This window comes from Chromobacterium sp. INPA-IVC, from assembly GCF_059047085.1.
The window spans coordinates 1-97,658 of sequence record NZ_JBTNLS010000006.1 but is presented as its reverse complement, the minus strand read 5'-3'; the positions used below and the strand labels follow the sequence as shown (position 1 = coordinate 97,658).

Annotated in this window: 97 protein-coding genes, 3 tRNA genes and 1 riboswitch; of the genes, 54 read left to right on the top strand and 46 right to left on the bottom strand. The window is 64.7% G+C overall.

From position 1 onward, the window contains the following. Positions 1-49: 49 nt before the first annotated feature. From ACX17K_RS12170 to ACX17K_RS12160, 3 genes are all read right to left on the bottom strand, one after another. Positions 50-125: transfer RNA gene (locus ACX17K_RS12170), tRNA-Val, on the bottom strand. A gap of 26 nt (positions 126-151) precedes the next feature. Further along, positions 152-228 (bottom strand) — tRNA-Asp (locus ACX17K_RS12165). A gap of 12 nt (positions 229-240) precedes the next feature. Then, positions 241-316, bottom strand: a tRNA-Val gene (locus ACX17K_RS12160). A 211-nt stretch (positions 317-527) separates the two neighbouring features. Between ACX17K_RS12160 and ACX17K_RS12155 the strand changes: the two genes are divergently transcribed. After that, positions 528-1,493, top strand: a complete 966-nt coding sequence (locus ACX17K_RS12155; protein ID WP_493775002.1) for an acetyl-CoA carboxylase carboxyltransferase subunit alpha — start codon at positions 528-530, stop codon at positions 1,491-1,493. Beyond that, entirely contained in the window at positions 1,465-2,802 is a 1,338-nt protein-coding gene (tilS, locus tag ACX17K_RS12150) for a tRNA lysidine(34) synthetase TilS (protein ID WP_493775001.1), read from the top strand. The genes ACX17K_RS12155 and tilS overlap by 29 nt, the downstream gene beginning before the upstream one ends. A 206-nt stretch (positions 2,803-3,008) precedes the next feature. Here the strand turns inward: tilS and ACX17K_RS12145 are convergent, their stop codons facing one another. From ACX17K_RS12145 to ACX17K_RS12130, 4 genes are all read right to left on the bottom strand, one after another. Then, a complete protein-coding gene (locus ACX17K_RS12145) occupies positions 3,009-5,360 on the bottom strand; it encodes a TonB-dependent receptor (protein ID WP_493775000.1) in 2,352 nt (783 codons plus the stop codon). A gap of 635 nt (positions 5,361-5,995) precedes the next feature. Next, positions 5,996-6,706, bottom strand: coding sequence for a UDP-2,3-diacylglucosamine diphosphatase (locus tag ACX17K_RS12140; protein ID WP_493774999.1), 711 nt, complete (start codon positions 6,704-6,706; stop codon positions 5,996-5,998). Between the two features lie 69 nt (positions 6,707-6,775). Beyond that, positions 6,776-7,267 (bottom strand): peptidylprolyl isomerase, encoded by a 492-nt coding sequence (locus ACX17K_RS12135; RefSeq protein WP_231151756.1) that lies wholly within the window; start codon positions 7,265-7,267, stop codon positions 6,776-6,778. Positions 7,268-7,302: 35 nt separating this feature from the next. Further along, the gene (locus ACX17K_RS12130; RefSeq protein ID WP_347752073.1) at positions 7,303-7,860 is read right to left on the bottom strand and encodes a peptidylprolyl isomerase; all 558 of its coding nucleotides are present in this window, start codon (positions 7,858-7,860) and stop codon (positions 7,303-7,305) included. Positions 7,861-8,105: 245 nt separating this feature from the next. Here ACX17K_RS12130 and ACX17K_RS12125 point away from each other — a divergent pair, with 245 nt between their 5' ends. Beyond that, on the top strand, positions 8,106-9,452 hold the full coding sequence (locus ACX17K_RS12125) for an OmpP1/FadL family transporter (protein WP_493774998.1): 1,347 nt from the start codon (positions 8,106-8,108) through the stop codon (positions 9,450-9,452). Positions 9,453-9,510: 58 nt separating this feature from the next. Here the strand turns inward: ACX17K_RS12125 and ACX17K_RS12120 are convergent, their stop codons facing one another. Both ACX17K_RS12120 and ACX17K_RS12115 read right to left on the bottom strand, forming a co-directional pair. Then, complete coding sequence (locus tag ACX17K_RS12120; RefSeq protein ID WP_493774997.1) at positions 9,511-10,074, bottom strand: cysteine dioxygenase; 564 nt, start codon at positions 10,072-10,074, stop codon at positions 9,511-9,513. Positions 10,075-10,249: 175 nt separating this feature from the next. Further along, positions 10,250-10,729, bottom strand: a complete 480-nt coding sequence (locus ACX17K_RS12115; protein WP_043618703.1) for an Lrp/AsnC family transcriptional regulator — start codon at positions 10,727-10,729, stop codon at positions 10,250-10,252. Between the two features lie 129 nt (positions 10,730-10,858). Here ACX17K_RS12115 and phhA point away from each other — a divergent pair, with 129 nt between their 5' ends. Continuing rightward, entirely contained in the window at positions 10,859-11,752 is an 894-nt protein-coding gene (phhA, locus tag ACX17K_RS12110) for a phenylalanine 4-monooxygenase (RefSeq protein WP_231151751.1), read from the top strand. Positions 11,753-11,804: 52 nt separating this feature from the next. On the opposite strand, the gene pcp is transcribed toward phhA, so the two are convergent. From pcp to pxpB, 6 genes are read right to left on the bottom strand one after another with little or no spacing between them, the layout of a single operon-like run. Next, a complete protein-coding gene (gene pcp, locus ACX17K_RS12105) occupies positions 11,805-12,437 on the bottom strand; it encodes a pyroglutamyl-peptidase I (RefSeq protein ID WP_231151749.1) in 633 nt (210 codons plus the stop codon). 12 nt (positions 12,438-12,449) lie between these two features. Then, complete coding sequence (locus ACX17K_RS12100; protein WP_493774996.1) at positions 12,450-13,403, bottom strand: DUF979 domain-containing protein; 954 nt, start codon at positions 13,401-13,403, stop codon at positions 12,450-12,452. Next, positions 13,403-14,104, bottom strand: coding sequence for a DUF969 domain-containing protein (locus ACX17K_RS12095; RefSeq protein ID WP_493774995.1), 702 nt, complete (start codon positions 14,102-14,104; stop codon positions 13,403-13,405). The genes ACX17K_RS12100 and ACX17K_RS12095 overlap by 1 nt, the downstream gene beginning before the upstream one ends. Before the next feature lie 31 nt (positions 14,105-14,135). Then, positions 14,136-14,873, bottom strand: coding sequence for a 5-oxoprolinase subunit PxpA (pxpA, locus tag ACX17K_RS12090; RefSeq protein WP_493774994.1), 738 nt, complete (start codon positions 14,871-14,873; stop codon positions 14,136-14,138). Beyond that, positions 14,863-15,816 carry a 5-oxoprolinase subunit C family protein gene (locus ACX17K_RS12085; RefSeq protein ID WP_493774993.1) on the bottom strand — a complete coding sequence of 318 codons (954 nt, stop codon included), beginning with the start codon at positions 15,814-15,816 and terminating at the stop codon, positions 14,863-14,865. Before ACX17K_RS12085 ends, pxpA begins: the two co-directional genes overlap by 11 nt. Beyond that, positions 15,789-16,451 carry a 5-oxoprolinase subunit PxpB gene (gene pxpB / locus ACX17K_RS12080; protein WP_493774992.1) on the bottom strand — a complete coding sequence of 221 codons (663 nt, stop codon included), beginning with the start codon at positions 16,449-16,451 and terminating at the stop codon, positions 15,789-15,791. The genes ACX17K_RS12085 and pxpB overlap by 28 nt, the downstream gene beginning before the upstream one ends. Positions 16,452-16,592: 141 nt before the next feature. Here pxpB and ACX17K_RS12075 point away from each other — a divergent pair, with 141 nt between their 5' ends. Continuing rightward, complete coding sequence (locus ACX17K_RS12075) at positions 16,593-17,111, top strand: winged helix DNA-binding protein (RefSeq protein ID WP_231151737.1); 519 nt, start codon at positions 16,593-16,595, stop codon at positions 17,109-17,111. A gap of 155 nt (positions 17,112-17,266) precedes the next feature. Here the strand turns inward: ACX17K_RS12075 and ACX17K_RS12070 are convergent, their stop codons facing one another. Beyond that, complete coding sequence (locus ACX17K_RS12070; RefSeq protein WP_493774991.1) at positions 17,267-18,094, bottom strand: hypothetical protein; 828 nt, start codon at positions 18,092-18,094, stop codon at positions 17,267-17,269. A gap of 171 nt (positions 18,095-18,265) precedes the next feature. Here ACX17K_RS12070 and ACX17K_RS12065 point away from each other — a divergent pair, with 171 nt between their 5' ends. Both ACX17K_RS12065 and ACX17K_RS12060 read left to right on the top strand, forming a co-directional pair. After that, complete coding sequence (locus tag ACX17K_RS12065; RefSeq protein ID WP_493774990.1) at positions 18,266-19,003, top strand: substrate-binding periplasmic protein; 738 nt, start codon at positions 18,266-18,268, stop codon at positions 19,001-19,003. 203 nt (positions 19,004-19,206) lie between these two features. Next, complete coding sequence (locus tag ACX17K_RS12060) at positions 19,207-19,995, top strand: substrate-binding periplasmic protein (RefSeq protein WP_493774989.1); 789 nt, start codon at positions 19,207-19,209, stop codon at positions 19,993-19,995. 13 nt (positions 19,996-20,008) lie between these two features. Here the strand turns inward: ACX17K_RS12060 and ACX17K_RS12055 are convergent, their stop codons facing one another. Continuing rightward, positions 20,009-21,187 carry a DUF1501 domain-containing protein gene (locus ACX17K_RS12055; protein ID WP_493774988.1) on the bottom strand — a complete coding sequence of 393 codons (1,179 nt, stop codon included), beginning with the start codon at positions 21,185-21,187 and terminating at the stop codon, positions 20,009-20,011. Between the two features lie 10 nt (positions 21,188-21,197). Then, positions 21,198-22,643, bottom strand: coding sequence for a DUF1800 domain-containing protein (locus tag ACX17K_RS12050; protein WP_493774987.1), 1,446 nt, complete (start codon positions 22,641-22,643; stop codon positions 21,198-21,200). 124 nt (positions 22,644-22,767) lie between these two features. Continuing rightward, positions 22,768-22,862, top strand: a riboswitch (TPP riboswitch). Positions 22,863-22,912: 50 nt separating this feature from the next. Between ACX17K_RS12050 and ACX17K_RS12045 the strand changes: the two genes are divergently transcribed. From ACX17K_RS12045 to ACX17K_RS12030, 4 genes are all read left to right on the top strand, one after another. Continuing rightward, complete coding sequence (locus tag ACX17K_RS12045) at positions 22,913-23,929, top strand: thiamine ABC transporter substrate-binding protein (RefSeq protein ID WP_493774986.1); 1,017 nt, start codon at positions 22,913-22,915, stop codon at positions 23,927-23,929. Between the two features lie 66 nt (positions 23,930-23,995). After that, positions 23,996-24,547 (top strand): GNAT family N-acetyltransferase, encoded by a 552-nt coding sequence (locus ACX17K_RS12040; protein WP_493774985.1) that lies wholly within the window; start codon positions 23,996-23,998, stop codon positions 24,545-24,547. Beyond that, positions 24,544-26,109, top strand: a complete 1,566-nt coding sequence (locus tag ACX17K_RS12035) for an ABC transporter permease (protein WP_493774984.1) — start codon at positions 24,544-24,546, stop codon at positions 26,107-26,109. Before ACX17K_RS12040 ends, ACX17K_RS12035 begins: the two co-directional genes overlap by 4 nt. Next, complete coding sequence (locus ACX17K_RS12030) at positions 26,084-27,043, top strand: ABC transporter ATP-binding protein (RefSeq protein ID WP_493774983.1); 960 nt, start codon at positions 26,084-26,086, stop codon at positions 27,041-27,043. Before ACX17K_RS12035 ends, ACX17K_RS12030 begins: the two co-directional genes overlap by 26 nt. On the opposite strand, the gene ACX17K_RS12025 is transcribed toward ACX17K_RS12030, so the two are convergent. Beyond that, positions 27,033-27,560: a MarR family winged helix-turn-helix transcriptional regulator gene (locus ACX17K_RS12025; protein WP_493774982.1), complete on the bottom strand. Its 528-nt coding sequence runs from the start codon at positions 27,558-27,560 to the stop codon at positions 27,033-27,035. The genes ACX17K_RS12030 and ACX17K_RS12025 overlap by 11 nt on opposite strands. A gap of 172 nt (positions 27,561-27,732) precedes the next feature. Here ACX17K_RS12025 and ACX17K_RS12020 point away from each other — a divergent pair, with 172 nt between their 5' ends. After that, positions 27,733-28,137: a VOC family protein gene (locus ACX17K_RS12020; protein ID WP_493774981.1), complete on the top strand. Its 405-nt coding sequence runs from the start codon at positions 27,733-27,735 to the stop codon at positions 28,135-28,137. A gap of 15 nt (positions 28,138-28,152) precedes the next feature. Here the strand turns inward: ACX17K_RS12020 and ACX17K_RS12015 are convergent, their stop codons facing one another. After that, positions 28,153-28,953 (bottom strand): helix-turn-helix transcriptional regulator, encoded by an 801-nt coding sequence (locus ACX17K_RS12015; RefSeq protein ID WP_493774980.1) that lies wholly within the window; start codon positions 28,951-28,953, stop codon positions 28,153-28,155. 5 nt (positions 28,954-28,958) lie between these two features. Further along, the gene (locus tag ACX17K_RS12010) at positions 28,959-29,504 is read right to left on the bottom strand and encodes a kinase inhibitor (RefSeq protein WP_231162749.1); all 546 of its coding nucleotides are present in this window, start codon (positions 29,502-29,504) and stop codon (positions 28,959-28,961) included. Between the two features lie 158 nt (positions 29,505-29,662). Between ACX17K_RS12010 and yidD the strand changes: the two genes are divergently transcribed. Then, positions 29,663-30,046, top strand: a complete 384-nt coding sequence (gene yidD / locus ACX17K_RS12005) for a membrane protein insertion efficiency factor YidD (RefSeq protein ID WP_493774979.1) — start codon at positions 29,663-29,665, stop codon at positions 30,044-30,046. Here yidD and ACX17K_RS12000 read toward each other — a convergent pair whose 3' ends face one another. Further along, positions 30,047-30,544 carry a GNAT family N-acetyltransferase gene (locus ACX17K_RS12000; protein ID WP_493774978.1) on the bottom strand — a complete coding sequence of 166 codons (498 nt, stop codon included), beginning with the start codon at positions 30,542-30,544 and terminating at the stop codon, positions 30,047-30,049. Between the two features lie 88 nt (positions 30,545-30,632). Here ACX17K_RS12000 and ACX17K_RS11995 point away from each other — a divergent pair, with 88 nt between their 5' ends. Continuing rightward, positions 30,633-31,571, top strand: coding sequence for a LysR substrate-binding domain-containing protein (locus tag ACX17K_RS11995; protein WP_493774977.1), 939 nt, complete (start codon positions 30,633-30,635; stop codon positions 31,569-31,571). Positions 31,572-31,614: 43 nt separating this feature from the next. On the opposite strand, the gene ACX17K_RS11990 is transcribed toward ACX17K_RS11995, so the two are convergent. Then, entirely contained in the window at positions 31,615-32,484 is an 870-nt protein-coding gene (locus tag ACX17K_RS11990) for a serine hydrolase (protein ID WP_231151722.1), read from the bottom strand. 293 nt (positions 32,485-32,777) lie between these two features. Between ACX17K_RS11990 and uvrB the strand changes: the two genes are divergently transcribed. Next, positions 32,778-34,790: an excinuclease ABC subunit UvrB gene (gene uvrB, locus ACX17K_RS11985; protein WP_021477687.1), complete on the top strand. Its 2,013-nt coding sequence runs from the start codon at positions 32,778-32,780 to the stop codon at positions 34,788-34,790. A 74-nt stretch (positions 34,791-34,864) separates the two neighbouring features. On the opposite strand, the gene ACX17K_RS11980 is transcribed toward uvrB, so the two are convergent. Then, complete coding sequence (locus ACX17K_RS11980) at positions 34,865-36,427, bottom strand: hypothetical protein (RefSeq protein WP_493774976.1); 1,563 nt, start codon at positions 36,425-36,427, stop codon at positions 34,865-34,867. A gap of 185 nt (positions 36,428-36,612) precedes the next feature. Between ACX17K_RS11980 and bla the strand changes: the two genes are divergently transcribed. Then, positions 36,613-37,386, top strand: coding sequence for a subclass B2 metallo-beta-lactamase (gene bla / locus ACX17K_RS11975; protein ID WP_493774975.1), 774 nt, complete (start codon positions 36,613-36,615; stop codon positions 37,384-37,386). A gap of 2 nt (positions 37,387-37,388) precedes the next feature. Here the strand turns inward: bla and ACX17K_RS11970 are convergent, their stop codons facing one another. Next, positions 37,389-38,090: a hypothetical protein gene (locus ACX17K_RS11970; RefSeq protein WP_493774974.1), complete on the bottom strand. Its 702-nt coding sequence runs from the start codon at positions 38,088-38,090 to the stop codon at positions 37,389-37,391. 286 nt (positions 38,091-38,376) lie between these two features. Here ACX17K_RS11970 and ACX17K_RS11965 point away from each other — a divergent pair, with 286 nt between their 5' ends. From ACX17K_RS11965 to ACX17K_RS11955, 3 genes are read left to right on the top strand one after another with little or no spacing between them, the layout of a single operon-like run. Beyond that, a complete protein-coding gene (locus ACX17K_RS11965; RefSeq protein WP_493774973.1) occupies positions 38,377-40,704 on the top strand; it encodes a sigma-54 interaction domain-containing protein in 2,328 nt (775 codons plus the stop codon). After that, positions 40,694-41,887: an S-methyl thiohydantoin desulfurase family protein gene (locus tag ACX17K_RS11960; RefSeq protein WP_493774972.1), complete on the top strand. Its 1,194-nt coding sequence runs from the start codon at positions 40,694-40,696 to the stop codon at positions 41,885-41,887. The genes ACX17K_RS11965 and ACX17K_RS11960 overlap by 11 nt, the downstream gene beginning before the upstream one ends. Then, positions 41,884-42,627: an aspartate/glutamate racemase family protein gene (locus tag ACX17K_RS11955; RefSeq protein ID WP_021477693.1), complete on the top strand. Its 744-nt coding sequence runs from the start codon at positions 41,884-41,886 to the stop codon at positions 42,625-42,627. Before ACX17K_RS11960 ends, ACX17K_RS11955 begins: the two co-directional genes overlap by 4 nt. A gap of 45 nt (positions 42,628-42,672) precedes the next feature. Here ACX17K_RS11955 and ACX17K_RS11950 read toward each other — a convergent pair whose 3' ends face one another. Beyond that, on the bottom strand, positions 42,673-43,644 hold the full coding sequence (locus ACX17K_RS11950; RefSeq protein WP_493774971.1) for a bile acid:sodium symporter family protein: 972 nt from the start codon (positions 43,642-43,644) through the stop codon (positions 42,673-42,675). Between the two features lie 93 nt (positions 43,645-43,737). Between ACX17K_RS11950 and ACX17K_RS11945 the strand changes: the two genes are divergently transcribed. Then, positions 43,738-44,649 (top strand): LysR family transcriptional regulator, encoded by a 912-nt coding sequence (locus tag ACX17K_RS11945; RefSeq protein ID WP_493774970.1) that lies wholly within the window; start codon positions 43,738-43,740, stop codon positions 44,647-44,649. Positions 44,650-44,734: 85 nt separating this feature from the next. Here ACX17K_RS11945 and ACX17K_RS11940 read toward each other — a convergent pair whose 3' ends face one another. The 4 genes from ACX17K_RS11940 to ACX17K_RS11925 form a co-directional block, all read right to left on the bottom strand. Next, positions 44,735-45,076 carry a hypothetical protein gene (locus tag ACX17K_RS11940; protein ID WP_076226191.1) on the bottom strand — a complete coding sequence of 114 codons (342 nt, stop codon included), beginning with the start codon at positions 45,074-45,076 and terminating at the stop codon, positions 44,735-44,737. A 347-nt stretch (positions 45,077-45,423) separates the two neighbouring features. After that, positions 45,424-46,356: an IS5 family transposase gene (locus tag ACX17K_RS11935; protein WP_493774969.1), complete on the bottom strand. Its 933-nt coding sequence runs from the start codon at positions 46,354-46,356 to the stop codon at positions 45,424-45,426. Positions 46,357-46,429: 73 nt separating this feature from the next. Next, positions 46,430-46,750: a hypothetical protein gene (locus tag ACX17K_RS11930; protein WP_493774968.1), complete on the bottom strand. Its 321-nt coding sequence runs from the start codon at positions 46,748-46,750 to the stop codon at positions 46,430-46,432. A 66-nt stretch (positions 46,751-46,816) separates the two neighbouring features. Beyond that, the gene (locus tag ACX17K_RS11925; protein ID WP_493774967.1) at positions 46,817-47,572 is read right to left on the bottom strand and encodes a hypothetical protein; all 756 of its coding nucleotides are present in this window, start codon (positions 47,570-47,572) and stop codon (positions 46,817-46,819) included. 208 nt (positions 47,573-47,780) lie between these two features. On the opposite strand from ACX17K_RS11925, the gene ACX17K_RS11920 reads away from it, so the two are divergent. From ACX17K_RS11920 to ACX17K_RS11795, 26 genes are all read left to right on the top strand, one after another. Then, positions 47,781-48,583, top strand: a protein-coding gene (locus ACX17K_RS11920) for an IS5 family transposase (RefSeq protein ID WP_493774966.1) whose coding sequence is annotated in 2 segments (ribosomal slippage) — positions 47,781-48,108 and positions 48,108-48,583 — 804 coding nt in all. Because the reading frame shifts where the segments join, the coding sequence is not laid out codon by codon here. A 279-nt stretch (positions 48,584-48,862) separates the two neighbouring features. Further along, a complete protein-coding gene (locus tag ACX17K_RS11915) occupies positions 48,863-49,336 on the top strand; it encodes a low molecular weight protein-tyrosine-phosphatase (RefSeq protein ID WP_493774965.1) in 474 nt (157 codons plus the stop codon). Between the two features lie 150 nt (positions 49,337-49,486). Next, positions 49,487-50,143: a chemotaxis protein CheB gene (locus ACX17K_RS11910; protein WP_493774964.1), complete on the top strand. Its 657-nt coding sequence runs from the start codon at positions 49,487-49,489 to the stop codon at positions 50,141-50,143. Between the two features lie 24 nt (positions 50,144-50,167). Then, on the top strand, positions 50,168-51,544 hold the full coding sequence (locus ACX17K_RS11905; RefSeq protein ID WP_493774963.1) for a sigma-54-dependent transcriptional regulator: 1,377 nt from the start codon (positions 50,168-50,170) through the stop codon (positions 51,542-51,544). Between the two features lie 2 nt (positions 51,545-51,546). Continuing rightward, complete coding sequence (fliE, locus tag ACX17K_RS11900) at positions 51,547-51,870, top strand: flagellar hook-basal body complex protein FliE (RefSeq protein ID WP_021477700.1); 324 nt, start codon at positions 51,547-51,549, stop codon at positions 51,868-51,870. Positions 51,871-51,921: 51 nt separating this feature from the next. After that, entirely contained in the window at positions 51,922-53,664 is a 1,743-nt protein-coding gene (fliF, locus tag ACX17K_RS11895) for a flagellar basal-body MS-ring/collar protein FliF (RefSeq protein ID WP_493774962.1), read from the top strand. Continuing rightward, complete coding sequence (gene fliG, locus ACX17K_RS11890) at positions 53,657-54,655, top strand: flagellar motor switch protein FliG (protein WP_021477483.1); 999 nt, start codon at positions 53,657-53,659, stop codon at positions 54,653-54,655. Before fliF ends, fliG begins: the two co-directional genes overlap by 8 nt. A gap of 25 nt (positions 54,656-54,680) precedes the next feature. Next, positions 54,681-55,511, top strand: coding sequence for a FliH/SctL family protein (locus tag ACX17K_RS11885; protein WP_493774961.1), 831 nt, complete (start codon positions 54,681-54,683; stop codon positions 55,509-55,511). Beyond that, positions 55,492-56,889, top strand: a complete 1,398-nt coding sequence (gene fliI / locus ACX17K_RS11880) for a flagellar protein export ATPase FliI (protein WP_493774960.1) — start codon at positions 55,492-55,494, stop codon at positions 56,887-56,889. Before ACX17K_RS11885 ends, fliI begins: the two co-directional genes overlap by 20 nt. 9 nt (positions 56,890-56,898) lie before the next feature. Next, the gene (gene fliJ / locus ACX17K_RS11875; protein WP_493774959.1) at positions 56,899-57,351 is read left to right on the top strand and encodes a flagellar export protein FliJ; all 453 of its coding nucleotides are present in this window, start codon (positions 56,899-56,901) and stop codon (positions 57,349-57,351) included. 54 nt (positions 57,352-57,405) lie between these two features. Beyond that, positions 57,406-58,368 carry a flagellar hook-length control protein FliK gene (locus tag ACX17K_RS11870; RefSeq protein ID WP_493774958.1) on the top strand — a complete coding sequence of 321 codons (963 nt, stop codon included), beginning with the start codon at positions 57,406-57,408 and terminating at the stop codon, positions 58,366-58,368. 107 nt (positions 58,369-58,475) lie between these two features. Then, on the top strand, positions 58,476-58,994 hold the full coding sequence (locus ACX17K_RS11865; RefSeq protein ID WP_021477488.1) for a flagellar basal body-associated FliL family protein: 519 nt from the start codon (positions 58,476-58,478) through the stop codon (positions 58,992-58,994). A gap of 7 nt (positions 58,995-59,001) precedes the next feature. Beyond that, positions 59,002-60,006 carry a flagellar motor switch protein FliM gene (gene fliM / locus ACX17K_RS11860; protein WP_493774957.1) on the top strand — a complete coding sequence of 335 codons (1,005 nt, stop codon included), beginning with the start codon at positions 59,002-59,004 and terminating at the stop codon, positions 60,004-60,006. Next, on the top strand, positions 60,003-60,446 hold the full coding sequence (gene fliN, locus ACX17K_RS11855; protein WP_046157821.1) for a flagellar motor switch protein FliN: 444 nt from the start codon (positions 60,003-60,005) through the stop codon (positions 60,444-60,446). Before fliM ends, fliN begins: the two co-directional genes overlap by 4 nt. Positions 60,447-60,451: 5 nt before the next feature. After that, entirely contained in the window at positions 60,452-60,919 is a 468-nt protein-coding gene (gene fliO, locus ACX17K_RS11850; RefSeq protein WP_493774956.1) for a flagellar biosynthetic protein FliO, read from the top strand. After that, positions 60,919-61,671: a flagellar type III secretion system pore protein FliP gene (fliP, locus tag ACX17K_RS11845; protein WP_493774955.1), complete on the top strand. Its 753-nt coding sequence runs from the start codon at positions 60,919-60,921 to the stop codon at positions 61,669-61,671. The genes fliO and fliP overlap by 1 nt, the downstream gene beginning before the upstream one ends. A 5-nt stretch (positions 61,672-61,676) precedes the next feature. After that, a complete protein-coding gene (locus tag ACX17K_RS11840; protein ID WP_493774954.1) occupies positions 61,677-62,171 on the top strand; it encodes a GNAT family N-acetyltransferase in 495 nt (164 codons plus the stop codon). Continuing rightward, positions 62,168-62,437: a flagellar biosynthesis protein FliQ gene (gene fliQ / locus ACX17K_RS11835; protein ID WP_021477494.1), complete on the top strand. Its 270-nt coding sequence runs from the start codon at positions 62,168-62,170 to the stop codon at positions 62,435-62,437. Before ACX17K_RS11840 ends, fliQ begins: the two co-directional genes overlap by 4 nt. Beyond that, the gene (gene fliR, locus ACX17K_RS11830; RefSeq protein ID WP_493774953.1) at positions 62,437-63,213 is read left to right on the top strand and encodes a flagellar biosynthetic protein FliR; all 777 of its coding nucleotides are present in this window, start codon (positions 62,437-62,439) and stop codon (positions 63,211-63,213) included. Before fliQ ends, fliR begins: the two co-directional genes overlap by 1 nt. Positions 63,214-63,316: 103 nt before the next feature. Beyond that, positions 63,317-64,042, top strand: coding sequence for a YebC/PmpR family DNA-binding transcriptional regulator (locus tag ACX17K_RS11825; protein WP_493774952.1), 726 nt, complete (start codon positions 63,317-63,319; stop codon positions 64,040-64,042). 133 nt (positions 64,043-64,175) lie between these two features. Continuing rightward, positions 64,176-65,471: an aminopeptidase P N-terminal domain-containing protein gene (locus ACX17K_RS11820; RefSeq protein ID WP_493774951.1), complete on the top strand. Its 1,296-nt coding sequence runs from the start codon at positions 64,176-64,178 to the stop codon at positions 65,469-65,471. Between the two features lie 17 nt (positions 65,472-65,488). Beyond that, the gene (locus ACX17K_RS11815) at positions 65,489-66,646 is read left to right on the top strand and encodes an FAD-dependent oxidoreductase (protein WP_493774950.1); all 1,158 of its coding nucleotides are present in this window, start codon (positions 65,489-65,491) and stop codon (positions 66,644-66,646) included. Between the two features lie 4 nt (positions 66,647-66,650). Then, on the top strand, positions 66,651-67,802 hold the full coding sequence (locus ACX17K_RS11810; RefSeq protein ID WP_493774949.1) for a UbiH/UbiF family hydroxylase: 1,152 nt from the start codon (positions 66,651-66,653) through the stop codon (positions 67,800-67,802). A gap of 32 nt (positions 67,803-67,834) precedes the next feature. After that, the gene (locus tag ACX17K_RS11805; protein WP_347371536.1) at positions 67,835-68,554 is read left to right on the top strand and encodes a DsbC family protein; all 720 of its coding nucleotides are present in this window, start codon (positions 67,835-67,837) and stop codon (positions 68,552-68,554) included. Positions 68,555-68,617: 63 nt separating this feature from the next. Beyond that, a complete protein-coding gene (locus ACX17K_RS11800; RefSeq protein ID WP_343479353.1) occupies positions 68,618-69,193 on the top strand; it encodes a hypothetical protein in 576 nt (191 codons plus the stop codon). 101 nt (positions 69,194-69,294) lie between these two features. After that, positions 69,295-69,555: an acyl-CoA-binding protein gene (locus tag ACX17K_RS11795; protein ID WP_021477502.1), complete on the top strand. Its 261-nt coding sequence runs from the start codon at positions 69,295-69,297 to the stop codon at positions 69,553-69,555. A gap of 61 nt (positions 69,556-69,616) precedes the next feature. Here the strand turns inward: ACX17K_RS11795 and ACX17K_RS11790 are convergent, their stop codons facing one another. The 7 genes from ACX17K_RS11790 to nhaR form a co-directional block, all read right to left on the bottom strand. Continuing rightward, entirely contained in the window at positions 69,617-70,063 is a 447-nt protein-coding gene (locus ACX17K_RS11790) for a type IV pilin protein (RefSeq protein WP_493774948.1), read from the bottom strand. 19 nt (positions 70,064-70,082) lie between these two features. Next, on the bottom strand, positions 70,083-73,367 hold the full coding sequence (locus tag ACX17K_RS11785) for a pilus assembly protein (RefSeq protein ID WP_493774947.1): 3,285 nt from the start codon (positions 73,365-73,367) through the stop codon (positions 70,083-70,085). A gap of 2 nt (positions 73,368-73,369) precedes the next feature. Further along, entirely contained in the window at positions 73,370-73,930 is a 561-nt protein-coding gene (locus ACX17K_RS11780) for a pilus assembly PilX family protein (RefSeq protein ID WP_493774946.1), read from the bottom strand. Continuing rightward, the gene (locus ACX17K_RS11775) at positions 73,927-74,616 is read right to left on the bottom strand and encodes a PilW family protein (protein ID WP_493774945.1); all 690 of its coding nucleotides are present in this window, start codon (positions 74,614-74,616) and stop codon (positions 73,927-73,929) included. The genes ACX17K_RS11780 and ACX17K_RS11775 overlap by 4 nt, the downstream gene beginning before the upstream one ends. Then, positions 74,613-75,149 (bottom strand): type IV pilus modification protein PilV, encoded by a 537-nt coding sequence (gene pilV, locus ACX17K_RS11770; protein ID WP_343479348.1) that lies wholly within the window; start codon positions 75,147-75,149, stop codon positions 74,613-74,615. Before pilV ends, ACX17K_RS11775 begins: the two co-directional genes overlap by 4 nt. After that, positions 75,140-75,697, bottom strand: coding sequence for a GspH/FimT family pseudopilin (locus tag ACX17K_RS11765; RefSeq protein ID WP_493774944.1), 558 nt, complete (start codon positions 75,695-75,697; stop codon positions 75,140-75,142). The genes pilV and ACX17K_RS11765 overlap by 10 nt, the downstream gene beginning before the upstream one ends. A 137-nt stretch (positions 75,698-75,834) precedes the next feature. After that, complete coding sequence (gene nhaR, locus ACX17K_RS11760) at positions 75,835-76,716, bottom strand: transcriptional activator NhaR (protein WP_493774943.1); 882 nt, start codon at positions 76,714-76,716, stop codon at positions 75,835-75,837. Positions 76,717-76,848: 132 nt separating this feature from the next. On the opposite strand from nhaR, the gene htpX reads away from it, so the two are divergent. From htpX to ACX17K_RS11730, 6 genes are all read left to right on the top strand, one after another. Next, a complete protein-coding gene (gene htpX / locus ACX17K_RS11755) occupies positions 76,849-77,730 on the top strand; it encodes a protease HtpX (RefSeq protein ID WP_493774942.1) in 882 nt (293 codons plus the stop codon). 54 nt (positions 77,731-77,784) lie between these two features. Beyond that, the gene (locus tag ACX17K_RS11750; protein WP_493774941.1) at positions 77,785-78,783 is read left to right on the top strand and encodes a TerC family protein; all 999 of its coding nucleotides are present in this window, start codon (positions 77,785-77,787) and stop codon (positions 78,781-78,783) included. Positions 78,784-78,897: 114 nt separating this feature from the next. Continuing rightward, complete coding sequence (locus tag ACX17K_RS11745) at positions 78,898-79,611, top strand: response regulator (protein WP_493774940.1); 714 nt, start codon at positions 78,898-78,900, stop codon at positions 79,609-79,611. A 5-nt stretch (positions 79,612-79,616) separates the two neighbouring features. After that, positions 79,617-81,062 carry an ATP-binding protein gene (locus ACX17K_RS11740; protein ID WP_493774939.1) on the top strand — a complete coding sequence of 482 codons (1,446 nt, stop codon included), beginning with the start codon at positions 79,617-79,619 and terminating at the stop codon, positions 81,060-81,062. Positions 81,063-81,510: 448 nt separating this feature from the next. Then, positions 81,511-82,587 (top strand): porin, encoded by a 1,077-nt coding sequence (locus ACX17K_RS11735; protein ID WP_343479339.1) that lies wholly within the window; start codon positions 81,511-81,513, stop codon positions 82,585-82,587. Positions 82,588-82,743: 156 nt separating this feature from the next. Then, complete coding sequence (locus ACX17K_RS11730; protein WP_493774938.1) at positions 82,744-83,358, top strand: LbetaH domain-containing protein; 615 nt, start codon at positions 82,744-82,746, stop codon at positions 83,356-83,358. Positions 83,359-83,404: 46 nt separating this feature from the next. Here ACX17K_RS11730 and ACX17K_RS11725 read toward each other — a convergent pair whose 3' ends face one another. From ACX17K_RS11725 to ACX17K_RS11685, 9 genes are all read right to left on the bottom strand, one after another. Continuing rightward, the gene (locus ACX17K_RS11725) at positions 83,405-85,024 is read right to left on the bottom strand and encodes a flavin monoamine oxidase family protein (protein ID WP_493774937.1); all 1,620 of its coding nucleotides are present in this window, start codon (positions 85,022-85,024) and stop codon (positions 83,405-83,407) included. Between the two features lie 31 nt (positions 85,025-85,055). Beyond that, positions 85,056-86,969, bottom strand: coding sequence for a thiamine pyrophosphate-binding protein (locus ACX17K_RS11720; protein ID WP_493774936.1), 1,914 nt, complete (start codon positions 86,967-86,969; stop codon positions 85,056-85,058). 322 nt (positions 86,970-87,291) lie between these two features. Continuing rightward, the gene (gene mgtA, locus ACX17K_RS11715; protein WP_493774935.1) at positions 87,292-90,036 is read right to left on the bottom strand and encodes a magnesium-translocating P-type ATPase; all 2,745 of its coding nucleotides are present in this window, start codon (positions 90,034-90,036) and stop codon (positions 87,292-87,294) included. Positions 90,037-90,337: 301 nt separating this feature from the next. Continuing rightward, positions 90,338-90,679 (bottom strand): hypothetical protein, encoded by a 342-nt coding sequence (locus tag ACX17K_RS11710; protein WP_021477519.1) that lies wholly within the window; start codon positions 90,677-90,679, stop codon positions 90,338-90,340. A gap of 230 nt (positions 90,680-90,909) precedes the next feature. Then, entirely contained in the window at positions 90,910-91,287 is a 378-nt protein-coding gene (locus tag ACX17K_RS11705) for a hypothetical protein (RefSeq protein ID WP_231162076.1), read from the bottom strand. A 700-nt stretch (positions 91,288-91,987) separates the two neighbouring features. Next, on the bottom strand, positions 91,988-92,935 hold the full coding sequence (gene lipA / locus ACX17K_RS11700) for a lipoyl synthase (RefSeq protein WP_343479331.1): 948 nt from the start codon (positions 92,933-92,935) through the stop codon (positions 91,988-91,990). Continuing rightward, the gene (gene lipB / locus ACX17K_RS11695; protein WP_021477524.1) at positions 92,932-93,555 is read right to left on the bottom strand and encodes a lipoyl(octanoyl) transferase LipB; all 624 of its coding nucleotides are present in this window, start codon (positions 93,553-93,555) and stop codon (positions 92,932-92,934) included. The genes lipA and lipB overlap by 4 nt, the downstream gene beginning before the upstream one ends. Positions 93,556-93,572: 17 nt before the next feature. Further along, entirely contained in the window at positions 93,573-93,842 is a 270-nt protein-coding gene (locus ACX17K_RS11690) for a YbeD family protein (RefSeq protein ID WP_493774934.1), read from the bottom strand. Positions 93,843-93,928: 86 nt separating this feature from the next. Next, positions 93,929-95,074, bottom strand: coding sequence for a D-alanyl-D-alanine carboxypeptidase family protein (locus ACX17K_RS11685; RefSeq protein WP_046157793.1), 1,146 nt, complete (start codon positions 95,072-95,074; stop codon positions 93,929-93,931). A gap of 203 nt (positions 95,075-95,277) precedes the next feature. On the opposite strand from ACX17K_RS11685, the gene ilvA reads away from it, so the two are divergent. Next, entirely contained in the window at positions 95,278-96,807 is a 1,530-nt protein-coding gene (gene ilvA / locus ACX17K_RS11680) for a threonine ammonia-lyase, biosynthetic (protein ID WP_046157792.1), read from the top strand. A 44-nt stretch (positions 96,808-96,851) separates the two neighbouring features. After that, the gene (locus ACX17K_RS11675) at positions 96,852-97,499 is read left to right on the top strand and encodes an HAD family hydrolase (RefSeq protein WP_493774933.1); all 648 of its coding nucleotides are present in this window, start codon (positions 96,852-96,854) and stop codon (positions 97,497-97,499) included. Positions 97,500-97,658 lie beyond the last annotated feature (159 nt).

Sequence of the window (97,658 nt, the reverse complement as noted above, 5' to 3'; positions counted from 1 at the left end):
GACAGGCCGGTATTCTAACCAACTGAACTACCACTCCAACCGAAAACTTTGGTGGGCGTTGACGGAGTCGAACCGCCGACATTCTGCTTGTAAGGCAGACGCTCTACCAACTGAGCTAAACGCCCGATATTCGGGTACTGCTTGTAACTGTTGGCGGAGTGGACGGGACTCGAACCCGCGACCCCCGGCGTGACAGGCCGGTATTCTAACCAACTGAACTACCACTCCAACCGAAAACTTTGGTGGGCGTTGACGGAGTCGAACCGCCGACATTCTGCTTGTAAGGCAGACGCTCTACCAACTGAGCTAAACGCCCTGAATTCGTTTCGCTGCTTGCGTTTCAGCGAGGAGGCGAATTAAAGCACAGGGTTTAAGCTCGCGCAAGTGCTCGGGGTAAGTTTTTTTGCGGAAAGCGCCGATTTTGAATATTTGCTCCAATTTTTCGGCTTTTTGCCGGGTCTGCGGGTGACGGCTGCTTCGCGCCTCATGTATCATGCCGCGATTAGGTTTGACGGATGATTGTAAGAATGAAGCCGACCTTTCTCGATTTTGAGCAACCGATTGCCGAGCTCGAGAACAAAATTGAAGAGCTGCGTTTTGTGCAGGACGACTCCGTGCTGGATATCTCCGAAGAGATCGCCCGCCTGCAGAAGAAGAGCTTGGAACTGACCAAGACTCTATATGCCAAGCTGACGCCTTCGCAGATCGCGATGGTGGCTCGCCATCCGCAGCGTCCTTATACGCTGGATTACATCCAGGCCATCTTCACCGATTTCGAAGAGTTGCACGGCGACCGCGCGTTTGCCGACGATGCCGCCATCGTGGGTGGTCTGGCCCGTTTCAATGGCCAGTCGGTGATGGTGATCGGCCAGCAGAAGGGCCGCGACACCAAGGAAAAGATCCGCCGCAACTTCGGCATGCCGCATCCGGAAGGCTATAGAAAGGCGCTGCGCCTGATGAAGCTGGCCGAGAAGTTCGGCATTCCGGTGTTCACCTTTGTTGATACCACCGGCGCCTGGCCGGGCATCGGCGCAGAAGAGCGCGGCCAGTCCGAGGCGATCGGCCGCAATCTGTACGAGATGACCCGCCTGCGCGTGCCCATCGTCGTCACCGTGATCGGCGAGGGCGGCTCCGGCGGCGCGCTGGCCATCGCCGTCGGCGATAGCGTCAATATGCTGCAGTACGCCACCTATTCGGTGATTTCGCCGGAAGGCTGCGCCTCCATCCTGTGGAAGACCGCCGAGCGCGCGTCTGAGGCGGCTGAGGCGCTGGGCATCACCGCGCCGCGTCTGAAGACGCTGGGGCTGATCGACCGCGTGGTCACCGAGCCGGTGGGCGGCGCGCATCGCGATCACGCGCAGATGATGGCCACCTTGAAACGCGTATTGCAGGACGAGATGAAGGAAGTGCAGTCCAAACCGATGGACGCGCTGCTGAAAGAGCGCTTCGACCGCCTGATGAGCTATGGCCGCTTCAAGGAAGACGCAGCCTGAGCTGGCGGACAGCCTGATCAAGCATTGGCCGGACGAATTGTCCGGCCTTTTCGCTTTTGAGGTCGGGCTTTCCGGCGGGCTGGACTCGGTGGCGCTGCTGTCGCTGCTGTGCGAGGCGCGCGAGCGGCGGCCGGCGCTCACGCTGTCCGCTGTGCATGTCCATCATGGCATGAGCGCCAACGCCGACGCGTGGGCCGAGCATTGCCAGGCCTTGTGCGACTCTCTGGGCGTGCCTTTGCGCATCGAGCGGGTGCAGGTGCGCGCCGGGGGCGGCGAGAGCGTCGAGGCGGCGGCGCGCGAGGCGCGTTACGCGGTCTACCGGCATTCCTCCGCCGACGTGATCGCGCTGGCCCATCATCAGGATGACCAAGCCGAAACCGTGTTGCTGCAGCTGTTGCGCGGCGGCGGCGCGCGCGCGCTGGCGGCGATGCCGGCGTTGCGCGAGCTGTCGGCCGGCAAGCTGCTGTGGAGGCCGCTACTGGAGATTCCGCGCGCGCGGCTGGAGGCTTATGTCCGGGAGCGGGGGCTGTCCTGGGTCGATGACGAAAGCAATCTGGACACCCGTTATCGCCGCAACCTGCTGCGGCACGACATCCTGCCGCAGCTGGAGCGGGCGCTTCCCCATTACCGCAGCCATCTGGCGCGCGCGGCGATGCTGCAGGCGGATGCCGCGGCCATTCTGGACGAAGTGGCGCGCCAGGATCTGGGGAGGTGCCAGGCCGAAAACGGACTGGATTGCGCGCAGCTGTTGGCGCTGTCCGCGCCGCGCCGGCGCCAGGTCTTGCTGGCCTGGCTGGATGCGCTGGGCTGGCCGGCGCCGGAGCCTGGCGCCTTGCTGGAGTTTCTGCGGCAGGCTGAGCATGCGGACCAGGGCGCCAGCCCGGTTCTGAAGTTGCCGAAGGGTTGTTTGTTGCGTTTTGCCGATACTTTGCAGGCCTGGCCTAAAGCACTGGCGGAACCGCCGGCCTTCACGGCGCTGTTGTGGCGCGGCGGCGACGCTCAGCCGCTGCCGGAGTGGGGCGGCGAACTGGCCTGGGAATGGCGGGATCGCGGCTTGCCGGCGGAGGCTTTGGAAAACGGCGCCAGTCTGACGCCGCGGCGAGGCGGAGAAAAACTGTCTGCCAGGGTGGGGCGCCGCGAGGTGAAGGACCTGCTCCGCGAGGCCGGCGTGCCGCCGTTGCTGCGCCGCCGCTGGCCGTTGCTGTACGGCGCGGATGGCGAACTGTTGGCGGTGCCGGGCATCGCCGTATCTCACCGCGCGGCGGCGGAGGCCGGCTGGTGGCCAGTGTGGCGTCCGGCCAGCCTCTGATCCTGTTGCCTGGGCGGCCAGAGAGGGGCGGTTGCCCCATTCTTCCTTTTCTTCCTTGTTTTCATGATTTTCATGCCTTGATTGCCGCTGGATGGAGTACCGGTCGCGTGGGCGCTTGAAGCGCAGGGAGGGAATGGCGTTGCGGGAGCGGAATAAATGAAAACAGGCCGGAATATCCGGCCTGTTCCTATCGGGCGGGTTGATGATTACAGATCGACCTGCATCGTCACCGCCACGCTGCGCGGCGCGCCGAGGTTGTAGCGCACGGTGTCGGCGGCATTGACCTTGTACGAGCTCGGGATGCGGTAGCTGGTGCTGAACATATTGCTGAGGTTCAATTTCAGCGTCGGGTTTTTCAGCATGCCCATATTGCCGAAGCGGTAGCCGGCATCCAGGTCGACCGTCGTGTACTCCGGCACCACCTCGTCGTTGACCAGGGTGGCGAACTGCTTGCCGGTGTGCTTGACGTCGGTGCGGACATACCAGGCGCCCGGCGAATACTGCAGCGACAGCGCGGCCATCCAGCGCGGCGTCATCGGGAAGTCGTTGCCCTGGGTCTGCAACAGGGTGTTGTTGCCGGACGCGTCCTTCCAGTTCAGGTTGTTCTGGATTTCGCTGTGGTTGCTGGTGAACGAGGCGTAGGCGCTCCAGCCCTTGACCGGCACGGTGCCCAGCTCGATCTCGCCGCCCCAGGTATGCACGCCGCCGGCGTTGATGTTCACCGATTTCAGCGTCACCGGGTCATAGGAGTTGGCCTGGCGGTTGCTGAAGTCCACGTTGAACAGTGAGCCGCTGAGCGTCAGGATGTCGCCCTGCCAGCGATAGCCCAGGTCGGTGTTGACCGAGGTTTCCGGCACCACGTCGTTGGTCATCACCACCTGGCCGTTGATCACCTGCACATTGCCGTTGCTGCTGCTGTACGCATAGTTGGGCACCGCGCGGTAGTTCTTGGTGATGTTGAAGAACACTTGCTGCTTGGGCGTCAGGTAGTAGCGCATGCCGAAGCTGGGCAGGGTTTCGCGGTAGGTTTTATTGATCGTGTAGTCGTAGGCCGCCGCACAGGTCTTGCTGGAGGCGCCGCAGCCATCGTTGGCGTGATTGGTGAATTCGCGTTTGATCTGCGGCGTCCGCAGGCCGGCGTTGATGCCGAGGCGGTCGTCCAGGAAGTTGAAGGTGCCGATGGCGAACAGCTGGGTGGCGGTGCTGACAGTTTCCCAGTCGCGGTACTGGTACTGGCTGCCGTCCGGGCGGGTGACCAGATTGGATTGCATCCATGGGTCCTGCGGACTGCCGTCGGCGTTGGTCAGGCTTTCCGGTCCGGTCTGGATGTGCTGGGCGCGCTCGTACCATACGCCGGCCTGCAGCAGGTGGTTGCCCAGGCTTTGCTCCATGGTGACGGTGATGCCGGGGCGGCGGGTGCGGGTCATGCTGCTGCCGTTGACCACGATGGTGTCCAGCGTGTCGCCGTCGCCGTTCAAATCCTTGGCCGCGATGTCGGTATGGGTGGACTTGTTCAGGAAGGCGCTTTCGGACTGCGTTTGCTGGCTGGTGGCGCCGCCGTAGCCGTACCAGAAGTAGGGCTGGATCTTGACCCGAGTGTCCGGACCCAGTTTCAGCACGGCGTCCACCTTGGCGATCACGTTCTCGAACGGGTTTTGCTGCAGCTGATAATAGGCGGGAGTCGGCCCGGTTTCCTTTTGCGCGGTGCCGTTCTTCGGCGTCAGGTGCCCCGGGATGAAGTTGGTGGCGTAATCGTAGCCATAGCCGGTTTGCTGCAGCTGCTGCAACGTCGGGGTGCCGAAAGCGTTGCCGATCTGGCGGTTGTACAGCAGGGACGCGTTGATGTAGCCGCCGCTGAAGTCATAGCGGATGCCGGTGTCCACGTGGTCGCGCTTCATGCCGCCGGCGCCTTTCCACTTGTCGGTTTCGCTGTGCGAATAGCTGGCGAAGGCGCGGGCCTTGCCGTCGGCGAACAGGCCGGTGTCGCCGCGGATGTAAGTGCGCTGCAGGCTGTTGCTGCCCAGGCTTTGTGCGATGCGCACGCGGCGCTCTTTTTCCGGATCGCAGGTGACGAAGCTCATATTGCCGCCGCTGGCGCCCATGTGCGGCGCGTCGGTGTCGCTCGAGCCCTGGGTGACCGAGCCCTGGCACAGGTTTTCCAGATCGACGAATTCCTGCGGATAGACGCTGTAGCTGCCGGAGTCGTTGACCGGCACGCCGTTGATGGTGACGCCGATCTGATCGGAGTTGAAGCCGCGTATGGTCAGCGCGCCGCCGAACATGCCGGTGTTGTCCTGGCTGGAGGCGTTGACGCCGGGCAGCATGTTGATGCCCTGATAGATGTTGGAGGTCGGGCTTTGTTTCTCCAGCGCGGCCTTGCTGACGTCGCTGCGCGCGCGCGCGCCTTCCTGCTGCTGCAGCAATCCCACGCCCAGCTTGTCGCCGGCGCCGGTGATGGTGACGGTTTGCAGCTGGGTTTCCTCCGCGAGCGCGGCCTGGCTGGCCAGGGCCGCGAGCACGGCCAGAGTCAAGGGGCGCAAGTATGCCTTCTTATCCATTTCATTTCCTGAGATGTAGAAAAACCAATTTTTAGTTCTGATGCATTTTTCATGCGCAGCAGCGGGCCTGCCGTCAGGCATGGGCAATTGCATGGCAAACCAAGTGGATGACTTGGGTGAGGCGGAGGGCGGGGCCTTGTCCTGGCTGGAAAATTTCGCGTTCATGAGAGCCGCTGCATACGCGTGGCGTCTAGGCGCGCTCATGTCTGGAAAACAACCAGTTTGGATTAGTTCGGCTTGGAATTATTTTTAAGCGGCAAATTTAGTCTATTGTCATTTCCATTTCAATAAACAAATATTGCAAAAAGAATAAAGAAATATGTCTTTAAATGAAGTTTGCAGAGAGGAGGCCAGGCTGAATTGGGGTGGGCAGGGCAGAAAGTCGGACAAGTTTTAATAGATTGTAAAGCCGGCCGGGAGTTTGAATAAAAATTGATATGGCATCATTTTTGGCTGTGGCCGCTCGGCACTTCGTCTTTCGCTAGGGAAATGGGGAACGGCGCGTGGCGGCGGGGGAGTGCTTGACGCTGTTGGCAAGCCCGCGCCGAGGCGCTGAGCTTGAGCGCGCCGCCGCAGGCAGCGCCCGCGTGCGGCAGAGAGGCGCAACGCAGGCTGAGGGGTTTGGTCAGCGGTTCTTAGGAGAGCGGCAGTTGAGCGATGCCCTGCTCATCCAGGCGCAGGTAGCCGCCGCGGTCGTCGTGCCAATCCTGGATCACCCAGCGGCTGGACGCGTCGTGAAGGTGATGGGCGGGGCGATGGGTGTGGCCGTGGACCAGCGTGGGCCAGTCATGGGCGGCCAGAAGCTCGCGCACCGCGGTCTCGGTGACGTCGGAGATCGCGGTCAGGCCGGTTTGCTGCTTGTTCATCTCGCTCTGCGCGCGGGCGTGGCGGGCAATGGCATGGCGCTCGGCCAGCGGCTTGGCCAGCATCGCCTGCTGCCACTGCGGGTTGCGGCTCATCGCGCGGAACTGCTGGTAGGCTGCGTCGTCGGTGCACAGCGCGTCGCCGTGGCTGAGCAGGATGCGTTGTCCATGCGCCTCGATCAGCGTCGGGTCGTCCAGCAGCCTGGCGCCGCTGCGGGCTTCGAAGCCGGCGCCCAGCAGGAAGTCGCGGTTGCCGCGCATCACGTACAGCGGGGTGTCGGCGGCGAATGCGCGCATCGCGGCCAGCGGCGCCTCCAGATAGGGGGAGTCGTCGTCGTCTCCCACCCAGTATTCGAACAGGTCACCCAGGATGTACAGCGCCGCTATCCGGCCGCGCCAGTCGTCAAGCGTGTCCAGGAACAGCTGGTTGAGCGCCGGGGTGTCGTCGGCGAGGTGCAGGTCGGAGATGAAATGAATGGCCATGGCTGCTGGTTTATCCGGGGAAAGACAAAGCCGGGGCTGGGCCCCGGCTGGATTTTTGAAACGGACGGCTTAGATGATTTCCGCCTTCTGCAGCACCACCGGCTCTACCGGCACATCCTGATGCATGCCGTTGCGGCCGGTGCGGATGGTCTTGATGCGGTCAACCACGTCCTGGCCGGCCACAACCTGGCCGAATACCGCGTAGCCCCAGCCTTGGCTGCTTTCCGATTTGAAGTCCAGGAAATCATTGTCGGAGACGTTGATGAAGAACTGGGCCGACGCCGAATGCGGGTCCATGGTGCGGGCCATGGCGACGGTGTAGGTCTTGTTGGACAGGCCGTTGTTGGCCTCATTCTGGATCGGGTCCCGGGTGGGTTTCTGGTTCATGTCGGCGTCGAAACCGCCGCCCTGGATCATGAAGCCGTTGATCACGCGGTGGAAGATAGTGCCGTCGTAGTGGCCGCTCTTCACGTACTCTTCGAAGTTGGCGGCGGTTTTCGGCGCCTTCTCGTGGTCCAGTTCCAGGGTGATTTCACCGAAGTTGGTCGTCAGTTTGATCATTGCGTTTTCCTTTGCGATGCAGCCGCGGGACGGCCTTACGGTTTGATGGTGACTTTTTGGATGATGACCGGCTCGAACGGCACGTCCTGCATGCCGTTCATGCTGCCGGTGCGGAGCTTGGCGATGCGGTTGACCACATCCATGCCCTTGGTGACTTTGCCGAACACGGCGTAGCCCGCGCCCTGTGGCGTCGGCGAACTGTAATTGAGGAAGTCGTTGCCGGCGACGTTGATGAAGAACTGCGCGGTGGCGGAGTTAGGATCCGAAGTGCGGGCCATCGCGATGGTGCCGACGTCGTTCTTCAGGCCGTTGTTGGCCTCGTTGGCGATCGGCGCGCGGGTCGGTTTCTGGTTGAGCTTGGCATCGAAACCGCCGCCCTGGATCATGAAGCCGTCGATCACGCGGTGGAACACGGTGCCATTGTAGTGGCCGGCCTTGGCGTAGGCGACGAAATTGGCGACGGACTTGGGGGCCTTGGCCGAATCCAGCGCGATTTCGATATTACCCTTGTTGGTGACCATCTCCGCCACCGGGGCGGCGAAGGCGAGTGCGGGCAGGGCGGCGAGGGCCAGGCTGCTGATCAGATTCTTCATCGTTGAATGGCTTTGCGGGCGTGTGGGACAGGGCGCTGATTCTAGCATAGCCGCCCGCGGCGGAGGCAGGCGCCGTAGCGTGGCGGCGGGTTCGCAATGCTTAACAAAGATATGTTTTTCTCTTGCGGCGAGCGGATTTCGAGCTTAGACTCCACCCCCTAAAAGATGCAAGCACTATCTTTTTATTCTGTTTGCATGCTGCGCCGGCCCGTCCGGCGCGATTCATTTCAGGAATTCAAAATACAATGCAAGCCGCACCCCGCTCCCTGAGTCTGTTGTCCGTTTCCATCGCCGCCCTGTTCGCCGCCGCGCCCGCCGCGCAGGCAGCCGGTTTCCAGTTGACCGAGCAAAGCGCGCTCGGCATGGGCCGCGCCTACGCCGGCGCCGGCCTGGCCGGCGACGACCTGTCCGCCGTGTTCTACAACCCGGCCGGGATGACCCTGCTGTCCGGCACGCGTGTCCAGGGCGGTTTCACCTACGCCGAGATCGACGCGCCGTTCAATGGCAGCAATACGACCACCATCGTCAATCCAGTGACTGGCACCGTCGTTGGCAAGAGCACCGTTTCCGCCAACGACAACGGCCGCGCGCCAGGCGAGCTGATCCCCAACGCCTACCTGACCCATCAGATCAGCGACAAGCTGTACGCCGGCATCGGCATCACCACGCCGTTCGGCCTGGGGGCGCGCTACAGCGACAACTGGGGCGGCCGCGACAATGGCATCTCCAGCTCCATCAAGACCGTGGATATCAACCCGTCGCTGGCTTACAAGCTGGATGAGCGCTGGAGCTTCGGCGCCGGCGTGTCGGCGCAGTACGCGCAGGCCGATCTGAAGAAGGGCGCCTACCTGCCGGGCGCCACCGGCGAGCTGAAGGCCGACAGCTGGGGCTTCGGCTACAACCTGGGCGTGATGTACTCGTTCAATCAGGACAGCCGCGTCGGCCTGTCCTACCGCTCCAAGATCCATCACAAGGCGGAAGGCGATTACACCAACTCCGGCTTCCCGACCGCCGGCCCGCTGGCGCCGCTGGGCCTGAAGCTGAACGGCACCTTCGCCGGTTCCGCCGAAGTGACAGCGCCCGAGTCGCTGCTGCTGAGCGGCTACAGCAAGCTGAACAGCAAGTTCGCCGTCGGTGCCACCGCGCGTTGGACCCGCTGGAGCCGTTTCGACCAGCTGGTGGTCAAGGGCAGCCCGGCGGTAACCTTGCCGACCGGAACGGTCGACACCACTACCCGTATTCCCAACAACTGGAAGAACAGCTGGATGTTCTCGGTCGGCGGCGATTACTTCTACAGCGACGCGCTGACGCTGCGCAGCGGCCTGGGTTATGAAACCACCCCGGTGCCGAGCGCGCAGGATCGCAACGCGCTGATCCCGGACGCCAACCGCCTGTGGCTGAGCCTGGGCGCCAGCTACAAGATCAGCAAGCAGGCCAGTGTCGATGTCGGCTACGCCTACCTGCGCGCGCTGGGCGACAAGAAGGTCGACAACACGACCCATAGCCCGTTCGGCACGTCCAGCCATCTGCAGGGCGAGTACTCGTCGATCACCGGCCACCTGCTGGGTGTGCAGATGCAGTACCGCTTCTGATATCCGTCTGGATATGAGAAAAGGCGCGGCTTAGGCCGCGCCTTTTTTTATGGCTGGATCAGATCTGGAATTCCAGACAGTCGTCCAGCAATTGCACCCGCCGCTGCTGAGGCTCCATGCCGAACAGCTCCATCCGGGACAGTGGCGGCGAATAGAGATGCAGAGTGACCAGATCCCCGCCGTCGGCTTGCAGATTGGCTACCTGATGGATGTCCAGATGGCCGTTGATCACTAGGCTGCCGGCGGCCAGCTCGCGGGTTTCGCGCGCGGCCAGCTGGCCGGAGAGCGTGGTCTCGAACACGGTCTCGGTGGCGACGCCCTCTATCACCCGCACCCCGCACAGGCTGCCCTTGTGGTTGTGGATCTGGCTGCGCTGACCGTTGCGCCAGCACAGCAGCAATAGCTCGCAGTGCTCGTCGCGGTAGATGCGGTTGCGGCAGTAGCGCGCGTCGTCGAAGCGTCGGAACGGCGCGAGGTCTTGCGGTGAGGGGCGCAGCGCGCGGTGGAATTGAAGAATCTGTTCCTGGTTCAGGCTGCCGGAATAGAGCGACAGCTGTCGCAGCGATGCGGCCAGGTTGGGGCTGCAGGCGTCGAACGGCGGACAGGCGGGGGACGCTTCCATCGGTTTCTCCTTGGTCTTTGAGCGTGGCGCGGCGGCGATTCTGGGCGATGTCGAACCGCTTTCTTGTATCGTTTCCAGCATGGGCTGTCCGGAAAACGGATTGCCGCCATGTACCGGTATAGCCGCGGCGGCATGGAGAGTAGACGGACAGAAATGTCAGAGAGTTTCGGGAGGTTCAGGGAAGCGAGGACAGCGGCAGCTTCATGGTCTGCTTGATCGCGTTGAGCACGATGGTGGATTTCACGCTGCGCACCAGCGACAGCTGCATCAGCTTGTTCATCACGAATGACGACAGCGACGGCAGGTCCGGCACCACGATGCGCAGCAGGTAGTCGGCCTCGCCGGCCGCTGCGTAGCATTCCAGCACCTCGGGCAGATTGTCGATGGATTGGGCGAAGTCCAGCAGCGCGGCTTCGTTGTGCCGCTCCAGGCTGACATTGGCGAAGGCCATCACCGACAGGCCGACATGCTCGGGATTGAGCGCCACCTGATAGCCCTGGATCACCCCGTTCTGTTCCATGCGCTGGATGCGACGGCCGATCTGGGAAGCGGACAGCGGGATGTCCTGGGCCAGCTTTTGATGAGTGGCGCGGGCATCCTGTTGCAACAGGTGCAGGATCTGCAGGTCGAAGCGGTCTAATTCAATTTTGCGCATTTTGTGCAATTTATGACGTTTGATGCGGTAAGTATGCAAAATTTACTGCGAAACAGCAAATAATGCGGTCTTCCCGCATGACGACCGGGCTAAACTAGAGTAAATCGCCAAATTCTACGGAGCCCAGCAATGAACGACCGCGCCGACTTTGTGGTGCCCGACATCACCACCCGAAAAAATGTCGGATTGAGCCACGACGCCAACGACTTCACCCTGCCGCAGCCGCTGGATCGCTATAGCGCGGAAGATCATGCCACCTGGGCCACGCTGTACCAGCGCCAATGCACGCTGCTGCCCGGCCGCGCCTGCGACGAATTCCTGGAAGGCCTGGAGCGCCTGGAAGTGGACGCCGACCGGGTGCCGGACTTCAATAAGCTCAACGAGAAGCTGATGGCCGCCACCGGCTGGAAGATCGTCGCGGTGCCGGGCCTGATCCCGGACGACGTATTCTTCGAGCACTTGGCCAACCGCCGCTTCCCGGTCACCTGGTGGCTGCGCGAGCCGCACCAGCTCGACTACCTGCAGGAGCCGGACGTGTTCCATGATCTGTTCGGCCACGTGCCCTTGTTGATCAATCCGGTGTTCGCCGACTACCTGGAGGCTTACGGCAAGGGCGGGGTGAAGGCCAAGGCGCTGGGCGCGCTGCCGATGCTGGCGCGGCTGTACTGGTACACGGTGGAATTCGGCCTGATCCAGACTCCGGCGGGCATGCGCATCTACGGCGCGGGCATTCTGTCCAGCAAGTCGGAGTCGATCTACTGCCTGGAGAGCGCGAGCCCCAACCGCGTCGGCTTCGACCTGATGCGCATCATGAACACGCGCTACCGGATCGACACCTTCCAGAAAACCTACTTCGTCATCGACAGCTTCAAGCAGCTGTTCGACGCCACCGCGCCGGATTTCACGCCGCTCTACCAGCAACTGGCAGAGGCGAAGCCGTGGGGCGCCGGAGACATCGCGCCGGACGACGCGGTAGTCACCCGCGGCGACCGCCAGGGCTGGGCGGAGACCGACGACGTCTGAAGTATTGGATGGCGAGCACTGCGAGACCCGGCGATGCCGGGTCTTTTCACATCTAGTGTAGGCTGCCGCCGCTGAGCGCGAGGTCGCGTTCGCGCGTTACGGACAGCTCCACCGCCAGCCGCAGCGCCGCCACGCAGTCGTCCAGCGTCAGGCTGAAGGCGCCGGGATGCCGGACCGCCTGTTCCGGCAGGAAGGGCAGATGGATGAAGCCGCCGCGCAAGCCGCCGCGGTGCAGCAGCCCGTACATCACGTGGTTGCAGACGAAGGTGCCCGCGCTTTGCGACACGGTGGCGGGCAGGCCGCGCTCCCGCAGCGCGGCGACGATGGCCTTGATCGGCAGCGTGGCGAAGTAGGCGGCGGGGCCATCCGCGACGACCGGCTGGTCTATCGGCTGCCGGCCGGCGTTGTCGGGAAAGCGGGCGTCGTCGATATTGATCGCCACGCGCTCCACCGCGATGTCGGGCCGCCCGCCCGCCTGGCCCACGGCGATGGCGATGTCGGGGCGCAGCGCGTCGAGCTCGCGGTTGAGCGCGTGCAGCGCCGAGCCGAACGCGCAGGGCAGCAGCCGCGCGTGCACGCGCGCGCCGGCGATGGTCTCGCCATCCAGGCGGCGCGCGGCCTCCCAGGACGGATTGATGGTTTCGCCGCCGAAAGGCTCGAAGCCGGTCAGCAAGACGGTTTTCATACGGTCATTTCCTCAGCGGAACATCAGCCAGTCCAACAATACGGCATTCACCGCCAGCAAGGCCAGCGCGGTGGGGAATTGGGCCTTGATCACCGCGTTGCGGTCCGGCAGCTCCAGCAATGCCGCCGGCACGATGTTGAAGTTGGCCGCCATCGGCGTCATCAGCGTGCCGCAATAGCCGGAGAACATGCCGATGGCCGCCATCACCGCCGGGTCGCCGTGATGGGCGCCCACCAGGAAGGGCAGGCCGATGCCGGCTGTCATCACCGGGAAGGCGGCGAAAGCGTTGCCCATGATCACCGTGAACAAGGCCATTCCCAGCACATAGGTCAGCACCGCCAGCCAACGGATATCCAGCGGCAGGTAATGCGCCGAGAGGTGAGCGATGGCTTTGCCGACGCCGGCGTCGGCGAATAGCAGGCCCAGCAAGGCCAGCACCTGGGGCAGCAGGAAGGCCCAGCCCACGTTGTCCAGCAGGCGGCGGGTTTCCCGCACCGCCTGCAGCGGCGTTTCCCGGGTGAGCCGGCAGGCCAGGGCGGTGGACGCCAGGCAGGCGATGCCCAGCGCCATGATGGTGATGTTTTTGGGGTCCAGCAGCGGGGCGCCGGGGGATGGAAGGCGGCGGGCGAGCAGGCTCAGCGCGATGGTCAGCAGCGGCAGCAGCAGCGACGGCAGGAAGATGCGGTTGCCCAGCCGCCGCAGGCTGTCCTGCAGGCGTTCGGGCGGCAGCGCGTCATGCCGGCCCGGCGCCAGCCGCCCCAGCCCGGCCAGCAGCACCATGGCCAGCACCATCGCGCCGGCCAGCTCCGCGGGCAGCCAGTCGCCGGCGATGAACAGCAGGCCGAACAAGCCCCAGAAGGCCGCGCTGCCCAGTCGGCGCGGGTGGTGCCTGTCCCGCAGCGTCATGCCGGCGGTTAGCAGCAGGATGCAGCCCACCAGCCAGTACAGGTATTGCGCCAGCAGCATTATTCCAGATCCTCCTGTTGGGCGGCGCGGCTGAGGCGATATTCATGCCAGGCGAGCCGGCCGGCGTGGATCAGAAAGGCGAACATGGCGGTGGGAATGCCCCACAGCGCCAGGTAGAGCGGGTCCAGCGCGTGGCCGTTCTCCCGCATGAAGGCGTGCATCAGGATCACGGCGCTGAAGGCGACGAACAGATTCTCGCCGAAAAACAGGCCGATGTTGTCGGTGGCCGCGCACATCGCGCGCAGGCGCGTGCGCTGCGCGGCGCTGAGCTTGCCGTGCAGCTTTTCCCAGGCGCCCTCCGCCATCGGCACCAGGATGGGCCGTACCACCTGGGGGTGCCCGCCCTGGGCGGACAGGCCCAGCGCGGCCGACAGCTGGCGCGCCAGCAGGTAGACGATCAGCAGGCCGCCGGCGGTGGCGTCGCCGATGTCCTGTATCCAGCGGTAGGCGCGTTCGCGCAAGCCGTGGCGCTCCGCCAGTCCGACCGCCAGCAAGGCCAGCAGCAGGGCGGCCGACAGGCTGCGGGTTTTCATGAAGCCGTCGCCCACCTTGGCCAGAATGGCCAGCGGATCCAGCCCCGCCGCCGCGCCGGTGACGATGCCGGCGCAGCAGACCACCAGCAACGGATTGCCGCGCAGCAGGAAGCCGATGATGACGGCGGCGATGCCGAGCAGCGGCCATAGATTGACGCTTTGGTCCATGATTCGTCCTTATCGGCTCGATGATGCCGTTTCAGCCGGCGCGCACTTCCACGCCCAGCGCTTCCAGCCGCCGGCGCAGCAGGCGGGCGAAGCGCAGCGCGTGGGCGCCGTCGCCGTGCAGGCACAGGGTGTCGGCGCGAACAGCCACGCGCTGGCCGTCCGCCGCGGCCACGGTTTGCCGCAATACCATGTCTTCCGCCTGGGCCAGCATGGCGGCGTCGTCCGCCAGCAGATCGCCGGGCGAGCCGCGCGGCACCAGGCTGCCGTCGGCGCGGTAGCCGCGGTCGGCGAAGGCTTCCTGCCATGTGTCCAGCCCTTCGGCGAGGCAGGCGTCGATGAAGCAGCCGCCGGCCAGGCCGACTGCCCGCAGCGCGGGGTTGTAGTCGCGGATCGCGCGGGCCAGCGTCTTGGCCAGCTCGGGGTCGCGCGCGGCCTGGTTGTACAGCGCGCCGTGCGGCTTGACATGCCGCAGCTGGCCGCCCTCGGCGCGGACGATGGCGTCCAGCGCGCCCAATTGGTACAGCAGGCCGGCCCGCGCCGTTTCCATCGGCAGCCGCATTTCGCGGCGGCCGAAGTGTTCCCGGTCGGGAAAGCTGGGGTGGGCGCCGATGGCGACGCCCCTTTCAAGGGCGAGCAGGACGGTTTTGCGCATGCTGTCGGCGTCGCCGGCGTGCCAGCCGCAGGCGATGTTGGCGGAGCTGACCAAGTCCAGCAGCTCGGCGTCGCTGCCGCAGCCTTCGCCGACATCGGCGTTGAGATCAATGTTCATCGCACACCCTTTCGATTCTCCGCAGATAGCGTTGCAGCTCCCGGTCGGCCTGTTCGGCGTCATCGCGGCCGGCTTCGATGAAGTGCAGCTGGCTGCCCAGCCGCGCCTGGCCCAGCTGCCACAGGTCGGCGGCCACCACCATGCCCAGCCGGGGGTAGCCGCCGGTGGCCTGGGCGTCGGCCATCAGCACGATGGGCTGGCCGTCCGGCGGCAGCTGGATCAAGCCCGGCAGCGCGCCGTGGGACGGCATCTCCACCGGCTCGCTCAAGCTCAGCGCCGGCCCTGCCAGCCGGTAGCCCATGCGGTTGCTGCGCGGGGTCAGCTGCCAGGGATGGCTCCACAGCCGCTGGCGGGCGGATTTGGGCAGCAAGGCGTATTCCGGCCCCGGACAGACGCGGATGCGGTTGCCCGGCCTCGGCAGCCAGACGCCAAGCTTGCCGCGCGGCGGCAGCGGCCTGCCCAGCGGCAGCCGGTCGCCGTCGCGCAGCGCGCGGCCGTAGAGCCCGCCGAAGCCGGCCATCAGGTCAGTGCTGGCCGACTCCATCAGCAGGGGCACATTCACGCCGCCGTCGATCGCCAGGTAGGCGCGCATGCCGCTGCTTGGCGCTTCCAGCCTCAACGTCTGGCCGGCGCGGAAGGCGGTGCGCCAGCCCGGCCATACCGGCTCGCCGTCCAGCGTGGCGCGGCAGTCGGCGCCGGCCAATGCCAGCATGCCGTCGCGCAGCAGCCGGAAGCCTGCCGGCGGCAGCGTGATTTCCAGCGCGGCCGCGCCGGCGGGATTGCCCACCAGGCGATTGGCGGCAGTCAGCGCCAGCGCGTCCATCGCGCCGGCGCGGCACACGCCCAGATGGCGCGCGCCGAAGCGGCCCAGGTCCTGCACCGTGGTTTGCGGGCCGGCCTTGATCACTTCCAGCATCAGGCGTCCTCCTGCGGAATGAAACATACCGTATCGCCCGGCCGCAGCGGACAGGGCGGCTGGCGCGCGGGGTCGAACAGCACGGCGTCGCTGCGCCCTATGATTTGCCAGCCGCCGGGGGAAGCGGTGGGGTAGATGCCAGTCTGGCTGCCGCCGATGGCGACCGAGCCGGCAGGCACGGTTTGCCTGGGCGTGGCGCGGCGCGGCGCGGCCAGCGCGGGGTCCAGGCCGCCCAGATAGGCGAAGCCGGGTTGAAAGCCCAGGAAGAACACCGTATAGCGGGCAGCGGAGTGGCGGGCGACGACCTCGTCCGGCGCCAGCCCGCAGTGGCGCGCCACCTTGTCCAGATCCGGACCGTGGCGGCCGCCGTAGCGCACCGGAATTTCCACCACCCGCGCGGCGTGCTCCGCGCCGTCCGCGCGTTGCCACAGCCGGCGCAGCCGGGCGGGCAGCGCGGAGGCGTTCGCGCCGGGGCGCAGTTCCAGCGTCAGGTTGTTCATGCCGGGAATGATTTCGCGGAAGTCGGCGTCGGCGCGCAGCTGCTCGGCCAGCCGCCAGATGCGGCGCTGGCGGTCCAGCGTGGCCGGCGGCGGCAGTTCCAGCACCAGCGCCTGGGTGCCCAGCCAATGAATGGCCGGCGTGGAAGAGGAGTCGGATGGCATCGCGTGCGGGATGGCGTGAATCGGGAATATGGATATGATAATGGCTTGAATGGGTGCGATGATGCTATGTCGAGAATTTCTCGTCAATTTATCGCTGCCTCGCGGCCTGCCACCTGCTGTGGCGCAATATGGAGAGAATGGGTGTCAACGACGCAAGATTTGCCTAAGATCGTGTCCTCGCAGCATCTGGTTTCCGAGCGCAGTCCGGAGCTGTCCGAGTTCGAGTTCAGCCTGACCGTGGTCAACAACGCTTTCCACCGCTGGATGGTGCGCTGCATGGCGGCGGCGGGCGAGAAGGACATGACGCCGACCGAGGTGCTGCTGGTTCATCACGTCAACCATCGCGGACGACAGAAAAAGCTGGCCGACATCTGCTTCGTGCTGAACATGGAGGATACCCATGTGGTGTCCTACGCCCTGAAAAAGCTGGTCAAAATGGGCTATGTGGCCAGCGAGAAAAGCGGCAAGGAAGTGCTGTTTTCCACGACGGAGAGCGGCCGCGAGCTGTGCGAGCGCTACCGGCAGGTGCGCGAGCAGTGCCTGATGGCCACGCTGGGCGACGGCGGCATCGCCAATCCGCTGATCGGCGACATCGCCCAGCTGATGCGCACCCTGGCCGGCATTTACGATCAGGCGGCCAGGGCCGGCGCTTCGTTCTGAGAACCTGTTCAATCTCTGCTGCGCGTCGGCGACGCGGCGTTGAAAACAGCTTCAGAATGCTCATGTACATATGTGCATTCCGCTGCTTCAGCCGTTTTCGCCTTGTCTCGCGCGAGCTCGCGAGACTATGAACAGGTTCTGAGACGGCTTCGGCCCTAGATGACGGCCCAGATCGCGAAAATGGCGGCCAGTATCAGCACCCCGGTCAGGATCTGCGAGGTGCTTTTTTCCTTCTGCAGCGCGCGCTTCATGCTGTCGTTGGCGCTTTCCAGCTTGTCCAGCTGCTGCTGCAGCTCGGCGCGGGCCTCGTCCTGGCCGGCCAGCGTCTTCAGCATCTCCTCGCCGCCGAACTCCTTGATGGCCTCCTTGTTCCATACGCCCAAGAGCTTGCTCACCTTGTCCTTGAAGTACAACGCGGTGCGCTGGGCCGGGTCCTGCCACTCGAACTGGAAGCCCTGGCCGGCGAAGAAGGCGTGGCAGCGCAGCCGTTCTTCCTCGGAGTGGGTCTGGCCCATGGTGATCATGCCGGGATTGATGGCGAACTCGGGGCAGACGCCCTTGGCCCAGGTGATGACGCTGGCGAACAGATAGGTGTCGAGTCCGCTGCCGGCTAGGCCAGGGCTGGTTTGCACGCCGCTCTTGGGGCCGAAAGTCACGCTCTTGCTGGGGCGGTCCACCCGGATCCAGGCCAGGTTGTAGACCGCGTGGAAGCGGCTGTCGTCCCCCTCCAGCGGCTGCCAGTGCGCGCCGTCGGAACGGGCGTAGCCGCGGAACTGCAGGCGGAAGTAGTCGGACTGGGCCGTCATCGCCCGGCTGCGCTGCAGGATGCCGTAGATGGGTCGGCCGTCGGCGCTGAGCGTCAGTATGGTCTCGCCCAGCGGGATGGCCAGATTGGCCAGCGTGACTTCGCTTTCCGGCGGAGGCAGCGGAATCTCTTCCGCTGTCTGGTGAGGATCGTTGTTCTGGGTATTGTTCGAAGTCATGTGGCAGTGGTTCGGTCGCTGGGTGGTCGTTGCTTGTGTCCGCCGGACGCCATCGGCATGGGGATTCTATCCTACATTGTAGGGGAGCGCGCTTGCGCTTGCCGGTTGCGGGAGGTGGCGGTGCGGTTCATCGGGAATTTTGCTTTCCTGGCATGCTGGGCTTTGCCGGCGATGGCGGGCGGGATATGCGGCAAGCCGATCCAGGTGGGCTGGGAGGAACGGCCGCCGTATCATTACCAAGGCCGGGATGGCCGGCCCGCGGGCTATTCGGTGGAGCTGCTGAACCAGGCTGCCGCGCGCATAGGCTGTCGCCTGGCGTATCGCCAGATTCCCTGGTCGCGCACCTTGCAGGAGCTGAAGCTGGGTACGGTGGATGTCGCGATGCAGGCGTTGAAAACGCCGGAGCGGGAGGCGTACGCTTGTTTTGTGCCGGGTTACAGTTCCTCGCTGGTGCGGCTATGGGTGCGGGGAGATCGCGCGGCGCATTGGCCGGTTTCCCAATTGCAGGATCTGGACAAGCTGGGCACGGTGAGGCTGGGCGTGACGCATGGCGACAGCTACGGCGATGTATGGGACCGCTGGCTGAAAGCGCCCCCCGGCATGGTGAAGATCGATCCCGGGGAAACGCTGGCCGGCAGTTTGCGCAAGCTGCAGCTGGGGCGGATAGACCTGTTGCTGGCTAGCATGGACACGCTGCCGAATGAGCTGGCCCGCTTGCCGCAACAGCCTGCGATCGCGGCCTTGCCGCCGACATGGCCGATAGGGGGAGCTTTTTACGTATTCAGCAAGCGCAGCGTGTCTCCCGAGCTGTGCCAGGCTTTTGCCGGCGCCTTGCGCGACATGAAACGCGATGGCGTGGTGGACCGGCTCTACCGCAGCCGTTTCAATATCGCTTATCCCGATCCCTGAGCTTCAGAGCCCGCTTGCGTTCTTTCTACGAGCGTTCTGGGGCCGTTTTCTGCCGGACGCGGGCTGGTCAGGGTGTGGGGCCATCGCCGCCGGCCGTTGATTGGGCGCGTCGCGGCTTGGGATGAGGCCCGCATGGGCTGCGGAGATTTCTATCCTACATAGTCAGGGCGCGCGCTTGCGCTTGCCGATTGCGGGAGGGATGGGTGCTGGGAATCGGACGTGTCATCTGGCTGGCAGTCTGGACCTTGCCGGCGGTCGCCGAAGGAATTTGCGGCAGGCCGCTCAGCGTAGGCTGGGACGAATGGCCGCCTTTCCATTACCGGGGGCGCAGCGGCGAGCCCGACGGCTACGCGGTGCAGTTGCTGAATCTGGCGGCGGACAAGCTGGGATGCCGGCTGTCCTACCGACTGATGCCCTGGCCCCGAACCTTGCAGCAGCTGCGGCTGGGGCAGGTGGACGCGGCGATGCAGGCTTTGAGAACGCCGGAGCGCGAGGCCTATGCCTGCTTTGCGCCGGGCTACAGTCCGACGATAGTCCGGCTGTGGGCGCGCAGCGACAAGGCCGCGCGCTGGACGGTGCGGCAACTGGATGATCTGGGGCGCCAGGGGGAGGTGTTTTTGGGCGTGACCCGGGGCGACAGCTACGGCGCGCAGCTGGACCGCTGGCTGCAGACGCCGCCGCCGAACGTTCATGTCGAGGTCAGCGAGACCCTGGCGGTCAGCATGCGCAAATTGCAGTTGGGCCGGACCAATCTGATGCTGGCGACGATGGCGACGGCGACCCGCGAGCTGGCCCGCCTGCCGGAGAAGCCGGAGATCGCGCCGCTGGAGCCGTCCTGGCGGGCCGGCGATGGCTACTACGTGTTCAGCCGGAAGAGCGTGCCGGAGCCGGTGTGCCAGGCGTTTGCCCGGGCGCTGGCGGAGATGCGGCAGGACGGGACGGTGGCGCGCTTGTACCGCAGCCAGTTCGGCGCGCCGTACCCGGAGCCGTGAGCCGGAGCCGGCGTCAAACGCGCAGCAAGGGCAACGGGGCGAATCGCCCGCCCAGCACGTTATGGCTGTCCTTGCCCCACCAGCCGTCTATCGCGGTGGCGTAAACCTGGCGGAAATCGATCGCGTGCGCCAGATTGCCCTCGCTGACGCCGGCCAATTGCGGCGTCTGGCCATACAGGCCGCCGTTGACGCGGCCTCCCAGCGCGAAATGGACGTTGGCGGTGCCGTGGTCGGTGCCGCGATTGCCGTTTTCGCGCGGGCGGCGGCCGAATTCGGCGTATGTCAGCACCAGCGTGTCGTCCCAGCGGCCCAGCCGCGTCATCTCGCTTCTCAGCTGCGCCAATCCGTCCGCCAGCTCGGCCAGCAGCCGTCCTTGCGTCGGCTGCTGGTTGCCGTGGGTGTCGAAGCCGGTGAGCGTGATGCGGGCGACGGCGATGTCCACGCCGCGGGCCAGGGTGTCGGTCAGCGTGCGCACCGCCACGCCGAAGCCGCCGTTGGGCTTGGGGCCGGCGGTGGGCGCTTCGCTGGGCGCGGTGCGCGGCAGCGGCGCCAGGCTGGCGGCGGCCTGGCGGATGTCGCCTTCCACTTTCAAAATATGCTCCAGCGCCGAGCCGGCGTGGCCGGGCTGCTGGTCGGCCACCAGCTTGGCCTGGCGGGCGAAGTCTTGCGGATTGGACAGCACTACCGCGCGCGCGCCGCCGTCCAGCGGCCCCAGCACCTGGCTGGACAGCACCACGCCGTCGGCGGCGAAGTTCTTCGGCGTCGGCTGCTCATGGAACAGCCGGGTCAGCCAGCCTTCGCTCAGGTATTGCTGGCTGGCCGACGCCGTATCCCAGATCTCGATCGAGCGGAAGTGGGATAGGTTGGGATCGGGGTAGCCGACGCCCTGCAGCAGCGCCAGCTGCTTGTCCTGCCACAGCGGCATCAGCGGCGCCAGCGACGGATGCAGGCCGATGTCGCCGTTGATCTGCAGCACCTGCTCGCGGGCGACGGCGATGCCGGGGCGCAGCCGGTAGTAGTCGGCGCTGCCGTAGGGAACCACGGTATTGAGGCCGTCGTTGCCGCCCTTCAGCTCCACCAGCACCAGCAGGCGCTTGTAGCCGGCGGGCGCCAGCGCCCAGGACAGATTGGGCAGCACGGTCAGCATCAGGCCGGCGCTGGCCGCTTTCAGGAATTCGCGTCGTTTGAACATGGCGGGCTCCTCATTCCACCTGGTAGGCCGGGTCCAGCAGCAATTGGGCGATGGCCTTGGCGCCGCTGGCGTTCGGCGGCAGGGGGTTGGCCGGCGGCACGGCCAGCAGCAGCCGCGCGGCGTCGGCGGCGGTGCGGACGCCGTAGACAGCGGCCCATTCATCGGGTTGCAGCTTCATCGAGTTCAGCCCGTTGCCGACGAAGCGGCGGATGCGCGCCTCGCGGCCGGCCATTTCGTTCAGGCTGCCGTCGGCCTGGGCGTAGGCGTCGCGCGCCGGCGCGGCGTCGCGGGCTATGCGGTCCAGGAATTGTTTGCGGGTGAGCAGGGTGGAACTGTTGATCCAGGCCTCTCCGCCGGGCCAGCCCTTGACGTTGGGCGGCGCGAACACGTCCTGGCCCAGCTGGCGGTTCAGGCCGGCGATCACTCGCCAGTCCGGCGGGTTGAGATCGAAGGTCACCAGCGTGCCTATGGTCAGCTCCACCGGCGATTTCACCAGTTGCCCCTGGCTGCGCCAGAACTGCGGCGTCAACAGCAGCGCGCGCATCAAGGGCTTCAACTGGTAATGGCTGCGGCGGAAATCGGCGGCCAGCCTGTTGACCGTGGCGGCGTCGGGCGTGGGCGATACGAAGTTGCGCCATAGCTTGTTGGTGACGAATATTGCGGTGCTGGGCTGTTGCAGCAATAGGTCGATCACGTCGTCACCGTCGAAATTGCCGCGCTGGCCGAAGATGATCTTCTCGCCGGTGTCGCGCAGCCGCGGGCGGACGATGAACTGGTCGTCGCGGTCCAGGCCCCAGCCGGTGAAGGCGCGCGCGGCCTCGCGGATGTCCTGCTCGCTGTAGTGGCCTTCGCCCAGCGTGAACAGTTCCATCACCTCGCGGGCGAAGTTCTCATTGGGCTGGTCCTTGCGGTTATTGGCGGTGTCCAGATAGCGCATCATCGCCGGATCGCGCGCCACGGCATGCAAGAGCTGGCCGAAGTCGCCCAGCGCGTAGTGGCGCAGCAGCAGGTTCTGCTGGTACATCATCTGCGGCGAGCGCACCTTGTCCAGCGCCGACACGAAATGGTTGTGCCAGAACAGGGTCATCTTCTCGGTCAGCGGCGACGGGGTGTCGCGCATTTCGGTCAGCCACCAGCTGCGCAGCTCGACCGCATGCTGGTTGCGCTCCTGTTGCAGCGCTTTTTTCTGATCCTCGGTGAGGCCGGGTTGGCCGGGGCGCTCGAACGGCTCGTTGGCCCAGCCCGGCGGCGGCGTGGCCGCCTGGGTGCGCGCGCCGGCCAGTATCTTGTCCACCGCCGCCTCGCGGCTGAGCGGCGCGAAGGCTTCGATCTGCGCCGGGCTGGCGCCGAAGCCGGCGCGTGTCAGCAGATGGCGGGCGCCGTCCGCGCCGATGCCGGCCAGCGCTATCAGGGGCAGGCCGAGCAGGGCGGAGGCGAGCAGTATTCTTTTGATCATGGGTTCACCGCGGCAGGCCGTTAGCATAAGCGATTGATTGTGAGCATAGTTGCCACTCTTCGCTCCGGTATTAAGCGGACCGGCCAGAGTGTTAAGTTGTTTGCGCATCTGGGCTATACTGTCGCCCTGTCACCGGGGGTGCCCGCCATGCGGGCTGAGAGACACCCTGAGAACCTGATCTGGATCATGCCAGCGGAGGGAGCGTGATGAAGCGGAACCTTGTCCGCCTTGCCTGCTTGCTCCGTGGCCGTACCGCGCGGAGATTGTCCATGAAGCTGTTCCCAAAACTCGTCGTCGTCGCTTTGAGCCTGGCCGGCCTGTCCGCCCAGGCGGCCGAATTGCGCGTGCTCGCGCACAGCTCGTTCAGCGTCGACAAGCCGCTGCTCGCCGCGTTTGAAAAGCAGACCGGCGCCAAAGTGTCCATCATCAAGGCCGGCGACGCCGGCGAGATGGTCAACAAGCTGATTCTGACCAAGGGCAGCCCGATCGCCGACGTGGTGTTTGGCCTCGACAACAGCCTGATCGGCAAGGCCGAGCAAGCCGGCGCGCTCGGGCCGTTGCCGGCGGAGCTGGCTCGCGACGGCAAGGTCAGCCTGCCGGGCGCGGCCGCCGTCGACTACGGCTATGTGACGCTGAACTACGACAAGGCCTGGTTCGCCAAGAACAAGCTGCCGCTGCCCAAGACTCTGAACGACCTGACGCAGCCCGCCTACAAGAACCTGCTGGTGGTGGAAAACCCGGCCACCTCCAGCCCGGGCCTGGCTTTCCTGTCCGCCACCATCCATGCCTTGGGCGAGGACAAGGCCTTCGCCTTGTGGGGCAAGCTGCGCGACAACGGCCTGAAGGTGAGCAAGGGCTGGACCGAGGCCTATTACACCGACTTCTCCAAGAACGGCGGCAGCCGGCCCATCGTGGTCAGCTACGCCACCAGTCCGGCGGCCGAGGTGTTCTACAGCAAGGAAAAGCCGGCCGACGCGCCGACCGCCAATCTGCTGCTGCCGGGCTCGGTGTTCCGCCAGGTGGAAGGCGCGGCGCTGGTCAAGGGCGGCAAGGAGCCCAAGCTCGCCCAGCAGTTCATCGCCTTCCTGCGCTCGGACGCGGTGCAGAAGGACATCCCGACGCGGATGTGGATGTACCCGGCGATGGACAACATCCCGTTGGACCCGGTCTACAAGCACGCCGAGCAACCGGCCGCGCACGACACCCCCGACAGCGCGACGCTGGCCGCCAAGCAGCGCGCCTGGGTTGGCCGCTGGACGCGAGTGGTGCTGAAGTCCGGGCAGTGATCCGGCGATGACTTGCCCGGTTTCGCCTCTGTTATGATCCGGGCAAGTTCACTTGGAAACTCACTCATGATCGACGACATCGCCAGCCCCCGCCTGATCCTGCGCCATCTGGACGCGGATTTTCTCGAATCCTGCCTGCGCGGCGACATCGACGCCGCCGCGGCGCGTCTGGGCAGCCGTCCGGCCGACGGCTGGATGGAGGAGACGGCGTTGATGAAAATGCGGCTGGCCGACATCGTGGCGGAGCCGGCCTACGCGCCGTGGTCGGTGCGGGCGCTGCTGCGCCGCGACGATCTGGCCATGGTCGGCCACATCAACTTCCACACGTTGCCCGGCCATCCTTATTTGAACGGCTATGGCGACGTCGAGCTCGGCTATGCGGTCTACCCCGAATTCCGCCGCCAGGGCTACGCCCGCGAGGCCTTGCTGGCGATGTCCGGCTGGGCGGCGCAAAGCGGCGGCGTGGCGAAGCTGGTGTTGTCGATCGAACCCGGCAATCTGCCGTCGCAGGCGCTGGCCGCCCAGCTTGGCTTCGCCAAGGTGGGCCAGGTGCGCGATGACGACGGTTGCGAAGATGTGCTGACGGCTGATTGGCCGTTGTCTGGAGCTTTTGTTTGAAGCAGTCCGCCGTGCCCCGGCTGATCCTGGCCGGACTCCCGCTGTCCTTTCTCTTTCTGCTGGCCGTCGCGCCGCTGGCCCGCCTGTTGGCCGAAGGCGGCCTGCAGTTCAATCCCGCCTTGCTGGCCGATGATTACCTGCGCTGGCGGCTGTTGTGGTCGTTGATCCAGGCATCGGCCAGCTGCCTGTTGTGCCTGGCCTTGGGCGTGCCGCTGGCCTGGATGCTGGCCCGCTACCGCTTTGCCGGGCGGGCGCTGCTGCTGCGGCTGCTGATGCTGCCCTTCGTGATGCCGACGCTGGTGGCGGCGATGGGCGTGCTGGCGCTGTTCGGGCCGCGCGGCGTGTTCGGCGTCAATCTGCAGGACACGCCGTGGCTGCTGCTGTACGGCAATCTGTTCTTCAATCTGCCGCTGGTGGTGCGCGCCGGCTGTGACGGCTTTTCCCAGGTGCCGGCCAGCCGGTTGGCCGCCGCGCGCACGCTGGGGGCCACCCGCTGGCGGGCGTTCTGGCGCGTGGAGTGGCCGGCGGCGCTGCCGTGGCTGCTGTCCAGCCTATGCCTGGTGTTCCTGTACTGCTTCTCCGGCCTGGGCCTGGCGCTGGTGCTGGGCGGCCAGCGCTACGCGACGCTGGAGGTGGAGATCTACACTCTGGTCGCTTACGAGCTGAACCTGGCCGACGCCGGCGCGCTGGCGCTGCTGACCTTGCTGGTGTGCGGCGGCATCGCCGCCGTCTACGCCGCCTTGGCGCGCCGGCTGGCCATGGTGGCCAAGGTGGAGCCCTTGCCGCTGCGGCGGGTGGAGCGCCCGGCTGAGCGATTGGCGCTGGCCGCCGCGTTGTCGGCGCTGCTGTTGTGCACCGGTTTGCCGCTGCTGGCGGTGCTGTGGCGCGGCCTTTCCGCCGGCGCCGAGTGGGCGGCGTTGTGGGACGAGGATACGCGTTTGGCCTTGTGGAACAGCGCCCGCTTCACCGGCGTGACCGTATTGGCCGCCGGCGCGCTGGGTCTGGCGCATGCGCTGGCCTGCGGCCGCAGCCTGGCGCTGCGCGCCGCCATCTTTCTGCCTTTCGTCGCCTCGCCGGTGTGCGTGGCCTTCGGCCTGCTGCTGTTGTACCCGCAGTGGAGCGGGGCGCTGGGCCTGCTGATGGCGGCCTACGCGCTGCTGGCCTATCCGCTGGTGGCCAAGGCGGCGCTGGCGTCGCTGGACGGCCAGCCGCCGCATTGGCTGGCCGCTGCCCGCGGCCTGGGCGCCGGCCCGTGGCGGGCTTTCCGCCGCGTCACCTGGCCGCTGTTGCAGCCGGCTATGCGGCGCGGGCTGGCCTTCGCCGCCGCCACCGCGGTCGGCGAGTTCGCCGTCACGCTGTTCCTGTCGCGGCCTGAGTGGCTGACGCTGACCACGCTGATCTACCAGCGGCTGGGCCGTCCGGGCGAGGCCAACGCCGATGCGGCGATGCAGCTCTCCTGTGTGCTGATGCTGCTGGCGCTCATCGTTTTCTGGATCATCGAAACCGCCGGCGGCGCCGGCCCGGAGGAGGACAGCCGTGCTGACGCTGCGAAACCTGAATAAGCGCTTCGGCGCGCGCGTGGTGGCCGACGACGTGTCGCTGGATCTGTCCGCCGGCGAGACGCTGGCCCTGCTGGGGCCGTCCGGCTGCGGCAAGAGCACGCTGCTGAAAATGATCGCCGGCCTGGAGCGGCCGGACAGCGGCGCGCTGGCCTTCGACGGCGAGGATCTGGCCCGGGTGCCGCCCGAGCGGCGCGGTTTCGCGCTGATGTTCCAGGACTTCGCGCTGTTTCCGCATCTGGACGCGCTGGGCAATGTGATGTTCGGGTTGATAGAACAGGGCCTGTCCAAGCGCGACGCGGCCAAGCGCGCTCGTGGGACGTTGGCGCGGGTAGGCCTGGCCGAGCACGAAGCGCGCAAGGTATGGACGCTGTCCGGCGGCGAACAGCAGCGGGTGGCGTTGGCGCGGGCGCTGGTCACGCGCCCCAGGCTGTTGTTGCTGGACGAGCCGTTCTCCAGCCTGGACGCCGATCTGCGCCGGCTGCTGCAGCGCGAGTTCCGCGAGCTGCTGCGGGAGGCCGGCATCCCGGCCATCATCGTCACCCACGACCGCGACGAGGCGTTCGCGCTGGCGGACCGGGTGGCGGTGTTCAAGGACGGCAGGCTGCTGCAATGCGCCGCGCCGCGGCAGCTGCTGGCCGCGCCGGCCAATGCCTGGCTGGCGCGCTTCATCGGTTTCGACAACGTGCTGGAGCATGCGGCGGTGCCGCCGGGCGCGCTGCTGCTGGGCGACGATCAGCCGTCGGCGCGCATCGTCGAGCTGACGCCGCTGGCGGACGGCCTGCGGCTGCGGGTGGAGGCCCAGGCCGGCACGTTGGCGTTGATGCTGTCGGCGCGGGAGGCGGAGTGGCTGGGGGACGCGCTGTTCGTCGGCGGAACGCTGGGCGTCGGCGTCGACGAATCGCGCTTGCTGCGCTTTTCCTCGCTCAGTTCTTGACCTGTCCCCACACCTTGGCCAGCAGGCGCAGCAATTGCTGGCGCTCCTGGGCGTCCAGGTGCGAGGTCAGGCCGGCGCAGGCGCGCCAGAAGTCGGGCAGCGCTTGCTCCAGCAGAGCGCGGGCTTCCTGAGTCAGGCTAAGCTGCAGGCTGCGGCGGTCGGCGGGGTGGGGGTGGCGGGCGATCAGCCGGCGCTTCTCCAGCCAGTCCAGCAAGCCGGTGGCCGAGGCGCGGGTGATGCCGAAGTAGTCGGCGATGCTGGATGGCGTCGGCGGCTCCGCGCCCAGCCGGCCGTCTTCGAACAGGCGGAACAGCAGCAGCACGTGCAGCTTGTTTTCCGAAATGCCCAGCGGCGACAGATGCTGGTTCAGCCTGAGCAGCACGTCGTCGCCCAGCCACAGCAGCAACAGGCCGGCGGCCGCGGCGTCTTGCGGTGTGTCGGCGTCGGCGGTGTCCGCCATCAGTTGCAGATGGGGCGCCATGGCGGCGCTGGCGTCTTGCGGGTATCGTGCGTCCATGAGGATTCGCCTGGCTGGGTTGTGGCTATGTGATGGGCCGCGATGATGCTAGCTGAAAAGGCGCGGCTAGTCGAACTCCGTTCTCGCATATTTTATTAGTTTAACTAACTATATGTTTATCGTATTATATGGGAGCCGGCATCAACCGGCTTCATATGGAAAAGGAACGGAGATGACTATCGAAGTGCAAGCTTTGCATCATGTCGGCTTCAGCGTGCCCAAGCATCAGGTGGCGGCGCTGCAGGCTTTCTATGGCCAGCTGTTCGGTCTGGAAGCGGATCCGTCGCGCTGGCACATACCCGGCGTGCCCGGCTGCTTCCTCGATCTGCCGGACGCCACCCAGCTGCACATCATGGGCAAGGATGGTGTATCGCCGTATGCGCAGGGCGAGGGGCAGGATCCGGTGAGCAACCATGTCGCGCTGACGGTGGCCAGCCTGGAGCGGGCCGCGGCGGAGTTGAAGGAGAGGGGCATCGCTTTCTTCAGCCAGCGCAGCGTGGCGGCGGACAAGCTGGAGCAGCTGTTCGTCCGCGATCCGGCGGGCAATCTGCTGGAGCTGAGGCAGGAGGCGGGCTGAGCGGCGACAGAGCGCTCAAAGCGTCCGGCGCAGCGCGCTGGGCGTGAGCCCGTAACGCTGGCGAAAGCGCGCGGCGAAGCGGGAGGCCGACGCGTAGCCGCTGGCCTCGGCGATCTGCGCGATGGGGCGCTGGCCGCTTTGCACCTGCTGCAGGGCCAGGCCCATCCGCACCTCTTCGAGGATCGCCTGGAATCCGGCGCCTTCTTCCGCCAGCCGGCGGCGCAGCGTGGACGCGCCCAGATTGAGCCGGCGCGCCGCCGCGTCCACGCTCCACTGCGCGGCCGGGTCCAGCAGCAGCAGCTGTTTCAGCGTCTGCGCCAAATTGCCGGATTGCTCTCGCAGCAATGGCCCTGCTTGGCCGGCCAGCGCCAGGGCCAGCAGCACGCCCTCGGCATGATGCTGGCGGATTTCCGGCGCCGCGCCGCCATGCAGGCTGTCGATCAGCAGGCTCCACGCCGACTGCAGCGCGCCGTCCATCGTCGGGCAAAGCTCGAGGCCCGGCCGCTGCCGCAGCAGCAGCGGGCCGTGGCGGTCACGGAAACGGTCCAGCAGACCCGGCGGCAGGTTGACCACGTCGGCCAGGTAGCCATCGGGCCCCGGCAGGTTGGCGATGTCCAGTTCGCAGCCGGCGGGCATCAGCACCAGTTGGGATGGCCCGGCCGACATCTCCCGCTCGCCCAGCCGGATGCGCTTGCCGCCGAGGCGGACGCGGCACAGCGCCGGCGTGAATACCGGCACCCGCCGCACATGCTGCGGCAGGCGGGCGCGGATCTCGCCGGCCTCGATGCGGCTCAGCCGGTGGGCGATGCCGTCCATTGGGCTCAGCGGCCGTAGGTGGCGGTGATCTGCGCCTTGCCCAGCGCGTTGGCGTTGAGCATGAAGCCCACCAGCGCGCCGCTGGCGTTGGCGTCGATCGGCAGCTTGTCGGTCTTCAGCGCCCAGACGGTGAACTGGTAGCGGTGGGGTTTGTCGCCTTCGGGCGGGCAAGCGCCGCCGAAGCGGGCTTCGCCGTAGTCGGTGCGGCCCTGCACCGCGCCCGGCGGCAGTTTGCCGCCTTCGCCGCCGGCGCCTTCGGCCAGCGAATGCACATTGGCCGGCAGGTTCGCCACGGTCCAGTGCCACCAGCCGCTGCCGGTGGGCGCGTCCGGGTCGTAGGCGGTGATCGCGAAGCTCTTGGTGCCGTCCGGCGCGCCGCTCCACGACAGCTGCGGCGAGATGTTGCCGCCTTCGCAGCCGAAGCCGCGGTAGACCTGTTTCAGGCTCAGCGGCATGCCGTCGGCGATGCTGTCGCTCGACAGCTTGAAGGCGTCGGCCTGGGCGGCCAGTGGCAGGGCGAGCAGGCAGGCTATCAGCAGGGTGGTGCGCATATCGGTTCTCCTGTGGCTAGATGGTGGGAGCATGTTAAGCGTCGGCGCGCGGCGCGGCTGCGCCGAAACGCTCGCCTGCGGCGCGGGCGCGCTCGCGACGACTTTAGCAGCGCGGGCGGGGAATGGGTATGATGCGCGGCGCGATAAAGGAGGGAAACATGTCGAAACGATTGGCGCTGTGGCTGATCCGGATGTACCAGCGGCAATTGTCGCCGCGCAAGGGATACGGCTGCGCTTATCGGGCCGCGACCGGCCGGAGCGGATGTTCCGGCCTGGCCTATCGGGCGATCCGCCGCCACGGCTTGCGGCGCGGAGGCTGGATCGCGCGCGAGCGCCTGCTGCGTTGTTCAGCTGCGGCCAGAACGCCGGCGGCGCGGCGGCGGCAGGCCGGTTACTGCGAGCCGCCGTGCGGGCCGGAGTGCCTGAGCCTGGACAGCTGCGACGGCTGTCTGGGCGACGCCGCGTGCCGGTCCGGCGAATGCCTGACGCATTCCTGGCTGGATTGGCGGCGGAGCCGCCGGGAGACGGACGGGGCGGGCTGATCAGGCCGCGACCGCGTCCTCGCCATAGGCGAAGCGGCGCAGCCCTTCCCCCGCCAGCCGATAGCGTATCCACTCGGCTTGCGGCGCGGCGCCGATCGATTCATAGAAATCTATCGCGGGCTGGTTCCAGTCCAGCACGCTCCACTCGAAACGCCCGCAATCGTTGTCGCAGGCCAGCTTGGCCAGATGCCGCAGCAGCGCCTTGCCGGCGCCGCCGCCGCGCAGTTCCGGCGTCACGTACAAGTCTTCCAGATACAGCCCGTTCTTGCCCAGCCAGGTGGAGTAGCTGAAGAAATACACGGCGAAGCCGGCCAGCTGGCCGTCCACGCGGCACATCAGCGCCTGGGCCTTGGCCTGCGGCCCGAACAGCGTGGCTTCAATGTCGGCGACGCTGGCCTTCACTTCGTGTTCGGCGCGCTCGTAAACGGCCAGCTCGGTGATGAAGCGGTGGATTTCGGCCGCGTCTTGCGGCGCGGCCGGGGTGATGGAAATCTGCATGCGGCTGCTCCGCTGTGATGGAAATGTCGGTTTCGGACATCTTATGGCAAGCGTTAGAATGAAAACAGTGCATTGTTTTCAGGTGAAAATGAAAAATATTCATCCCAGTCTGCGCGGGCTGGATCTCAATCTGCTGTTGCTGCTGGACGCCTTGTTCCGCACCGGCTCGGTGCAGGCCGCGGCGGACAGCCTGGCGATCAGCGCCTCCGCCTGCAGCCACGCGCTGTCGCGGCTGCGCATCGCCCTGGGGGACCAGCTGTTCGTGCGGGTAGGCGGCGGGATGCGGCCCACGCCCAGGGCGGAGCAATTGGCGCCGGTGGTGGAGGCGGCTCTGGCGCTGCTGTCCGATGGCTTGAGCCGGGGCGCGGATTTCGACCCGTCCCGCAGCGAGCGCCGCTTCGTGCTGGCCGCCACCGACTACACCGCCTTCGCGGTGCTGCCCGGCTTTCTGAGCCGGATGCAGTCGCTGGCGCCGCGCTTGAGCTTTCGCGTGGTGCAGGCGGAGCGCAAGGTGCCGCTGGACGCGCTGCTGGCCGGCAGCCTGGATTTCGCGCTCGGCTATTCGGAAGAGGGCGGGCCGCCGCCGGCGGACATCGAGGAATTCGACTGGCCGGAGGAGGAGTATGTGGCCATCGCCAGCCGCGGCCATCCGCGCATTCGGAACGATCTGAGCCTGGAGGCCTATCTGGCGGAGCGGCACGCGGTGGTGACGCCGTGGAACGAGCCGCGCGGCGTGGTGGACCTGGTGCTGGAGAGGCTGGGGCTGGCGAGGGAGGTGGCGCTGCAGCTGCCGTCGGTGCTGGCGGCGCCGTTCATCATCGGCGGCGGCGAGCTGATCATGACGCTGCCCAGGCGCGCGGCGCTGCGCTTGGCCGACGCCGCCGGCGTGAGGCTGTATCCCGCGCCCTTCGCCATTCCGCCGTACCGCTTGAAGCTGTATCGCCATCGCCGGCACGCGGGTTCGGCCGCGCACGACTGGGTGTGGCGGCAGTTGGCGGCATGCGGGCCGGACGCGCGGGGGGCATGAAAAAGGGCCGGCATGGCCGGCCCGGTCGGGAATCGCTTGCGGATCAGCCCGCCAGCCAGCTGCCGGGATGGGACTCCAGCCAGATCTTGATGTTCTTGGCGTCGTTGACGCGCGCGGAGCTGGCGCCGGCGTCCAGCAGCACGAAGATCAGCGGCTGCGAGCCGACGACGGCCTGCAGCACCATGCAGCGGCCCGCTTCCTGGATGTAGCCGGTCTTCTGCACCGCGATGTCCCAGTCGCCTTCGCGCACCAGGGCGTTGCTGTTCTTGTATTGCAGCACGCGGTTGCGCACCGACAGGATCTGGTGCCGCTCGGTGGTGGTGAATTCGCGGATCAGCGGATATTTTTGCGCGGCCTGCACCATCTTGGCCAGATCGGCGGCGGTGGAGGTGTTGCGCACATCCAGGCCGGTGGGATCGTGGAAGATGGTTTCAGTCATGCCCAGGCTCTGCGCCTTGTGGTTCATCCGCTCGACGAAGATGGAGGTGCCGCCGGTGAAGGTGGTGCGCGCCAGCGTGGCGGCGGCGCGGTTTTCCGACGACATCAGCGCCAGCAGCAGCATTTCCTGCCGGCTGAGCGTGGTGCCGACCGCCAGCCGCGACGTGGTGTGCTTCAGGCGGTCGATCTCGGCGTCGGACACCGTGACCTGCTGGTCCAGCGACACGCCCGAATCCAGCAGCACCATCGCCGTCATCAGCTTGCTGATCGACGCGATGGGCATGCGCTGGTGGGCGTTCTTTTCATAGAGAGCTTCTCCGGTCAGACCGTTGAGGATCAGCACCGAATGGGAATTGAGCCTGGGGGCGGTGTAGCCGGACATTTCGCTGGCTACCAGCACGCCTTGGGGCGAAGCCGCCAGCACCGGCATGGCCAGGGCCGCCGATACCAGCAGGCTTGCGATTTTCTTGATCATGCGTCACTCCACTGTGCGCTTATTTTGGAGGAAACCGGACGGCATCTTCACGGCATCTGCAGACAAAATCAGTCAAGATGTTGGCATCATTTGTTGTAGGCACCCGTTGCGTCCTGTTTGCATTTTAAACAATGTCTCCGCTCTGTGTAGGGCAAAATGCGGTTTTTCATGGCTGCGCTCGGCGGCGGCTTTTCCTTGCCTGGCGGTCCTTTGCCGGGCATCGGGAAACGGAAGGTGAGATCGGGCGGATATGGGCGTAAAATCAACCTTTCCGCCATTGCTCCGGGGCCGCCATGCTGCTCACTTTTCCCGACAGTCCGTTTCAACTGAACCAGCCTTTCCCGCCGGCCGGCGACCAGCCGTCCGCCATCGAGAAGCTGGTGGAGGGCCTGTCCGACGGCCTGTCCTACCAGACTCTGCTGGGTGTGACTGGCTCCGGCAAGACCTACACCATGGCCAACGTCATCGCCCAGACGGGACGGCCGGCCATCATCATGGCGCACAACAAGACGCTGGCGGCGCAGTTGTACAGCGAGATGCGCGAATTCTTCCCGCACAACGCGGTGGAGTACTTCGTCTCCTACTACGACTACTACCAGCCGGAAGCCTACGTTCCCAGCCGCGACCTGTTCATCGAGAAAGACTCCAGCATCAACGAGCACATCGAGCAGATGCGCTTGTCGGCCACCAAGTCGATATTGGAACGTCCCGACTGCATCATCGTGGCGACGGTGTCGGCGATTTACGGCATCGGCGATCCGTCCGACTACCACCAGATGATCCTGCACCTGAAGGAAGGCGAGACCACGCCGCAGCGCGACATCATCAGCCGGCTGACCACGATGCAGTACAGCCGCAACGACCTGGATTTCGGCCGCGGCACCTTCCGCGTGCGCGGCGACGTGATCGACATCTACCCGGCGGAAAGCAGCGACACCGCGCTGCGCGTCAGCCTGTTCGACGACGAGGTTGAAACGCTGACGCTGTTCGATCCGTTGACCGGCACGACGAAACAGCGCGTCGGCCGCTTCACCGTGTTCCCGTCCAGCCACTACGTGACGCCGCGCGACACCGTGCTGCGCGCCTGCGAGCAGATCAAGGACGAGCTGCGCTACCGCATCGAGTGGTATCAGAAAGAGGGCAAGCTGGTGGAGGCGCAGCGCATCGAGCAGCGCACCCGCTTCGACCTGGAAATGCTGTACGAGATGGGCTTCTGCAAGGGCATTGAGAACTACTCGCGCCACTTTTCCGGCCGCGGTCCGGGCGATCCGCCGCCGACGCTGATCGACTACCTGCCGAAGAGCGCGCTGATGTTCATCGACGAGAGCCACGTCACCGTGCCGCAGGTGGGCGCGATGTACAAGGGCGACGCCGCGCGCAAGGCCAACCTGGTGGAATACGGCTTCCGCCTGCCGTCCGCCGCCGACAACCGGCCGCTGAAATTCCACGAGTTCGAGCAGCTGATGCCGCAGACCATCTTCGTCTCGGCCACGCCGGCGGTGTACGAGAAGGACCACGCCGGCCAGGTGGTGGAGCAAGTGGTGAGGCCGACCGGCCTGGTGGACCCGCAGCTGGAGATCCGTCCGGTGGCGACCCAGGTGGACGACCTGCTGTCCGAAATCCGCGACCGGATGGAGCGCGGCGAGCGGGTGCTGGTCACCACGCTGACCAAGCGCATGGCGGAGCAGCTGGCCGACTACTACACCGAGCACGGCGTCAAGGTGCGCTATCTGCACAGCGATATCGATACGGTGGAGCGGGTGGAGATTCTCCGCGACCTGCGCCTGGGCGTGTTCGACGTGCTGATCGGCATCAACCTGCTGCGGGAGGGCCTGGACATTCCCGAGGTGAGCCTGGTGGCGATCCTGGACGCGGACAAGGAAGGCTTCCTGCGTTCCGAGCGCAGCCTGATCCAGACCATAGGCCGCGCCGCGCGGAACCTGAACGGCCGTGCGCTGCTCTACGCCGATCGCATCACAGATTCGATGCGCAAGGCGATGGACGAGACCGAGCGCCGCCGCGCCAAGCAGATGGCGTTCAACGCCGAGCACGGCATTATCCCCCGCGGCGTGGAGAAGAAGGTCAAGGACATCATCGACGGCGTCTACAGCGTCGAAGCCGAGCGCAAGAAGCTGGTGGACGAGGCCAAGGTGGCGATGATGGACGAGAAGACGCTGTCCAAGGAGATCAAGCGGCTGGAGAAGGAAATGCTGGAGGCCGCGCGCAATCTGGAGTTCGAGCGGGCGGCGCGCATCCGCGACGAATTGAAGCAATTGAAGGAAAAAGCCTGGCTCAGCGAGCTGTGAGCCGGCGGCTTCGTCCATTCAACCCCGCGTCGGCGACGCGGGGTTTTTTGCGTCTTTTTGGCCGAGCGGGCCGTTCAGGCCGGCTCCAGCAACTCCTGCGGCAGGAAAGCCAGCTCGTCGCGGAAGAAGCTGCGCTCGCCGCGCCGCAGTTGCGGCAGCAGCTGTTTCAGGCGCAGCGCGCTGGCGCAGGCCTGCCGGCTGACGCCGCCTTCCCAGGCCTGGAACCATAGCGTTTCCAAGAGCAGATTGGCCAGTTGCAGCGGCGTCAGCGGCAGCCGGCCCTGATCGTGCTCGTCCAGGGTCAGCTCGGCGACGGCGGTCCAGCTGCGGTAGCCCTTGGCGGCGGAAAACGGGCAAGGGGATAGGGCCAGCGCCCGGCGCATCTCCTGCAGCGGGAACGGCCGCGCGGCCTGGAAGCCCGCCAGCGCCGGGCGCTTGGTCCGCGGGCAATCGCCGCGGGCGATGCGCAGCAGGAAGACGACGTTCCACGCCGAGCCGTTGCCGACGCCGAAGCGATCGCAAATCCATTCCGACAACCCCAGCCAGCGTATCGCCAGCCGCTGCATGTCCGCGACCGGCAGCGCGCGTTGCGGATCGACCAGCGCCTGTTTCCAGAACAGCCACAGGCACCAGCCCAGATTGGCCGCCACGTGCTGGGCGGCGTCGATGGAGTCCGCCTCGTAGGCGGCTTCCAGCGCGCCGGACAGGTCGCGCAGCGCCGCCTCCGCGCGTTCCGGCGCTTGTCCGGCGATGGCGGCCTGCTTGTGCAGCAGCGCGCCAAGGTTCAGGCATTCGAAGCGCACGCGGGGGTTGTAGCGATAGACCGGCTGCAGCTCTCCCGGATTGCGCAGCTGCGCGAGGCAGGCCTCGGCGCCGTCGGGTTCGCCGCGCGCGTAATGGTCCCAGGCGCGGGCGATGCAGGCCATGGCGGAGAAGGTGGGTTGGGCGGTTTCGAAGCGGCGGCCGTCCAGCACCTGCCCCAGTTTTTTCAGCGCCAGCCGGCTGTCGTCGAACTGCGCGCTGCGGCGCCAGGCCAGGCTTTCCTTGGTCAGGGCCAGCGCCTGCTGGAAATCGTTGTGCGCGGCCAGGCTGGCGGCATGGAAGGAGGCTGCCACCTGCGGGCCCGCCAGCCTGCCCATGCCGTCGCGCTCGTCGCGGATCGCCTGGGTGAGCTGGCTCCAGTAATCCAGGCCGCGGGTCAGCGCCTCCAGTTGCGAAATCGAATCGGGACCCTCCGCCGCGGCCGGCTCCAGGCCGAGGAATTGTTCCAGCTGCCGGCGGTCCGCCGGCTGCCCATTCGTCAGAAATTCCAGCCGGGCCATGCCGTCAGAGGCCAGCCAGAAAGGGCCGCGGCTGCGTCCGTCCGGATTGAGCAAGGAGGCGGGTTCGCGCCGCGGCGCGCCCCAGCCAACCTCCACGCCCCAGGCGGCGAAATCGGCGAAGGCGCGGGAAACCAGCATGCGCGGCGTTCGGCTGGCGGGAAAGCGTTGCCGCAGCGCGGCGACCGCGACCATGCCGTCTTCGTGGGCCGCGGCATAGTAAAGCCGGACCAGCAGCCACAGCGATTGGAAGCGCACGGGTTTGCCGGCATGGCGGTAGGGCGGGGTGAGTTCGAAATGGATGGCGTCGGCAGTCATTATTTCAGGTTACGGCAGTTACGGTTCGCGCGGTTTACCCCGCCGGGCCGGGCTGGCTAGAATCTTGCCAAGATCAAGGTTTGGCAGGAACCGCGATTTTGGAGCGGCAGGCGAGCGGCGAGTTCTCACAAAAATGGAAATTCGGGAAATCGCCGCCTTTATTTGAAATATAAATGGAAAATAAAATGCACAGGATATTTAAATTCGCCGGCGCGATGCTGGGCCTGGCGCTGGCTGCCGGGGCCTGCGCGGCGCAGGGCGGCCTGAGCCTCAAGCACCTGAAGGGCGGGGTGTACGTGGTGGAAGACGATTATTACGCCAAGGAGAACTCGGCGGTCTACGTCGGCGCGGAGCATGTGACGGTGGTGGGCGCCACCTGGACGCCGGACACCGCCCGCGAACTGGCGCGGCAAATACGCGCGGTCACCGACAAGCCGATCGCCGAGGTGATCAATCCGAACTATCACACCGACCGGGCCGGCGGCAACGCGTACTGGAAGTCGATCGGCGCCCGCGTCGTCGCCACCCGGCAGACGGCCGACGAGATGAGCCGCGGCTGGGACGACATCGTCGCCTTTACCCGGCAGGGCTTTCCGGATTACCCGGCGCTGCCCGTCTCCATGCCTGATCAGCTGTTTCCCGGCGATTTCGAATTGCAGGGTGGCAAGGTCAAGGCGTTTCATCTGGGCGCGGCGCATACCCGCGACGGCATTTTCGTCTATTTCCCGGAGGAGAAAGTGCTGTACGGCAACTGCATCCTCAAGCAGGAGCTGGGCAATCTCCATTACGCCGATCTGAACGAATACCCGAAGACGCTGGACAGGCTCGCGCTCAGCGGGCTGGACATCGATACCATCATCGCCGGCCACCTGGACGCCCTGCATGGTCCCGAGTTGATCGATCACTACCGCCAGCTATTGAAGCGGCAGGCGTCGGACGCGGCGGCGCAAGCGCGTTGAGTTCAGCCCTGCCAGGCGGGCCGGCCTTTGACGGCTTCGACGATCCAGTCGCCGCGATGGTCGTAGATCAGATTGAAGGTGGTGTGGCCTTCGCTGGCGTCGCACAGCGCCGCGCCTTGCCTGCTGTTGTCGAAGTCGATGACGGTGCCGGCGTGGCGGCGGCCGACGCCGGCATAGAAGCGCGGCAGCGGCGCGCAATCGATGTGGCTGTCCGGCTGGGCATCGATGAAGCTGGACATCACCATGCGGCCGTCGCCGGTGCGCACCGCCTGGCCGACATTGCAGGGCCGCCGTCCGGCGTCGTAGTCGGGAATGCTGATGCGAAACGCCTCCTCATCCACGCCGGGGTGGTGGCGGGGGGCGCTCAGCTCCGGTTCGGGGCCCAGGCTCATGGTGACTGCGTTGGGCGCGGGCTGGCCTGAGCGCGAGGCGCGCACCGGCTGGCAGGACATGGCCTGGCCGGAGGGAAGGCCGGCGCGCGGCGCCCGATCAAGGCGGGCCTGGGCGGCGGCGAAGCTGGATGACAACAGTTCCAGGATCAGGATGGAGCCGGTCTCGGAGATCGGCGGCAGCGTCCTGTGGTAGAGGCTGTTGCTGTAGACGGCGCTGTCCGCGCCGGCATAGCGGGCAGGTTCCTGAAACAGGAAGAAGTCCTGAGTGTGTCGGCTGTTGTTGAGAATATTGATGGTGTAGCGAGCGTTCATGCCCAATGTCCGGGTGTGTTTTTTTCGCTGCCGGCCGGCTATGGCCGCTGCGGAGGCATCCGCTGTCTACAGCAGCAAGCGTGCCAGTCTGTAAATTATTGTATTCATTGAGCTTGTCCCGATTCGGCATCCCGTCTGATGGACGAATTCGTCCATATCCCGATTTTCGGGTGGATGAATCGGCGCGCCATCCCGGCTTGTCCACCTTGTCATTTTGAAAGTCATTGGCATAATGCCTTGCCATATTCGGCGCGCCAGTTTGGCGCGCTCTTTGCTCAAGGTCGCCATGGACATTCCCGCACACGATGTTTCTCCGCTTTCCGTCCCGCCTGATCCGGCCGAGCGGGCGATAGGCCAGTCGGCGGTTTTCCAGCGTTTGCTGCAACTGGTGCGGCGGGTGGCGCCGACCGACAAGACGGTGTTGATCTGGGGGCCCACCGGCGCCGGCAAGGAGGTGATCGCCCATGAGCTGCATCGCCACAGCCAGGTGTCTGGCCAGCCTTTCATCGATCTGAACTGCGCGGCGATTCCGGAGCACCTGATGGAGGCCGAGCTGTTCGGCCACGCCCGCGGCGCCTTCACCGGCGCGCAAGGCAGCCGCATCGGGCTGCTGGCCCAGGTGGGCCGGGGGACGTTGTTCCTGGATGAGATCGGCGAGCTGCCGCTGGCCTTGCAGCCCAAGCTGCTGCGGGTGCTGGAAACGCGCAGCTTCCGCCCGCTGGGCTCGGCCGAGCCGCAGCACTTCGCCGGCCGGGTGGTGGCCGCCACCCATCGCGATCTGCAAGCGGCGGTGCGCGATGGCCGTTTCCGCGAGGATCTGTACTACCGCTTGTCGGTATTCGTGCTCAGCCTGCCGGGGCTGGAGCAGCGCCGCGACGACATCCCTTCTCTGGTCGAACATTTCTCCGCGACGCAGCCGCGCCCGCTGCGCTTCGCGCCCGACGCCGTGTTGCGGCTGCAGAACAGCCGCTGGCCCGGCAACGTGCGCCAGCTGCGCAGCCTGGTGGACAGGTTGGGCGTGCTGTCCGACGGCCCGCTGATCACGGCGGCGGCGTTGGACGAATTCCTCGAGCCGCACGCTCATCCGTGGCAGGCCGACGCGGACGAATTGGCGGACGCGATGCTGGCGCTGCCGGGCGAGGACAAGCTGGCGGCGGCGGAGACCTTGCTGCTCAACCGGGCGCTGCAGTTGTGCCAGGGCAACAAGGCCGCGGCCGCGCGCCTGCTGGGCGTGGGGCGCAAAGTGGTGGAGCGCAGGCTGGGCGCGCGGGAAGACAAGCGCCAGACGCTGCGCCGGCTGCTGGAAGAGGGCGGGAGGCTGCTGGAGGCGGGCGATCTCGAGCAGGCGTCCCGCGTTCTGTCGCGCGGCTTGGCTTTGCTGGAGGAGGCGGCGCTGCAGCAGGAGGCGAGGGCGGAGCATTTCCACCTGCTGCGCCAATTGGGCATCTGCCACAGCGCGCGGCATGGTTGGTCCAACGGCGAGGCGCTGTCCTGCTACGAGGCGGCGCTGGCGGTGGGCAGAGAATTGGATTGCGAGCCGGAGATCATGTCCATCCTGTTCGGCATCTGGACCAGCCAGCTGATGTCGCTGGAGCTGGATCGGGCGCGCGGCACCGCGCAGCAGATGCTGCAGCGCGGCCAAGCGGCCGGCGATGCCTGCGCGCTGGCCGACGCCCATTTCGTGATGGCCAACACCCTGTTCTGGCTGGGCGACCACGCCGAGGTGTTGGCCTGCCTGGAGCGGGGCGGCTTGCTGGGCGGCGGCCCGGGGCGGCGCATGGGCACCCAGGGTTTTGATCTGAGCGGGCTGGTGTTGACCTTCGAGGGGCTGGCGGCCTTCCAGCTGGGGCAGTTCGCCCGGGCGCGGAGCGCGCTGGAGGCGCTGCTGGCGAGGCGGGCCGGCGAGGACCAGCCCTTCAGCCACGCCATCGCGCTGCAGGGCGCGGTATGGCTGGCCTGCCTGTTCGAAGACGCGTCGCTGGGCGATCTGGCGGCGCAGATGGAGCAGCTGTCCCGGCAGCACGGCTTCGCTTTTTACCTGGGCATCGCCCAGTTTTTCCTTGGTTGCCATCTGGCCCGCAGCGGCCGCGACGAGGAGGCGGAGGCCGCGATGCAAGAGGGCTATCAGGGGCAGATGCTGCGCCATGGCGGCAAGCTGTTCCACTCCTTCTACGCCTGGCGGCGCTGCGAGCTGTTGTTGGCGTCGGGACGGGCGTCCGAGAGCAGGGCGCTGGCCGAGCAGGCGCTGGAACTGGCGATGGCGCACAAGGAGCGGGCCTATCTGGGCGAGTTGCTGATCGCGCGCGCCAGCGCGCTGAGGGCGCAGGGCGATCCGGCCGGCGCCGAGCAAGGCTTGCGCAGCGCATTGACCACGGCGGAAGCCTTGGGCGCGGTGCCGCCCAGGGTGGAGGCCGCGGCCCGGCTGGCGGATCTTTTGGCCGCGTCGGGCAGGGAAGAACAGGCGCGGGAGATGCTGGAAACCACCTTGCGGGCCTGCGATGGCCGCGGGGAGCCGGCCCACCCCGTGCTGCAAAGGGCGCGTCGCCTGCTCGGCGGCTTGCCGGGCGGCCGCGCCGACCATAACGCAACAACAGGTGCAAGCCATGGCTTTTGAACTTTCATCCCGCGATCTGGAACCCTTGCTGCAAGGCGCGTGCTTTTTCGGCAGCGGCGGCGGCGGGACGATGATTTCCGCCCGTCATCTGGCGGCGAATTTCCGCAGCGGCGATTATTACCCGACCGACAAGGTGCGGGTGGTGGACGTGGACGAGGCGACCGACGGCGACTGCGTGATGGTGGCCTATATGGGCGCGCCGGATGCGATCAACCAGGTGCAATGGCCGAACGGGCCGGTGGAGGCCGCGCGCGCCGCGCAGCAACGGCTGGAGTCGCAGGGACGCAAGCTGGCCTACGTGGTGGCGCCGGAAAGCGGCGCGCTGGGTTTCGTGGTGGCCAGCCTGGTGGCGGCCAAGCTGGGTCTGGCGGTGGTGGACGCCGACGGCGCCGGCCGCGCGGTGCCGTCCTTGCCGATGCTGACCTACGCCGCCGCCGGCATCCCGCCGACGCCCGCTTTCCTGGCCGGCGAGAGCGGTTTGTGCGTGGAGCTGGGCGTGCGCATGCCGCCGCCGGACGGCAAGCCGCAGGAAGATGTTTCCACCGTGGTGGAGCAGATGCTGCGTCCCATTCTGACCAATCCGCAGTTCGGACAATTCGGCGGCTTGGCGATGTGGATCATGTCGCCGGAACAACTGGGCGGAGCGCTGCCGGTGCGCGGCACCCTGAGCCGGGCGCTGAAGCTGGGCCGCGCGCTGCAGGACGGCAAGGTGAAGACCGCGGAGGCGATGCTGGACTTCCTGCGCCGTGAGCTCGACATCAAGGGCAAGCTGCTGTTCGGCCCGGCGACGCTGGCGTCGTCCGAGGTGAGCACCGCCGGCGGCTTCGATCTGGGCAAGGTGAGCCTGGAGGACGGCGAGCGCCGCTGCACGGTGCTGTACCAGAACGAATCGCTGCTGGCTTGGGACAGCGCGGTCTCCCATCCGCTGGCGACCGCGCCGGACGCCATCAGCTACTTCGTCGAAGGTGATGGCCAGCATGTGTTCAGCAACGGCGACCTGTCGGGCGATGACCATGGCCTGGACCCGGCCGTGCGCGGCCGCAAGGCGGCGGTGATCGCATTGCCGGCCGCCGCGCCGCTGCGCAAGGGACTGATCCTGCAGAGTTTCGCCGACGAACTGGCGCAGCTTGGCTACCTGGGGCCGTACGCGCCGGTGGACGCCGGCCGGGAGGGCGCGCGATGAGCTTGCGCATCTGCGTGCTGGTGCCGGTGGGCGTCGATACCTTCAACCAGCCGATACTGGAATCCATCCGCCCGGTGATCCCGGCCGATGTCGAGGTGGAGGTGCGCAACCTGCCGCGCGGCACCAGCCACATCCAGGACCGTATCGACTGGCTGGCGAACGGTCTGGCCGTGGTGGAGACGGCGCTGCAGTTGGAGCGCGAAGGTTTCGACGGCATCTGGCTCAGCGATTTCGACATGTGCGGCGTCGAAGCCGCGCGCGAGGCGGTGAACATCCCGATCGTCGGCGGCTTTCCGACGGCGGCGTTCAGCGCGCTGCTGCTCAGCCAGCGCTTCTCCATCGTCACCGTGTTGCAGTCGACGCTGGCGATGCAGCATGGCCACGTCCAGGCTTACGGCCTGCAGGATTCGTTCAGCTCGATCCGCGCGATAGACTGCCCGGTGGACCAGCTGTCCAATATGGATGTGGTGGTGCCCAAGGTGTACGAGTGCGCGCTGGAGGCCGTGCGCCGCGACGGTGCGCAGTCCATCCTGCTGGGCTGCACCGGCTTCGTCGGCGTGGCGCGCCGGGTGGAGCAGCTGCTGGAGGCGACACTGGGCTGCTACGTGCCGGTGATCGATCCCAACCAGGCCGGTTTCAGTCTGTTGCTGTCGCTGGTGAGGATGCGGGTGCGCCCTAGCCGGCTGTGCTACGGCAAGGAGTCGCTGCCGGTCATCACCTCGCTGTCGCGGCAGGCCTGACGGCGTGTCGATGAAAAATCCCCGCTGCGGCGGGGATTTTTGCTGTCAGGCGCGGGCTTCGGCCAGGTGCCGTTTGCGGAAGCGCTGGGCCAGCATCGCGCACACCATCAGCTGGATCTGGTGGAACAGCATCAAGGGCAGCACGATGGCGCCGATCGCGTGGCCGGCGAATAGCACCTTGGCCATCGGCACCCCGCTTGCCAGGCTCTTCTTCGAGCCGCAGAACAAGATGGTGATCTGGTCCTCGCGGCTGAAGCCCAGCTTGCGGCCGGCCAGCGAGGTGATCGCCAGCAGCAGGCCCAGCAGGATGGCGTTGACCGCCAGCAGGCCGGCCAGCGCCGTCGGCGGCGTCTGTTGCCATAGCCCGCTGGTCACCGCCGCGCTGAACGCGGTGTACACCACCATCAGGATCGACCCCTGGTCCACGTATTTCAGCAGGGCCTTGTGCTTGTCCACCCAGCCGCCTATCCAGCGGCGGGCGATCTGGCCGGCGATGAAGGGCAGCAGCAACTGGTAGACGATGTCCAGCGCCGATCCCATGTTCTGCGCCGCGCCGCCGTGGCCGGCCACCAGCCAGCCCACCAGCAGCGGGGTGATGAAAATGCCCAGCAGATTGGACGCGGTGGCGCTGCAGATGGCGGCCGGCACATTGCCCTGGGCCATCGAGGTGAAGGCGATCGACGACTGCACGGTGGACGGCAGCATGCACAGGTAGAGCACGCCCAGGTACAGCTCCGGCGTCACCAGCGGCGTCAGCACCGGCTTGAGCAGCAGACCCAGCAGCGGGAACAGCGCGAAAGTGCAGGTGAGTACGGTCAGGTGCAGCCGCCAGTGGCCGGCGCCGGCCACCACCGCCTCGCGCGACAGCTTGGCGCCGTGCAGGAAGAACAGCAGGCCGATCGCCAGATTGGTGGCCAGGTTGAGGATTTGCGCGGCCTCGCCGGAGCAGGGCAACAGGCTGGCCAGCGTGACGGTGGCCAGCAATGCGAGGGTGAAGGAGTCCAACAGCTTGGGCATGGCATCGGGCATTCGTTGTTTGATCTTGCTATTGAAGCGCGGATTAATTAAGAATACAAATGCATTTATCTGATCAATTAAAAAGATATTTTTATGAATTTCACGCTGAGGCAGCTAAGAGCTTTCTGCCGGGTGGCCGAGCACGCCAGTTTCAGCCGGGCCGGCGATGAGCTGGGCCTGACCCAGCCGGCGGTCAGCCGCACGGTGCGCGAGCTGGAGCAGGCGCTGGAATTGCGCTTGCTGGACCGCACCACCCGCGAAGTGGCGCTGACTGCGGCCGGCGCGCGGCTGCTGCCCAAGCTCAGGCGGGCGCTGGCGGAGTTGGACGAGGTGCTGGACGCCGCGCGCAAGGAGAGCGAGCAGGCGCTGGGCAGCGTCCACGTCGCCAGCAGCCCAACGCTGTCGGCGAGCCTGATGCCGGCCATCGTTTCCGCCAGCCGCGAGCGCTATCCGCAGCTGGGCCTGCATCTGCACGACCAGGTTCAACGCCTGAACGTCGCGGCGGTGCGCGGCGGCGAGGTGGACTTCGGCCTGGTGGTGGAGCCGGAGCCTTGCGACGATCTGGAACAGCAGACGGTGCTGGTCGACGACTTCTGGCTGGTGTGCCGCGCCGATCACCGACTGGCCGCGAGCGAATCGGTGGCATGGAGGCAGTTGAACGGAGAGACGCTGGTATTGCTGGACGGCAGCTCTGGCAGCCGGCCGCTGATAGACCAACTGTTGCGCGAACATGGCCTGGATTGTCCGGTGGCGCAGCAATTGGGCCATTCCAACTCGGTGTTCCGCATGGTGGCCGCCGGCATCGGCGTCAGCGTGTCGCCTGGGTTGGCCATGCCCTTGCCGGCGGATTGCGGTCTGGCGGCGCGGCGATTGTCGCCGGGGGCCAGCCGCCGCATCGTGCTGATCCGCAGGCGCAACCGTACCTTGTCTCCGGCGGCGGAGCGGGTATGGCAGCTGGTGCTGGAGATGCGCGGACAGTTGCAAGCGCTGGCGCAAGGCGTTTGAGCTAGAGCGCGCAGTCGACGGGCGCGAAGTCGAAAAGATGAGCTGCCCGGACGCGGCCATGGCGGCGCGTCCGGGCGGTTGCGGCTTACTGGGCGGTATTGGAAGCCCAGACCGGAATCTTGGGCTCGTAGATCACCAGATTGCCGTCATCCTGCATGGTGACGAAACATCCCGGCTTGCCGTTGGTGCCGGACGCCCACAGCGCTTTGCCGTGGAAGTCGTACAGCACGAAGTTGCCATCGGTCTGCATGATGGCGCGCATGGCGTCCTTGCCATTGGTGTTGGAGGCCCACAGCGGGTGGTGGTTGGCCATCCGGTACAGCACCAGATTGCCGTCGCTTTGCAGAATCAGCTGGTAGGCGCCGTTGGTCGACAGCAGGTATTCATTGATGCCGAGGACCTGATTGGGAAGTAGGGTATTTGCCATGTTGCCACTCCTTGAAATGAGGTTGTCAAGAAACGCTAAGGCAGGATGCAATATGAATGAGGTTGGGCGACTTTCTTAATGCCAACCGCCATTGACATGCCGACTGCATGCTATTTTCAATTGACCGATGGCGCAATATATAAATCCCTGGAATGTGGGTATTTGGGCGGGAAATATGGATTTCATGTCTTAAAGTACAGCTTTGTTTTTCGATGCATTGCTTTTTTGGCACATCGAGTGATTTGAAATGGAGGTTTCGAAATGTCGGTGCCGCTATTTTGATAATTAGGTGGGCTTTGTTGCATAAATAGGCTTTGGCATACAGAGCCCCCTTTCCCCGGACGGATTTATGGCATGCGCACCGTCATCGGCGTCCCGAGCCGCGTGAAGCGGTTCAAGATCGTCGCTCGCACTTGGAGCTCTGCGACTTGACGGTCGAAGTCCCTTGCCATTACCCGCTCGCCCAGCAGCTTGAAACAGTGCATCTTGGTTTCCACCAGGCTGCGGCGATGGTAACCGCTCCATTTCCTCCAGATCGCTCGTCCCAGAAGCCGGGTAGCACGCAGTATCTCGTTTCGGACATGGGCGCCCAACCGATTTTCCTTCCACGGCTTGGCATTCTTCCGGGTAGGAATCACCGCCTCGGCTTTTCGCTTGGCAATCGCTTCATGGCAGCCTTTGGTGTCGTAGGCACCATCGCCACTTACTGCAGCAATACTTTCCCCCGCGGGAATCTGGTCCAGCAACTCCGGCAACATTGGCGCATCGCCCACCGCGTTGTCGGTCATTTCAATCGCCCGGATTTCCAGCGTCTGCGCATCAATGTCCAAATGCACCTTGCGCCACTGACGGCGGTACTCCGCGCCGTGTTTCTTCGTTTTCCATTCGCCTTCACCCAGCATCTTGATGCCGGTGCTGTCGATCAACAGGTGCAGCCCGGTCGTGGTTGGACGGCAAGGAATGGCCACCTGCAAATGTTTTTGCCGCCGGCACACGGTGCTGTAGTCCGGCGTCAGCCAGTCCAGTCCCGCCAGTTTGAGCAGGCTTTGCACCATACCCACTGCCTGTCGGAGCGCAAGATTGAACAGGCATTTGATCGTCAGGCAGAACTGAATGGCGGCATCGCTGAAGGTCGGTGTCCGTCCACGTTTGTCGAGCGCAGAGCCATGCCAGCGCATATCACGGTCCAACCAGATCATCAGCGACCCACGTGCCTTGAGCGCGGCATTGTAGGTCTTCCAGTTAGTGGTCTTGTACTTGGGCGGGGCGGGCTTGCTCATGCCGTCATTCTACCCCGCCTGCTGGGAGGGTGATTTGTGCAACAAAGTCACTTCAAATCATAGGCAATACTCACTACTCATTAATATTCACTTTTTTAATTTTCCGGACATATACAACCTCAACCTTGTCAGAAAATATTCCTCCAAAAACAGTTCCCACTCTCAGCTTGATTTCAAAATCTTCATTCTTTGGCGTATAGACACTCAGTACGACAACAATTGGCATATGCGCTTTAGAAGATTTCATGGCCTTAATCACACAACCGGGGTGGTTCGTCTCTAACCACTTCTTTGCCATATCACGCGCAATCTTGTCACGGCGCCCCATCTCCCAATATATATAATAAAAAAAAGGGATCATGAATAAAGCCGGCACAACTTTCTGCATCCACATTGCAAATTACCTTGCAGCAAGCCTTGCACACTAACGTGTGCAAGGTTATCTAATTAAAGCTTGGCTTTATGCCATTTGCTCTTCAAACTCATAGTGACCACCACCGCCACCACCACCTTCACTAAATCCACCACCAGGCTCAATCGTACTACCGGCATCACTACCAAATACATTACCAGACCCAATACCGAATGGCCCTTCATATTCAGACTTGGTACATTCATATGGATTCGTAGTAACCTTGGGCTCAGTACTAAACTCATACGGCTTGCCGGACTCACTACTGGAGCCTAGCGACACGCCATATGTCACACTTGCACCAGGTGTTCCGACCACTGTCGATACCGTTCCGGGTGTTCCAGGCGCATAACCTATACCGGTTCCATTTGGTGCTATTGCCGTGCCAGAGAAACCAGCTAGGTGGTCTGCGGCTGTCCCATTCACAACAGTACCGGCCATGCCCCCAGCTCCTGGCGTGCCAACGCCAGCATATGCAATTTTATTTCCCGATCCATCATTGCACACGCCGGCCACAATACCATATGCACCACCACCAACACATCCGAATACTTGCGATGGTGCGGAATTAGGAGATGCGGTCGCTTTTGGCTCTGCATAAGTATGTTGCTCTGCAACTTTTTGTCCACTCAGAGTGACAATTGTCGATGGTGTAATAGCAACACTTGCTTTAGCAGCGATGGCTTGTGGTTGAGAAGCAATATTCTGACTAGCAGGCGGAGCTGAAGTTTGTTTTGCAGCCCCATCTTCAATTGGCGCTCCCCCTAAAGCACTTAGCGGAAGGCCTATTCTCATCATTCTCATCACAGTTCTCTATGCATAAATTATTATTCAACACAGCAAAGCCATTGTCATAATAATTCAACATCATTTTGAACTGCAACTATCCAACTCGAACTTGCCATTTAAATCGACTAACCATCCCTTCACTCAATAAAAAATTTCAAAAATGCGCTTGGCGCCGCTAACAAAACCTTTTGATGCTGGATGCGTATGCCCGCATTTGGCGAAGATGAAACGGAAAGTCGTCAGTCAGAAGCTCTGGAAGTCATTGCAGCCGCTACTCCCCCCGCCACCGCGCTCCCGCCGAGGTGGGCGGCCACGGTTGGATGATTTTGCAGCGCTCAACGGCATCTTGTTTGTTCTCACCACCGGCATTCCTTGGGAGGACCTTCCACAGGAACTCGGTTTTGGCAGCGGGATGACCTGCTGGCGAAGACTACGCGACTGGCAAGCGCTAGGCATATGGGACCGCCTACGCCTCGCCCTGCTGATACAACTGCGCCAACACGATCAAATTGATTGGAGCCGGGCCAGCATTGATGGGGCTAGCGTTGCCAGCCCCCCGGGGGCCAAGGGACCGGTCCCAACCCCACCGATCGAGGTAAATGCGGTAGCAAACGGCACGTCATCGTAGATCGCCGAGGTTTGCCACTGGCGCTGAGCATTACCGGCGCCAACCGACACGACTCCATGGTCTTCGAAACTTTGGTCGATGCGATTCCTGCTGTTCCTGGTTTGCCAGGGCGGCCCAGGCAAAAGCCTTACAAGCTGTATACAGACAAAGGCTACGATTACCGCCGTTGCCGTGAACACCTGAGCCGGCGCGGAATCTTGGCGCGAATTGCTCGTCGTGGAGTGGAAAGCAGTGAGAGACAGGGTCGCCACCGTTGGGTGGTAGAACGTACTCATTCTTGGCTAGCTAGCTTCGGCAAGTTGCGCATCCGCTTTGAGCGGCGGCTGGATACGCATTACGCCTTGCTCAAACTGGCTTTCTCATTGATCTGTCTGCGATTTATCGACAGGTTTTGTTAGCGGGTCTTGTTACTTATTTGATTTTATTGATGTTGTCTATTGAGTAATGAATTGGGGTGGGCGGGCTATTTCTGCTGGGTGTGGGGCTGGTAGTGCTTATATGGATGTAAGATGGGGGTTGATGCGGCTCCTATGCCTGCGTGTATTGGTAGTTGAAAGGCAAATTTCATGTCAACATTCGCTCATAAGCTACTGATTTCTTTGTGCTGAGATGTGCGGGTATGAGCAAAGTTTGATGTGTTTTTTTTGGCTAATTTAATTCATATATCTTTGTTTTGTATGAAGAAAATATCTATTTTGTTTGTCTGCCACGGCAATATCTGCCGATCACCCACCGCTGAGGGCGTGATGCGGGAACGGCTGGCCGCGACGGGGTGGTCGGGGCGGATCCGGCTGGACTCCGCCGGCACCCATGGTTATCACGTTGGCGAGCCGCCGGACGCGCGCAGCATGCGCGCCGCCGCCGGGCGGGGATATGATCTTTCCGCGCAGCGGGCGCGCCAGGTGGCTGATGGAGACTTCTCCGATTTCGACCTGATCCTGGCCGCGGACCGCCATAACCTGGACGACCTGCGCCGGCGTTGTCCGCCGGAGTTCTACGATCGTCTGCACCTGATGCTGGAGCCGTTGGGAGAGGGGCGGGAGGTGCCTGACCCGTATTACGGCGGCGACCGAGGTTTCGAGCAGGTGCTGGACCTGCTGGAGGCCGCCTGCGATGCCTGGCTGGCCCGGATAGAGGCCGGATTGCGTTGAACGCCTGACCGGAGTCGGCGCTCCTGCTAAGCTATCTGAAACAACCCAGTCACGCCTGGGCGGGCCGAAGCCGACGGCCGCGCGGGCGAACTCTGTCTGCAAGGTAAAAACATGGCCTTGACTTCGCGAGAGCGAGCGAACAAGACTCCCTTGGAAATCGTCCCCAGCCACAGCGCGGACGTGATCCTGCCGCGCCAGCCGACCAAGACGCCGCTGGCCAGCCAGACCGTCATCGTCATCGGCTCCTCCACTGGCGGCACCGAGGCCTTGCGCACGCTGCTGACCACGCTGCCCGCCAATATGCCGCCGATTCTGATTGCCCAGCACATGCCGGAAATGTTCACCCATTCGTTCGCGCAGCGGCTGGACTCGCTGTGCCGCTTGCGGGTGAAGGAGGCGGAGGATAATGAAAGGCTGCAACCCGGCACCGTCTACATCGCGCCCGGCCATTCCCATTTGTTGATCAAGAGCGCGCCGACGATAGGCTACAGCACCTCGCTGAACAACGGTCCGGCGGTGAATCGCCATCGACCGTCGGTGGATGTGCTGTTCCGCTCCGCCGCCAATCTGGTCGGCAAGAACAGCATAGGGGTCATCCTGACCGGCATGGGCCGCGACGGCGCCAACGGCATGCTGGAGATGCGGCAGGCCGGCGCCTGGAACATCGCCCAGGACGAGACGAGCTGCGTGGTGTTCGGCATGCCCAAGGAGGCGATCGCCATCGGCGCCACTCACGAGGTGCTGGCGCTCGGCAGCATCGCCCAGCGGCTGGTCACGCTGGCGCATCAGCGCCAGCCATCGGTATAACCATAATAAGAAGCATTGGACTCCATGAAGTATCTTCCGATTCTGGTGGTCGAGGACGACGCCGACTTGCGCGAAGCCATCGTCGACACGCTGTCGCTGGCCGGCTATCCGACGCTGGAGGCCGCCGACGGCGGCGCCGCCTTGCTGAAACTGGCCAAGGAGCCGGTGGGGCTGATCATTTCCGACGCGCAGATGGCGCCGATGGACGGCTACGACCTGTTCGAGGAGGCGAAGAAGCGCTATCCCGGCGTGCCTTTCATCCTGATGACGGCCTATGGCGTGATCGAGCGCGCGATCGAGCTGTTGCGGGCCGGCGCCGCCCATTATCTGCTCAAGCCCTTCGAGCCGCAGAGCCTGCTCGCCGAGGTGGAGAAGCATCTGTTGGCGATGCCGGGCGACGATGGCGGGGAAGTGGTGGCGGAGTCGGCTGCGATGCGCCAGCTGTTCGCGTTGGCGGGCAGGGTGGCGCAGAGCGACGCCAGCGTGATGATTTCCGGCCCCAGCGGCAGCGGCAAGGAAGTGCTGGCGCGCTACATCCATCGCCATTCCCGGCGCGGCGCCGGGCCTTTCGTCGCCGTCAACTGCGCGGCGATCCCGGACAATCTGCTGGAGTCCACGCTGTTCGGCCATGAGCGCGGCGCCTTCACCGGCGCGGCGCAGGCGCTGCCGGGCAAGTTCGAGCAAGCTCAGGCGGGCACCATTTTGCTGGACGAAGTGACCGAGATGCCGCTGCCGCTGCAGGCCAAGCTGCTGCGGGTGCTGCAGGAGCGCGAGGTGGAGCGGATAGGCAGCACTCGAGCCATCAAGCTGGACATCCGCGTGCTGGCCACATCCAACCGCGATTTGCAGGCGGCGGTGGAGGCGGGAAATTTCAGGGAAGACCTGTATTTTCGTCTGAATGTCTTTCCCTTGCGGATACCCGCGCTGGCCGAGCGCCAGGATGATATCCTGCCGCTGGCACGATTCCTGCTTAAAAAACATGCAGAGGCCGCCGGGCGAGCGTCTTTGGTATTTTCCAGGGATGCGGAACGTCATTTGACGGCCTATAGTTGGGAGGGTAACATCCGCGAACTGGATAATGTCGTGCAGCGGGCGGTCATTCTTGCCGCCGGGGCGGAAATTCTTGCCGCCGATCTGATGCTGGGCGATATTGCAGGCGTGGGGCAGTTTACCCGGACAGAGTCCGAATCGGACAGTTCGGTGTCGGGTGAAACCGACATGAAAACCCTTGAAAAACGCCATATTCTGGAAACATTGGCGGCAGTCGGCGGAGTGAAGAAGCTGGCTGCGGAGAAACTGGGCATCAGCGAGCGCACTTTGCGCTATAAATTGCAGCGTTACCGTGATGAAGACGCTGCGGATGCCGGTGGAGATGTTCCAGAGGGAAATGGCACGGAGTAGCCATGTCAGTCAATAATATCGACCAGTTGCTGGGCGAGCTGAAAAGCGCGGCGGCGCTGGCTTCAGGCAAACAGCCGCAGGCGACTCAGCAGACGCCGCAGGTCGACTTTTCCGACGTGCTCAAATCAACGATAGAGCAGGTCAATTCGGCGCAGCAGACATCGGAGGAGATGCAAAAGCAGTTTCAGCTGGGCGACAACAAGGAGGTCAATCTGCAGGACGTGATGGTATCGCTGCAGAAAGCCAGCCTGTCGTTCCAGACGATGGTTCAGGCGCGAAACAAGCTGGTCAGCGCCTATCAGGAAATCATGAATACTCAAGTCTAGCGCTGCCTTGCCACGGCCCGGCGGCGGTGGACCTAAACCATAAACCACCGTATGGCTGATCTGGCAGAAGAAAACGCTACTCCAGTTTGGCGCGCGCGACTGAACGAAGCGGGTGACCGCTTCAAGGCGCTGCCGAATAACCGAAAAATCCTGTTTCTTACGGCGCTGGCCGCGATTTTCGCCGTCGTCGTCGGCGCAGTGCTCCTCAATCGCACGCCTTCCTACAAGATACTGTTCTCCAATCTGGCCGATCGCGACGGCGGCCAGGTCACGGCCGCGCTGCAGCAGATGAACGTTCCCTACCAATTGGGCGAGGGGGGCGTGGTTTCCGTTCCGGCGGACAAGGTCTACGATGTCCGGTTGAAGCTGGCGGCCCAGGGCTTGCCCAAGGCCAGCGGCGTCGGCTTCGAGCTGATGGACAATCAGAAGTTCGGCATCAGCCAGTTCGCCGAGCAGGTCAATTACCAGCGTTCCATCGAGGGCGAGCTCGCCCGCACCATCGAGGCTGTTTCCTCGGTGCAGAGCGCCCGCGTCCACATCGCGACCCCCAAGCAGAGCGTGTTCGTCCGCGAGCAGCAGTCGCCCACCGCCTCGGTGATGCTGCAGCTGTATCCGGGGCGGATGCTGGATGGCGGCCAGGTGGCGGGCATTCTGCACCTGGTGTCCAGCTCGGTGCCGAACCTGCCGCTGAAGAACGTCACCATCGTCGATCAGGATGGCAATCTGCTGTCCAAGCAAACCGGCCCCGATGACAATTCCGGCCTGGACCAGCGCCAGCTGGGCTTCGTGCGCCAGATCGAGGAAGGCTACGTCAAGCGGATCGAAGACATCCTGGAGCCCATCTTCGGCCACGGCAATGCCCGCGCCCAAGTGACGGCCAACGTCGACTTCTCCGAAACCGAGCAGACCTCGGAGACCTACCGGCCCAACTCCAATCCCAACCCTTCGGCCACCCGCAGCCAGCAGATCAGCGAAAAACTGGTCAATGGCTCGGCGAACCCCACAGGGGTGCCGGGCGCCTTGTCCAACCAGCCGCCGTCCGCGGCGTCGGCGCCGATCACGCTGCCGCCGGGCGCCGCGCCGGGCACTGCCAACCTGTCCGGCCTGGGCGTCAGCGCCAGCGGCACGCTGCAGCGCGACATCACCACCAATTATGAGGTCGACAAGACCATACAGCACACCAAGGTGCCCACCGGCGTGGTCAAGCGCCTGTCGGCGGCCGTGGTGGTCAATTACCGCCGGATGCCGGACAAGAGCGGCGAGATGAAGCCGACGCCGCTGACGCCGCAGGAAGTGCAGCAGATCAACAATCTGGTCAAAGAGGCGATGGGCTACAACACCGGGCGCGGCGACACGCTGAACGTGGTCAACGCCGCCTTCGCCGACAATGCCCAGCCCGTCACCATGCAGGAGCGGGTGATCGATTACGTCAGCGGCAACGGCACCAGCCTGATCAAGTACGGCCTGCTGGCGATCGCGGTGCTGTACTTGCTGTTCGGCGTGGTGCGTCCCGTCATGCGCGATCTGGTCAGGCCGCCGGCGCCTGCGGGCGGCGCGGAGGGCGAGGCCGGCGCCGCCGGAGCGGTGGGTGCCGGGGGGCGTTTGCTGGGCGTGGCCGGAGAAGAAGGCGAGCCAGGCGTCGCGGGCGCCGTGATGGCCGGCGCCGGCGAAGACCCGCGCGAAGCGCAGAAGCGCCAATACAGCAGCAATCTGGAAGCCGTGCGCGAGCTGGTGAAGTCTGATCCGCGCATGGCGGCCCAGGTCATCAAGGAATGGATAAGCGCCGATGAGTGATAACGGAATACGCAAAAGCGCCGTGCTGCTGTTCAGTCTCGGCCAGAACGAGGCGGTCGAGGTGTTTAAGTATCTCGGTCCCAAGGAAGTGCAGAAGATTTCCCTGGCGATGGCGGCGATCAACAACCTCAGCTACGAGCAGATCGACGAGGTGGTGGCCGAATTCCGCAAGGAGTGCGACGCGCGCGCCAGCATCGGCGCGTCCGACGAATATCTGCGCAACGTGCTGATCGAGGCGTTGGGGCCGGACAAGGCCGCCAACCTGCTGGACAAGATCATGCAGGGCAACGATCACAGCGGCATCGAGAGCCTGAAGTGGATGGACCCGTCGTCCGCCGCCGACTTGATCCGCCACGAACACCCGCAGATCATCGCCACCATCCTGGTGCATCTGGAGCCGGATCTGTCCAGCTCCATCCTGGCCTTCTTCCCGGAGCGGATGCGCAACGAGGTGCTGATCCGGACCGCGACGCTGGAAGGCGTGCAGCCGCAGGCGCTGCGCGAACTCAACGATGTGCTGACCCAGCTGCTGTCCGGCTCGGACCGCATCAAGAAAAGCGCGTCCGGCGGCGTCGGCCTCACCGCGGAAATCCTCAACTTCATGGGCGGCAACGTCGAGGCGTCGGCGCTCAGCTTCATCCGCGAGTACGATCCCGAATTGGCTCAGCGCATCCAGGACAAGATGTTCGTGTTCGAGAACCTGCTGGACATCGACGACCGCTCGATCCAGACGATTCTGCGCGAAGTTCAGTCCGACTCCCTGGTGATCGCGCTGAAAGGCACCAGCACCGATCTCAAGGAAAAGATCTTCCGCAACATGTCCCAGCGCGCGGCGGAAATGCTGCGCGACGATCTGGAGTCCAAGGGGCCGGTCAAACTGTCCGAAGTGGAAGCCGAGCAGAAGGAAATCCTCAAGGTGGTGCGCAAGCTCGCCGACGACGGCCAGATCGTGCTAGGCAGCAAGGGCGGCGATGAAGGCCTCATCGAGTAACGGACCCATCATTTCCGGCGAGGATTTGGAGAGCTGGAGCAGTTGGAGCCCGGCATCGCTGGATGGCTTCACCCAGGCGCTGTCCCCGGCCCAATTGGTGGCAATGGCGCAAATGCGCCGCCCAGGCGTGAGCCTGGCCGAGCGCATCGCGGCCTCCGAGCCCGAATCGTCCGCGCCGATCCCGCTGGCCGAGGCTGAAGCGCTGGCCGAGCAGGCCGAGGCTGAAACCGAGGAGGCCGAGCCGGAGGCGCCGGCATTGGGCTACCCCACTGCCGCCGAGCTGGAGGCCATTCATCAGGAAGCCTGGCAGACGGGCCATGACGCCGGTCTGGAGGCCGGGCGGACGGAAGGGTTCGAGCAGGGCTTGCAGGCCGGGCGGGAGCAGGGCGAGGCGGATGCGCGCGCCGAGCACTTGCCCAGGCTGGAGCAGGCCTGGCAGGCGTTGAGCGAGATGGGCGCGAGCTTTTCCGGCGAGCTGGCCCAAATGGAGCAGGCGCTTTCCCGGGATGTGCTGCGGCTTGCCTGGGGCCTGGCTCAGAAACTGGTGCAGCAGAAGATAGCTCAGGACGAGCAGGTTTTGCTGCCGCTGTTGCAGGCGGCGCTGGCGGAATTGCCGTCCACGCTGGCCAGCGCCCGCTTGCGCGTCAACCCGGCCGACTTGGCCGCCGCGCGCGAATTCCTGCGGCAGGAAACGCCGGAGACGGCATGGCAGTGGGTCGAGGATCCGCAGATGAGCCGCGGAGGCTGCGTGATCGACGCCAGTTCGGTGCGGCTGGATATGGCGCTGGAGACTCGGCTGGCGGCGTTGAGCCGGGCGTTGGGGCTGGAGGACGGAGATGAGCGGCAGCCTGATTGAGCGTCAGCGCGACTGGCTGGCGTCCTGCGGCGCGGCCGCGGAGACGGCCAAGCTGTGGCAGCCTTGCGGCCGCCTGGTCCGCGTCACCGGGATGGTGATGGAGGCGGTGGGCATCAAGCTGCCGGTGGGCGGCGCCTGCCGCGTGGCATTGGCGGACGACCATTCGGTGGAAGCCGAGGTGGTGGGCTTTTCCGGCGACAAAGTGTTCCTGATGCCGCTCTCCAATGTTCATGGCCTGCTGCCCGGCACGCCGGTATTTCCCTTGCCGTCTTTCAATCCTCCCCGCTATGGCCATGATGGCGGCGCGGCGCCGGCCGCCAATGGCGCGGTCGGCCGCCAGGTGCCGGTGGGCGCCAGCCTGCTCGGCAGAGTGCTAGATTCGCTGGGACGGCCGCTGGACGGCCTGGGTCCCATTCACCCCGACGCTTGGTTTCCCTTGTACAGCCAGCCGATGAACCCCTTGCACCGCACGCCGGTGCACGATGTGCTGGATGTCGGCGTGCGCGCGATCAACGGCTTGCTGACGGTTGGGCGCGGCCAGCGGCTGGGCCTGTTCGCCGGCTCCGGCGTCGGCAAGTCGGTGTTGCTGGGCATGATGGCGCGCTTCACCAAAGCCGACGTGGTGGTGGTGGGGCTGATCGGCGAGCGGGGCCGGGAAGTGAAGGACTTCATCGAGAACATCCTTGGCGAGGAAGGTCGGGCCCGTTCCGTGGTGGTGGCCGCGCCGGCCGACATGCCCCCGCTGATGCGGTTGCACGGCGCCGCTTACGCCACCGCGCTGGCCGAGTATTTTCGCGCCCAGGGGCTGGATGTGCTGCTGCTGATGGACTCGGTCACTCGTTACGCGATGGCGCAACGCGAGATCGCGCTGGCGATCGGCGAGCCGCCAGTGACCAAGGGTTACCCGCCGTCGGTGTTCGCGCGGCTGCCGCAGCTGATCGAGCGCGCCGGCAATGGGGAGGAAGGCGGCGGCTCCATCACCGGCTTCTACACCGTTCTGTCCGAAGGCGACGATCAGCAGGATCCGATCGCCGACTCGGCCCGCGCCATTCTGGACGGCCACTTCGTGTTGTCGCGCGATCTGGCCGAGGCGGGCCACTATCCGGCGATAGATATCGAGCAGTCGATCAGCCGGGTGATGGTGGATGTGGTGCCGCAGCAGCAGATGGAGCTGGCCCGCCATTTCAAGCAGCTGTATTCCCGTTATCAGCGCAATCGGGACCTGATCAGCGTCGGCGCCTATGTCTCCGGGTCCGACCCGGTGCTGGACGACGCCATGCGCCGTCAGCTGCCCATGGTCAGCTTTCTGATGCAGCCTATGCACGAGTCGCACGATTACGCCTCCTGCTGCCAGCAGCTGGCCGGCGTGCTGGCCTGAGCCTGACTCATGGCGGCCAGCAAGTACGAGCTGCTGATTCATCTCGCCGACGAGCGCCAGCAGGCGGCGGCGGAGCGGATGGGCATGGCGCAGAGCCGCTTGGCGGAGTCCCGCTCGCGTCTGGACCAACTGGACGCTTTTCGCGAGGAGTATCGGCAACGGCTGGTGAGCGGCGGCGGGCAGGGCATCTCCATCATCCAATACCAGGACTTTCGCCGCTTTCTGTCACGGCTGGACGAGGCGATGATCCAGCAGCAGCAGGATGTCGACCGTTGCGCGCAGCGCTTCGTGATGGAGCGCCAGGCCTGGCAGATGGAGTACAAGAAGTTCAAGGCCTACGAGAAGCTGCTGCAGCGGGAGCGGGAGCGGGAGGCGCAGAAAGAGGCCAGGCTGCAGCAGAAGCAGATGGACGAATTCGCCACCCGCCAGTTTTGGGACCGCTCCCACGGCAACGATTCCTGACTTGGCACGCTCCTTGCTTTGTTTGGCCTCGTTACACTCAGTCGAGGCATCGTCATGACCATCATTGTGAATACGCTGGCTGCCAAGGCCGGTCCGGCGGCTTCCACCGGCGCCGCGGGCGCGGCAGGTTCGGCTGTCAATGCCGGCGCGGGCAGCGCGGCAGGGGATCTGTTCGCCAGCTTGCTGGGCATCCAGATGAGTACGATGGGGGCGACGTTGCCGGGAATGACGGACAGCGTCTCTTCCGGCGAGGATAAGCCCGCCGACGACGACAAGCCCGCTGCCAAGAGCGATGATGGCGACGCCGGCCTGCAGGCGGCGCTGGCGATGCCGATGCTGACGGCCCTGCAGGTTCAGCCGCAGCACGCTGAAGTCAAGGCCCCGACCCAGGACCTGCTCGCCCAGCAACCTGCGGCCAAGCTTGATCCAGCGCTGCTGTTGCCGACGACGAAGCAAGGCTTCAACTGGCAGGAGAACCAGCAAAAATTGCCGGACCCGGATGCTTCGGCTGCGCAATTCTTGCCGCTGCAGCAATTGCAGCAGGCGCAGCCCCAGCAATCCGCCCATGTCCAGGCAGCCAACGCCAACATGCCGCAGCTGAGCTTGCCGCAAACGCTGACCGACCCGAACTGGGGCAAGGCGCTGGGCGAGCAGGTGATGAGCATGGTCAGCCTGAAAATGGATAAGGCGCAGATCCAGCTGAATCCGCCGCAATTGGGTCCGATCGAGGTGACGCTGAAAATGAACGGCACCGATCAGGCTCAGGTATTGTTCACGGCGGCGGTGCCGGCCACCCGCGAAGCGCTGGAAAACAATATGCACCGTTTGGGTTCCATGCTGTCCTCCAATGGCATCCAGCTGACCGATTCCCAGGTTTCCAGCGGCAATTCCGGCCAGCAGCAACAGGCTTACCAGCAGAAGAAAGGACAGTCCCAGCCCATCATCGGCGAGGCCGAGGGGGTGGACGCATTGAGCGTGATCAAGACTGCGCGCGGCATACTCAGCATCTTTGCTTGACCCGATTTGAGATTGACACTGTTCAGCAGGCCGAGAAAACAGGAAAATATGGCCGGGAAATCGTTTAAGATTTCACTAGGAACTCCATAAAGAACAGGTCATAACTTATGTCGGATGATAAAAAGGCGGACAAGGCGGAAAAAAAGGCGGGAGGGGGCGGCAACAAGCTGATGCTGATTGTCATCATTCTGCTGATTCTGGTGCTGGGCGCCGTGGGGGGCTTGGCTGCCTATATGTTCACCAATATGAACAAGCCGGCGGGGGCTCAGGCCGAGCAGGTTCATGAAAAGCCGAAGAAAAAGCACGACGGGCCGCCGATCTTCGAAAAGATGGACACCTTCGTGGTCAATCTGGCTGGCAATGACGGTAGCCTGTTGCAGATCGACATGCAGGCCGAGCTTGGCGATGAGGAAGCCAAGAAGAAATTCACCGACTACGCTCCCAAGGTCCGCAGCGCGGTCATCCTGTTGCTGTCGTCCAAGACCGCGGCCGAGGTCAGCACCGCCGAAGGCAAGGTCAAGCTGAAGGCGCAGGTCAAACAGATCATCAACGAGGCGATGGACGCGGGCGAGGAGCCCGTGGTCGACAGCGTCCTCTTCACTTCCTTCATCATCCAGAAGCAGTAGGCGCGCCATGGGCGACGATATTCTGTCCCAGGAAGAGGTAGACGCCCTACTGCGGGGCGTCTCCGGCGAGGACGAAGATGAGGAAGGCGGGCAGGATGGCCAGGGTGTCCGAGGCTATGACATCGGCCGGCAGGAGCGCATCGTACGCGGCCGGATGCCGACGCTGGAAATCATCAACGAACGCTTCGCGCGCAATTTGCGCATCGGCCTGTTCAACTTCCTGAGGCGCAACGCGGAAATTTCGGTGGGGCCGGTGCGGGTGCAGAAGTACAGCGAATTCATCCGCAACCTGGTGGTGCCGACCAACCTGAACCTTGTTCACGTCAAGCCGATGCGTGGAACCGGCTTGTTGATCTTCGATCCCGATCTGGTGTTCCTGATCGTCGACAATCTGTTCGGCAGCGATGGCCGCTACCACGTGCGGGTGGAGGGCCGGGATTTCACCCCGACCGAGCAGCGCATCATCCACCGCCTGCTGGAAGTCGTGTTCGCCGAATGCCAGAAAGCCTGGGAGCCGGTGTATCCGATCGAGTTCGTCTACCTGCGTTCGGAAATGAACACCCAGTTCGCCAACATCGCCACGCCCACCGAAGTGGTGGTGGCGATGACATTCCATATCGAATTGGGCGCGGGCGGCGGCGACTTCCACATCTGCCTGCCGTACTCTATGGTGGAGCCGATCCGCGATCTGCTGTCCAGCACCATGCAGGCCGACCGCACCGAGGTGGATAACCGCTGGGTCAATCTGATGACCCACCAGGTGCAGGCGGCCGAAGTGGAGCTGGTGGCCAGCCTCGCGCACGCCAAGGTGACGCTGGGGCAGATACTGAATCTGAAGAACGGCGACGTGGTGATGGTGGAAATACCGGAGCGGGTGGAGGCGGACGTGTCCGGCATCCCGGTGTTCGAGGCCAGTTACGGCACCGTGCAGGGCCGATACGCGCTGAAGGTGGAAAAGATACTGGCGGGGACCAACGAGTTCCTGGAGTCCCCCGGAGAGCATGAGCAATGAGCGAAGAAGAATTGCAGGGCGGCGCGGCCGGCGCCGAAGAGGAAGTGTCGATGGACGACTGGGCCGCCGCGATGGCGGAGCAGGAGACCGTCGAGAGCGCGCCGCCGGCGGAGTCCGAGGCGGTGCCTGCCCAGGGCCTGTTCCAGGAGATCGGCGCCGGGGCGGTGGCGGGCGGTCCGCCCAATCTGGACATGATTCTGGACATCCCGGTCCAGTTGACGGTTGAGCTGGGGCGCACCAAGATCGCGATCCGCAACCTGCTGCAACTGGCGCAGGGCTCGGTGGTGGAGCTGGACGGCATGGCCGGCGAACCGATGGACGTGCTGGTCAACGGCTGCCTGATCGCCCAGGGCGAAGTGGTGGTGGTCAACGACAAGTTCGGCATCCGCCTGACCGACATCATCACTCCGGCGGAACGCATACGGCGACTGCAGAAATAATGGATATGGGCAAACTCGTGAAAGTGCGCCTGGCGCTGCGAGGCGCACTTTGCTTTGCGGCGTCTTCGCCCTTGTGGGCGGCGACGGCCGCCGTTCCCGCGCCGGCAGCCGCGCCGTCGCCGTTCGCCAGCCTGGTGCAGGTGATCCTGGGCCTGGCGGTGGTGCTGGGCGCCATCGTCGGCGTGGCCTGGCTGTTCAAGCGCCTGTCCGGCGGGGCGCTGGGCGGGGCGGGCCGCGTCCGCGTCGTCGGCGGCACCATGGTCGGCCAGAAGGAGCGGGTGGTGATCGTCGAGCTGGAGGGCGAATGGCTGGTGCTGGGCGTGACGCCGCAGCAGGTCAATCTGCTCAACAAGATGCCGCGGCCGGAGGGCGCGGAGCAGGAGCGGGCGGAGCCGGCCGAGCCGTTTGTGCGCTGGTTGAAGGCCGCTTTGGACAAGAGCCGCGAGGCGCAGCGGCGGCGGCAGGACAAATGATGAAGAAAAAGATCGTGATCGCCCTGCTGTCCGGCGGGGCGTTGCTGTCGCCGTTGCTGGCGGACGCGGCGGCGGGGCTGCCGCTGATGACCAGCACGCCGGCGGCGGGCGGCGGACAGAATTACTCGCTCAGCCTGCAGATGCTGCTGTTCATGACGGCGCTGACCTTCATTCCGGCGATGCTGCTGATGATGACGGCCTTCACCCGCATTGTGATCGTGCTGTCGCTGCTGAGGCAGGCGCTGGGCACTACCCAGTCGCCGCCCAACCAGGTGATCGTCGGCCTGGCGCTGTTTTTGACGCTGTTCGTGATGGGACCCACTTTCGACCAGGTGTACGCCAAGGCCTGGGTGCCGTTCTCCGACGACAAGATCAGCTTCAACCAGGCGCTGGACGAGGGCAGCAAGCCGATGAAGGCCTTCATGCTGCGCCAGACGCGGGAGAAGGATCTGGCCTTCTTCATCGAGATTTCCCAGTCGCCCAAACCGCAGAGCAAGGAAGACGTGTCGATGAAGACGCTGATTCCGGCTTTCGCCATCAGCGAACTGAAAACCGCGTTCCAGATCGGCTTCATGATCTTCATCCCCTTCATGATCATCGACCTCGTCGTCGCCAGCATCCTGATGGCGATGGGCATGATGATGGTGTCGCCGGTCACCATCTCCTTGCCGTTCAAGATGATGCTGTTCGTGCTGGTGGATGGCTGGACGCTGCTGATGGGCTCGTTGGTGCAGAGTTTCTACACGGGATGACGGCGATGCGGCTGGAGTGTTTGTCGCCGGCGGACCTGCCCGCCTGCCATTCCCTGTTCCAGGCCAGCGTGCGTGCGCTGGCCGGCGGCGTTTATACCGTCGAGCAATGCCAGGCCTGGGCGCCGGAACGGATGTGGGACGATGAGATCGATGCGGTTTGGCGCGCCAGGCTGGCAGGCGCCTGGGCTTGCAAGGCGGTGGCCGATGGCGGCCGGCTGGCCGGCTTCGCCTGGCTGAAGCGAGACGGCGAATTCGACATGCTGTATGTCGCGCCCTGGGCCGGCAGGCAGGGCTTGGGCGGGCGGATGGTCGCCGAGCTGGAGCGCCGCGCCGCAGAGGCCGGCGTGACTGCCCTCCATGTCTGGGCCAGCCACGCGTCGCGCCCGGTGTTCGAGCGGGCCGGCTACCGGCTGGCGCGCGCCAACCGCGTCGTCCGCGACGGCGCGGAAATCGATAACTGGCTGCTGGCCAAGGGCGGCTGGCGGGAGGAGGGGGCATGAGTCCGGAACTGATCATCAGCATCGTGCAGAACGCGCTGTACATCCTGATCATCGTGTCGGCGCCGGTGCTGCTGACATCGCTGCTGGTGGGCCTGCTGATCAGCATCCTGCAAGCCGCCACGCAGATCAACGAAATGACGCTGACCTTCATCCCCAAATTGCTGGCGATGTTTCTGGTGCTGGTGCTGGCCGGCCCGTGGATGCTGAACACTCTGATCGAGTACACCACCAGGCTGTTCCAGAGCATACCAAGCGTGATCGGCTGATGCTGGCGATCAGCGATATCCAGATCAACGCCTGGGTCGGCGCTTTCGCCTGGCCGTTCGCGCGCATCGTCGGCTTGTTCCTGGCGGAGCCCATCTTTGCCTACCGCGGCGTGCCGCGCAGCTTCAAGGCTGCGTTCGCGCTGATTCTGACCGTGATCCTGATGCCGCTGCTGCCGCCGTTGCCCGCGGTGCCGGTGGTGTCGGCCGAGGGCATCGCCATTCTGGTGCAGCAGCTGCTGATCGGCCTGTCCATGGGTTTTGTGATGCGCATCGTGATCAGTTCGGTGGAATTGACCGGCTTCATCATCGGCGCGCAGACGGGCCTGGGCTTCGCGATGTTCTATGACCCGGTGCACGCCGCCCAGGTGCCGGTGTTGTCGCAGATGCTGTCCTTGCTCACTTTCTTCCTGTTTCTCGCCTTCGATGGCCACCACGTGGTGCTGAGCGCGCTGGTGCACAGTTTTCAGGTGCTGCCGATAGGCATGGCCATGCCGGTCCAGGGCATCAAGGCGCTGGCGCTGTGGGGCGGCCATCTGTTCGAGTGGGGGGTGTGGCTGGCGATGCCCATCATCGGCGCATTGCTGATCACCAACCTGGCCATCGGCGTGATGACGCGGGCGGCGCCGCAGTTCAACATCTTCTCTTTCGGCTTCCCGCTGACCATCATGATAGGCTTCGGCACGCTGTACATGACGCTGCCGATGATGATCCCGGTGATAGAGCGCATGTACCAGATCGGCTTTGACATGATGTTGCGGATGCTGCAGGCCAAGTAGCCGGGCGCGTCTCGTAAAGCCGGACGGCTTTCTGCTAGAATACCGCGAATTTTGATTGACGCTCCGGCGCGCCGCCGGGGCCAGACAACGCACAGAGGCAAATATGGCAGGTCACAGCAAATGGGCTAACATCCAGCACCGCAAGGGTCGCCAGGATGCCAAACGTGGCAAGATCTTCACCCGCCTGATCAAGGAAATCACCGTCGCGGCCAAGATGGGCGGCGGCGACGTCAACATGAACCCGCGCTTGCGCCTGGCGGTGGACAAGGCCAAGGCCGAATCCATGCCCAAGGACAATATCGAGAACGCGATCAAGCGCGGCACCGGCCAGCTGGACGGCGTCGATTACGTCGAGTGCCGCTACGAAGGCTACGGCATAGGCGGCGCGGCGGTGATGGTGGACTGCCTGACCGACAACAAGACCCGCACCGTGGCGGACGTGCGCCACGCCTTCTCCAAATACGGCGGCAATATGGGCACCGACGGCTGCGTGTCCTTCCAGTTCAAGCATTGCGGCTATCTGGTGTTCGCGCCGGGCGTGGATGAGGACGCCTTGATGGAGGCTGCGCTGGAAGCCGGCGCCGAGGATGTGGTCAGCAATGACGACGGCTCGATCGAAGTCGTCACCGGCCCGTACGAATTCTCCGACGTCAAGGACGCGCTGGAAGCCAAGGGCTTCAAGTCCGAGATGGGCGAGGTGACCATGCGCGCCGAGAACGAAACCGAACTGACCGGCGACGAAGCTGCCCGCATGCAGAAGCTGCTGGACGCGCTGGAAGATCTGGACGACGTGCAAGACGTTTACACCTCGGTGGTGATCGGCGAATAAGCCCCTGCCACGCATTGCGAAAACCCGGCCAAGCCGGGTTTTTTCATATCCGCGCGGCTTGGGCCGCGGGCGCGGGCGGTGTAAACTGGCAGCTTGTCCAGCACGTCCCGTTTCCGCAAGGATTTCATTGCCCATGCACCAGCCGCATGCCGAACGCCGCAAGCGCTTGTTGGCCCAGATAGGCGACGGCGTCGCCTTGTTGCCCACCGCGACGATAGCGGTGCGCAACGCCGACAACCACTATCCCTATCGCGCCGACAGTTATTTTCTGCACCTGACCGGTTTTGACGAGCCCGAAGCCGTGCTGCTGCTGGATGGCCGCAGCGGCAAGTCGGTGCTGTTCTGCCGCGACCGCAATCCCGAAATGGAAATCTGGGACGGGTTCCGCCATGGCCCCGACGGCGCGAGGGAGGTCTTCGGCTTCGACGAAGCCTATCCGCTGGCCGAAATGGCCGAGCGGATTCCCGATCTGCTGGCGGATTGCGGCCAGCTGTGGTGGCCGCTGGGCCACGACGAGGCGTTCGACCGCCGCGTCAACATATGGCTGGACGCGGTGCGCGGCCGCGCGCGCGCCGGCGCCCGTCCGCCCGCGCATTACGGCGACTTGCGCGCGCTGCTGGACGAGATGCGCATGGTCAAGGACGTGGCGGAGATCGCGCTGTTGCGCCGCGCCGGCGAAATTTCCGCCGCCGGCCACGTGCGGGCGATGCGCGCCGCGCGCCCCGGCATGCATGAATACCAGCTGGAGGCGGAGCTGTTGCACGTCTTCGTCGGCAACGGCGCTCGCCAGACGGCGTACGAAAGCATTGTTGCCGCCGGCGTCAACGCCTGCACGCTGCACTACGTGGCCAACAACGCGCGGATAAACGACGGCGAGCTGCTGCTGATCGACGCCGGCTGCGAATACCGCGGCTACGCCGGCGACATCACCCGCACCTTTCCGGCCAACGGCCGCTTCAGCGGTCCGCAGCGCGACGTCTACGAGATCGTGCTGGCGGCGCAGCTGGCCGGCATCGCCGCGGTGAAGCCGGGAGCGGTGTGGCACGCGCCGTCGGACGCCGCGCTGGCGATCCTGGCGCAGGGGATGGTGGATCTGGGCCTGCTGGCCGGCAGCGCGGACAGCGTGATCGAGTCCGGCGCCTACCGCCAGTTCTACATGCACGGCATCGGCCACCTGATCGGCCTGGACGTGCACGACGTCGGCCAGCGCAAGCAGGACGGGCAATGGCGCGGCTATCAGCCGGGCATGTGCACGACGATAGAGCCGGGCCTGTACATCCGGCCGGCGCCCGGCGTGCCGGAGGCATTCCATGGCATAGGCGTGCGCATCGAGGACAATGTGCTGGTGACGGCGGACGGCAACGAGGTGTATACCGCGGCGGCGCCCAAGACGGTGGCGGAGATCGAGGCGCTGATGCGCGGGGAGTGAGATCGATGGATGAAAGAATGAGCGAACACGCCGACGTCTTGATCGTCGGCGGCGGCCCGGTGGGCGCGCTGGCCGCTTTGAGGCTGGCGCGGCAGGGGCGCAGCGTGATGTTGCTGGAGGCGAGGGCGAAAGACGCCGAGGTGCGTGACGCCCGCGCGCTGGCGCTGTCCTGGCACAGCCGCCGCCTGCTGGAGGAGGCCGGCGCCTGGCCGGCCGATCTGCCTGCGACGGCGATAGACACCGTCCACGTGTCGCAACAGGGCAGCTGCGGCCGCACCCGGCTGGATCGGGAAGACCTGGACCTGCCGCATCTGGGCGCGGTGGTCGATTACCCGGCGCTGGTCGCCGAGCTCGGCGGCGCGCTGGAGCAGGCCGGCGTGCAGGTGAGGTGGCAGTGCCGGGTGAACGCGGTGAAGAGCCTGAGCCAGTACGCGTGCGCCGAGGTGGAGACGCTGGACGGCCGTTTGCTGCTGACCGGCAGCTTGCTGGTGCTGGCCGAGGGCGGCGCGCTGGCGGAGACGCTGCCGGGCATTCGCCGGCTGACCCATGATTACCATCAGTGCGCGGTGCTGGCCGAGGTGGAGACCGAGCTGCCGCCCCAGGGCGTAGCCTACGAGCGTTTCGCCTACGACGGCCCGTTCGCGCTGCTGCCGCATGGCGAGCGCTACATGCTGGTATGGACCCGCAGCCAGGCCGACGCCGAGCGGCTGGCCGCCACCGACGAAGCGGTGCTGCGCGGCGAGCTGCAGCAGGCCTTTGGCGAGCGCCAGGGCCGGATACTGTCGGTTGGTCCGCGCGCCACCTTCCCGCTGGCGCTGCGCCAGGCCAGCCAGGTGGCGAGCGGCCGGGTGGCGCTGATCGGCAATGCCGCGCAGACCATGCATCCGGTGGCGGCGCAGGGCCTGAATCTGGGCCTGCGCGACGCGGTCGGCCTGGCCGACGCGCTGGACGGCGCGGCCGATGCCGGCGACGCGCGCGCGCTGAAACGCTATGCCGCTTCGCGCAAGCTGGACAGCCGCGCGGTGGTGGGTTTCACCCATGGGCTGATCAAGCTGTTCGACGGCCACCATCCGCTGATGAACCGCCTGCGCGGCGTGGGCATGACGGCGCTGGACACGCTGCCGGCTTTGCGGCGCAAATTCGCCGGCCATCTTGTATTCGGCGTGCGGGGATAAACGGATGCGTTACGACAAATATCGAGCGGTCATCGTCGGCGGCGGCCTGGTCGGCGCCAGCTTGGCGCTTGCGCTGGCGCGCGCCGGCAAACGGGTGGCGCTGCTGGAGGCCGGGGAACCGGCGGTCGATGATCTGGAGCAAGGCTGGGACGCGCGCATTTACGCGGTCAGCCCGGTCAATCGGCGTTTCCTGGAGGGCATGGGCGCCTGGCCGGATATGGCGCGGATCGGCACTATCGCGTCAATGGACGTGCGCGGCGACGCCGGCGGACGGATTTCGTTCTCCGCCCGCGACGCCGATGCCGACGCGCTGGCCTGGATCGTCGAGAACCGCTGGCTGCTGGCCTCGCTATGGGCGCAGCTGCGCGACAGCGGCGCGGAGCTGATAACCGGCGCGCGCGCCGAGGCGCTGGCCACGACGCCGGGCGAAGCCCGGCTGACGTTGGAAGACGGCCGCGAACTGGCGGCCGAGCTGCTGGTCGGCGCCGACGGCGCCAACTCCTGGGTAAGGAGCCAGCTGGATTTGCAGGCCAGCGTCAAACCCTACGGCCAGAGCGGCGTGGTCGCCAATTTCACCTGCGAGCTGCCGCATCAGGGCATCGCGCGGCAATGGTTCTTCGGCGACAGCATTCTCGCCTGGCTGCCGATGGCCGGGAACCGAATATCGATGGTCTGGTCCACTCCTGATCCGCAGTCGCTGCTGCAGCTGTCGCCGGAGGACTTGGCCGCGCGGGTGGCCGAGGCCGGTGGGCGCCAGCTGGGCGCGTTTGCCGCCCTGACCGCGGCGGCGGCCTTCCCCTTGCGGCTGATCCAGCCGGAGGCGGTGGCCGCCGAACGGGTGGCGCTGATAGGCGACGCCGCCCACACCGTTCATCCGCTGGCCGGGCAGGGCGTCAATCTGGGTTTCCAGGACGCCGCCCAACTGGCCGGCCTGCTGGACGCCGCGCCTGACTGCGGCGACTGGATGCTGCTGCGCCGCTATCAGCGGCAGCGCCGCGAGGCGGTGGCCGCCATGCAATTCGGCTGCGATGGCTTGTACCGGCTATTCCATGCGAAACTGCCCGGTCTGCCATGGTTGCGCAATACTGGCCTGTCTTTGACCAACTGCCTGACTCCGCTGAAACGGCAGTTCGCCAGACAGGCGATTGGATACTGATCCCAAAGGACCCCTGATCGATGAACAAGAGAATGAAAACGCTGGCCCTGTCCAGCGCGATGCTGATGTCGCTGGCCGCCTGCTCCCAGGCCGCCGGCGGCAATGTCGAAGATGTGAAGAAGGCCTTTCTCGGCCACTTCCCCGGCAAGCAGGTGAAGAGCGTCAGCGCTACCCCGGTCAAGGGCATCTACGAGCTGGTGGTGGACGGCCGCCAGGTGGTGTACGTCAACAGCGACGCCAGCTATCTGTTCGTCGGCGACCTGATCGACACCAAGAGCAAGGAAAGCCTGACCGAGAAGAAGATGGCCGATCTGTCCAAGGTGGACTTCAACGCGCTGCCGTTCCAGTACGCTTTCAAGGACGTGCGCGGCAAGGGCGAGCGCAAGATGGCGGTGTTCACCGATCCGGACTGCCCGTTCTGCAAGAAGCTGGAGCGCGAGAGCCTGAAGGACATCGACAATGTCACCATCTACACCTTCCTGTACCCGCTGACCCAGCTGCATCCGGACGCGATGCGCAAGTCCAAGCAGATCTGGTGCTCGGCCGACAAGGCCGCGACCTGGACCGCCTTCATGCGCGACGGCAAGCCGCTGACCGGCCCGGACAACTGCGACACGCCGCTGGAAAAGATCCAGGCGCTGGGCGAGAAAATGGGCATCACCGGCACGCCGGCGCTGGTGTTCGCCAATGGCCGCATGGTGCCGGGCGCCATCGGCGGCGACGACATCGAACAGCTGCTGAACGCCAAGTAAGCCAGCAAGACGGGACCGGTTTCGCCGGTCCCGTTTTTCATGGCGGAACGGCGCGAAACGAGCATGAAGATGCGGCGTTGGAACACGACGGAACGGCTGCTGCTGGCGCTGTGGCTATCGCTGCTCGTCCACGCGGCCGTGCTGTGGCTGCCGCTGAGGCCCGGGCAATGGGCTTCCTGGCATGAGGCGATGCGGGTGAGGCTGCGGGGAGAACCTGCTCCGGCGGCCGCCGAGCCGCCGCCGATCGCGCCGCCGGTGGCCGAAGCGCCCGAGCAGGACGCGGACGACATGGCGCCGGAGGACATCGGCGACGACAGGCTGCGTCTGGGCGCCGACATCTATTATCCGGCGCGGGAGCTGGATCAGCTGGCGCAGGAGCGCGGCCGCATCGCGCTGCCGGACGTGGCCTTGAACGGCCCGTCGCAGCCGATCGAGGTGCTGGTGTTCATCGGCGCCGGCGGCAGGGTGGACGCGGTGCGCTTCGAGGGCGCGGTGGACGCCAAGCTGGCCGACGCCATCGCCCCGGTTTTCCGCGGCGCGGATTACCAACCGGCGCGCAAGGACGGGCGGGCGGTGAAGAGCTACAAGCGGATACGGATAGAGCCGCAGCCGGATGCGCCGCCGCCCCTGTCGCATTGAGCGCGCTTCATGCTACATTGTCCCCCGTTCCGGCGCATGCCGGATGGCTAACACCGCCAGGGATGGAGCCAACCGTCCCGGCAATCGACAAAGGAAACGCCATGTCTGATCTGCAGACTCTTTTCACCCAGGCTCAGGCCGACGTCAAGACCCTGTCCGAGCGTCCGGACAACCAGACCCTGCTGCAACTGTACGCGCTGTTCAAGCAGGCGACCGAAGGCGACGCCGCCGGCGAGCGTCCGGGCATGATGGATTTCATCAACCGCGCCAAGTTCGACGCCTGGGAAAAGCTGAAGGGCAAGGATGGCGCCGCGGCCATGCAGGAATACGTAGATGTGGTGAACAAGCTGCTGGCCGACTAAGCTGGAGCCTGTTCTTCACCAAGCCGAACGGCGCCCATCGGGCGCCGTTTTGTTTTGCCCGTCACCAGCAGCCGCTGACGCTCAGCGTGGTTCCGCTGGAGCCGTTGACGATATTGCTCTGGTTGCCCAGATTGTCCAGCTGGTAGGTCTGGCAACTGTCCTGGGCCTGGCTGCCCTGCGGCGCGGCGTTCAGCGTGAAGGTGCTGGCCGTTGTGTTCGCGATGGAGAGCGCGTACAGATTGTTGCCGTTGCCGTTGCCGTTGCCGGGCACGTAGACCGTGCCGCTGGCGTAGCCCAGGGTAGCCAGCTGGCTGGCGTAGTTGTTGTTGGTGGAAAAATAGCTTTCCTGGCGGCTGGCCAGGTCCTGCAGCGCGGTTTTGGCCGCGGTGCGGTTGGATTGCATCATGAAGTTGCGGTACGAGGGCAGGGCGATGGAAACCAGCAGGGCCAGCACCGCCAGCGTGATGACCAGTTCGATCAGGGAAAATCCTTCAGTCTTTTTTCTCATGGTTCCGTCTCTTGAAGGCTCAGCGCAGCTCTATCCAGTTCAGCCTGGCGTGCAAGTCGAAGGCGGCCGGATTGAGTTGCGGCGGGGTGGCGACCGGGCCGCCGCTGATGCTGCTGCCGATCGCGAAATAGTTGCTCTGGAAGCTGACCACGCTGGGCGAGCCGGCCATATTGACCGCGATGCCGTCTATCACGCTGCCGCTGATGCCGTTGAAATTGCCGGAATCGTTGGCGTAATAGGAGCGCGCGGTGGAGCCGCCGGTTTTCGGGTTCAGCGACATGGTGAAGCCGGTGGCGGACGATACCGTGCACGAGGACGCGTTGTTGTTGGGCGGGATGGTGGTGTTGACGGTGAAGGTGCCCAACTGGCTGACCGGGTTGTAGATCACCTGTTCGCCGCTGCCGGGCAGGTTGAGCAGCCAGCCGTAGCTGGTGTTGCTGGTGCTTGGGCTGCAGGCGCCGCCGCCTTGCCAGCAGACGATGTTGTTGGACAGCGCGCGGTAGCCTTGCACCGAGCCCAGCGTTGAGCTGTAGGACGCGGAGACGGTCTGGGCGGTGAGGTTGCTCGGGCGCACGGTCAGGCCGCCGGTGGGCGCGGCCTGGCTGTAGTAGGCGGATTGGCCTGCCAATGTATTCCATCCCGACATGTCCCAATCCCAGACGCCGTACAGGCTCTGGGTGCCGCCGGCGTAGATGTCGGCGGAACTGGTTGTGAACGGGATTTTCTGGCCGGTGCCGAACGACACCAGTACCCGCGGATTGGCGCCGCCGGTGGGAATGGACGTCACCAGCAGCTTGCTGGTGATCGGCTGCAGGCTGGGCGTGCAACTGCCGGCGCTGATCTGCGCGCTGGTGCAGTAGGTGTACTGGGCGGTGAACAGCGGCGAGGCGGCGCCTTTGCCGAATTGCGACACCGCCCAGCTGGACGGCGTGCTGCCGGTGACGTCGAAGCGCCATACGTTGCCGAACAGGTCGCCGGCGTAGATGTAATCGGCGATGTTGTCGCCGTCCAGATCGGCGACCGTGGTGTAGTAGATGCCGTTCTTGCCGCCGGCGCCCGAGGGGTCGTTGGCGCTGCCGCTGCCGGTGTCCAGTTCGTAGTAGCTGGGCGCGCCGTTGCTGCCCACCAGCATGATGAAGATGACGGCGTGGCCGTTGGCGCTGTTGTAGCCGTTGCCGAACACCGCGCCCCATTGGCCGTTGTGGAAGCGGGTGATCACCGGCGTGCCGAAGGTGTAGCCCAGATCGCTGCCGCAGCTGGCCTTGTTGACGCAGCTGAGCGTGCCGCTGTTGATTTCCGTTACCACCAGGCTGGCGGCGTTGCTTTCGGCGAAGTTGGCCGGATTGGTGATGTCCAGCATGTACATCGCCTGGCCGCCGGCTCCCAGGCCGCCTACCAGCCAGGTGTGCCAGTTGCTGCCGTAGAACAGGTCGTCGGCGGCCGGGGTGGCGTCGACGAAGTACTGGTGGGCATAGGTGGGATTGCTGTACTGGACAGTATTGGCCTGGGCCGCGGCCGGCACGTAGGCCAACACCTCCTGGCCATCGTTGTTGGTGGCCACGTAATTGCCGCTGCTGTCGTTGGCGCCGCTGCGGAAGCCGTGCAGCATGCCGTCGTTGCCGCCGTTGTAGACGATGTTGGTCCGGGTGAGGTTGGCGGATTTGTAGCTTGGATAGCTTTGCGCGCCGGTCGCGTTTTCCGCCGGCGTGGCGGATGGGTAGAGCTTGTCGCTCCAGCTGGCGGCATAACTGTTCTGTGGCGAGCCCACCCAGATCGGGCTGCTGTTGATCAGATCGCCCAGCACGCTGTCGCGGTCGCGGAACAGGCCGCTGCCCAGCGTGGTGACTTCATTGCCGCGCGCGCCGCGCAGATAGGAGACCCGGGCCGAGCCGTTGCCGTCGGGGCTCAGCGTGGTTTGCTGCGCGGATGTCAGGCTGGCCCACTGGAAGGGGATGCCCTGGCTGCCGTTCCAGCTGAGAATGGCGCGGCTGGTTTGCGCGCTCATATTGCTGGCGCCGGTGGTGGCGCAGCTGCCGCCGGTCAGCACGCAGGAGCCGTCCCAGGTGGCGGTGCTGGCCACGGAGACCTGGCCGGTGCTGGTATTGCCTTGCAAGGCGTAGGAGGCCAGCGATCCCCACCAGTTGTCCGCGTGGTAGCTGGCTACGTATTGCTGGGTGCCGGTGCGGATCAGCGTGGTCTGCTGGCTGTTCAGGCCGCTGGAGCTGGCGGACTGGGTGAAGGGCTGGGCCTGGAAGCAGCTGATCTCGTGCACGTTGCGGCTGGCGCCGGTGGACGCGGCGAAGCCGAAGGTGATCTGGCTGGGCAGCGGGCCGCTGACCGAGGTGTTGTTGATGTCGTAGTTGGTGATCACCGGCACGTAGGCGCCGTTGTTGTAGCTGTACCAGAGGCTGAGCAGGTTGGCCGGGGTGATCTTCAGCTTGTAGCTGATCGGCACCGCCTGGCCGCGCTTGGTGGCGGATTCATTGGCCATCGGCTGGCTGGACGGCAGCTGGTAGACGCCGCCGCTGGTGCCGGGAATGCTGATGAACGGATAGTTCATCACGCTTTGCGTGGCGTATTTACCGGTCTTGCAGACGCTTTGCACCATGGAGGCGCTGAAGCTGCCGCCGAACTGGCTGGCCAGAGATGTGGCGGCGACCGAGCCGGCGCCGCGCAGCGAGATGTTTTGCGGTTTGGCGCCCGGTCCGCTGGAGGTGTTGTCGTTGCTGGAGCCGCCGTTGGGAAAGTTGCCGTACTCGTCCATGCCCAGGCCCAGATAGCCGCCGATGATGCCGTTGTAAGGCGAGTTCACGTTGGAGCAGCTGTAGCCCAGGCTGCCGCCGAAGGAGCCTACGGCGCTGGGGATGCCGGTGAGCAGGAAGAAGCTCATGCCGTCGGCGCCGTCGCGCGCGCTGCCGCCGGAATCGCCGTCGTAGGTGTAGCTGGTGAAGGTGGCTTGCAGGCCGCTGCCGGATGGAAACAGGCTGTTGTAGACGATGGCGCCGGACTGGCTGCCGGAGCTGTTGGTCAGCCGCAGCGCGCCGTTGCCGCTGCTGTCCGGCAGCGTGCCGCTGTAGCCGCCGATCTGGGTGTTGCCGCTGGGGTCCTTGCTGCCGCAGGCCGGGATGGTGCCGGAGCCGGTGCCGGCGGTCATGCAGGCGCCGCCGAACACCAGCCAGTTGAGCTGGGCGCCGCCGCCGGTGAAGTTGTCGCTGACGGTGACCGCGGCGGCAGTTTGCGGCCACAGGCTTGAGGCCAGCAGGGCGGCCAGGCTGAGAGCAAGGCGCGGGGCATCGGGTCGCATGGTCATTTCCCCAGATTGGTGGTGCCGGAGTACAGCGTGTAGGTGCTTTGCAGCACGGCCACCGACGCGGCGTTGCCGCCATAGCCTATCGCTGTGAGCTGGTAGATGGCGCCGGTGCCGGCGGCGTTCAGCCCCAGGAACTGGATGTAGAGCTGAGGAGCCTGGTAATAGGTTTGGCCGCCGCCATTGGCCGAGGCGGTCATGAAGGCCGGGGTGTAGGTGTAGCCGGCGTTGTTCCAGGATGTCGTGGCGGTCACGCTGGCGGGTGGGACGACAAGCGCGTTGCTGCAGACTTGCAGCGTGTTCTGTGCGCCGCTGCAGTTGGCGGCGGCGCCGGCGTTGCCGCCCTGGTTCAGCCACCATTCCGCGTATTGCAGCGTCGCCTCGGCCGCTTCGAAGGCCCGGCCCTTTTCGCGCGTGTTGCCGGCCAGTTTGCCCAGCAGGCCGCTGCTGCGCATCAGCGCGATGCCGATGATGGTGATCACGATCAGCATCATCAGCGCCGCCACCATCGTGAAGCCGCGGCGGCGGAAAAGGCCGGGGGGATGGGGAGGGCGCTTCATAGCTGGTTCATCAGTCCGGTAAGCCAGGACATTTTCACCGTGGCCGGCTGGCCAGGCTGATTGGCCAGGGGATTGACCATGGTCAGCGTCACCCATACCGAGCGCACGGTGGCGCCGGAAGGGATGGCGGAGGCCGGATAGTAATGAGCGGTGGAACCGCTGTTGGCGGGGTCCACGCCGTACAGCACCGTCATGTTGCTGACGCCGTCCACCAGCACTTGGGCGGTTCCGCCATTGACGGCGCAGGCGAGCTGGTTCGAGCCGTTGATGGAAAACTGGTTGGTGTAGATCTGGCCGCTTCCGCTGGTGTTGCTGGAGCCGTTGCAGTTGAGCACGGTGTCGCCGGACAGCGTGGCGAAACGCACGCTCAAGGTGTCCGCCGCGCCCGATGTCCCCGATGTGCCGGTGACCGACTGCCCGGCCGCGAAACCGCCCGCGGCGGGAAGCGCTTGCGCCGCGGTCTGGGTCTGGGGGTTGGGGTAGTAGCCGGCGGATTGCACGATGCTGCTGATCAAGGCCATCGCCGTGCGCTGGTTGTCTTGCAGCTGGGCTAGCCCTGATTGGCTGGTCTTGGTTAGCCGCGCGGAGGTGAAAATCAGCGTCAGCACGCTGAGCAGGAACAGGCCGATGGCGATGGCCACCATCACCTCGATCAGTCCGCTGCCGCGTTGCCGGCGCGCGCTCATGGCACCACCACCATCTGATAGCTCTGGCTGGCGGTGCCGGCGGCCATGGATACGGCGTTGACCGCGCGATTTTTTTCCAGCCAGTAAACGGTGATGGTGCAGGCGACCGGTGTGGCGCTGGTGGCCGGGTTGCAGGCGATCTGGCCGCTGCCGCCCGGCAGGGCGCTGATCGTGCCGCTTCCCCATTGGGCGGCGTCATAGCCGGCCACGTTGGTGGCGGTGCAGGTGGTGCCCGAGGCGGAACAGTTGACGGCTTGGCTCAGGGCTGGCGTGCCGCTGATGGCGCCGGAGGCGCTGACGCTCCAGCTGCCGCTGGCGTTCAACACGCCCCAGTACGCGGTATTGGCGTGCATCGCGGCAGCCATGCTTTCGGCGGCGATGGCGCCCAGGCTGCGGCTGCGGGCGATGCTGGTGCTGTTGATCGCGGCGGCCTGCATGCCGGCGATGCCGAGCAAGCCGAGCGAGATCACGATCAGCGCCACCAGCACTTCCAGCATGCTGAAACCGTCCTGGCCGGGTGTTTTCATGGACATGTGTATTGTCCCGTGCTGTCGGTCTGGCCGCTGGTCAGCACCTGGGGGTGGCCCACCGCGGCCAGCGCCACGCAGCGCCGGCTGCTGGCCTGGTTGCCGGAGGTATTGAACGTGACCATGCCGTCGTTGCTGGATGGCGCGTAACCCATGCGATTGAAGCATAGATAGGGATTGGCGCTATTGTTGGAACTGGCGCTGTCGCCGCTGGCGAAGGCCTGCTGCCTGCGCAGCACGGTGCCGCTGGTGTCGGTGCAGTTTCCCCCGACCGCCTGCAGCACGATCCAGCCGCCGGCCCAACTGGTGTTGCCGGGCGCGCTGGCATTGCAGTTGGCGCCGTCGGCGGAAGGGCAGACCAGCACAGTCTGGCCGCGCTTGAGCGCTTCGTTGCGGGCGGCCAGGATGTCGCCGTACAGATTATTGCTCTCTGACATCACCGCATTGGCCGACACGGCGCTTTGATAGGCCGGCACGGCGAATGCGAGGACGATGGCCAGCAAGGCCATGACGATCAACAACTCAGGCAGGGTGAAAGCTTGTTGCTTGTCCATGATGCTCGATCTGTTGCCCGGCGGCCGCGCCGGCGAAGTGCTTCGAACCATTATCGGCCAAGACTATCTCGGGTGGAATCATCGCCGGCGCCGCTGGTCCGCTTCACGAGGCCGCCTGTCGCCCGCATGGCACAAGCTCAACCCCAGGCCTGCAGGATGGCTTGCAGGGCGGGGTGCTGCAATTTGCGCCGGCTGGCGGTGACGTAATAGCGCTCCGATACGCCGTCCAGCGCGCCCAAGGACAGCAGGCCGGGATGGTCGGCCTCTCCGTCGGGCGAGACGGGGGCGGGCAGCAGTCCCATTCCCTGGCGGGCGAATGTCTCCATTAACGCATGGTCGTCGAACTCGCCGACAACGTCGGGCCGCAAACCGTTTGCCTCGAACCAATGCTCCAGCTGACGGCGCAGCACGTTGTCGCGGCTGGGCAGCAACAGCGGCGCCTGTTCCAGGCTGGCGGGGAAGCCCGCCTGGCGGCTGGCGTGCAGCGCCGGCGCAGCCAGCAGTTGCACCGGGCAGCTCAGCAGCGGCCAGGACTGGAACTGTTGCTGTTCGCTGCTGGCCACCGGCCGGTCCGCCAGCACCAGATCCAGCCGGTGCCGGCCCAATTCGCCGATCAGCTCGTCGAAGTCTCCTTCGCCGCAACTGAGGCGGAGACGGTTGCCGGTTTGCAGCGCCGGCCGCAACAGGCGGCTGGCGATGCCTTTGGGAACGACGTCGGAAATGCCGGCCGCCAGCCGCAGCGTCTGGTCGAGCAAAGGATCGGCCAGCGCCTCTTCCATTTCCTCGCCCAGCAGAAAGATGCGGTCGGCGTAGCCCTGGGCCACGCGCCCGGCTTCGGTCAGTTCCAGCCCGCGCCCTTGCTGGCGGAGCAAGGACCGTCCCAGCTGCTGCTCCAGCCGGGAAATCTGGCCGCTGACGGTCTGCATGCTGATGCCCAGCTGTTCGGCGGCGCGGGTGACGCTGCCGGTGCGGGCGACGGCCCAGAAATAGTGCAGATGCTTGTAATTGAGCTTGTCCATTTTTCAATTCGAAAAAACCGTATATATGATCAGATTTTACTTTATTTTTTCGATTCTTTTTGTCGCATACACTGCAGTGTGGCCAGCGCTTCGTCCTGGCTGATGATTGAATGGATTTTGGGAGACTAAACAATGAAACGGGTGATTTTGCTGATTGTGACCAACATCGCCGTGATGTTGGTGCTGAGCGTGAGCGTCCGTCTTTTGGGGCTGGACCGCTTCGTCACTTCCGGCGGGCTGAATCTGGGCATGCTGCTGATGTTCTCGGCGGTGCTCGGCTTCGGCGGCGCCTTCATTTCGCTGGCCTTGTCCAAGACCATGGCCAAGTGGAGCACCGGCGCGCGGGTGCTCACGCAACCGTCCGGCCAGACCGAGGCCTGGCTGCTGAATACCGTGCGCAAGCTGGCCGACCGCGCCGGCCTGCCGATGCCCGAGGTGGCGGTGTACGAGGGCGAGCCCAACGCTTTCGCCACCGGTCCCAGCCGCTCCAACTCGCTGGTGGCGGTGTCCACCGGCCTGCTGGCCAATATGAACGAGGAAGAAGTGGAAGCGGTGCTGGCGCACGAGATCGCCCACATCCGCAATGGCGACATGGTGACGCTGACGCTGATCCAGGGCGTGGTCAACACCTTCGTGTTCTTCCTGGCGCGGGTGGTCGGCTATCTGGTGGACAGCTGGCTGAAACGCGATGAGGAAAACAGCTCCGCCGGCACCGGCATCGGCTATTTCGTCACGGTGATCGTGTGCGAGATCGTGTTTGGCATCCTGGCTTCCGTGGTGGTGATGTACTTCTCGCGCCAGCGCGAATTCCGCGCCGACGCCGGCGCCGCCGAGCTGCTGGGCTCGCCGCGGCCGATGGCCAACGCGCTGCGCCGCCTGGGCGGAATCGAAGCCGACGGCCTGCCGAAGAGCATGGCCGCCTCCGGCATCGCCGGCGGACGCGGCCTGCTGGGCCTGTTCGCCACCCATCCGAGCATGGAAGAACGCATCGCCGCGCTGGAAGGCCGCGGTTGACCCTCGCGGGCGGTATCTGTCCGCCCGCATTGACGGATTGAATGGAGTGTTGAAGTGATCGATTTTCTGACTGCCCCCGCGCTGGGCTACCCGCTGTGGACTTGGCTGGCTTTCCTGGCCGGCGTGCTGGCGCTTCTGGCGTTCGACCTCGGCATCCTGCAGAAGGACGGCCGCGAGATCGGCGTGCGCGACAGCCTGAAGCTGTCGGCGTTCTATATCGGCATCGGCCTGGCTTTCGGCGGCTGGGTGTGGTGGTATCGCGGCGCCGACGCCGGCGTGCAGTACTTCACCGGCTATCTGCTGGAGAAGTCGCTGTCGCTGGACAATGTGTTCGTGATCTCGCTGATCTTCGGCAGCATGGCGGTGCCGCGCGCGCTTCAGCACCGGGTGCTGTTCTGGGGCATCCTGGGCGCCATCCTGATGCGGGCGCTGATGATAGGCGCCGGCGCCGCGCTGGTGGCCGAGTTCCAGTGGGTGCTGCTGCTGTTCGGCATCTTCTTGTTGTGGGCCGGCCTGAAAATGCTGTTCTCCGGCGACGAGGAAGCCACGCCGCTCGCCGAGCAGAAGTTTTACCAGTGGCTGCGCCGCCGGATGCGGCTGACGCCGGAACTGCACGGCAACGCCTTCCTGGTGCGCGGCGAGCGCCATGGCCTGGACAAGGGATGGTGGGCGACGCCGCTGCTGCTGACGCTGATTCTGGTGGAGTCGGCCGACCTGGTGTTCGCGGTGGACAGCATCCCGGCCATCTTCGCGGTGACCCAGGATCCGTTCCTGGTCTACACCTCCAACATCTTCGCGATTCTGGGGCTGCGCGCGCTGTATTTCGCGCTGGCGGCCATGGTGCACCGCTTCCATTATCTGAAGTACGCGCTGGCCCTGGTGTTGGTGCTGATCGGCATCAAGGTGGGGCTGGTCTACCTGCACGACGCGGGCCTGGTGGCGTTCAAGCTGCCCACCGCCTGGTCGCTGCTGGCGACGGTGTCCCTGCTGGCCGGTGGCATCGGCTATTCCTGGCATCGAACCCGACAGGAACCGCACAGCGGAACCAATTGAAACCTTCGTCACTCCAACCCTGAGAGCGCGGGCGCCCAAACACGGCGCCCGCGCTGTTGTCGCGCTTGCAGGCGACACCTTCGTGATTAACTCCCGATACCTTAGGAACTGCCGATGTCTCAAGCTTCCCGCGTGCTTATTGTCGATGACGATCCGGATCTGCGCGATCTGCTTAGCGATTACCTGAGCCGCCAGGACATGGTTGTCGCGGCGGTGGGCGATGGCGAGGCGATGAACCGCGCCTTGGCCGAGCAGTCGTTCGACATCCTGATCCTGGATCTGATGTTGCCGGGCGAGGACGGCCTGAAACTGTGCCGCGACCTCCGCTCCCGCTCCAATATGCCGATCCTGATGCTGACGGCGCGCGGCGACGAACTGGACCGCATCATCGGCCTGGAAATGGGCGCCGACGATTACCTGCCCAAGCCGTTCAACCCGCGCGAATTGCTGGCCCGCGTGCGCAGCATCCTGCGCCGGGTGGAAGAGCGCCGCAACAACAGCGCGCTGCGCGCGCTGCAGTTCGGCGACTGGCGGCTGGAGCTGGGCGCCCAGCATCTGGTCGACGGCGGCGGCGTGGTGACGCCGCTGTCCGGCGGCGAATTCAAGCTGATGCAGGCGCTGGCCGAGAATTCGCAGCGCGTGATGTCGCGCGACCAGCTGATGGAAGCGATGAACGGCAAGGAAGCCGGTCCCTTCGACCGCACCGTCGACGTGATGATAGGCCGCTTGCGCCGCCGCCTGGGCGATGACGCCCGCGAACCGTTGCTGATCAAGACCATACGCAGCGGCGGCTACATGCTGGCTTGCGAGGTGGTGCCGGTGAGATGAGGCGCTTGCCTCGCACTCTGTACGGCCAGCTGTTGCTGACGCTGCTGACCAGCGTGCTGTTGGCCAACGTGATAGGCATCGCGCTGGTGCTGACCGATCGCGAGCGGCTCAGCCGCACCTTGCGCGCCGAGTACGTGGCGCAGCATCTTGCGGACATGATCAATCTGCTGGACGAAACCGCCGCGGCCAGCCGGCCCAAGCTGGCCGGCGCGCTGACTTCGCCCAACGCCCAGGTGCTGCTCGACCAGCCCTGGCGTGTCGGGGGCAAGACCAACCTGCCGGAAGCCGGCAAGCTGCGCGAACTGATCCAGGACGATCTTGGCTCTCCGTTCCGCCTGCAGGTGCTGTCCTTCCGCGACGACTCTCCCGATGCCGCGGAAGATTTGCTGCGCCCCTTCGTTGAGCCGGGCCAGCACGTGTTCACGCCGGGCAAGCAGTTCTGGGTGCAGGCTTTTCCCAACAAACTGGGCGAAGGCGGGCCGGAGTTCAAGATCCAGATGGCCACGGTGCAGGCGCAGCTGAAGGACGGCACCGTGGTGACCTTCCGCATCGGCCAGATATCCAGCGCGGCGGAAACGCCATGGCGGGTGACCGCCTGGCTGCTGCTGGTGGCGCTGGTGGTGGCCATGGCTTCCGCCTGGGCGGTGCGCCGCCTGACGCGGCCGCTGGCGCTGTTTTCCCAGGCGGCGACCGGGCTGGCGGCCAACCTCAACCAGCCGCCCTTGCCTGAAACCGGCACCCAGGAGGTGGTCAACGCCTCCCGAGCCTTCAACCGCATGCAACAGGAGCTGCAGCGTTATCTGCAGACGCGCAGCCAGATGCTGGCAGGCGTGTCGCACGATCTTCGCCTGCCCATCACCCGCGTCCGGCTGAGGCTGGAGCAGCTGGAGGAGGGGAGCGCGCGCCAGGCGATCGAGCGCGATCTGGTCGAGATGGATCAGCTGATAGGCGATACGCTGGCCTATTTGCGGATGGGGCAGGGCAATGAAAGCACGGTGCTGCTCAACGTCGGCGCCTTGCTGGAGGGCGTGGTCGAGGATGTGGAGGCGCTGGGCGCCGAAGTGGCGTGCCGGACGGAAACGGTGAAGCCCTTGTACGCCCGGCCGCAGGCCTTGCGCCGCTGCATCGCCAACCTGTTGGAGAATGCCCGCCGTTATGGCGGCGGCGTCGTGGAGGTGTCGTTGCGCGAGCGTGCCGGCCGCGTGGAAATCATGGTGCGAGATCATGGCCCGGGCATCGCCGAGGACGATCTCGAGCGGGTATTCGAGCCCTATGTGAGGCTGGAGCACTCCCGAGCCAAGCATACCGGCGGCAGCGGACTGGGGTTGGCGATTGCCCGGGCCATCGCGCGCGAGCATCACGGCGACATTTTCCTGTTCAATCACCCGCTGGGCGGCTTGTGCGCCGAGCTGCACTTCCCCGCGCAGCGCGAAGCGGCCGCTGATAGCTGAGCCGAGGGTCTGCGGGACATTGCGTCATGATCGCGCTCGCAGCGCGTGCGGAAGGGCTTAACAATGTTTGACAAAGTGCGCTGGCAAAGAAATTGATTCGAAAAACGAAAGCGAGTACACTCTAAATTGAGTCTGGTTGATGTCTGCATTCCTTAGGTTCGAGCAGGCTCAGGTCAAGTCTATCCTTATGTAAGGCCCACACATGTGGGCCTTTTTTTTCGATACTGAACATTGTTTCGGCGTTAATGGCTTTGTTAATGTTCATTAAGCAATAAAAATACACAAATTTGTTAAGTTTAGACAAAATTCCTGACTGAGTGATTGGTGTTGTATTTTTGCTGCTGTGATGTGTTTTTACAACATAGTACCGAAGTGTTCACTTGCATATATCCATCTGTGGAATTAGTATTCAATCGCTTTCTAAGACAAGCCACAAGGATTGTTCACCATGAAAAAAACTCTGATCGCCCTGGCGGTTGCCACTTTGCCGGCTGCCGCATTCGCTGATGTCACCATCTACGGCCAATTGAAGGCCGGCGTGGAAAATGTTGATGCTGCAGGCATCAACAAGACCAACGTTGATGACATGGGCTCCCGCATCGGCTTCAAAGGCAGCGAAGACCTGGGCAATGGCCTGAAGGCCATCTGGCAGGTTGAGAGCGGCTTCGACATCGATGGCTCCAACCGTCAGAAGTACGGCACGTTCGCCAGCCGCGAATCCTTCGTTGGCCTGGATACCGGCTACGGCAAGGTTCGCCTGGGCAACATTTCCACCTTCAGCGACTCCAACATGAGCGTCGTGAATCCGTGGGAAAGCTCCAGCGATGCACTGCAGCTGAACGCCTTCACCCGTGACGATGTTCGCGTGAAGAACGCCATCCGCTTCGACACCGCCAACTACAACGGTTTCCAAGGCGCGTTCCTGTACGGCACCAAGGAAGACAAGACCGCTTCCTTCGCTACCGTGCCTAGCGATAGCTCCCGCGAGCTGTATAACCTGGGCCTGTCCTACGAGAACAGCGGCTTCTTCGGCAAGTACCAGTACATCCACCAGACTCCGGTGACCATCGCTGGCGTGCGTACTCAGTCCAATGACAGCCACCGTCTGGAAGCTGGCTACAACGCCAACAACCTGCTGGTTGCCTTCGGCTACCGCAACGACCGCGGCGACAGCTCCGTGACCCCGCTGAGCTACTTCCTGGGCGATAATGCTCCGGCTCTGGATGGCAGCAAGTACAAGTCGCAAGAGTACGCGCTGACCGCCGCCTACACCCTGGGCGCCTTCACGCCGAAACTGACTTACGCGCAAGGCACCAACGTCAAGGTTGACGGCAACTCCGAACCGAACAGCGGCTACAAGCAGTTCCTGGTCGGCGTGGACTACCAAATGTCCAAGCGCACCACCGTTGGCCTGCAGTACGGCGAAGTGAAGGCTGATCAAGCCATCTTCACCAATGGCAGCGACACTGCTACCGCCGGTAACAAGCTGCGCGGCGTGGGCCTGAACATGGTTCACTCCTTCTAATACCGGCAACGGATTAGAACAGGCCGCGCCGATGGGCTGACATCGGCGCGCCGATACAAACTGCCGTTCCCGCAAGGGGGCGGCAGTTTTGTTTTGGATGCTTGCCGGCCTGCGCTTGCGCGCGTCAAATAGCTTCTTTGCCCTGAGGAGCGCCAGATGCCGGGATTTCACCGCTTGTTTCATTCCGTGGCCCAGGCTTTGCCCTGGCTTGATGTCGCCGACGAGCCCTGGCGATGGCTGGGAGACTTGCCTGATGCGTTGGCGGCGCTGCGCGCCGCAGCTAACCCTGAAGAATGGGTGTTGGATGGCGAGGCGATGATCCATCGCGGCGCAACACGGGAGGCGGGGGCGATCCTGAAGGGGCCGGTCTGGATAGGCCCCGGTTGCCGGGTGGCCGCCCACGCCTATCTGCGCGGCGGGGTGGTTCTATGTCCTGGCGCGACGGTCGGGCCCGGCTGCGAGATCAAGACTTCCATCGTCGGGCCGGGCAGCCGGCTGGCGCACTTCAATTTCGTCGGCGATTCGGTGCTGGGCGCCGACGTCAACCTGGAGGCCGGGAGCATCCTGGCCAATCACTGGAACGAGCGAGGCGACAAGACCATACGCCTGCATGTGGCCGGCAAGGTGTTGCTGCCGGGGCTGGAAAAGCTGGGCGCCTTGTTGGGCGATGGCGTGCGGGTGGGGGCCAACGCGGTATTGTCGCCGGGGACGGTGCTGGGAGAGGGCGCCGTGGTGCCGCGCCTGGGATTGGTGGATCAGGACCGGATTTGAAAACGGACCGCCGGCTTGGCCGGACGGTCCGTTGCCTAAGCGTCGATCACTGCGGGAAGGGCGCGACGCCGAGTTTTTCCAGCAGATAGCCGGCGGTTTGCAGCGCGCCCTCCACCCAGCCCTGCGCGTCGGAATAGGCCTCGCCGCAGATGTACAGCGGCAGGTCGGTTGGCTGCACCACGGCATGTTTCACTTCCCAGCTCTTCACGCCGATGTTCCAGCTGTTCCAGCCGCCGCCGAACGGATCGTCGCCCCAGTCGCGGTAGGCGGCGTTGCGCACCTTGGGGGTGTAGTTCAGGCTGTGCATCACGGTCAGCTGGCGGGTCACTTCCTCGGTCATCATCCGCGGCGCCTTGTACTGGTGCCAGTCCAGCTCGTCGCGCTGCACATTGTCGTCCACGCCGATGAAGGGATCGGCCAGCTGCGCCACATCCCTGCCGAGCGCTCTGGGCTGGCGGCGCTTGGCGCGCAGCCCGTCCCAGAAGCCGGTGTTGTCGCCGTCGTCGTAGCTGGCCAGCAGCATCGCATGGCCTTCGGTGGGGGCGGTGCCATCGCTCTTCGGCCAATAGTAGGTTTGCCGCACCGGCAGGTCGGTGACCGAGCGGCCGGCCTGCACCGCGATGTAGATCGGTTCGCCCTTGGCGTTGGTGGAGGAGTAGCCGGTGTTGCGCCACCAGGGGCTGTCATAGGTGGTGAACAGCTTGAACAGCGGCCGCGGCGTGACGGTGGAGATCAGCGCCTGGGTCTTGGCGTCCTGCAGCGCCGGGCTGGTGGCGGTCAGCAGTTCCAGCGAGCGGCGCGGCATCGCCAGGATCAGCTTCTTGGCCGTCGCCGCGCTGCCGTTGACCTGGAAGGCGAAGCCGTCTCCCTGCAAGGTGATGTGGGAGATGTGGGATGCCAGCCTGACGTCGCCGCCGGATTTTTCAAACAGCTGGGCCAGCGACAGCGGCACCTGCTGGAAGCCGTTGCTGAAGCCCATGTATTGCGGGCTGACCCCGAAGTCGGACAGATACCATGGAATCGCGTCCGCCGCGTTCCAGTTGCACAGGGTGGAGTCGTAGCCGCCGACATCTTCGGCGTAGTGGTAGGCCTCGCCGGTGATGACCCGCAGCAGCACGTTCCAGAAGCCTTGCTTGTACAGCGGCACGCCGCCGAACTCGGCGCTTTGCGCCATCTCGCGGCGCTGTTCCTCGTTCAGGTTAGAGTTGGTGATGCCGGGCACGATCTGTTCGATCGCGTTGACGATCACCTCGCCGGCGCTCTGGCCGTGATCGATGAAATTCAGCTGGTAGGGAACGATGTCCGGATCATTGGTGAAGTCGGCCAGGCGCAGGTAGACGCCGCGCAGGAAGGCGATGTTCTGGGGCTCGTCCACCGGAAACTTGTAGAGCGTGATCTGTTCGTCGGCCGGCAGCTCCTGATTCAATTCGGTGATCAATTTCGTCACCAGCGGCTGCACCGCGGGCAGGATGCGCATGCCGCCCAGCTCCGCCACCATGTCGGGAATATCGGGCGGGCGCACCGACAGCAGCCGTCCGCCGATGTGGTCGCTGGCTTCGAATACGGCGATCTTCTGTCCGGGGTTGGTTTGTTTCAGCCGCCAGGCGCAATAGACGCCGGATACGCCGCCGCCGACGATGGCGATGTCGAAATTTTCTTCAGCCATGGTGCTGTTTCCTTCTCTGGGTGGATTGCGTTCAGAAGATCACCGGCACATTGCCCGGCAGGCCCGCATCGTCGTTGCGCCGCAGCGCGTCCGCGCCGAAGTGGAAGCAGTCCAGTCGGGGCTGTTTTTCGTAGCGGGCATTGGCTTCTTCCGGCGTCGGCGGGGTTTGCTCCAGGCCAACGGTGTGCATGTCCAGCACGTAGGCGTGGCCGCCCAGCGCGTGGTCAATGCCGCGCCTGACCGCCGCGCGCACGTCTTCCGGATGGCGGACGACCTCGCCCTCCATGCCGCCGAAGGCCTTGGCCAGGGTGACGAAATCCGGCTTGGGACGATGGATGCGCAGGTATTCCGGGTCTTGCGTCTTGGCGGTCCACTCGTAGCCGGGCGCGTCGCCGTATATCGACTCCACCTGCTGCAGACCCATCTGCAGCGTGTGGTATTCGTGGTTGTTGGTGATGATGTAGAGCACGCCCAGCTGGCGGTGTTGCGCGGTCCACCAGGTTTGCGGGTAGAACAGCGAGGAGCCGTCGCCGGTGGCGGCGACGACGAAGCGGGTGTCTATGCCCTGGCAGCCGTCTGGTTCCAGCTTGATGCCCAGCGTGGCCGGCATCGACCAGCCCAGCGAGCCGCCGCCGACGCAGTAGTAGCTGATCGGCGCGGCCGCTTGGTCGGTGAACGGCAGCAGGTATTGGAACGGCGCCGGATCGGATACCGCCTCGTGCACGTAGACGAACTGCTTTTCCAGCTGGCGCTCGCCGATTTCCTTGCGCAGCGCGTCGGCGATCACCACCGCCCAGATCTCGTTCTGGTGCATCGCTTCGCGTAGATAGGCGTCCCAGGCGATCTTGCGCTGGGCGGCCAGTTCTTTCAGCTTGGCGTTGCGCGCGACGGCCGCCGGGGAGGGCTGGTCGCCGATCAGCTGGTTGATCAGCGGCAGCGTGGCTTTCAGGTCGCCGAACAGCGCGGCCTCTCCGTAGTAGTTCTTGCCGATGTCCCAGGTGTGGTTGCTGAGGTAGACCTGGGTGACATTTGGCGGGATCAGCGGGCCGTCGCTGTACTTGTAGACCGTGATCTGCGCCTGGTTGCTGAAGCCGCATAGAAAGGCGACGTCATGGCCGGCGAACACTTGCTGCACGCCGGATTGGCTGCCGGGCAGCTCGCCCTGCCAGTGGTAATCGTTGTTGGGGAAGTTGGCCAGGCTGCTGAAGGTTTGCTGCAGCACCGGCGCGCCCAGCAGCTCCGCCATCCGCTGCAGTTCCGGCCAGGCTTCGGCGTAGCCGGCGGCGTCTCCGGTGACGATGATGGGATTCTTGGCCTCGCGCAGCAGCTGCGCCGCCTGCGCTATCGCCTGGCGATCGGCGGTGAAGTGCGGCGAGATCTTCGTCACGCCCTTGATGCGATCGTCGTCGCCGATGCGGCGCATGGTGAATTCCCAAGGAATGGCGACGAAAACCGGGCCGTTGGGCGGCGCCATCGCCTCCTTGAACGCGCGCTGCAACACCATCGGCAATTCCTGCTCGGTGCGGACCTCATGCGCCCACTTGGTGTATTGGCGGGCCAGGTCCACCAGATTGGATGCCAAGAGTGGCTCCTGGGTGACCAGCTCGTTCTGCTGCTGGCAACACAGGATCACCAGCGGCGCTTGCGAGCGCCAAGCGTTGAACAGATTGCCGATGGCGTGGGCGATGCCGGGCGTTACGTGGACCACCAGCACCCCGGGCTTGCCGGTCATCCGCGCCGAACCCATCGCCGCGCCGATGGCGATGTTCTCGTGCAGGCATTCAATGTACTCCACCTCGTTTTCCGGGTAGGAGGTGCCGTCGATGATGGGAATCTCGTTGGTGCCGGGCACGCCGAAAATGCGGTGTATGCCCAGCTGGCTCAGAATGTCGAACACATAATCGCGCGCCCAGCGCTTCTGGCCGCCTGCATCGTCCATGCTCATGATTTTCTCCATCTGGTTATTGGAATGGATACTGTTTGTGGTAATTCAGCCCGGAGCGGATGGATATGGACGAAGCCTTGCCGGATTAATTTCCACAGCTTGCGGGAGGCGGCCGGCATGAGGGAGGGGCCGTGATTTTCATGAGGAGGGAAGAAGAGACGGGAGCGCTTAGGTACGAATACTAGCTGTCTAAAAGTGCAGGTTTTGCACAAAAAGCCTGGTGGCTTGGAGGTTGCTGAACTACAGGCGGGTTGGCGATATGAAAAAGGCCGGTCGTGGACCGGCCTCAGGCATGTTATGGCGTTGCTGTGTTGTCAGATGCTCAGAACCATTGGCCGTAACGCTTGATGTAGATGGTCTTCACCGTCTGCGTCAGCGCCAGATAGCCGGCCATCGTCAGCAGCAGCCACCAGAAGTAGCTGGAGTCCAACTGGATGAAGCCCAGCGAGGACGCGATCGGCGAGAACGGCAGGTAGCAGGCGATGGCGATGGCGATCGAAGTCGACAGCAGCACCGGCAGCGACGCCGTGCTTTGCAGGAACGGAATCTTGCGGGTGCGCAGCATGTGCACCACCAGCGTCTGCGAGATCAGGCCTTCCATGAACCAGCCGGTGTTCATGATCAGCTGGCCGCCGTCGCCGCCGTGCATGTGGTAGGCCGCGCCTGCGCCGAACACTGTCCACAGCAGGATGTAGGTGGTGATGTCGAACACCGAGGACGTCGGTCCCAGCCACAGCATGAAGCGCTTGATGTTGCCGGCTTCCCATTTGCGCGGCTTCTTCAGGAAATCCGGGTCCATCTTGTCCCAAGGCAGGAACATCTGCGACAAGTCGTAGATCAGGTTCTGCAGCAACAGCTGCATCGCCAGCATCGGCTCCCATGGCAGCCAGGCCGAGGCCACCAGCACCGAGAACACGTTGCCGAAGTTGGAGCTGGCGGTCATGTTCAGGTACTTGAGGATGTTGCCGAAGGTTTCGCGGCCCTTGATCACGCCTTCTTCCAGCACCATCAGGCTCTTTTCCAGCAGGATGATGTCGGCGGTTTCCTTGGCGATGTCGGCGCCGCTGTCCACCGAGATGCCGACGTCGGCGTCGCGCAGCGCCGGCGCGTCGTTGATGCCGTCGCCGAGGAAGCCGACGGTATGGCCGTTGGCCTGCAATGCTTTCACTACGCGAGACTTTTGCAGCGGCGTCAGCTTGGCGAAAATGGTGGTGCGTTTGACCGCGGCGCACAGCGCCACATCGTCCATCGCCTCGATTTCCGGGCCCAGCAGCGGCTTGCCCGGATTGAGGCCGACGTCGCGGCAGACCTTGGCGGTGACGATGGGATTGTCGCCGGTCAGTACTTTGACCGTGACGCCGTACTCGTTCAGCGCCTTGATCGCCGGCGCGGCCGAATCCTTCGGCGGATCGAGGAAGGTCAGGAAGCCGCGCGCCACCAGGCCTTTTTCGTCGGCGGTCTGGTAAGCGTTCTTGCGCTCGTCGGACGGGATATGGCGGGTAGCCACCACCAGCACGCGGTAGCCTTCGGCGTTGAACTCCTGGCTCAGGCGCAGCAGGCGGGCGCGCTCTTCCGCGTTCAGCACGCGCACGTCGTCTCCATCCTGGATGTGGCTGCAGACAGCCAGCATCTCTTCCACCGCGCCCTTGGACACCATCAGCTGCTGGCCATTCTGCTCCTGCAGGATCACCGACAGCCGGCGGCGCTCGAAGTCGAACGGCAGTTCGTCCACCTTGCTGTAATGGCGCAGCTTGACTCGCTCGCCCAGCTCGTCGGCGCGTTCGACGATGGCGATGTCCATCAGGTTCTTCATGCCGCTCTGGTGGAAGCTGTTGAGCCAGGCCAGCTGCAGCGTGGTTTCGTCCTTGTCGCCGTAGACGTCGTAATGGTGCTCCAGGATGATCTTGTCCTGGGTCAGGGTGCCGGTCTTGTCGGTGCACAGCACATCCATCGCGCCGAAGTTCTGCACCGAGTTCAGCCGCTTCACCACCACCTTGCGCCGCGCCATCGCCACCGCGCCCTTGGCCAGGTTGGCGGAGACGATCATCGGCAGCATTTCCGGCGTCAGGCCCACGGCCACCGCCAGCGCGAAGGTGAGGGCGGACATCCAGTCGCCCTTGGTGACGCCGTTGATCATGAAGACGATGGGCACCATCACCAGCATGAAGCGGATCAGCAGCCAGGACACGCTGTTGACGCCCTTGTCGAAGCTGGTCTCGATGCGCTTGTGGCTGACCACGTTGCGCGCCAGCGAGCCGAAATAGGTATCGGTGCCGGTGGCCACCACCACCGCGCGGGCAGTGCCGGACACCACGTTGGTGCCCATGAAGCAGGCGTTGGAGAGGTCAAGCAAACCGGCGTCGCCGTCGGTCTGGCCATCGGCGGATTTGGCGGCCACTGAGCCTAGGGTGTCGTACTTCTCCACCGGCAGCGCCTCGCCGGTCAATACCGCCTGGCTGATGAACAGGTCGCGGGATTCCAGCAGCCGCACATCGGCGGGCACCATGTCGCCGGCTTGCAGGTGGACGATGTCGCCGACCACCAGCTCGGTCATCGGCACCTCCATGCGCAAGGGCACGGTCGGCGAAGTAGGGCGGCGCTGGACGGTGGCGGTGTTGCGCACCAGCGATTTCAGTTTTTCCGCCGCCTTGGCCGAGCGGTATTCCTGCCAGAAACGCAGCATGCCGCTGACGCCGATCATGCTGGCCAGGATGATGACCTTGGTCCAGTCTTGGTCGTCCGGGGCCGCCATCGCGATATCCATCACGTAGCTGATCGCGGCCAGCGCGATCAGCACCATCACGAACGGGTTCTTGAATGCCAGCAGCAGCTGAATCAGCGCATGCGGCGGCTTGTCGTGGGCCACTTCGTTGCGGCCGTATTGCTCCAGCCGCTGGGCGGCCTCGGCGGAGGTCAGGCCTTCCGGCTGGCTGCGCAGCCGCTTGAAGGTTTCTTCCTGCGGCAGCAAGGCTTCGTGGGCCAGACGGAAGGCGATTTGGTCGCCGGTTTTGCCCGGAGCGGCGATGAAGCCCCGGTTCCGTTTGCGGGGGGTGAGGTTCTTGGTCATGGTAAATCTCCTGGCGCTGCGGGCACGACCAGCCCTGCCATTCGAGCATGCCCGCGATCCCGCCTTCCGCGCGCCGTGAAACGGCCGATGTCGGAAAGGATCGTGAGCAGGCTCTCGTGCATCAGCGCCGACAATGTGTCAGCTCGAAAAGCGAGAGAACATTGCCGCCCGTTGGGGGGCTCTGCGCGAACGCCCCAGCGGGTGGCATCTCAAAAGGTGGTGGGGGTGCTATGTCATGCCGTCTCCTGTGCTGCTTGGGCGCCGGCCGGGAAGGCGCGGCGCGTGATTTCGGAAGACGGCGTCAGGCCAGCGCGCGGTTGGCGGTGGGCGGCAGCGACAGGCATTCCAGCTTCACCTGGGTCAGCGGCAGCGTGGTCAGGCGCTGGGCGATGCCCTGCAGGAAATGCATGCAGGCGGTGGAGTCGGAACGGAAGTCCGCGCTGATCAGCCAGGGCGCGGCGGCCAGGATGGCGCCGCGGGCGGGGGCCTGCGGCTGTTCCCGCCATTGCAGGATGCGCAGGCCATGTTTCAGCGCCTGGCCGCGCAGTTCGCGGCGGGCCGCGCCCAGCGACATGGCCGGGCAGGCGATGGACAATTGGTAGCGCTGTTGCTGGCGCGGATTCAGGAAGGGATTCTGCATCATCGTAAGCTCCTGGCCGCGCGGGGCCGGACGGACCGGCCATCGCGCGCGGCGACGGATGTCCGCGTCCTGCTTGGGGACGCGAAACGGATCGGGTCATGCCGCGGCGGCATTCCCCGATGCTTACGACGGGGGATTACCGGCGGCGAAGGCTTGCTGTTTGCGGCTCGGGCTCTTCGGGCATGTCGGCGTGTTCCTCGCTTAAGGTGGCGTGGCGGATGAATCTATGGATGTCAGGCGATTCTGGCGCGGCCGTGGCCGAACAGTCCGCGCGTCTGTGGGCGGGCGGCTTGTGCGCGGCGGCCCCAGTGGACGCGGTGGATTTCCGGCAGCTGGCTCAGGCGCAGCGCCATGTCGTCCAGAATCTGGCGCTGCTGCAGCGGGCAATTCAGCACTACCGACAGCTTGCAGTGGCTATCGGAACCTTCCGGCGCGATGGTGACCTGAGAGGCGCGCAGGCCCAGATCGTGCATTTCCCAAAACAGGCGTTTGCGCAGCGTGGTGATCACGTCTTTATCGCAAACGATATTCAGACGGAAATCGGCGGATGCGGCAGTTTGATTATTGCGGGTGAAGTATTTCAGCAGCTGGGTCAATTTCAGGGCGTGCATATTGAGTCCCCCATTATTATTTCAACAGGTAATAAACATCCCGTTCCGGTTGAATAAACCGTAATCGTGGACGTACTCCGATATTGAACGAGCGAATATCGCGCAGCTGCTGGTCTGCTTATTCCCACCCGGGGGAAGGTCAGCCTGTCCGGCAGGCGTGCGACGCATTCGCTCGCGGTTCTGGCTCTTCCGGCATGGAATCTCCTTTGCGAAACGAAAGCATGCGCAAACAATCCGTCTGACGCGTGATCTGTCGATGGGGGCGTTGGCCGCAGCGACGCGGGCCTGCTTGAACGGCGCGGCCGATTAAGGCCGGGCAGTGTCCGTCATGAGGCGCGGTGCGTCGTATTGCGGCTTGGGAGCCGGCTTGTCGCCGGATCTGGACGCCACATCCTGCTTGCAGGATGCGGCAGAGGAAGGGTGTTCGGTCTGCTGAAATCCTGCAAGGCTTAAACTGCGATCGAAGATCGACTAGAACCGTCGTTGTCCACGGTCTGCCTTTGCAAAATTAATAACAAGCCAACTATAAGCGAAATTCGTTATTAAATCAAACCCGATTGTTATTTGATCGAATCGGCGTGGCGGATTTGTCTAATCCGGGAAAGATATCCGCTTTCGGGAATGGCGGAAGTGGAGGGGAGTAGAAAAACGGCATCCGGATTTTGATCCCGGATGCCGCTTGGGGTATTGATTTTCGGCGTTACACGCCCGCTTCGTGCGCCTGTTCGTCCGCGTGGTAGCTGGAGCGCACCATGGCGCCGACGGCGGCGTGGACGAAGCCCATTTCGTAGGCTTTTTCCTCGAACATCTTGAACACGTCCGGATGCACGTAGCGCAGCACCGGCAGGTGGCCGTCGGACGGCTGCAGATATTGGCCGATGGTCAGCATGTCCACGTTGTGGGCGCGCATGTCGCGCATCACTTCCAGGATTTCCTCGTCGGTCTCGCCCAGGCCGACCATCAGGCCGGACTTGGTGCGGACGTCGGGATTCTTCGCCTTGTAGTCCTTGAGGAGCTGCAGCGAGTGCGCGTAGTCGGCGCCCGGGCGGGCCTGCTTGTACAGGCGCGGCACGGTTTCCAGGTTGTGGTTCATCACGTCCGGCGGCGTCTGGGTCAGAATGTCGACGGCGATGTCCAGGCGGCCGCGGAAATCCGGCACCAGCGTTTCGATCTGGGTGTTCGGCGACATGGTACGCACCGCGCCGATGCAGTCGGCGAAGTGCTGGGCGCCGCCGTCGCGCAGGTCGTCGCGGTCCACCGAGGTGACCACCACGTATTTGAGCCGCATCGCGGCCACGCTCTCGGCCAGGTGCTTGGGCTCGTTCGGGTCCAGCGGATTGGGGCGGCCGTGGCCGACGTCGCAGAATGGGCAGCGGCGGGTGCAGATGTCGCCCATGATCATGAAGGTGGCGGTGCCCTTGCTGAAGCACTCGCCGATGTTCGGGCAGGTGGCTTCTTCGCAGACGGTGTGCAGCTTCTGCTCGCGCAGGATCTGTTTGATCTCGTGGAAGCGCTGGCCGTTGGGCAGCTTGGCGCGGATCCACTCCGGCTTTTTCAGCTTTTCGTCCAGCGGCACGATCTTGATCGGGATGCGGGCGGTCTTGGCCGCGCCCTTGTGCTTCACCCCGGCCTGGTTGTCCGGCTTCATGCGGTCTCCTTGCTTATGCTCAGGTGGCGTTCCAGGTGCGGCAGCAGCTTGTCGGCGGCTTCGGCGACCGTGAGGTTCACGCCCAGATTCTTCATTTGGGTCACCTTGAGGTTGGCGTAGCCGCAAGGGTTGATCCAGCTAAACGGGGTCAGGTCCATGTCCACATTCAGGCTCAGGCCGTGGTAGGTGGCGCCGTTCTTGATGCGCAGGCCCAGCGAGGCGATCTTGGCGCCGTCCACATAGACGCCGGGCGCGTCCACGTCGCCATTGGCGGCGATGCCCTGTTCGGCCAGCATGTCGATGATGGCCTGTTCGATGTGGCGCACCAAGTCGCGCACGCCGACGCGCATGCGCTTGAAGTCCACCAGCAGGTAGACCACCAGTTGGCCGGGGCCGTGATAGGTGATCTGGCCGCCGCGGTCGGTCTTCACCACCGGGACGTCGTTCTGCTGCAGCAGATGTTCCGGCTTGCCGGCGAGGCCTTGGGTGAATACCGGCGGATGTTCCACCACCCACAGCTCGTCGCGGGTCTCGGCGGCGCGGCTGTCGGTGAAGGCCTGCATGGCGCGCCAGGTCGGCTCGTAATCGACCCGGCCCAGATGTTTGATGATGCGAGGCACCTGAACTCCCGGTGTTTTTAGAGGACCATCTTTACCATCGGGTGGCCGGTCAGCGACAGATAGATGTTGTCGAGCTGCTGGCGCGAGGTGGCGGTGACGGTGACGGTCAGCGCATAGAAGCGGCCGCCGGAGCTTTCGCGCAGCACCACATCGATCTCGGCGAGATCGGGGGCGTTGATGCGAACCACTTCGGTGATGGTGGTGACGAATTCATCATGCCGCTCGCCCATGATCTTGAGCGGAAAGCGACAGGGGAATTCCATCAGTTCCTGTTTTTCGTCGGACATGTCTGGCTACTCTGATGCGATTACAAAATGGCAGGCCGCGGACGAGCCGCGGCGCTGCGTACTACTGAATACTATTATACCGCGGCTTACTTCCAGCCGAGCATCAGCTTCAGGCTGTCCCACAGCCGGCTGAAGAAGCCGCCTTCTTCCACGGCTTTCAATGCTACCACCGGACGCTCCAGTAGAGGTTTCCCATCAAGGGTGACGGTCAGCTTGCCCACCACCTGGCCGGCCTTGATCGGCGCGATCAGCGGCTGCATGGTGGTCATGTCGGCCTTCAGCTTGGCGGCCTGGCCCTTGGCCACGGTGGCGAACACGTCGCCGCTGAAGCCTACGGAAACCGCCTTTTCGCTGCCCTTGTACACGGAAACGTCCGAGACGCGGGTATTCGCAGCATAAAGTTTGGGCGTGTCGAAGAATTGCAAGCCGTAGTTCAGCAGTTTGGAGCTTTCCACCGCGCGCGCCTCGGGGCTGGCAGTGCCGACGACGACGGAGATCACGCGGCGGCCATCGCGGTGGCTGGAGGTGACCATATTGTAGCCGGCGCTGTCGGTATAGCCGGTCTTCATGCCGTCGACGTTGGGGTCGCGGTACAGCAGCAGGTTGCGGTTCGGCTGCTTGATGTTGTTGTAGGTGAACGACTTCATCGAGTAGATCGGGTAGAACTCGGGATAATCGCGGATCAGCGCGGCGGCCAGGATGCCCAGATCGTGCACCGTGGTGTAATGGCCGTCGTGCGGCAGACCGGTGGCGTTCTTGAACTGGGTGTTCTTCATGCCCAGCTTTTGCGCCTGCTGGGTCATCAGCTGGCCGAACACGTCTTCGCTGCCGGCGATGGCTTCGGCCAGCGTCACGCAGGCGTCGTTGCCGGACTGGACGATCATGCCCTTGATCAGGTCATCGACTTTGGCCGGGACTTTCGGGTCCAGGAACATCCGCGAGCCTTCGGTCTTCCAGCCGCGCTGAGACACGGTCAGCGTCTGTTCCAGAGACAGGCGCTTTTCCTTCAGCGCCTTGAAAGTCAGATAGGCGGTCATCAGCTTGGTCAGCGAGGCCGGTTCGACGCGGGCGTCCGGATCGCGGGCGGCGAGCACCTGCTGGCTGTTGTAGTCGAGCAGGTAATAGGCCTTGCCGGCGATTTCCGGCGTCGGCGGCACGAATGCGGTATTGGCAAAGCCAAACGAGGGCAGCGCCAGCGCGGCGGCCACCAGGGCAGAGGTGAATTTTTTCATTTTCTGGAGGGGGCTTGCTAGGGGTAACAAACAGTAGCCGTTGATTATACACACTCGGGCTACCTGCGCAGCCGGAAAAAGCCTGTCCGACATGTTGCATATTGCAATGCAGCAAATTCTGCCGGACAGGTCTCCCGCTGGTTTGGAGTTCCTGATACTCTGACAGTTCAAATACAAGAAACTATCAGGGACAAGGCATCGCCATGAGCAACAAGCAAGACTATCTGGAACGCATCCTCACTTCGCGGGTTTACGACGTGGCGGTGGAAACGCCGCTGGAGCTGGCCCCCAATCTGTCGCGTCGTTACCGCAACAACATCCTGCTCAAGCGCGAGGACCTGCAGCCGGTGTTCTCGTTCAAGCTGCGCGGCGCTTACAACAAGATGGCCAAGCTGACGCCCGAGCAGCGCGCGCGCGGCGTGATCACCGCCAGCGCCGGCAACCACGCCCAGGGCGTGGCGCTGTCGGCCAGCAAGCTGGGTTGCGAGGCGGTGATCGTGATGCCGGTGACCACGCCGCAGATCAAGATCGATGCGGTGAAGCAGCGCGGCGGCCAGGTGGTGTTGTCGGGCGATTCGTTCAACGAGGCTTTTCAGCATGCGGTGAAGCTGGCTGAGGAAAGCGGCCGCACTTATATTCCGCCGTTCGACGATCCGGATGTGATTGCTGGTCAGGGCACGGTGGGCATGGAAATCTTGCGCCAGCATCCGGATGATCTGAATGCGGTGTTCGTCGCCATCGGCGGCGGCGGTCTGGCGGCCGGCGTGGCCAGCTTCATCAAGCGGCTGAAGCCGGAGATCAAGATCATCGGCGTGCAGCCGGTGGATTCCGACGCGATGCGCCAGTCTATAGAGAAGGGCGAGCGGGTCGAGCTGAAGGACGTCGGCCTGTTCGCTGACGGCGTGGCAGTCAAGCTGGTGGGAGAGGAAACCTTCCGCATCTGCCGCGAGTTGCTGGACGAGATCATTCTGGTCGATTCCGACGCCATCTGCGCGGCGATCAAGGATATCTTCGAGGACACCCGCTCCATCGTCGAACCGGCCGGCGCGCTGGCGGTAGCCGGGGTCAAGGCCTACATCGAGCGCGAAGGCTGCGAGGGGCAGTCGCTGGTGGCGATCTCCTGCGGCGCCAATATGAATTTCGACCGCTTGCGCCATGTGTCGGAGCGCTCGGAGCTCGGCGAGCGGCGCGAGGCCATCATCGCCGTCACCATTCCGGAGAAGCCGGGCAGCTTTAAGCGCTTCTGTTCGGTGATCGGCGGACGCAACATCACCGAGTTCAACTACCGCTTTGCCGATCCCAGCGTCGCCCATGTCTTCGTCGGCGTGCAGATCGCCGGCCGGGACGATGTGGAAAGGCTGATCGGCGACTTGCGCGCGGCGGAGCTGGATGGCATCGACCTGACCGACAACGAGCTGGCCAAGCTGCATATCCGCCACTTGGTCGGCGGGCATGCGCCGCAGTTGAAGGACGAGCGGGTGCTGCGCTTCGAGTTTCCGGACCGTCCCGGCGCGCTGATGCGTTTCCTGGAGGCGATGCGCACCGACTGGAACATCAGCTTGTTCCATTACCGCAATCACGGCGCCGATTACGGACGGGTGCTGGTTGGCATTCAGGTGCCGTCCGGCGACGCGCAAGCCTTCCAGCAATTCCTCGACACGCTCGGATATCCTTATATAGAGGAAACCGAAAATCCGGCGTATCGATTGTTTCTTGGCAAGACTATCCGTTGATGGTGCAATGTTGCTCTCATTCCCAATCCGGTGAAGCAGGAATCATGATCAAGGCAGTATTGTTCGATTTGGACGGCACGCTGGCCGACACCGCCCGCGATTTGGGCGCGGCGTTGAACCGCCTGTTGGCGGAGGAGGGACTCGCCCCCCTGTCTTATGAGCTGATCCGTCCCGTCGCCAGCCACGGCGCGCGTGGTCTGGTTCGGCTTGGCTTCGGCGCCGATCTCGATGCCGACCGGATGGAGGCGCTGCGGGTGCGTTTCATGGATCTCTATGATGCCAACCTCGCGGGGGAGACCACGCTGTTCGATGGCGTGAATGAGTTGATCTCCGAACTGGATAAGCGGGGGTTGGCCTGGGGCATCATCACCAACAAGTCGATGCGTTTCACCGACCGTTTGGTGCCGTGGCTGCCTTTCGCCATTCCGCCGGCCGTGATCGTCAGCGGCGATACCGTCGGCGTGGCCAAGCCCGACCCCAAGCCGATGCTGCACGCGACCAGCCAGATCGGCATCGCGCCCGAACATTGCATGTATGTCGGCGATGCCGAACGCGATATCCAGGCGGGCCGCAATGTTGGAATGAAGACGGTGCTGGTCAACTGGGGCTATTTCTCCGAGCAGGACCAGCCGGAGCAGTGGGGCGCGGATATCGACATCGATCATCCATTGCAACTGCTTGACCATCTATAAGGACGAGTGGGAAGGGCATTGAAACAGGCCGGCGGCAACGCCGGCCTGTTTGTTTTGCGGTGCTCCAGCGCGGCGGAAGCGGGCAGGCATGCGCTTTTTTACAGGCAGGTTCAAATACCCTTTGTTCATATCTTCTGTCAGATCATGGGCTTGTCTGCG

What these genes read in the sequence shown, in the direction of transcription:
- ACX17K_RS11990 (WP_231151722.1), bottom strand. Translation starts at nt 32,484, where the DNA reads ATGATCAAGAAAATCGCAAGCCTGCTGGTATCGGCGGCCCTGGCCATG.
- ACX17K_RS11795 (WP_021477502.1), top strand. Translation starts at nt 69,295, where the DNA reads ATGTCTGATCTGCAGACTCTTTTCACCCAGGCTCAGGCCGACGTCAAG.
- ACX17K_RS12155 (WP_493775002.1), top strand. Translation starts at nt 528, where the DNA reads ATGAAGCCGACCTTTCTCGATTTTGAGCAACCGATTGCCGAGCTCGAG.
- ACX17K_RS12055 (WP_493774988.1), bottom strand. Translation starts at nt 21,187, where the DNA reads ATGTTCAAACGACGCGAATTCCTGAAAGCGGCCAGCGCCGGCCTGATG.
- ACX17K_RS11825 (WP_493774952.1), top strand. Translation starts at nt 63,317, where the DNA reads ATGGCAGGTCACAGCAAATGGGCTAACATCCAGCACCGCAAGGGTCGC.
- uvrB (WP_021477687.1), top strand. Translation starts at nt 32,778, where the DNA reads ATGCTGCTCACTTTTCCCGACAGTCCGTTTCAACTGAACCAGCCTTTC.
- lipA (WP_343479331.1), bottom strand. Translation starts at nt 92,935, where the DNA reads ATGAAGCCGGACAACCAGGCCGGGGTGAAGCACAAGGGCGCGGCCAAG.
- ACX17K_RS11765 (WP_493774944.1), bottom strand. Translation starts at nt 75,697, where the DNA reads ATGGACAAGCAACAAGCTTTCACCCTGCCTGAGTTGTTGATCGTCATG.
- pxpA (WP_493774994.1), bottom strand. Translation starts at nt 14,873, where the DNA reads ATGAACATTGATCTCAACGCCGATGTCGGCGAAGGCTGCGGCAGCGAC.
- ACX17K_RS11930 (WP_493774968.1), bottom strand. Translation starts at nt 46,750, where the DNA reads ATGTGGATGCAGAAAGTTGTGCCGGCTTTATTCATGATCCCTTTTTTT.
- ACX17K_RS11705 (WP_231162076.1), bottom strand. Translation starts at nt 91,287, where the DNA reads ATGCACGCCCTGAAATTGACCCAGCTGCTGAAATACTTCACCCGCAAT.
- ACX17K_RS12100 (WP_493774996.1), bottom strand. Translation starts at nt 13,403, where the DNA reads ATGCTGCTGGCGCAATACCTGTACTGGCTGGTGGGCTGCATCCTGCTG.
- ACX17K_RS12045 (WP_493774986.1), top strand. Translation starts at nt 22,913, where the DNA reads ATGAAGCTGTTCCCAAAACTCGTCGTCGTCGCTTTGAGCCTGGCCGGC.
- ACX17K_RS11720 (WP_493774936.1), bottom strand. Translation starts at nt 86,969, where the DNA reads ATGAGCATGGACGATGCAGGCGGCCAGAAGCGCTGGGCGCGCGATTAT.
- ACX17K_RS11995 (WP_493774977.1), top strand. Translation starts at nt 30,633, where the DNA reads ATGAAAAATATTCATCCCAGTCTGCGCGGGCTGGATCTCAATCTGCTG.
- phhA (WP_231151751.1), top strand. Translation starts at nt 10,859, where the DNA reads ATGAACGACCGCGCCGACTTTGTGGTGCCCGACATCACCACCCGAAAA.
- bla (WP_493774975.1), top strand. Translation starts at nt 36,613, where the DNA reads ATGCACAGGATATTTAAATTCGCCGGCGCGATGCTGGGCCTGGCGCTG.
- ACX17K_RS11915 (WP_493774965.1), top strand. Translation starts at nt 48,863, where the DNA reads ATGAAGAAAATATCTATTTTGTTTGTCTGCCACGGCAATATCTGCCGA.
- ACX17K_RS11935 (WP_493774969.1), bottom strand. Translation starts at nt 46,356, where the DNA reads ATGAGCAAGCCCGCCCCGCCCAAGTACAAGACCACTAACTGGAAGACC.
- fliR (WP_493774953.1), top strand. Translation starts at nt 62,437, where the DNA reads ATGCTGGCGATCAGCGATATCCAGATCAACGCCTGGGTCGGCGCTTTC.
- ACX17K_RS11865 (WP_021477488.1), top strand. Translation starts at nt 58,476, where the DNA reads ATGTCGGATGATAAAAAGGCGGACAAGGCGGAAAAAAAGGCGGGAGGG.
- ACX17K_RS12145 (WP_493775000.1), bottom strand. Translation starts at nt 5,360, where the DNA reads ATGGATAAGAAGGCATACTTGCGCCCCTTGACTCTGGCCGTGCTCGCG.
- ACX17K_RS11735 (WP_343479339.1), top strand. Translation starts at nt 81,511, where the DNA reads ATGAAAAAAACTCTGATCGCCCTGGCGGTTGCCACTTTGCCGGCTGCC.
- ACX17K_RS11905 (WP_493774963.1), top strand. Translation starts at nt 50,168, where the DNA reads ATGAAGTATCTTCCGATTCTGGTGGTCGAGGACGACGCCGACTTGCGC.
- ACX17K_RS12130 (WP_347752073.1), bottom strand. Translation starts at nt 7,860, where the DNA reads ATGAAGAATCTGATCAGCAGCCTGGCCCTCGCCGCCCTGCCCGCACTC.
- ACX17K_RS11800 (WP_343479353.1), top strand. Translation starts at nt 68,618, where the DNA reads ATGAAGATGCGGCGTTGGAACACGACGGAACGGCTGCTGCTGGCGCTG.
- fliP (WP_493774955.1), top strand. Translation starts at nt 60,919, where the DNA reads ATGAAGAAAAAGATCGTGATCGCCCTGCTGTCCGGCGGGGCGTTGCTG.
- pcp (WP_231151749.1), bottom strand. Translation starts at nt 12,437, where the DNA reads ATGAAAACCGTCTTGCTGACCGGCTTCGAGCCTTTCGGCGGCGAAACC.
- ACX17K_RS11950 (WP_493774971.1), bottom strand. Translation starts at nt 43,644, where the DNA reads ATGCCCAAGCTGTTGGACTCCTTCACCCTCGCATTGCTGGCCACCGTC.
- ACX17K_RS11955 (WP_021477693.1), top strand. Translation starts at nt 41,884, where the DNA reads ATGAGCTTGCGCATCTGCGTGCTGGTGCCGGTGGGCGTCGATACCTTC.
- ACX17K_RS11730 (WP_493774938.1), top strand. Translation starts at nt 82,744, where the DNA reads ATGCCGGGATTTCACCGCTTGTTTCATTCCGTGGCCCAGGCTTTGCCC.
- ACX17K_RS11840 (WP_493774954.1), top strand. Translation starts at nt 61,677, where the DNA reads ATGCGGCTGGAGTGTTTGTCGCCGGCGGACCTGCCCGCCTGCCATTCC.
- ACX17K_RS11690 (WP_493774934.1), bottom strand. Translation starts at nt 93,842, where the DNA reads ATGTCCGACGAAAAACAGGAACTGATGGAATTCCCCTGTCGCTTTCCG.
- nhaR (WP_493774943.1), bottom strand. Translation starts at nt 76,716, where the DNA reads ATGGACAAGCTCAATTACAAGCATCTGCACTATTTCTGGGCCGTCGCC.
- ACX17K_RS11810 (WP_493774949.1), top strand. Translation starts at nt 66,651, where the DNA reads ATGCGTTACGACAAATATCGAGCGGTCATCGTCGGCGGCGGCCTGGTC.
- ACX17K_RS12015 (WP_493774980.1), bottom strand. Translation starts at nt 28,953, where the DNA reads ATGGACGGCATCGCCCACCGGCTGAGCCGCATCGAGGCCGGCGAGATC.
- ACX17K_RS11870 (WP_493774958.1), top strand. Translation starts at nt 57,406, where the DNA reads ATGACCATCATTGTGAATACGCTGGCTGCCAAGGCCGGTCCGGCGGCT.
- fliJ (WP_493774959.1), top strand. Translation starts at nt 56,899, where the DNA reads ATGGCGGCCAGCAAGTACGAGCTGCTGATTCATCTCGCCGACGAGCGC.
- fliG (WP_021477483.1), top strand. Translation starts at nt 53,657, where the DNA reads ATGAGTGATAACGGAATACGCAAAAGCGCCGTGCTGCTGTTCAGTCTC.
- ACX17K_RS12040 (WP_493774985.1), top strand. Translation starts at nt 23,996, where the DNA reads ATGATCGACGACATCGCCAGCCCCCGCCTGATCCTGCGCCATCTGGAC.
- ACX17K_RS11710 (WP_021477519.1), bottom strand. Translation starts at nt 90,679, where the DNA reads ATGATGCAGAATCCCTTCCTGAATCCGCGCCAGCAACAGCGCTACCAA.
- tilS (WP_493775001.1), top strand. Translation starts at nt 1,465, where the DNA reads ATGGCCGCTTCAAGGAAGACGCAGCCTGAGCTGGCGGACAGCCTGATC.
- ACX17K_RS11780 (WP_493774946.1), bottom strand. Translation starts at nt 73,930, where the DNA reads ATGAAGCGCCCTCCCCATCCCCCCGGCCTTTTCCGCCGCCGCGGCTTC.
- ACX17K_RS11980 (WP_493774976.1), bottom strand. Translation starts at nt 36,427, where the DNA reads ATGACTGCCGACGCCATCCATTTCGAACTCACCCCGCCCTACCGCCAT.
- ACX17K_RS12095 (WP_493774995.1), bottom strand. Translation starts at nt 14,104, where the DNA reads ATGGACCAAAGCGTCAATCTATGGCCGCTGCTCGGCATCGCCGCCGTC.
- ACX17K_RS11945 (WP_493774970.1), top strand. Translation starts at nt 43,738, where the DNA reads ATGAATTTCACGCTGAGGCAGCTAAGAGCTTTCTGCCGGGTGGCCGAG.
- fliI (WP_493774960.1), top strand. Translation starts at nt 55,492, where the DNA reads ATGAGCGGCAGCCTGATTGAGCGTCAGCGCGACTGGCTGGCGTCCTGC.
- ACX17K_RS12000 (WP_493774978.1), bottom strand. Translation starts at nt 30,544, where the DNA reads ATGCAGATTTCCATCACCCCGGCCGCGCCGCAAGACGCGGCCGAAATC.
- fliN (WP_046157821.1), top strand. Translation starts at nt 60,003, where the DNA reads ATGAGCGAAGAAGAATTGCAGGGCGGCGCGGCCGGCGCCGAAGAGGAA.
- ACX17K_RS12120 (WP_493774997.1), bottom strand. Translation starts at nt 10,074, where the DNA reads ATGGAAGCGTCCCCCGCCTGTCCGCCGTTCGACGCCTGCAGCCCCAAC.
- fliF (WP_493774962.1), top strand. Translation starts at nt 51,922, where the DNA reads ATGGCTGATCTGGCAGAAGAAAACGCTACTCCAGTTTGGCGCGCGCGA.
- ACX17K_RS12070 (WP_493774991.1), bottom strand. Translation starts at nt 18,094, where the DNA reads ATGACTTCGAACAATACCCAGAACAACGATCCTCACCAGACAGCGGAA.
- ACX17K_RS12020 (WP_493774981.1), top strand. Translation starts at nt 27,733, where the DNA reads ATGACTATCGAAGTGCAAGCTTTGCATCATGTCGGCTTCAGCGTGCCC.
- ACX17K_RS12140 (WP_493774999.1), bottom strand. Translation starts at nt 6,706, where the DNA reads ATGGCCATTCATTTCATCTCCGACCTGCACCTCGCCGACGACACCCCG.
- ACX17K_RS11815 (WP_493774950.1), top strand. Translation starts at nt 65,489, where the DNA reads ATGAGCGAACACGCCGACGTCTTGATCGTCGGCGGCGGCCCGGTGGGC.
- ilvA (WP_046157792.1), top strand. Translation starts at nt 95,278, where the DNA reads ATGAGCAACAAGCAAGACTATCTGGAACGCATCCTCACTTCGCGGGTT.
- ACX17K_RS11785 (WP_493774947.1), bottom strand. Translation starts at nt 73,367, where the DNA reads ATGCGACCCGATGCCCCGCGCCTTGCTCTCAGCCTGGCCGCCCTGCTG.
- fliQ (WP_021477494.1), top strand. Translation starts at nt 62,168, where the DNA reads ATGAGTCCGGAACTGATCATCAGCATCGTGCAGAACGCGCTGTACATC.
- ACX17K_RS11805 (WP_347371536.1), top strand. Translation starts at nt 67,835, where the DNA reads ATGAAAACGCTGGCCCTGTCCAGCGCGATGCTGATGTCGCTGGCCGCC.
- ACX17K_RS11960 (WP_493774972.1), top strand. Translation starts at nt 40,694, where the DNA reads ATGGCTTTTGAACTTTCATCCCGCGATCTGGAACCCTTGCTGCAAGGC.
- ACX17K_RS12025 (WP_493774982.1), bottom strand. Translation starts at nt 27,560, where the DNA reads ATGGACGCACGATACCCGCAAGACGCCAGCGCCGCCATGGCGCCCCAT.
- ACX17K_RS11820 (WP_493774951.1), top strand. Translation starts at nt 64,176, where the DNA reads ATGCACCAGCCGCATGCCGAACGCCGCAAGCGCTTGTTGGCCCAGATA.
- mgtA (WP_493774935.1), bottom strand. Translation starts at nt 90,036, where the DNA reads ATGACCAAGAACCTCACCCCCCGCAAACGGAACCGGGGCTTCATCGCC.
- ACX17K_RS11965 (WP_493774973.1), top strand. Translation starts at nt 38,377, where the DNA reads ATGGACATTCCCGCACACGATGTTTCTCCGCTTTCCGTCCCGCCTGAT.
- ACX17K_RS11675 (WP_493774933.1), top strand. Translation starts at nt 96,852, where the DNA reads ATGATCAAGGCAGTATTGTTCGATTTGGACGGCACGCTGGCCGACACC.
- ACX17K_RS11925 (WP_493774967.1), bottom strand. Translation starts at nt 47,572, where the DNA reads ATGAGAATGATGAGAATAGGCCTTCCGCTAAGTGCTTTAGGGGGAGCG.
- ACX17K_RS11725 (WP_493774937.1), bottom strand. Translation starts at nt 85,024, where the DNA reads ATGGCTGAAGAAAATTTCGACATCGCCATCGTCGGCGGCGGCGTATCC.
- ACX17K_RS11775 (WP_493774945.1), bottom strand. Translation starts at nt 74,616, where the DNA reads ATGAGCGCGCGCCGGCAACGCGGCAGCGGACTGATCGAGGTGATGGTG.
- ACX17K_RS11970 (WP_493774974.1), bottom strand. Translation starts at nt 38,090, where the DNA reads ATGAACGCTCGCTACACCATCAATATTCTCAACAACAGCCGACACACT.
- fliE (WP_021477700.1), top strand. Translation starts at nt 51,547, where the DNA reads ATGTCAGTCAATAATATCGACCAGTTGCTGGGCGAGCTGAAAAGCGCG.
- ACX17K_RS12125 (WP_493774998.1), top strand. Translation starts at nt 8,106, where the DNA reads ATGCAAGCCGCACCCCGCTCCCTGAGTCTGTTGTCCGTTTCCATCGCC.
- ACX17K_RS12135 (WP_231151756.1), bottom strand. Translation starts at nt 7,267, where the DNA reads ATGATCAAACTGACGACCAACTTCGGTGAAATCACCCTGGAACTGGAC.
- htpX (WP_493774942.1), top strand. Translation starts at nt 76,849, where the DNA reads ATGAAACGGGTGATTTTGCTGATTGTGACCAACATCGCCGTGATGTTG.
- pxpB (WP_493774992.1), bottom strand. Translation starts at nt 16,451, where the DNA reads ATGCCATCCGACTCCTCTTCCACGCCGGCCATTCATTGGCTGGGCACC.
- ACX17K_RS12085 (WP_493774993.1), bottom strand. Translation starts at nt 15,816, where the DNA reads ATGTTTCATTCCGCAGGAGGACGCCTGATGCTGGAAGTGATCAAGGCC.
- ACX17K_RS11685 (WP_046157793.1), bottom strand. Translation starts at nt 95,074, where the DNA reads ATGAAAAAATTCACCTCTGCCCTGGTGGCCGCCGCGCTGGCGCTGCCC.
- ACX17K_RS12115 (WP_043618703.1), bottom strand. Translation starts at nt 10,729, where the DNA reads ATGCGCAAAATTGAATTAGACCGCTTCGACCTGCAGATCCTGCACCTG.
- ACX17K_RS11790 (WP_493774948.1), bottom strand. Translation starts at nt 70,063, where the DNA reads ATGAGAAAAAAGACTGAAGGATTTTCCCTGATCGAACTGGTCATCACG.
- fliO (WP_493774956.1), top strand. Translation starts at nt 60,452, where the DNA reads ATGGGCAAACTCGTGAAAGTGCGCCTGGCGCTGCGAGGCGCACTTTGC.
- fliM (WP_493774957.1), top strand. Translation starts at nt 59,002, where the DNA reads ATGGGCGACGATATTCTGTCCCAGGAAGAGGTAGACGCCCTACTGCGG.
- ACX17K_RS12050 (WP_493774987.1), bottom strand. Translation starts at nt 22,643, where the DNA reads ATGATCAAAAGAATACTGCTCGCCTCCGCCCTGCTCGGCCTGCCCCTG.
- ACX17K_RS12065 (WP_493774990.1), top strand. Translation starts at nt 18,266, where the DNA reads ATGGCGGGCGGGATATGCGGCAAGCCGATCCAGGTGGGCTGGGAGGAA.
- ACX17K_RS12010 (WP_231162749.1), bottom strand. Translation starts at nt 29,504, where the DNA reads ATGCGCACCACCCTGCTGATAGCCTGCCTGCTCGCCCTGCCACTGGCC.
- ACX17K_RS11940 (WP_076226191.1), bottom strand. Translation starts at nt 45,076, where the DNA reads ATGGCAAATACCCTACTTCCCAATCAGGTCCTCGGCATCAATGAATAC.
- yidD (WP_493774979.1), top strand. Translation starts at nt 29,663, where the DNA reads ATGTCGAAACGATTGGCGCTGTGGCTGATCCGGATGTACCAGCGGCAA.
- pilV (WP_343479348.1), bottom strand. Translation starts at nt 75,149, where the DNA reads ATGTCCATGAAAACACCCGGCCAGGACGGTTTCAGCATGCTGGAAGTG.
- ACX17K_RS11745 (WP_493774940.1), top strand. Translation starts at nt 78,898, where the DNA reads ATGTCTCAAGCTTCCCGCGTGCTTATTGTCGATGACGATCCGGATCTG.